83 protein-coding genes and 2 pseudogenes are annotated in these 82,132 nt (G+C 43.4%); 35 read left to right on the forward strand and 50 right to left on the reverse strand.

Annotated features, from left to right (window positions below):
* Positions 1-171 (reverse strand): annotated as a pseudogene (locus tag FTV30_RS06950) (IS4 family transposase); the annotation flags it as partial.
* Positions 172-406: 235 nt separating this feature from the next.
* On the opposite strand from FTV30_RS06950, the gene FTV30_RS06955 reads away from it, so the two are divergent.
* Positions 407-1,024, forward strand: coding sequence for a superoxide dismutase (locus tag FTV30_RS06955; protein WP_005097397.1), 618 nt, complete (start codon positions 407-409; stop codon positions 1,022-1,024).
* A 204-nt stretch (positions 1,025-1,228) separates the two neighbouring features.
* On the opposite strand, the gene FTV30_RS06960 is transcribed toward FTV30_RS06955, so the two are convergent.
* Entirely contained in the window at positions 1,229-1,726 is a 498-nt protein-coding gene (locus FTV30_RS06960) for a hypothetical protein (protein ID WP_180001299.1), read from the reverse strand.
* Positions 1,727-1,829: 103 nt separating this feature from the next.
* On the opposite strand from FTV30_RS06960, the gene FTV30_RS06965 reads away from it, so the two are divergent.
* The 5 genes from FTV30_RS06965 (at position 1,830) to dapC (ending at position 8,396) form a co-directional block, all read left to right on the forward strand.
* A complete protein-coding gene (locus FTV30_RS06965) occupies positions 1,830-2,582 on the forward strand; it encodes an AzlC family ABC transporter permease (protein ID WP_159138591.1) in 753 nt (250 codons plus the stop codon).
* Positions 2,579-2,926: an L-valine transporter subunit YgaH gene (gene ygaH, locus FTV30_RS06970; protein WP_005097402.1), complete on the forward strand. Its 348-nt coding sequence runs from the start codon at positions 2,579-2,581 to the stop codon at positions 2,924-2,926. The genes FTV30_RS06965 and ygaH overlap by 4 nt, the downstream gene beginning before the upstream one ends.
* 369 nt (positions 2,927-3,295) lie before the next feature.
* The gene (gene purT, locus FTV30_RS06975; RefSeq protein WP_180001300.1) at positions 3,296-4,510 is read left to right on the forward strand and encodes a formate-dependent phosphoribosylglycinamide formyltransferase; all 1,215 of its coding nucleotides are present in this window, start codon (positions 3,296-3,298) and stop codon (positions 4,508-4,510) included.
* 26 nt (positions 4,511-4,536) lie between these two features.
* Positions 4,537-7,203, forward strand: coding sequence for a [protein-PII] uridylyltransferase (gene glnD, locus FTV30_RS06980; RefSeq protein WP_005097404.1), 2,667 nt, complete (start codon positions 4,537-4,539; stop codon positions 7,201-7,203).
* A gap of 23 nt (positions 7,204-7,226) precedes the next feature.
* Complete coding sequence (gene dapC / locus FTV30_RS06985; RefSeq protein WP_180001301.1) at positions 7,227-8,396, forward strand: succinyldiaminopimelate transaminase; 1,170 nt, start codon at positions 7,227-7,229, stop codon at positions 8,394-8,396.
* Between the two features lie 112 nt (positions 8,397-8,508).
* Here dapC and FTV30_RS06990 read toward each other — a convergent pair whose 3' ends face one another.
* Both FTV30_RS06990 and msrB read right to left on the reverse strand, forming a co-directional pair.
* Complete coding sequence (locus FTV30_RS06990; RefSeq protein ID WP_180001302.1) at positions 8,509-8,985, reverse strand: glutathione peroxidase; 477 nt, start codon at positions 8,983-8,985, stop codon at positions 8,509-8,511.
* Complete coding sequence (msrB, locus tag FTV30_RS06995) at positions 8,982-9,401, reverse strand: peptide-methionine (R)-S-oxide reductase MsrB (RefSeq protein WP_004645533.1); 420 nt, start codon at positions 9,399-9,401, stop codon at positions 8,982-8,984. The genes FTV30_RS06990 and msrB overlap by 4 nt, the downstream gene beginning before the upstream one ends.
* A gap of 228 nt (positions 9,402-9,629) precedes the next feature.
* Here msrB and FTV30_RS07000 point away from each other — a divergent pair, with 228 nt between their 5' ends.
* Together FTV30_RS07000 and FTV30_RS07005 are read left to right on the forward strand one after the other, a co-directional pair.
* Entirely contained in the window at positions 9,630-11,060 is a 1,431-nt protein-coding gene (locus FTV30_RS07000; protein WP_180001303.1) for a pyridoxal phosphate-dependent aminotransferase, read from the forward strand.
* 217 nt (positions 11,061-11,277) lie between these two features.
* Positions 11,278-12,489, forward strand: coding sequence for a YbfB/YjiJ family MFS transporter (locus FTV30_RS07005; RefSeq protein WP_180001304.1), 1,212 nt, complete (start codon positions 11,278-11,280; stop codon positions 12,487-12,489).
* Here FTV30_RS07005 and FTV30_RS07010 read toward each other — a convergent pair.
* From FTV30_RS07010 to FTV30_RS16270, 3 genes and pseudogenes are all read right to left on the reverse strand, one after another.
* Entirely contained in the window at positions 12,468-13,028 is a 561-nt protein-coding gene (locus FTV30_RS07010; RefSeq protein ID WP_180001305.1) for a M23 family metallopeptidase, read from the reverse strand. The genes FTV30_RS07005 and FTV30_RS07010 overlap by 22 nt on opposite strands.
* 145 nt (positions 13,029-13,173) lie before the next feature.
* Positions 13,174-13,302 (reverse strand): hypothetical protein, encoded by a 129-nt coding sequence (locus tag FTV30_RS16265; RefSeq protein ID WP_005097413.1) that lies wholly within the window; start codon positions 13,300-13,302, stop codon positions 13,174-13,176.
* A gap of 602 nt (positions 13,303-13,904) precedes the next feature.
* Positions 13,905-14,068: pseudogene (locus FTV30_RS16270) on the reverse strand (NADP-dependent isocitrate dehydrogenase); the annotation flags it as partial.
* Between the two features lie 195 nt (positions 14,069-14,263).
* Between FTV30_RS16270 and FTV30_RS07015 the strand changes: the two are divergent.
* Positions 14,264-15,052 (forward strand): rRNA large subunit pseudouridine synthase E, encoded by a 789-nt coding sequence (locus FTV30_RS07015; RefSeq protein ID WP_005170277.1) that lies wholly within the window; start codon positions 14,264-14,266, stop codon positions 15,050-15,052.
* Here FTV30_RS07015 and FTV30_RS07020 read toward each other — a convergent pair.
* Positions 15,049-16,434 (reverse strand): heavy metal sensor histidine kinase, encoded by a 1,386-nt coding sequence (locus FTV30_RS07020; RefSeq protein ID WP_180001306.1) that lies wholly within the window; start codon positions 16,432-16,434, stop codon positions 15,049-15,051. The two genes, FTV30_RS07015 and FTV30_RS07020, sit on opposite strands and share 4 nt — an antisense overlap.
* Entirely contained in the window at positions 16,431-17,102 is a 672-nt protein-coding gene (locus FTV30_RS07025) for a heavy metal response regulator transcription factor (RefSeq protein ID WP_005097421.1), read from the reverse strand. Before FTV30_RS07025 ends, FTV30_RS07020 begins: the two co-directional genes overlap by 4 nt.
* 120 nt (positions 17,103-17,222) lie before the next feature.
* Between FTV30_RS07025 and FTV30_RS07030 the strand changes: the two genes are divergently transcribed.
* From FTV30_RS07030 to paaI, 3 genes are all read left to right on the forward strand, one after another.
* Entirely contained in the window at positions 17,223-17,720 is a 498-nt protein-coding gene (locus FTV30_RS07030; RefSeq protein WP_100355845.1) for a heme-binding protein, read from the forward strand.
* A 69-nt stretch (positions 17,721-17,789) separates the two neighbouring features.
* Positions 17,790-18,188, forward strand: a complete 399-nt coding sequence (uraH, locus tag FTV30_RS07035; RefSeq protein WP_180001307.1) for a hydroxyisourate hydrolase — start codon at positions 17,790-17,792, stop codon at positions 18,186-18,188.
* 129 nt (positions 18,189-18,317) lie between these two features.
* A complete protein-coding gene (gene paaI, locus FTV30_RS07040; RefSeq protein ID WP_074383292.1) occupies positions 18,318-18,710 on the forward strand; it encodes a hydroxyphenylacetyl-CoA thioesterase PaaI in 393 nt (130 codons plus the stop codon).
* A 65-nt stretch (positions 18,711-18,775) separates the two neighbouring features.
* On the opposite strand, the gene FTV30_RS07045 is transcribed toward paaI, so the two are convergent.
* Entirely contained in the window at positions 18,776-20,479 is a 1,704-nt protein-coding gene (locus tag FTV30_RS07045) for a M61 family metallopeptidase (RefSeq protein ID WP_180001308.1), read from the reverse strand.
* Between the two features lie 175 nt (positions 20,480-20,654).
* Between FTV30_RS07045 and FTV30_RS07050 the strand changes: the two genes are divergently transcribed.
* The 3 genes from FTV30_RS07050 (at position 20,655) to slyD (ending at position 24,117) form a co-directional block, all read left to right on the forward strand.
* Positions 20,655-21,968 carry a D-alanyl-D-alanine carboxypeptidase PBP6B gene (locus FTV30_RS07050; protein ID WP_005170266.1) on the forward strand — a complete coding sequence of 438 codons (1,314 nt, stop codon included), beginning with the start codon at positions 20,655-20,657 and terminating at the stop codon, positions 21,966-21,968.
* A gap of 243 nt (positions 21,969-22,211) precedes the next feature.
* On the forward strand, positions 22,212-23,498 hold the full coding sequence (locus tag FTV30_RS07055) for an NAD(P)/FAD-dependent oxidoreductase (protein WP_180001309.1): 1,287 nt from the start codon (positions 22,212-22,214) through the stop codon (positions 23,496-23,498).
* Positions 23,499-23,634: 136 nt separating this feature from the next.
* On the forward strand, positions 23,635-24,117 hold the full coding sequence (slyD, locus tag FTV30_RS07060) for a peptidylprolyl isomerase (RefSeq protein ID WP_005097432.1): 483 nt from the start codon (positions 23,635-23,637) through the stop codon (positions 24,115-24,117).
* Between the two features lie 154 nt (positions 24,118-24,271).
* Here the strand turns inward: slyD and FTV30_RS07065 are convergent, their stop codons facing one another.
* The 5 genes from FTV30_RS07065 to FTV30_RS07085 all read right to left on the reverse strand — a co-directional run bounded on the left by FTV30_RS07065 (position 24,272) and on the right by FTV30_RS07085 (position 28,847).
* Entirely contained in the window at positions 24,272-25,045 is a 774-nt protein-coding gene (locus FTV30_RS07065) for a M48 family metallopeptidase (RefSeq protein ID WP_180001310.1), read from the reverse strand.
* 112 nt (positions 25,046-25,157) lie between these two features.
* On the reverse strand, positions 25,158-25,466 hold the full coding sequence (locus FTV30_RS07070) for a hypothetical protein (RefSeq protein WP_100355850.1): 309 nt from the start codon (positions 25,464-25,466) through the stop codon (positions 25,158-25,160).
* Positions 25,467-25,626: 160 nt separating this feature from the next.
* Positions 25,627-26,946, reverse strand: coding sequence for an adenylosuccinate synthase (locus tag FTV30_RS07075; protein WP_004278963.1), 1,320 nt, complete (start codon positions 26,944-26,946; stop codon positions 25,627-25,629).
* A 70-nt stretch (positions 26,947-27,016) separates the two neighbouring features.
* Positions 27,017-28,183: an ATP phosphoribosyltransferase regulatory subunit gene (locus tag FTV30_RS07080; RefSeq protein WP_180001311.1), complete on the reverse strand. Its 1,167-nt coding sequence runs from the start codon at positions 28,181-28,183 to the stop codon at positions 27,017-27,019.
* Positions 28,184-28,391: 208 nt separating this feature from the next.
* Positions 28,392-28,847 (reverse strand): Lrp/AsnC family transcriptional regulator, encoded by a 456-nt coding sequence (locus FTV30_RS07085; protein ID WP_004645552.1) that lies wholly within the window; start codon positions 28,845-28,847, stop codon positions 28,392-28,394.
* A 146-nt stretch (positions 28,848-28,993) separates the two neighbouring features.
* Here FTV30_RS07085 and FTV30_RS07090 point away from each other — a divergent pair, with 146 nt between their 5' ends.
* Both FTV30_RS07090 and FTV30_RS07095 read left to right on the forward strand, forming a co-directional pair.
* Entirely contained in the window at positions 28,994-29,743 is a 750-nt protein-coding gene (locus FTV30_RS07090) for an AzlC family ABC transporter permease (RefSeq protein ID WP_180001312.1), read from the forward strand.
* Positions 29,740-30,039, forward strand: a complete 300-nt coding sequence (locus tag FTV30_RS07095; RefSeq protein WP_005170250.1) for an AzlD family protein — start codon at positions 29,740-29,742, stop codon at positions 30,037-30,039. The genes FTV30_RS07090 and FTV30_RS07095 overlap by 4 nt, the downstream gene beginning before the upstream one ends.
* Before the next feature lie 94 nt (positions 30,040-30,133).
* Here FTV30_RS07095 and FTV30_RS07100 read toward each other — a convergent pair whose 3' ends face one another.
* Together FTV30_RS07100 and gap are read right to left on the reverse strand one after the other, a co-directional pair.
* Positions 30,134-30,379 (reverse strand): hypothetical protein, encoded by a 246-nt coding sequence (locus FTV30_RS07100; RefSeq protein ID WP_180001313.1) that lies wholly within the window; start codon positions 30,377-30,379, stop codon positions 30,134-30,136.
* Between the two features lie 191 nt (positions 30,380-30,570).
* The gene (gap, locus tag FTV30_RS07105) at positions 30,571-31,593 is read right to left on the reverse strand and encodes a type I glyceraldehyde-3-phosphate dehydrogenase (RefSeq protein WP_180001314.1); all 1,023 of its coding nucleotides are present in this window, start codon (positions 31,591-31,593) and stop codon (positions 30,571-30,573) included.
* A gap of 388 nt (positions 31,594-31,981) precedes the next feature.
* On the opposite strand from gap, the gene alaS reads away from it, so the two are divergent.
* From alaS to csrA, 3 genes are all read left to right on the forward strand, one after another.
* Positions 31,982-34,675: an alanine--tRNA ligase gene (gene alaS, locus FTV30_RS07110; RefSeq protein WP_180001315.1), complete on the forward strand. Its 2,694-nt coding sequence runs from the start codon at positions 31,982-31,984 to the stop codon at positions 34,673-34,675.
* 64 nt (positions 34,676-34,739) lie between these two features.
* Positions 34,740-36,020, forward strand: coding sequence for an aspartate kinase (locus tag FTV30_RS07115; RefSeq protein WP_005097443.1), 1,281 nt, complete (start codon positions 34,740-34,742; stop codon positions 36,018-36,020).
* 249 nt (positions 36,021-36,269) lie between these two features.
* Positions 36,270-36,524, forward strand: a complete 255-nt coding sequence (gene csrA, locus FTV30_RS07120) for a carbon storage regulator CsrA (RefSeq protein WP_005097444.1) — start codon at positions 36,270-36,272, stop codon at positions 36,522-36,524.
* A gap of 101 nt (positions 36,525-36,625) precedes the next feature.
* Here the strand turns inward: csrA and rnhB are convergent, their stop codons facing one another.
* Entirely contained in the window at positions 36,626-37,219 is a 594-nt protein-coding gene (gene rnhB, locus FTV30_RS07125; protein ID WP_005170243.1) for a ribonuclease HII, read from the reverse strand.
* Between the two features lie 57 nt (positions 37,220-37,276).
* The gene (locus FTV30_RS07130; RefSeq protein WP_100329010.1) at positions 37,277-37,648 is read right to left on the reverse strand and encodes a hypothetical protein; all 372 of its coding nucleotides are present in this window, start codon (positions 37,646-37,648) and stop codon (positions 37,277-37,279) included.
* Between the two features lie 218 nt (positions 37,649-37,866).
* On the opposite strand from FTV30_RS07130, the gene FTV30_RS07135 reads away from it, so the two are divergent.
* Positions 37,867-38,418, forward strand: coding sequence for a cytochrome b (locus FTV30_RS07135; RefSeq protein ID WP_074383302.1), 552 nt, complete (start codon positions 37,867-37,869; stop codon positions 38,416-38,418).
* A gap of 57 nt (positions 38,419-38,475) precedes the next feature.
* On the opposite strand, the gene FTV30_RS07140 is transcribed toward FTV30_RS07135, so the two are convergent.
* The 5 genes from FTV30_RS07140 to yaaA form a co-directional block, all read right to left on the reverse strand.
* Complete coding sequence (locus FTV30_RS07140; RefSeq protein ID WP_074383303.1) at positions 38,476-38,820, reverse strand: hypothetical protein; 345 nt, start codon at positions 38,818-38,820, stop codon at positions 38,476-38,478.
* Positions 38,821-38,872: 52 nt separating this feature from the next.
* The gene (locus tag FTV30_RS07145; protein WP_074383304.1) at positions 38,873-39,874 is read right to left on the reverse strand and encodes an adenosine deaminase; all 1,002 of its coding nucleotides are present in this window, start codon (positions 39,872-39,874) and stop codon (positions 38,873-38,875) included.
* A gap of 76 nt (positions 39,875-39,950) precedes the next feature.
* Positions 39,951-41,273, reverse strand: a complete 1,323-nt coding sequence (locus FTV30_RS07150; protein WP_005097450.1) for an NCS2 family permease — start codon at positions 41,271-41,273, stop codon at positions 39,951-39,953.
* 436 nt (positions 41,274-41,709) lie between these two features.
* A complete protein-coding gene (locus tag FTV30_RS07155) occupies positions 41,710-41,871 on the reverse strand; it encodes a hypothetical protein (protein WP_005097451.1) in 162 nt (53 codons plus the stop codon).
* A 610-nt stretch (positions 41,872-42,481) separates the two neighbouring features.
* On the reverse strand, positions 42,482-43,264 hold the full coding sequence (gene yaaA, locus FTV30_RS07160; protein ID WP_005097452.1) for a peroxide stress protein YaaA: 783 nt from the start codon (positions 43,262-43,264) through the stop codon (positions 42,482-42,484).
* Between the two features lie 123 nt (positions 43,265-43,387).
* Between yaaA and FTV30_RS07165 the strand changes: the two genes are divergently transcribed.
* Positions 43,388-44,020, forward strand: coding sequence for an alpha/beta hydrolase (locus tag FTV30_RS07165; protein ID WP_005097454.1), 633 nt, complete (start codon positions 43,388-43,390; stop codon positions 44,018-44,020).
* 150 nt (positions 44,021-44,170) lie between these two features.
* On the opposite strand, the gene FTV30_RS16275 is transcribed toward FTV30_RS07165, so the two are convergent.
* The 6 genes from FTV30_RS16275 to pheA all read right to left on the reverse strand — a co-directional run bounded on the left by FTV30_RS16275 (position 44,171) and on the right by pheA (position 49,568).
* Positions 44,171-44,347, reverse strand: a complete 177-nt coding sequence (locus FTV30_RS16275; RefSeq protein WP_005097455.1) for a GNAT family N-acetyltransferase — start codon at positions 44,345-44,347, stop codon at positions 44,171-44,173.
* Entirely contained in the window at positions 44,329-44,469 is a 141-nt protein-coding gene (locus FTV30_RS16280; protein ID WP_257228918.1) for a hypothetical protein, read from the reverse strand. The genes FTV30_RS16275 and FTV30_RS16280 overlap by 19 nt, the downstream gene beginning before the upstream one ends.
* Positions 44,470-44,588: 119 nt before the next feature.
* Complete coding sequence (locus tag FTV30_RS07175; RefSeq protein WP_180001316.1) at positions 44,589-44,951, reverse strand: hypothetical protein; 363 nt, start codon at positions 44,949-44,951, stop codon at positions 44,589-44,591.
* Between the two features lie 99 nt (positions 44,952-45,050).
* Positions 45,051-47,297 carry a bifunctional prephenate dehydrogenase/3-phosphoshikimate 1-carboxyvinyltransferase gene (locus tag FTV30_RS07180; RefSeq protein WP_180001317.1) on the reverse strand — a complete coding sequence of 749 codons (2,247 nt, stop codon included), beginning with the start codon at positions 47,295-47,297 and terminating at the stop codon, positions 45,051-45,053.
* 3 nt (positions 47,298-47,300) lie between these two features.
* On the reverse strand, positions 47,301-48,392 hold the full coding sequence (gene hisC, locus FTV30_RS07185; protein ID WP_100329014.1) for a histidinol-phosphate transaminase: 1,092 nt from the start codon (positions 48,390-48,392) through the stop codon (positions 47,301-47,303).
* Between the two features lie 66 nt (positions 48,393-48,458).
* On the reverse strand, positions 48,459-49,568 hold the full coding sequence (gene pheA, locus FTV30_RS07190; protein ID WP_005097461.1) for a prephenate dehydratase: 1,110 nt from the start codon (positions 49,566-49,568) through the stop codon (positions 48,459-48,461).
* A 488-nt stretch (positions 49,569-50,056) separates the two neighbouring features.
* Here pheA and FTV30_RS07195 point away from each other — a divergent pair, with 488 nt between their 5' ends.
* Positions 50,057-50,575, forward strand: coding sequence for a DJ-1/PfpI family protein (locus FTV30_RS07195; protein WP_100355680.1), 519 nt, complete (start codon positions 50,057-50,059; stop codon positions 50,573-50,575).
* An 85-nt stretch (positions 50,576-50,660) separates the two neighbouring features.
* Here FTV30_RS07195 and FTV30_RS07200 read toward each other — a convergent pair whose 3' ends face one another.
* Positions 50,661-51,803 carry an acyl-CoA dehydrogenase family protein gene (locus tag FTV30_RS07200; protein WP_180001318.1) on the reverse strand — a complete coding sequence of 381 codons (1,143 nt, stop codon included), beginning with the start codon at positions 51,801-51,803 and terminating at the stop codon, positions 50,661-50,663.
* Between the two features lie 152 nt (positions 51,804-51,955).
* A complete protein-coding gene (locus tag FTV30_RS07205) occupies positions 51,956-53,299 on the reverse strand; it encodes a dicarboxylate/amino acid:cation symporter (RefSeq protein ID WP_180001319.1) in 1,344 nt (447 codons plus the stop codon).
* 407 nt (positions 53,300-53,706) lie between these two features.
* Between FTV30_RS07205 and FTV30_RS07210 the strand changes: the two genes are divergently transcribed.
* Positions 53,707-54,708, forward strand: coding sequence for a glycosyl transferase family protein (locus FTV30_RS07210; RefSeq protein WP_074383310.1), 1,002 nt, complete (start codon positions 53,707-53,709; stop codon positions 54,706-54,708).
* An 85-nt stretch (positions 54,709-54,793) separates the two neighbouring features.
* On the opposite strand, the gene FTV30_RS07215 is transcribed toward FTV30_RS07210, so the two are convergent.
* Together FTV30_RS07215 and FTV30_RS07220 are read right to left on the reverse strand one after the other, a co-directional pair.
* A complete protein-coding gene (locus FTV30_RS07215; protein ID WP_005097466.1) occupies positions 54,794-55,066 on the reverse strand; it encodes a YeaC family protein in 273 nt (90 codons plus the stop codon).
* Between the two features lie 3 nt (positions 55,067-55,069).
* Complete coding sequence (locus FTV30_RS07220; RefSeq protein ID WP_005097467.1) at positions 55,070-56,008, reverse strand: NAD(+) kinase; 939 nt, start codon at positions 56,006-56,008, stop codon at positions 55,070-55,072.
* A 192-nt stretch (positions 56,009-56,200) separates the two neighbouring features.
* Here FTV30_RS07220 and mrcB point away from each other — a divergent pair, with 192 nt between their 5' ends.
* Together mrcB and FTV30_RS07230 are read left to right on the forward strand one after the other, a co-directional pair.
* Positions 56,201-58,591, forward strand: a complete 2,391-nt coding sequence (gene mrcB, locus FTV30_RS07225; RefSeq protein WP_180001320.1) for a penicillin-binding protein 1B — start codon at positions 56,201-56,203, stop codon at positions 58,589-58,591.
* Positions 58,592-58,605: 14 nt separating this feature from the next.
* A complete protein-coding gene (locus tag FTV30_RS07230; RefSeq protein ID WP_005170216.1) occupies positions 58,606-59,148 on the forward strand; it encodes a hypothetical protein in 543 nt (180 codons plus the stop codon).
* A gap of 37 nt (positions 59,149-59,185) precedes the next feature.
* Here the strand turns inward: FTV30_RS07230 and FTV30_RS07235 are convergent, their stop codons facing one another.
* A complete protein-coding gene (locus tag FTV30_RS07235; protein WP_180001321.1) occupies positions 59,186-60,085 on the reverse strand; it encodes an NUDIX domain-containing protein in 900 nt (299 codons plus the stop codon).
* Between the two features lie 138 nt (positions 60,086-60,223).
* On the opposite strand from FTV30_RS07235, the gene hemP reads away from it, so the two are divergent.
* Positions 60,224-60,394 carry a hemin uptake protein HemP gene (gene hemP / locus FTV30_RS07240; protein WP_004645578.1) on the forward strand — a complete coding sequence of 57 codons (171 nt, stop codon included), beginning with the start codon at positions 60,224-60,226 and terminating at the stop codon, positions 60,392-60,394.
* An 82-nt stretch (positions 60,395-60,476) separates the two neighbouring features.
* Here hemP and FTV30_RS07245 read toward each other — a convergent pair whose 3' ends face one another.
* The 4 genes from FTV30_RS07245 to FTV30_RS07260 form a co-directional block, all read right to left on the reverse strand.
* Positions 60,477-61,805, reverse strand: coding sequence for a HAMP domain-containing sensor histidine kinase (locus tag FTV30_RS07245; RefSeq protein ID WP_180001322.1), 1,329 nt, complete (start codon positions 61,803-61,805; stop codon positions 60,477-60,479).
* Positions 61,806-61,807: 2 nt separating this feature from the next.
* Complete coding sequence (locus tag FTV30_RS07250) at positions 61,808-62,473, reverse strand: response regulator transcription factor (protein WP_005170211.1); 666 nt, start codon at positions 62,471-62,473, stop codon at positions 61,808-61,810.
* Positions 62,474-62,626: 153 nt separating this feature from the next.
* Positions 62,627-63,004: a NirD/YgiW/YdeI family stress tolerance protein gene (locus FTV30_RS07255; protein ID WP_005097478.1), complete on the reverse strand. Its 378-nt coding sequence runs from the start codon at positions 63,002-63,004 to the stop codon at positions 62,627-62,629.
* A gap of 96 nt (positions 63,005-63,100) precedes the next feature.
* Positions 63,101-64,858 carry a GspE/PulE family protein gene (locus tag FTV30_RS07260; protein WP_180001323.1) on the reverse strand — a complete coding sequence of 586 codons (1,758 nt, stop codon included), beginning with the start codon at positions 64,856-64,858 and terminating at the stop codon, positions 63,101-63,103.
* Between the two features lie 210 nt (positions 64,859-65,068).
* On the opposite strand from FTV30_RS07260, the gene FTV30_RS07265 reads away from it, so the two are divergent.
* Positions 65,069-66,319, forward strand: coding sequence for an MgtC/SapB family protein (locus FTV30_RS07265; RefSeq protein ID WP_180001324.1), 1,251 nt, complete (start codon positions 65,069-65,071; stop codon positions 66,317-66,319).
* 1 nt (position 66,320) lies between these two features.
* Here the strand turns inward: FTV30_RS07265 and tsaA are convergent, their stop codons facing one another.
* On the reverse strand, positions 66,321-67,040 hold the full coding sequence (gene tsaA, locus FTV30_RS07270; RefSeq protein ID WP_180001325.1) for a tRNA (N6-threonylcarbamoyladenosine(37)-N6)-methyltransferase TrmO: 720 nt from the start codon (positions 67,038-67,040) through the stop codon (positions 66,321-66,323).
* A 105-nt stretch (positions 67,041-67,145) separates the two neighbouring features.
* Here tsaA and FTV30_RS07275 point away from each other — a divergent pair, with 105 nt between their 5' ends.
* Positions 67,146-67,925 carry a ferredoxin--NADP reductase gene (locus FTV30_RS07275; protein ID WP_005097483.1) on the forward strand — a complete coding sequence of 260 codons (780 nt, stop codon included), beginning with the start codon at positions 67,146-67,148 and terminating at the stop codon, positions 67,923-67,925.
* Between the two features lie 77 nt (positions 67,926-68,002).
* On the opposite strand, the gene FTV30_RS07280 is transcribed toward FTV30_RS07275, so the two are convergent.
* From FTV30_RS07280 to FTV30_RS07290, 3 genes are all read right to left on the reverse strand, one after another.
* A complete protein-coding gene (locus FTV30_RS07280) occupies positions 68,003-68,179 on the reverse strand; it encodes a hypothetical protein (protein ID WP_005097486.1) in 177 nt (58 codons plus the stop codon).
* Between the two features lie 18 nt (positions 68,180-68,197).
* Positions 68,198-68,449 carry a hypothetical protein gene (locus FTV30_RS07285; RefSeq protein WP_180001326.1) on the reverse strand — a complete coding sequence of 84 codons (252 nt, stop codon included), beginning with the start codon at positions 68,447-68,449 and terminating at the stop codon, positions 68,198-68,200.
* Between the two features lie 187 nt (positions 68,450-68,636).
* On the reverse strand, positions 68,637-69,260 hold the full coding sequence (locus tag FTV30_RS07290) for a cation transporter (protein ID WP_180001327.1): 624 nt from the start codon (positions 69,258-69,260) through the stop codon (positions 68,637-68,639).
* A gap of 85 nt (positions 69,261-69,345) precedes the next feature.
* Between FTV30_RS07290 and FTV30_RS07295 the strand changes: the two genes are divergently transcribed.
* The 3 genes from FTV30_RS07295 to FTV30_RS07305 all read left to right on the forward strand — a co-directional run bounded on the left by FTV30_RS07295 (position 69,346) and on the right by FTV30_RS07305 (position 71,554).
* Positions 69,346-69,756, forward strand: coding sequence for a Cd(II)/Pb(II)-responsive transcriptional regulator (locus FTV30_RS07295; protein WP_180001328.1), 411 nt, complete (start codon positions 69,346-69,348; stop codon positions 69,754-69,756).
* 131 nt (positions 69,757-69,887) lie between these two features.
* Entirely contained in the window at positions 69,888-71,297 is a 1,410-nt protein-coding gene (gene yegQ, locus FTV30_RS07300) for a tRNA 5-hydroxyuridine modification protein YegQ (RefSeq protein WP_180001329.1), read from the forward strand.
* Positions 71,298-71,299: 2 nt separating this feature from the next.
* A complete protein-coding gene (locus FTV30_RS07305; protein ID WP_100534819.1) occupies positions 71,300-71,554 on the forward strand; it encodes a YfhL family 4Fe-4S dicluster ferredoxin in 255 nt (84 codons plus the stop codon).
* A gap of 265 nt (positions 71,555-71,819) precedes the next feature.
* On the opposite strand, the gene ahpF is transcribed toward FTV30_RS07305, so the two are convergent.
* The 6 genes from ahpF to glyA form a co-directional block, all read right to left on the reverse strand.
* A complete protein-coding gene (gene ahpF, locus FTV30_RS07310) occupies positions 71,820-73,385 on the reverse strand; it encodes an alkyl hydroperoxide reductase subunit F (RefSeq protein WP_100355383.1) in 1,566 nt (521 codons plus the stop codon).
* 207 nt (positions 73,386-73,592) lie between these two features.
* Positions 73,593-74,510, reverse strand: a complete 918-nt coding sequence (locus tag FTV30_RS07315; protein WP_180001330.1) for a hypothetical protein — start codon at positions 74,508-74,510, stop codon at positions 73,593-73,595.
* A gap of 33 nt (positions 74,511-74,543) precedes the next feature.
* On the reverse strand, positions 74,544-75,677 hold the full coding sequence (locus FTV30_RS07320) for a toxic anion resistance protein (RefSeq protein ID WP_005097499.1): 1,134 nt from the start codon (positions 75,675-75,677) through the stop codon (positions 74,544-74,546).
* A 16-nt stretch (positions 75,678-75,693) separates the two neighbouring features.
* Complete coding sequence (locus FTV30_RS07325; protein WP_005097500.1) at positions 75,694-76,485, reverse strand: hypothetical protein; 792 nt, start codon at positions 76,483-76,485, stop codon at positions 75,694-75,696.
* Between the two features lie 382 nt (positions 76,486-76,867).
* Positions 76,868-77,272, reverse strand: a complete 405-nt coding sequence (rnk, locus tag FTV30_RS07330) for a nucleoside diphosphate kinase regulator (RefSeq protein ID WP_005097501.1) — start codon at positions 77,270-77,272, stop codon at positions 76,868-76,870.
* Positions 77,273-77,775: 503 nt separating this feature from the next.
* Entirely contained in the window at positions 77,776-79,026 is a 1,251-nt protein-coding gene (glyA, locus tag FTV30_RS07335) for a serine hydroxymethyltransferase (protein WP_005097502.1), read from the reverse strand.
* A 538-nt stretch (positions 79,027-79,564) separates the two neighbouring features.
* On the opposite strand from glyA, the gene FTV30_RS07340 reads away from it, so the two are divergent.
* The 3 genes from FTV30_RS07340 to FTV30_RS07350 all read left to right on the forward strand — a co-directional run bounded on the left by FTV30_RS07340 (position 79,565) and on the right by FTV30_RS07350 (position 81,578).
* The gene (locus FTV30_RS07340; protein ID WP_005097503.1) at positions 79,565-80,263 is read left to right on the forward strand and encodes a DNA polymerase III subunit epsilon; all 699 of its coding nucleotides are present in this window, start codon (positions 79,565-79,567) and stop codon (positions 80,261-80,263) included.
* Positions 80,264-80,363: 100 nt separating this feature from the next.
* On the forward strand, positions 80,364-81,029 hold the full coding sequence (locus FTV30_RS07345) for a hypothetical protein (RefSeq protein ID WP_180001331.1): 666 nt from the start codon (positions 80,364-80,366) through the stop codon (positions 81,027-81,029).
* Between the two features lie 198 nt (positions 81,030-81,227).
* On the forward strand, positions 81,228-81,578 hold the full coding sequence (locus tag FTV30_RS07350) for a hypothetical protein (RefSeq protein WP_005097506.1): 351 nt from the start codon (positions 81,228-81,230) through the stop codon (positions 81,576-81,578).
* Between the two features lie 161 nt (positions 81,579-81,739).
* Here the strand turns inward: FTV30_RS07350 and FTV30_RS07355 are convergent, their stop codons facing one another.
* A complete protein-coding gene (locus tag FTV30_RS07355; RefSeq protein WP_180001332.1) occupies positions 81,740-81,958 on the reverse strand; it encodes a hypothetical protein in 219 nt (72 codons plus the stop codon).
* Positions 81,959-82,132: the final 174 nt, after the last annotated feature.

Consider the following 82,132-nt stretch of genomic DNA (forward strand, 5'->3'; position numbering starts at 1 on the left):
ATAAAATGATTGTGGTAAGCACTTGATGGGCAAGGCTTTAGATGCAGAAGAAAGATTACATGTTTGCTTTAAAATGATCACAAGCATGATGAGCGCAAAGCACTTTAAATGTGACTTGTTCCATTTTAGAGATTTGTTTAAGATAAGATATAACTCATTGAGATGTGTCATAGTATTCGTCGTTAGAAAACAATTATTGTGACATTATTTCAATGAGTTATCTATTTTTGTCGTGTACAGAGACCTAGGAAATAAGATGACCGAGCGTAGAAAACTTACAGGCAACGCATAATTCACACATATTAACAATAATGATAATTATTCTCATATAAAAATATTAAATTCAGGCGTATGTTAAATCTAATGAAAAATAACATGATTTCATTCTAGCAAAGGAATCCTGACCATGAGCTATACCCTGCCTGTACTGCCATATCCCTATGATGCCCTAGAGCCTCATATCGATAGCAAGACCATGGAAATTCATCATAGCAAGCATCATCAAACCTATATTAATAATATCAATGCAGGGATCGCAGGAACCGAATGGGAAGATTTATCGGTCGAAGCCTTAATTAGCAAATTCAATGAAGTACCGCAGCAATTAAAACAGAACGTGATCAATAATGCCGGTGGACATGCCAATCACTCCCTGTTCTGGACAGTCATGAGTCCAGACGGTGGCGGCCATCCAGAAGCTGAAATTGCAAAGGCCATTGAACATGAATTAGGCGGATTCGAGGCATTTAAAGACACCTTTACCCAGGCAGCACTGAGCCGTTTTGGTAGCGGTTGGGCCTGGCTGAGTGTTGCGCCAGATCAAACACTTATTGTAGAAAGCAGCGCCAATCAGGACTCTCCACTGATGCATGGCAATATTCCCATTTTAGGTCTGGATGTCTGGGAACATGCCTATTATTTGCACTATCAAAACCGTCGTCCGGAATATATCTCGGCTTTTTTCAATGTCGTGAACTGGCAAGAAGTGAATCGTCGTTATCTGGAAGCATTGAACACGCTTTAGCTTTAAATATTTAAGGAGATCGATCATGTCTACACCTATTCTGATTAAACGCATAATTGGCAGCACACTCCTGATCTGTGGTGTATTTGTGATTTTATTAGAACATGTGTGGATACCCTCTTTTTAGAGTCTTGCTGTTGTCTCATCCTAAAAAAGCCAGTCTGAATGACTGGCTTTTATGCTTATAACTAAATGGCTAAAGGTTTATTGCATATTAGCAATCGCGGTGCCTTTTTGTTTGGGATCAGTATTTCCCAATTCAGGATTATCAATCGCATTCTGACATTGCAGTTTATCCCGCTCATAATCCGCCTGCTTTTGTTCCAGACTGCTGCCATTATCGATCACGGTACGCGCCCAGATTTCCAGACTGGTTAAGGCTTTACGACACAGAGCATATTTACCTTCAGTCACCGAATCGGTCATTTTGACATTAATACGCCAGTCTGTGCTCAGCTTACGTGCCGGTTGACGCACCTGGGTTTCCAGCTGATCCACTTCTTTATTATAAACCAGTGGATCGACTTTATTGATCAGTTGCCATGCCTCATTGGCATAGGTGGTCGCATCATTCGTCAGTTTAGGTGCCGGTTTAATTTCTGGCTTATCAGTCGATTGACTGTCATTCCCACACGCTTGTAACAACAATGCAGTGCTCATTAAAGCAGCTGTCAGCATCGTACGTGTCTTGAACATCCACATATCAGGCTCGCCAATTTAAACATTTCGGCACTATGCTATTAAATTCACGTAGAATACACAATCTTCATTTGACCCATCGTTCAACTCTCCTTCAAGGTGTGTCGTGTCTGAACAGAATCAACTCGCTACGCAACCTGCTGGCTTCTGGCAAGGTGCAAAAGATAGCCAAGCGATCATCTTCACTTATTTACCAGTGTCGTTTGCTTTTGGCGTTTCAGCCACTCAGTTTGGCTTTACGGCTTGGGAAGCGCTGTTTCTTTCCTGCTCGATGTATGCAGGTGCCAGCCAGTTCCTTGTGGTCGCACTTTTAGGCAGTGGCACATCTATCTGGATGACAGCATTAACGGTGATTGCCCTAGACATTCGGCATTTGCTCTATGGCCCTGCGCTGCAAAACCTGATTCAAGACCGGCTGAATTTAAAGAAAACCGCGATCTGGTCTTGGGGTCTGACCGATGAGGTTTTTGCTTCCGGCATGATCAAGCTCTCGCAACGGCGTCAGGAATGGTCTGAATCCTGGATGCTGGGTTTAAGCCTGTTTAGCTGGATGTCCTGGGCATTGGGATCTTTTCTCGGTGGTTTATTTGCCGATCAGGTCAGCAATCTGCCGCAATTCTTGCAAGCGGCTCTAGACTTCCTGTTACCTGCGCTGTTCCTGAGTTTCCTATTGGCTGCTTTTGAGAAGAAACATACTTTTGTTGTGGCTGTCACCATTCTGGTTTCTGCTGTGGCCTGTTACTTTATTGATCTGTCTGCCGCGATTTTCATTGGCATCAGTTCTGGTATTTTTGCCGGCCTGTTCAAGCACTATATCTTAAAACAGCCAGATCCTGAACATGCAGGAGATCAAGCATGAATCTAGAGATTATTCTGGTCGGCATTGTCGTCGGGATCGCCAATTTCGTCTCACGCTTCGGGCCTTTTTTTGTGATTCAGAAATTTCAGCAAGGCTCACAAAAACGCGGAGCATTGTGGCTAAAAATTGCCTTGGGTTCAATCGGCATTGCGGCAATCAGCTCCATGCTGGTAGTTGCTACCTTACCGCCATTATTAGAAACACCGAATAAAAGTATTGCGATGCTGGTCGGATTTATCGTACTCACTGCGCTTTACTTTAAATTCAAACGCATCGTGATGGCGACCCTGACCGCAGCACTGACCTATGGTCTGGTTTATACCTATGTGCCGATGACGTTTTAAGCTTGAACTGACTGATCAATCAAGATAAAGACTTATGCTTATGGAATAGTATAGGTCTTTATTATATAAAAATAATTAGCTGATCCCTATCATTTTTCCTGAAAGAAAAAGCTCAAATAAAATCATTTCCGTATTCTTTTATACTTTTTTAATACTCGACCAGTTGTAGATAGAAAAAAGCTATTGCCAAAACAGGATATACCGTCTTCAAATCAGTCTGACAGATCAGTGACATGACAATTACGCCTTACTTACATCCAGAAAAACTTTATAAATAAAACTGTTGGACAATATCACAATTTTGTATGAATCTTGGCTTAACTGCCGGCTCAGTTCTGCTATGCTAAAAGTCCATAAAATCAAGCATGGATGACACACATGAGCGTGACTATTGGTACTCCCCTGCAAGCTTCTGCCTATAAAGTTCTATTATTGGGTTCTGGTGAACTGGGCAAGGAAGTGGTGATTTCACTACAACGTCTTGGGGTCGAAGTTCATGCTGCTGACCGTTATGAGCATGCACCTGCCATGCAAGTCGCGCATTATTCCTATACCTTGAATATGGCCGATGCTGAAGAATTAAAACAATTGATCCATCAAATCCAGCCACATTTAATCGTTCCTGAAATTGAAGCCATTGCCACACAAGTACTGGTTGACGTTGAAGAACAAAATATTGCGACCGTCATTCCTTCGGCTAAAGCGGTCAATCTGACCATGAACCGCGAAGGCATTCGCCGTCTGGCCGCAGAAGAACTGGGGCTGCCAACTTCAGCGTACCGATTTGCTGACAGTTTAGAGTCCTTCCGTGCTGCCTGTGATGATGTCGGCTATCCAAACTTTGTCAAGCCGGTCATGTCCTCTTCTGGCAAAGGCCAGTCTCGGGTAAAAAGCTTTGCAGAGGTAGACGCGGCTTGGGAATATGCGCAAACTGGTGGACGCGTCAATCAGGGTACGGTGATTGTCGAATCGCAAATTGACTTTGATTTTGAAATTACCTTATTGACTGTTCGTGCAAAAAATCCGGCAACCGGCGAGATCGAAACCTCTTATTGCGATCCGATCGGACATCGTCAGGACTCGGGCGATTATGTCGAAAGCTGGCAACCTCAGCCGATGACTCCAGCAGCGCTAGAGGAATCTAAGCGCATTGCCCACAAAGTCACCACAGCACTGGGTGGTTGCGGAATCTTTGGTGTAGAACTCTTTGTCAAAGGCGACCAAGTATGGTTTAGTGAGGTTTCTCCTCGTCCACACGATACCGGACTGGTAACACTTGCCTCTCAATTCCAAAGCGAATTTGAATTGCATGCACGTGCGATTTTAGGCCTGCCGGTCAATACCACACGGCATAGTGTGGCTGCCAGCGCGGTGATTTATGCCGGGGTAGATGATCGTAATCTTTCATTTTCTGGCCTGAATCTTGCTTTAGCAGACGGCAATACTGATTTGCGCCTGTTTGGCAAACCTGAAGGCTTCGAACGGCGTCGCATGGGCGTTGCGACTGCACGTGCTGAAAGCATTGAACAGGCACGCGAACTGGCACTTCAGGTCGCAAATCAAGTTAGCATTAATCAAAACTAAGCTGAAATACCAACGGACCACTGTTCATGATCAATACCTTACCTCTGCTGAATTACATTAAAAGTAACCATGACATTAAAGCCATCAATCAATGGCGTAGTGATGTCGAAAATCAGCTACAGGAGAGTTTTGAAAATGGACAGTCGATTCGGGATATTATTCTGGCACGTTCCAATCTGATTGATGAAGCACTGCAATTTCTCTGGAAATATGCCGAACTGGATCAAACCGATTTGGCCCTGTTTGCTGTCGGAGGTTATGGTCGCCGTGAAATGCTGCCTTATTCTGATGTCGACCTCATGATCCTGTCAGAAGACGAGATTAGTCCAGAGCAGGAACAGCTGATTTCTACCTTCATTTCATTACTCTGGGATGTCGGTAATTTCAAACCGGGGATCAGCGTGCGTACCATCAATGATTGTGTCAGTCAGGCCAGTAGTGATCTCACCGTTGCCACTACGCTAATCGAAGCACGCCTGATTATTGGCAATGAGAACCTGTGCAAATGGCCACGGCGCATCGTGTCACGCACCTGGACCGATAAAACCTTCTTTGATGCCAAAATGGATGAGCAGCATAAACGCTATGCTCAGCACAACAATACCGAAAGCAATCTGGAACCGGATATTAAAAATGCACCGGGCGGTATCCGCGACATCAACCAGATCGGCTGGATTGCCAAACGACATTTCCGCGTCAACCGGATTTATGATCTGGTACATCTGGGTTTTATTTCAGAATTTGAACTGGGTGTGCTCGAAGAAGCTGAAAGTTTTCTCTGGGAGATTCGCCATCACCTGCACCGCCTGACCAAGCGTGACGAAAACCGCTTATTGTTCGATTATCAGCGTGATATTGCGGCTAAATTCGGCTATGTGCGTGATGAGGCGCATCATCCGAACTATCCGATCGAACAGTTCATGAAGCGCTATTATCGCAGCGCACAGCAAGTCTCTACACTCAATGAAATGCTGTTGGCCTACTTCAATGAATCTGTGATTACCCCACGTTTACCGCAATATGAACGCCAGATTGAGGAAATTAATGAAAATTTCAAACTGGTCGATGGCAAGTTAGCAGTTCAGCATCACAAGATTTTCTCGGAAAATCCAAGCGCGATTCTGGAAATTTTCTACCTGTTGGCCAATCGTCCTGAAATTCAGGGCATTCGTGCGCGTACCTTACGCCTGCTGACCTTGGCAGGAAAACGCATTGATCAGGATTTTCGTGATAATCCGGTGCATCAGGCGCTGTTTATGGCGATTATCCGCTCACCGCATCGACTCTACGACACCCTGGTGACGATGAAGCGTTATGGCGTACTGGGTAATTACATCCCGGCCTTTGGGCAAATTCTGGGCCTGATGCAATATGACCTGTTCCATATCTATACGGTCGATGCACATACCTTATTGTTGCTACGCAATTTAAATCGCTTTAAAGCACCTGAATTTGCCAAGGAATTTCCTGTGGTCAGTTCAGTGTTCCAGCGCCTGACCCGTCGTGACATTGTATATCTGGCAGCTCTTTTTCATGATATTGCCAAAGGTCGTGGCGGTGATCATAGTGAGCTTGGAGCAGCCGATGCCATTAAATTCTGCCGTAGCCATGGCTTTACCGAACGCGAAAGTAATCTGGTGGCCTGGCTGATCCAGAATCATCTGGTGATGTCTGTGACTGCGCAGAAAAAAGATATTTCCGACCCGGATGTGGTCAAAGAATTCGCAGAAAAAATGGGCGATATGGAGCATCTGGATTATCTGTATACCCTGACAGTTGCGGATATCAATGCCACCAATCCCAAGCTCTGGAATACCTGGCGCGCATCCTTGATGCGTCAGCTCTATACGCAGGCGCGTGATGTGATCCGTTCTGGTCTCGGCCGTCCGGTCGATTATCAGATGCTGATTGAAGACACCAAGTTTGAAGCCAGTGAACGTCTGGTCGAGCATTTCTCGCTCTATGATGTTGAAAAAGTCTGGCAGGAACTGGGTGATGATTATTTCCTGAAAGAAACCGCGGATGAAATTGCCTGGCATACCCGCGCCATTTTACAACATGGCGATAATCCTGCGCCTTTGGTGCTGATGCGGGCGCATCGAAAATATGCTCAGGATGCGGTACAGATCTTTATTTATACTCAGGATAAACCGAACCTGTTTGCGACCACAGTTGCCATTCTGGATCGTATGAATCTGGATGTTCAAGATGCGCGGATTATTACCGCGACCAAAGCTTTTAGTCTGGATACCTATGTGGTGCTGGATCGCTTTGGTACCTTACTCACCGACCCTGAACGGGAAGCCACCGTCATTGAAGCCCTGAAAGACGCTTTGAGCCATTCAGATGAATATCCGGGTCTGATGCAACGCCGCATTCCGCGTCAACTCCGTCATTTCGATATTGAAAATACAGTCGATATTACGATGAATGCGGCTCTGGATCAGAATATGGTCGAAATTGCGACTCTGGATCATCCTGGTTTACTTGCCAAAATTGGCGGTTTATTTATGATGCAAGGGCTGGATATCCACTCTGCCAAAATTGCCACACTTGGCGAACGTGCTGAAGATATTTTCTTTGTCACCAAAAAAAATGGCATCCCGATGAGCCCGACTGAGTCTCAAGAATTTGCAGCTGCACTCAAAGCTGCCCTGGATGAGGCTTCACATCAGGTCAGCGGTCAACACTAACACTCTGCTCGGTAACACATTTCATGAACTCTAGCTTGTCTTTATTGCACCCTTATCCCTTTGAAAAGTTAAATCGGCTTTTTGCGGATATCCAGCCTGCAAATATGCCATTAATTCCCCTGTCGATTGGCGAACCAAAGCATCCTGCACCGGAGTTTGTGAAACAAGCGATTATCGATAACTTTAAACATTTATCGACGTATCCAAACAGTAAAGGCCTGCCTGAGCTACGCGAAAGTATTGCTCAATGGCTGACGCGCCGTTTTAAGCTGAATAGCATCAGTGCAGACAGCAATATCCTGCCTGTTTCTGGTACGCGTGAAGCGATTTTCTCGTTTGTACAGGCTTTGGTAAATCGTGAAGAGGCACCTTATGTGGTGATGCCGAATCCGTTTTATCAGATTTATGAAGGTGCAACACTGCTCGCAGGTGCAAAACCATATTTCATCAACTGTACTGAAGAAAATAACTACCTTGGTGATTTTGATGCTGTTCCGGCAGAAGTCTGGGAAAAAACGGCACTGTTATTTGTCTGTACTCCGGGCAATCCAACCGGTGCAGTGCTGTCTAAAGAACAGTTTAAAAAACTGATTGCCCTGTCGGATCAATATAACTTTGTGATTGCTTCAGACGAATGCTATTCGGAGCTGTGGTTTGATCAGGCACCTGTAGGTTTACTGGAAGTTTGTGCTGAAATCGGCCGGGATGACTATAAAAACTGCGTGGTATTTCACTCGCTGTCTAAACGTTCTAATCTGCCGGGCATGCGTTCAGGTTTTGTCGCCGGTGACGCAACTTTACTAAAACCGTATTTGCAGTATCGTACTTATCACGGTGCAGCGATGCCGGTACAGCACCAACTGGCTTCTATTGCTGCCTGGAACGATGAAGCCCATGTGGAAGACAACCGGGTGCAATACCGCGCCAAATTTGATTTGTTCCAGCAAGAACTCGGTCACCTGCTGCCACTGAAAAAACCGGATGCCGGTTTCTACTACTGGCTCAAAGTCGACAATGATGAAGCCTTTGCCAAAATGCTGATGGAAAAAGCCCATATTAAAGTTCTGCCGGGCCGTTATCTGTCTCGTGATACTGAACAAGGTAATCCGGGTGAAAATCATGTACGTTTAGCTCTGGTTGCTGATCTGGCACAATGTGAACAAGTCATTCAACGTCTAAAAGCGATTCTCTAGACTTAAGTCATAATCAAAAAAACCACTGTAAATACAGTGGTTTTTTATAAAAATGCAATACGATCAATTTTAATCCAGCACTCAAAAATTCTTTCATGTCTCAAAATAAAGTTTAGAGTACTTTTTCGATTTCAACTTCAAGATCTTCAGGCTTGGTCGTCGGTGCAAAACGGTTCAAAACCTTACCATCACGTCCAATCAGAAACTTGGTAAAGTTCCATTTAATTCCATTGCCTAAAATACCTTTGGAATTATTGGTTAAATAGCGAAAAATGGCGTGCGCTTCAGGGCCTTTGACATCCACCTTGGAAAACATCGGGAAAGATACCCCGTAATTCTTCTGGCAAAATTCACCAATCTGTTCATTGGAACCCGGATCTTGACCACCAAACTGATTGCATGGAAATCCCAAAATTTCCAGACCTTGATCTTTATATTTTTCGTAAAGTTTTTCTAATCCTGAAAACTGTGGGGTAAAACCACACTTACTCGCTGTATTGACGATCAAAAGTACCTTGCCTTCGTAATCTGCAAGTGGCTTGCTTTTGCCATCTAACAATTCAGCTTCAAACTGATAAATGCTGGTCATGGATAGGTTTCCTCATCATTTTTTTCTTGTGTTTCTAAGTCCAAAGAAGCCGAGTTGACACAATAACGTAAGCCCGTCGGCTCTGGACCATCCGGGAAAACATGCCCTAAATGTGCGTCACAATGATGACAAACAATCTCAGTTCTGACCATTCCGTGTGAAGTATCAGGTAATTCTTCTACCACCGAACTGCTGACGGGACGGTAGAAACTTGGCCAGCCACAGCCGCTGTCATACTTGGTCTCAGACGAGAACAGTGGCGTACCGCAGCAACGGCATACATAGGTGCCATCTTGCTTGGTATTCCAGTATTTTCCAGTAAATGCCGGCTCGGTTCCCTTCTCGCGCGTAATGCGAAACTCCTCAGGTGATAACTCTCTTTGCCATTCCCGGTCTGATTTATTGAGTTTTCCCATGATCACATACCTTTTTATCTTGCTATTTAAAATAGGATAATCCTATATTTACGTGATTCATTTTAAAAATTCTAGTCTTTATTCAACATTTTACAAAAGACATATAATGCCTAAAAAAGCAAAAAGAAAGCAAATATAAAAATAAAAGTAAGCAATTCTTACATTAAATGTTTTTTAGTGAGCAAATTTAATGGTATTCTTAGCTCTAAATTTGCTCAGGATTAAAAAATGTCGCAAAAAAAGAGCGTAATTTTTAAAAATCTGCTGCCTGTGATCAAACAATATCAGCAGCTTGGATTTACGCATGAAAAAATTGTTGCACTACTTCGAGATGAACATGATCTCGATCTAGTCACAACTGAGACATTTAAAAGTTATTTATATCGTTATGCAAAAGTGACCTCCACTCCTTCCGAGAACATCAAAATGCCGAACACTTTCCAAACCCCTCGCGAGATCAAGAAATCATCTAAGCTCGAGCATGTGTGCTACGACATTCGCGGACCTGTGTTACGAGCGGCCATCGAGATGGAAGAAGCCGGTCACAAAATTATCAAATTAAATATTGGCAACCCCGCCCCATTCGGTTTTGAAGCACCACAAGAAATTATCAACGATGTGGCTTTAAATCTGCCAAATGCCATTGGCTATACCGATTCCAAAGGGATTTTCCCGGCACGTAAGGCGATCTGCCAGTATTACCAGCAAAAAGGCATTCTGGATATGCACGTCAATGACGTCTATATCGGTAATGGTGTGTCTGAACTGATTGTCATGGCCATGCAGGGTCTATTGGATGATGGCGATGAAATGCTGATTCCAATGCCAGATTATCCACTCTGGACTGCGGCAGTCAATCTGTCTGGCGGTACGGCGATTCATTATAAATGTGATGAAGAAAATCACTGGTATCCCGACATTGTCGATATGGAAAGTAAAATCACGCCAAATACCCGTGGTATTGTGATTATTAATCCAAACAACCCGACCGGTTCAGTTTATCCACGTCATGTGTTACAACAAATTGTCGACTTGGCCAAGAAATATGACCTGATTTTATTTGCTGATGAAATCTACGACAAAATTATCTACGATGGAATCGAGCATGTTGCTGTAGCAGCTCTGGCTGGCGATCAGCTCTGTGTTTCGTTTAACGGTTTATCTAAAGCCTATCGTATTGCTGGTTTTCGTTCCGGCTGGATGGCCATTACCGGCAATAAAGCACGTGCAGCAGACTATATTGAAGGTCTTGATATGCTGGCGTCGATGCGACTGTGCGCCAACCATCAGGCACAATATGCGATTCAAACCGCCCTGGGTGGTTACCAGTCTATTAATGACCTGATTCGTCCCGGTGGCCGTTTATATGAACAGCGTAATATTGCCTGGGAAATGCTGAACGAGATTCCAGGGGTATCTTGTGTCAAACCTGAAGGTGCGATGTACTGCTTCCCGAAACTGGATCCGAACGTTTATCCAATTCAGGACGATGAAAAGCTGATGCTGGACTTGTTACGTGCCGAGAAAGTACTTCTGGTTCAAGGTACAGGCTTTAACTGGCCGACACCGGATCATTTTCGTGTGGTGTTCCTGCCGGCTGAAAATGAACTGCGTGAAGCCCTTACCCGTGTTGGCCGTTTCCTGGCCAAGATGCGTTAACTCCTGAAATAGACAACATAAAAAAAACCGCATTTCTGAATGCGGTTTTTTTATTTCTCTCCATATTCAAAGTTTCGACTTATAACATTTTAAAAAGTACAAAGACTTCCTGAAGCACAAATTCCTGCACTCAACGGTTTCTTATCAAGTGATTTCTCCTTAATCACGAAGATTCATGTTATTTTTTAACCAAATATAAAACTTTATGAGCACACGGATGTCCTCACACACAATTAAACTCAGCCTGTTTCTCTGCCTTAGTATGTGCTTGGGGATTGGCATTCTTCGTTTCTCTTATACTGCGCTGTTACCGGGTACACGAGAAGCCTTTGGCTGGAGTACAGATTTTGCCGGGCTTTTGGGCAGTGCCAATTTACTGGGCTATTTAATTGGTGCCTATACCGCCATGCGTCTGCCTCAAGACCGCAGTATGAGCAGGTATATTCAAATTTCAGCTTTTGCCGGTATGTTCAGTCTGATGTGCTGTGCATTTTCTGGTTTCTCTGAAGTTTGGTATATCGTCTGGCGCGTGATTTCAGGAATCAGCGGCGGGCTGATGATGATCTTATCGCCAAGTGTAGTTGCGCAGTGCTGTGAACTTCAGGATCGTCTTAAAATCAACTTTATCGGTTTTAGCGGAATCGGATTAGGTGTATTAATTGTAACCCTGTTTCTGCCTTATCTGGATCAGATTTCCATACAGACTGCCTGGCTGATCTTATGTGGCTTTGCCCTGCTCATTTGTCTATGTTTAAGTGGACTTATCCAAAAATTTAAGCCTTATTTGTCCGTACAAGCACCTTCGACTACCTCCAAGATATCTTTGAATAGCGTCTTTTATAGCTTACTGGCTGTCTACGCGTGTAGCGCCTTTGCCTATATACCGCATTCGCTCTTCTGGATTGATTATTTAAGCCAGCAGTTGGAATTGAGCTTGTTCTGGATTAACTTCAACTGGATTCTTTATGGATTTGGTAGTGCTTTAGGCGCCTTCAGTGCTTATACACTGGCCAGAAAATTCGGTAATTTTGCTGCCCTGAAAATTCTTTATAGTCTTTATATTGTGGCTATTTTTATTGCGACTCTAGAGGGCCAAGCATTGCTCACGTTGAGCTCTTCCTTTTTGACCGGCATGCTAAACCCTGCTGTGGTCTTCCTGACCTCTTATACCATTTTGCAACTGTATGGGCTTGCGTATAAAAAACTCTGGAGCATTGCCACCTTGTGTTTCGCCTCTGTTCAGCTGATTGGCGGACTCAGTTTTAGTGCGTTGCAATATTTTGGTTTGAGCTATCATCAACAGTTCATATTAGCTGCATTTGTTCTTTTATTAGGAACATTGCAATTATTCTGGTGTACCCGTCCTGCCAGATTCACTCCTGAAACACAACCCCATCCAGTTTCTGCTCAAGGAGAAGGCACGAAATAAGGATATGGATTGGTCGCCCCTTGCCCGCTCAGATAAATCCCGTAATGTAGATGTGGCGGAGTATTTTTGGCATTTCCAGTATTGCCGACATAGGCAATCACTTCGCCCGCTTCCACCCAGTCGCCTTCCTGAATATGCTCAGCATAATCATTCAGATGCGCATAGTAATGCTGACTCATATCAGGCCCTGTCACCCAGATAACTTTCCCGCCCAGATTATTGGTGCCAATTTTACGTACAATCCCTTGGGTGGCACTTAAGACAGGTGTGCCACGCTGAGCAAAAATATCTGTCCCTTCATGTTTACGGCCTGCACTGCGCGCGGCTCCCCACGTATCATTAATTTTACGGACTGTAATACCTTCGACCGGAATCTGTAACGGTGCTTCTAATTGAGTCTTTTTCAGTTGCCAATAAAGATAAGGACTTTTCCATCCTGCTGCTTCACCTGAAGGTGGTGGCTGACAGGCGGTCAAGACAAAGCATACAGATAAAATTAAGCTTAAAATCCGAAAAAATTTCACCAATATTATTCGCATTTATTTTAGAAAGATGGTTTTTATCTTAAGCAGAACAGCACAATTTAAAGTCGTAATCTTGTAATTTTTTGAATGATATTTTTATAAAATCAATGATATAACAACGCCCTTATGTAAGGGCGTTGTTATGGAAGGTAGCTAGGAATTACTTACGTTTTTTTGCACGGGAGGGTTTAGCTGGTTGTTGCTGTTGCTGTTGTTGCTCTTCAGTCTGAGCGCTGTCCTGCTTGTCCTTTTGTTGGACCTGCTTATGTTTCGCTTTAGATTTGGCCATATTATGTACTCCTTCGGAGAAACGTCTCTATCACTGGAAGTTCCATTGATCACTCTAACGTTTTTGGAAAATATGCCAATCATCGAGCTGTATCCAAATGCGTCAATGTAATAATAGGTTGGCTAAGTGATTCAACTCAGAACAAATCCTGTTCTGGCTCACTACAATCTTTACGCAAAGTTGCAGCTTGATACTCATTTTAACTTTTGGGCGTTTATCAATCAGAATTTAAGAAAATTTAATCCCCCTGAGAAACCTGCGATTAATATAGGTTTTAATTAGGATAATCAGGCTTTAATGAGTTAAGTATATCTGTAATAGTAGGATGATCAAATTCAAAAAAAGCTCGCAGTCTTGCGCTTGACCTCCAGCGCAAGACTGCGTGAATATTCGCTCTTTGGCTATTTTTATAGCTAAAAGCTTCTTTATGATCAGGTCAGGACTTCTTTCTAATAGTTTATTTTTAACGCACAATTTAGTTCAAGGCGATTCTAATCATGTCCATTTTTTCTCTTTGATTAACTTGATAACCTTTTTTACTTCTGACAGATTCGATATCTATCTGATCCAAGCATTTGAGGGCTTACTACTCTATGCTTTTAAACTGCAACATCTACCACAGCCTGCATCGTTGGTGTAATATCAGCACCAATTTCATTCCCTTTGATACATGGGACAATTGGATTATTTGCTAGGTTGAGGGACAGGTTTGCATTAACGGTAATTTGGCACCATCCGCAGGTACTACGATCTTTTGATATTCTATTCTTCATATTTTTCCGAATGCTACTGACAAACCTAAAAATAATTGCCAATTAGGCAATACTTTCAACTGTTCTTAACGCATAATATTCTAATCCAGATTCGTTGTTTTTGAGATTTATACGGGAAATAACCAAATTTCCCTTTAAAATAAGCCTCTACATTTTTTAAGTTTATGTAATTATAGAAGTTATTTCCTATGAAAATCGTCATTTTAAACAAACCCTATGACGTCCTCTCCCAATTCCGCCCAGATGAAAAACACCAAACCATGGCTGATTTCATCGACGACAAAGATTTACGTCTTGCTGGTCGTCTGGACATGGACTCAGAAGGTCTGGTTTTTTTAACAGATCACGGTGGTCTGAACCAGTACATCACCAATCCTGCCAATAAAAAGTTTAAAACCTATATGGTGCAGGTTGATGGTGATGTCACCGAAGAAGCACTTGAGCAGCTTCGTAAAGGTGTGGAACTTAAAGATGGCATGACCCTTCCAGCCAAAGCTGAAAAAGTATCTGAACCGGAATGGTTGTGGGAGCGTAATCCTCCTGTACGTTTCCGTGCATCTGTCCCAACGTCTTGGGTTGAGATTTCAATTTGTGAAGGCCGTAACCGTCAGGTTCGTCGTATGACCTCTGCGGTGGGCTTCCCTACACTGCGTTTAATCCGTACTAAAATTGGTGATATTGACCTTGTACGTATGGATATTAAACCGGGTGAAACCAAAGAAATTGAACCTTTACTTTATCCAGATTTCCAGAATGTTCCTGCTGAAGAGCCATACCGTTCACGTTCTTATGTGAAAAAACCGGGTGGTACGGGTGGTAAGCCAATGGTTCGCAAGAACAAAGATGGTTCAGTGAAAAAATCAGGTACCAAACGTATCTGGCAAATGGACGAAAGCGAAAAGCCGAAACGTCGTACCAATGGTACAACTCGTCCAAATACCAAAGCACCTCGTGGTCGCGGACGCGGTCGTGGTTAAAACCCAGTCTGCTCATCAGGTAGGGACAGGCTAAAGATCACGCCAGACGGTGTATTTTCTACAGTTGTCTGCCCCTGATGGAGCTGCATGATCGACTGTACAATGGCAAGGCCCAGACCACCCGTCTGGGCTTTTTCGTGCCGGCTGTCATCGATCTGATAAAAACGCTCAAATAAATGCGGATGGTGCTGCTCTGCAATCCAGACTTCTGGCGTCAACACTGATATTTTAATCCTGTGGTTGAGTCGCTGTGCAGATACAATAATCTCACTCCCAGGCTGACCATAAGTAATGGCATTGCTGATCAGATTGGCGACTGCGCGCTGTAACAATACGGTGCTGGCTGTCAGACTTAAATCTGGCGGAACATCCACTTTTAAATGCATCTGCTTCTCTTCGGCCAGAAAGCTGAAGTACTCAAGCAATTCTTGCAGCATGTCATTTAGATTGAAATGCTGTTTTTCAATCGCATATCCGCCATGTTCTACCCGGGCGATAAACAGCATACTTTCAATCATCTGGCTCAGGCGTTCGTATTCTTCCAAGTTGGAATAGAGCAGATTTTCCAGTTCAGCAGGTTCGCGCGACCGCGATAACAGAATCTGTGTCTGCCCGATTAAATTGTTTAATGGGGTGCGAAGTTCGTGTGAAATATCCTCAGAAAAACGTGCCAGCTGCTGATACGCAGCCTGAATATTAGCGAGCATATCGTTCATGGCCTGACGCAGCTCTTGAACCTCAAGCGTATTACTCTGAACATCGATGTGCTGATTGGGCTGCTGAATATTGACCTGTGCTGTAGCCAGCATCAACTGGCGCATGGACTTGAGAATATAGCGTCCTGCCAGCCAGGCCATCAAGGTCGAGAGCAGTATGCCAAGCAGACTATAGAGCACCAGTTTTGATAAATAGTTTGCCAGTATCCTTTGTCCCTCTGCCAGCTGCTTACCAGCCACCAGTTGATAACTGCGACCATCAAACTGCACCTGTTTAAAAGCCAGTCGTGTCGAAGGCTGTTCAGCCTGATTATTCTGAAACTGTAAGGCAGAGGTATAGTGCAATGCCGGAATATGAATCTGCAAAGGATTGATTTCAATCAAGCGATTATTCTGATGTTGCAGCAGCAGTAGATTATCTTCTTGCCCCAGCATGTTTTCATATAATTTGGGATGCTGAACCAAAAGCTCGAAACTCTGGGCATCTTCAAGAAATATTTCAATTCGGGAAATACGTGCAGCCAGTGCCTGATCCTGCTGAGCCTGAATCATCTGTTGCATATTTTGATAAGACAGTAACGCCACACTCAAAAAAACCACGCAGGACACCAATGCAAACGCAATACTCAAGCGTGTTGCCAGCGGTAATAAGATAGGATTGTTCATGGGTATTCATCAAGTTTATAACCCATACCGCGTACGGTATGAATCAGTTTTGGCGTGTAATGATCATCAATTTTGCTCCGCAGCCTGCGAATGGCCACATCCACCACATTGGTATCGGTATTAAAATTGATATTCCAGACCATGGAGGCAATCTGGCTCCGGGTCATCACCTGCCCCTGATGCTCCATCAACAGTTGCAACAGCGCAAATTCTTTCTGGCTTAATTCGATCTTTTGTTCATTACGATATACTTCATGCTTTAGGCGGTTCAATACCAGACCTGCAACCTGATAGGCCTCCTGCTCCAGTCGCGGCACACGGCGCAACAGACTTTTGATCCGGGCCAGTAACTCAATATAGGAAAAAGGTTTGGTCAGATAATCATCGGCGCCAAGCTCCAGGCCTTTCACCCGATCCAGCACATGATCGCGTGCAGTGAGCATCAATACCGGAATCTGGCTAAAAGTTCGCAAGGTTTTCAGCACCTGCCAGCCGTCCAGATCTGGCAGCATTACATCCAGCAGTACCAGATCAAATGACTGTTGCTGCAAACAGGCCAATGCCAACACGCCATTTTCAGCAATGGCCGTGCTATAACCTGACTCACTCAGTCCTTTTGCCAGATATTCAGCAATCTTGACTTCATCTTCTACAATTAAAATATGCATGTCAGTAGTTTAGCTGTTTTTAGCTATGCCTAGATTACAAATTGGTAATCTGATTGTCATGCTGCACTGGCGTATTTCTTTCTACAATAGCAACAGTATTCAATTGCATGAATGACAAGTATGAAAAATTCAATCGCCAAAACAACCCTAGCCTTGTTCAGCAGCTCATTACTACTCAGCTCACTGGCACATGCAGAATTAAAAACAGCACCAGTCATGTCGCTAGAAGCAGCAAAGCTTATGGCCAGCAATGTCATGTTGGCCTGCCAGAAACAGGCCAAGCCCGCAGCAGTCGTGGTTCTGGATCAGGGTGGTAATCTGCTGGCTAGTCAACGCCATGAATCTGTCGGCATTCACAACCTGATCGCAGCAGAACGCAAGGCCTTTACCGCGTATTCAACGAAAACCAGTACGCTGGATTTTATGCGCAATGCCCAGAACAATCCGGACGCACAGAACCTGAATAGTTTGCCTGAACTGCTGTTACTGGGCGGCGGTGTACCTGTTATGTACCAGAATCATATTTTAGGTGCTGTAGGTGTTGCGGGTGCAGGCGGTTCGGAACAGGATCATCAATGTGCCAATAGCGGCATTCAAAGCACTTTAAAACAGCTTTAATCTATTTAAATAAGTCTTATTGGTTTCTTTTATTCAATATTACTTCATCCATCTACTGAGGAATACAACATGAAAAAAATCCTGCTAGCAACCTTTGCAAGCACCGCAGCCACGCTTTCCTTTGCACAGAATCCACTTAGTGTGCATGTTCTGAATCAGGAAACAGGTTTACCTTCCGCAAATATTGCAGTTACTTTGGAAGCACAGCAAGGTGAGAAATGGGTCAAGCTCAATGAAGCTAAAACAGATCAGAATGGCCGTATTAAAGAGCTATATCCAAAAGATACCAATCTGCAAAAGGGTATTTATAAAGTGACCTTTAAAACGGGTGACTGGTTTAAGGCCAATAATCAGCGGACATTCTTCCCTGAAGTACCGGTGGTCTTTATGATTGATGGCGCTTTAGAACATTATCATATTCCACTGTTATTGAGCTCTTATGGTTATTCGACTTATCGCGGTAACTAAGCTCTTTCACTTAAGGCCCATCTTATTGGGCCTTATTCTTTTACTTGTTATTCTTGTGCTGGAATGCTATTCATAACTCATATTAAATGAATTTAAAAATAAAACGTATCTCAAACAAGGAGCTTTGCAATGGATCAGCAAGTCAACCAGATGTTTAATCAGGATCGATTAATCCAGCATCTTGGTGCACACCTTGTTGCTTATAGTCACAATCACGCAAAAATTTCGCTGAAAGTCACTGAACAACATTTACAGGGTCACAAGACCTGTAACGGCGCAGTGATTTTCGCGCTTGCAGATGCGGCATTTGCCATTGCCTGTAATACAGGTGAACATCCGGCTGTTGGTCAGCATTGTGGAATTCATTATTTAAAATCAGGAGTTCTTGGCGATACATTGACTGCTGTAGCAGAACATAGGGCCAGCAGTGGCCGTAGCGGAATTTACGATATTCAGGTGATAAATCAGCATGATCAAATTGTGGCAGAGTTCCGCGGTACGTCTCGACTGATCATCAGATAATTTTCAAAACTTGATGCAATAAAAAACCGATGCCTAAGCATCGGTTTTTAAAGTTTGAAATTTAATTAAGCTTTCAACCACTTTTCAGCTTTAGTCTGATCTTCAATTTTCAGTTCAACTTCGGTCAGTTCAGAACCACCTGCCTGAACGTCAAAACTCATTAGCTCATCGCGACGGAAAGCATGCATGGTATAAACACCTTCCTGTTTTGCATAACTTTCCATTAACTTCGTCATTGCTTTTAAACCATCAACGGCAATAATCACATCATTGGCAGAAAGGCCAGCTACTACAGCAGTACTATCACGACGCGCCGACTGAACCAGTACACCTTCCGGCTTATCTACCAGTTTTAAACCAAAAGGCAATGACTTGTCATTTTTCAGGTTATAACCGATACCAAACTCAGGCAATAACTGATCCAGTGGCAATTCATCTGTGGTATTAATCAAGTGATTAATCTGCTCTGACCAATCATCACCGGTCAGCTCTTTGCATAATTCAAAGATCGTCCGCTCATGTACCTGAACACCCTTTTGTGCATTTTCATACAAACGGCGCATCAAGGCATCCAGACTTGAACCGCGTAAACGCAAACCTAAGTCTAGGCACAATGCAACCAAACAACCTTTGTTGTAATAGCTGGTGCCGGCATTATTCGAATTTTCATCCTGACGGTAGAATTTCACCCAGGCATCAAAACTGGATTCAGACACCGACTGAATCGCACGACCTGGATTCTGCAAGTAACGATCAATCTGCGCTTTTAACAAGCTGATATATGATTCCTGATTAATCACGCCACTGCGTAGCAAAATCAAATCATCATAATAAGAAGTGAAGCCTTCAAAGATCCACAGCAAAGACGTATAGCCTTCACGGTTCAAATCATAATTGACAAAATTTTCAGGGCGAATAAATTTCACCAACCAAGAATGGAAATATTCATGGCTACATAGGCCGAGGAAACGCTGATAATCTTTGGAAGGTTCTTCAGGCTCATTGGCCTTCGGCAAGTCATCGCGCGGTGAAATCAGGCTGGTCGAGTTTGGATGTTCCAGACCACCATAACTATTTCCGGTTGCCATGGTCATAAAAGTATAGTCAGCAAATGGCGCTGAACCGAACATGGAGATTTCTGTGCTACAGATTTTCTCAATGTCCTGCTGCATACGTGCTGCATTCATCGCATGCTTGCCGGACACCACAAACTCATGCGGAATACCATTCGCTTCAAAACTGAAACGGGTTTGCTCTGCCAGTTCAAACGGTGCATCAATCAATTCAGCATAGTTTTTGGCTTTCAGGGTGAAACGGCCCTTGACCAGACTTTTGGATTGCATGCCGGTTGCCAGTTGGAAATGCTTTAACTCATCTGGCAGGAAGATTTCTAATTCAATCTCTTTATTTTCCTGACCTTCTAGCCCCAAGCATGCACAGGCCGGGTTGACATAGAGACGGTTTTGATCCACATATGCACCACGAACAGACAGGTCGTAGGCATAGACATCATATTCAACCGTAATCAGCTCATGATCGGTACTGAATAAACGCCATTTGTTCTTTTCAAATTTCTGGATTTGCAGTTGACGTCCATCTTCATCATAAGCTTTGACCGCCTCAATGTGTTTGGAAAACTCTCGAATCAAATAACTTCCCGGAATCCAGGTCGGTAATGATAAGATCTGCGTCGGGTCTGCCAGAAAGCGAACAGTCACGTGAATAAGGTGCTGACGATAATCGTCAAATTCGATTTGATAATGCAACATAATGGGCGATATAAAATGAAAATAAATGAGGTATAGCTTAGCTTAGCATTTTTTAAGCCAAGATGGTTTAGCTGTCTTATTTGTCTACATTTACGACTAGCTATCTGTATAAAAAAGGCATAGCATGCCTGAAAATTTAATCGTTCAACGCCCGACGGGTTATTAAGGAACATCCTTGAAATACATCATCTCACTGATTGCGGTATTCAGCTTATTTATTTCTGCATTTTCACATGCTGCCTTACTCAATATTCTGCCTGAAAGCGTTGAAGCTGAAGCCTGGACTATTCTGGATTCACAGTCTGGTCAAGTCATTGCAGAACACAATGCCGATGTGCAACGTGCGCCGGCTTCGCTGACCAAAATGATGGTGGCTTATATTGCCTTAAAGGAAATTGAGGCCGGAAAATTAGATAAAAATGAAGTTTTAACTGCCACATCTGTGGTTAAAAATGTCATGTGGGATGAGTCACAGATGTATCTGAAAGAAGGTGATCTGATTACAGTCGATCAGCTTCTGGCGGGTTTGATTATCATGTCTGCCAATGATGCAGCGTTGACGCTGGCTGAGAAAATCTCGGGGAGTGTTCCCCAGTTTGTAGAGCGGATGAATCAGGAAGCCAAAGCACTGGGCATGCAGCATAGCAATTTCCAGAATCCGGCCGGCATTACCATGCCCGAGCATTATTCGACTGCTGCCGATTTGGCCCGACTCTCTATGGCGGTGGTGAATGAAACCCCGGATTATCTGTATTATTCCAAACAGCCAAGTTTCACTTATAACCAGCATTTCCATCGTGCCACCAACCGTGTACTTCAGGTCGACCCAAGCGTAGATGGTTTAAAAACCGGTTTTACCCGTGCGGCCGGTTATAACCTGGCGCTGACAGCCAATCGTGTTACAGCAGACTTTGAAATGCCGAAGCGCCGTCTGATTGTGGTAGTGCTAGGCACTAAAAGCGCCACAAAGCGCGCTGAGATATCGCATAAACTGATGAATCTGGCTTATACCTATACCCGCAATGAAGTCGCGATCAAAGATCAGCAACTGTTGGCTGAGTTGCCTGTGATTAAATCCACTTTAAAAATGTTTAAAGTGCAAACCAAGCAGCCGCAGATTATTACTACCTCGCTTTATGATCAGAGCTATAGCATTGACCTGAATCAGTTTGATCAGGCCCATCAGCGCGTCATGCTAAATACAGGTGATGGCGCTTTAAAAAGTATCGAGCCACTTCAGGAAACCCAGACCCATATCAATGTTGAAATGAAGGCATCTGAACTCATTGCGCCTTTAGCCAGCATGATGCCTTTGGCCACGATTCAGATTTATCAAAATAATCAGTTAATTCGCACCATTCAAATTGAAGATCATGTCGAAATTGAAGAAGCCAACCCGTTGCAGAAGTTCTTTAGCTGGCTGCAAGGTTTATTCAGTTTCTTTTCAGACTCAACACCCGGCGTAAAACTGTATCCTCTAGATCAATAATCCTCTCAATATCAAGTAATTCTTTAAGCTAGAAGCGCTGATGTAGCCTTCTAGCTGATTCATGATCTATCCCAAATGAGGCACCCTGCCCGAAACGCAGCAATTATTACCCGCTCTCACAGAATTGCTACGTTTTGTAATGTGTATAACAATTTTAATCAAGACGCGATTTAGCACATGCCATAGTATATTTTCTCTCTATTTCTCTTATTTTTATTAAAAAAATAAACAGGTTAAGAACGCATGACAGTACATAAAATCGTGATTGTGGGTGGTGGCGCTGGTGGTCTGGAACTGGCGACACAATTGGGTGATAGCCTGGGTAAAAACGGCAAAGCCCAGATTATTTTGATTGATCAAAAACTGACACATCTCTGGAAACCGCTGCTACATGAAGTCGCCGCAGGTACCTTAAATCCACATCAGCAAGAAACCAATTATTTTGCCCATTCTGCCGCGCATCATTATGAATTTGTTTTGGGGACATTCACCGGTCTGGATCGCGAAGCGAAACAGATCATCGTCGAAACAGAATATTTCTCTAAAAAAAGTGAGCCCAAGAAAAATCAGCGTATTGGCTATGACACACTGGTACTGGCTTTAGGTTCAACCTCAAATGACTTTAATACCGAAGGGGTCAAACAGTTCTGTCATTTTCTCGACAGCCGTCAGCAGGCAGATATCTTTCAGCAGGATCTGCTGCACCTGTATTTAAATGCTCAACATGAGACTTCAAGCCGTGAGCTGAATATTGCTATTATTGGTGCCGGTGCGACTGGGGTAGAACTGGCAGCGGAGCTGGTAGAAGCCAAACAGAATTTCTTTCAATATGGCTTAAACAAGGTCGATCCCAACAAAGTCAAAATCACCTTGATTGAAGCCGCGGATCGTATTCTGACTGCACTCTCGCCTAAAGTTGCTGCAAATACCATGAAACAGTTAGAACAGTTCGGTATTGAAGTCTTGACCAGTCATCGAGTGGTCAAGGTCGATGAAGACAAGATTTATTTTGCCGATGGTTCCAGTCTGGATGCTGAAATCAAAGTCTGGGCTGCAGGGATCAAAGCACCGGAAGTCTTGGCACAACTCGACGATATAGAAAAAGACCATATTCATCGGCTCAAAGTTTATGCCACGCTGCAAACCAAATCTGATCCAAGTATTTTTGCATTTGGTGATTGTGCGCATTGCCAGCCTGCGGCAGATCAACCGGTATTAGGGCCGCGTGCTCAAGTGGCCAGCCAGCAAGCCAGCTTTCTGGCCAATGCTTTAAAAGCCCATGTCAATGGAGATAGCTATTTGCCGATGTTTAAATTTTCTGACAAGGGCTCCCTGATTTCCTTAAGTCAGAATAAAGCTGTGGGGGAATTGCTGGGTCAGGTCAATGTGCAAGGCTTTGTCGCCAAAACAATGTATGTCTCTTTATACCGGATTCATCAGGTGACCATTCATGGTTATGCCCATGCCGGTATTTTGACTGCAAAAGATTTAGTTACACGAAAAATCTCTCCAAAGCTGAAATTGCATTGAAATTCCAGAATTTGGCCCAATCAATGAAAAAATCGTCAATAAAATTGTCAAATTGCGTTTTTTTGCTAATTTTAGTCTACAAAAATGCAATTTCACTTTATGATGTACCCTTAAAAAATTGAATGGATCAATTCACATGACTGCTATTGCAAATAACCTCGTGGTTTCTTTCCACTACACATTGACTAACGCAGAGGGTGAAACTCTCGACCAATCTCAAGGTGAACCACTTGCCTATTTGCACGGTGCAGGTAACATCATCCCAGGTTTAGAAAACGCGTTAGAAGGCAAAACTGTGGGTGAAAAATTCACTGTTAATGTTCCTGCTGCTGAAGGTTATGGCGAATATAACCCTGACCTCGTACAAGAAGTTCCTGCGCAAATGTTCCAAGGCGTAGACAACATTCAAGCAGGTATGCAGTTCCAAGCTCAAACTGATGACGGCGTGCAAATCGTAACTGTTAAAGCAGTTGAAGGCGACAATGTTGTTGTAGATGCGAACTTCCCGCTTGCTGGTCAAGACCTGACTTTCGAAGTTGAAATTGTATCGATTCGTGAAGCTTCTCAAGAAGAATTAGATCACGGTCATGTACACGGTGCAGGTGGTCACCAGCACTAAGATCTTCTGATCGAGTGTAAAAAAGGCAAAGTGAAAACTTTGCCTTTTTTATTGCCGCCAAAATATTCATTTTAAAATGGAGAATAAAAAAGCAGGACCATGGCCCTGCTGTTTCAATCCGATCAAGAGATCCCTTTAGAGAATAATCGCTGGATTATTTGCGTTGATTATAAATCTGCATGGCTGCTGGTAACTGTTGACGCATTTGTCCAATACGCTGGCTGTTCGATGGATGCGTAGACAGGAAGGTTGCGCCATTGCTGCCACCGAGTTTGTTCATTTTTTCCCACAAGGTAATCGCTGCATTCGGGTTATAACCTGCACGTGCCATCAGCATCAAGCCACCCTGGTCAGCACGGCTTTCCAGATTACGCGAGTATGGCAGGCCAATCCCGATCTGACTTCCTAATTGCGCTGCTGCTGCGCCACCCTGGCCCACACCAGCTGCATTCAGACCAATGCCTAAAGCCAGGTCGGTGAGCGCCTGGGCACCAATTTTCTGCTTAGAATGCTCTTCTAAGGCATGTACCATTTCATGACCCATAATTGCTGCAATTTCAGCATCGGTCAGATTCAGCTTATTCACAATACCGGTATAAAATACCACTTTACCACCCGGTGCAACAAAGGCATTAACCTGATCGGACTTGAGCACAGCCAATTGCCACTGGAATGCTGTACCAGTCTGGTTCATTTGGTTCGCAATCGGCTTTAAACGGTTAAATACGGTATTAATACGTTTATAGGTCGCTGAACTGGTGTCCAGTTGACCTTTATTTCTGGCATCAGTCACCATAGCATTATAGCTTTGTGTCGCAGATGCATTTAAGGTCGCAGAATCAGCCCCGGCAATATCCGCAATAGTGGTACAACCCGACAATGTCACGACTGCGGCAGCCGCCATACCCAATAAAAATTTATTCTTCATTATAATCAACTCTACCTTAGCCCAAGCTTAATTTACATTGTAAAAATTATAAGTGAAAGCATACAGGAGCTAAACGCTTAATTACTCCATCTTCTTATAAATTCTGTAATTTTTAAGCCAAGTACTGTATCGCCAGCCAATAAATCAGACAGATAATGTTCAAGCCCAGATAAACCTGACTTAAGGGTTTTATTTTTTGTTCCAGAATTTCATCTTTACGTTTAAAAAATAAATAGGCGTTTTGCAATAAAATAATAGGCACTAATATACAGGCGATAATGACACTCAGACCAATCAGCGCCGCATAAATCACCTCAGGATTTTGGGTTTGCGCGCGAATAATCATCATGGCAATTGTTGGCGCCCCGCCCATCGCGAATAACAATGAATAAAACATAGTCGCCGATATATTTTTTTGCATCCTGCTGCTCATTTTTCTTTCTTTATATACCGCTATGTTAAAGCACATCACGTAGTATTACCGATGCAACTTTAGTCTTGAAATAGCTGCATAAATTCAGGATATAAAAAAACCCATCCGGAGATGGGTTTTTATCATTCAAGCTTTAATCAAATGAAGATTAAGCATCAAACGGGTGACGAAGAACAATGGTTTCTTCACGGTCTGGACCTGTTGAAATGATGTCGATTGGACATTCAATCAATTGCTCAAGACGTTTTACATAGTTCAATGCAGCTTCTGGCAACTGATCCAGTGATTTCGCACCGAAAGTTGACTCAGACCAGCCTGGCATAGTTTCGTAAATCGGTTTTAAAGTTTCGAATGCAAGCGCATCAGAAGAACCGACACAACCAGAATCTGCAGCTTCATAACCCACACAAATTTTCACTTCTTCCAAACCGTCAAGAACGTCAAGTTTAGTCAGGCAAATACCAGAAAGTGAGTTTACGTCAACTGAACGGCGTAGAATTTCAGCATCGAACCAGCCACAACGACGTTGACGGCCAGTAGACGCACCAAACTCATTACCAATGGTACCCAGGTGTTTACCAATTGCATCACCCGTGTCATTTGCAGCGTCATACACCAACTCAGTTGGGAATGGACCTGCACCTACACGCGTTGTGTACGCTTTAGTAATACCCAGTACATAGTCAAGATGCAAAGGACCCAGGCCTGAACCAGAGCTTACGCCACCAGCAGTTGTATTCGAAGAAGTTACATACGGATATGTACCGTGGTCAACGTCAAGAAGTGAACCTTGCGCGCCTTCGAACATGATGTTGTCACCGTTTTTACGGTAGTTATGCAATTCAGTGGTCACATCCACAACCAGTGGAGCAACAACTTTACGCCATTCGTCGCAAAGCGCCAGCACATCTTCCAGTTTAACTGCTTCAACACCGTAGTATTCAGTCAGCTGGAAGTTATGGTAGTCCAGAAGTTCAGTTAACTGAGCAGTAAGATGTTCACCACCACGTACCAGGTCAGCAACACGTACTGCGCGACGCGCTACTTTGTCTTCGTATGCAGGACCGATACCACGACCTGTCGTACCAATCTTCGCATTACCACGTTTTTTCTCACGCGCCTGATCAAGTGCGATGTGGTTCGGAAGAATCAATGGACAGTTTGGAGAAATGCGTAAACGTTCTTTAACAGGAACGCCTTCTTTTTCAAGAATATCCATCTCTTTGATGAGCGCTTCAGGAGAAAGAACAACACCGTTACCAATTAAGCACAATACGTTTTCACGTAAAATACCTGATGGAATGAGGTGTAAGACAGTTTTCTTACCACCAACCACAAGAGTGTGACCTGCGTTATGTCCGCCTTGATAACGAACTACCGCTGCCGCTTGATCTGTGAGCAGGTCGACGATTTTACCTTTACCTTCGTCGCCCCATTGGGTACCAAGTACCACAACATTCTTGCCCATAATAGCCTCATTACATCATGCTGTTAAAGTTGAAAGCCCCGCTCAGCGACATGAACACTGAGCCAAGCAGTTAAATCGTTTTGACTGTCCACTCACCATTCGCATTCACCAGCTGGTGCGTCGCATATGGAATCGAGTTTAAATCATCATTACCCAGTAACTGAATTACACTTAAGCCTTGTGCACGAATGTTCTGAATCGCATTCAGAAGTTCTGCATCAGTGCCTTTAGGTGCAACCACAACCTGTACTGCGTCAAACTGACCTGCGCTTAAAGCATATAAGTCACAAGAGAAACCGGTTGCCGGACGCGCACGACCAAAATGTTCACCAATGCCATCATAACGGCCGCCTTGTGCCAGTGCAGCTGCACGGTTCGGTGCATAGACCGCATACATCAGGCCAGTATGATAATGGTATGAACGTAATTCAACCACATCAATACCAATACTCAAGTTTGGCCAACGGGCTTGAACTTGATCTTTGGTAATTTGTAAGGCATCAAAAGCTTGCTTGAAGGCTGGATTCGCCAACACTTCAGCACTTAAATTTGCCTGTAATGCGTCCAGATCGCTGGCATAGCGGCCCAGTGCATAAAAGTCCTGACCAAATTTCAGTTCTGCCGTAAATTCTTCCAACTCTGGCAAGGCCTTACGTTGGTATAAATCAGACAGTTTACGTTCAGCAACTTTGTTCAAACCTGCTTGAGCCACCAGACTGCGGAATAAGCCGACATGACCTAAGTCCAGATGGATTCCGTCTGCCAGACCTGTTTCCTGAATCAGACTGATCATTAAATCGACCATTTCTACATCGGCATCGATGCTGTCTGAACCAAACAGTTCGGCGCCTAACTGCAAAGGCGCACGCGAGGTATTAAAACCGCGTGGTTTGGTATGCAGAACGGTACCTGCATAGCAGTAACGCGCCACACCTTCCACTGGATGTACATGTGCATCAATACGCGCCACTTGTGGTGTCATATCGGCACGCACACCAAGCAAACGACCAGAAAGCTGATCGATGACTTTAAAAGTGGCTAAGTCTAAATCTTGATTCGATTCTGAGAGAGAAGAGAGAGATTCGATGTATTCAATGAATGGCGTGTACACCAACTGATAACCTCGAGATGCAAGGAAATCCAGTGATTTACGGCGCAAACTTTCAATGACTTGCGCTTGTTCTGGTAATACATCAGCTACACCATCAGGTAATAACCATGTCTCTGAAATGGGCATGTTGTAAACCTAAATTCTTGTCAGCGCGGAACGAATCCGCATAAAAAAATCGGGAGCACACCCGATTTCTCCTAGTCTAACACGATAGTTTTGGCTGTGCATCGCAAAATTTTATAATTTTTACTCTCTTATGCAATGAGCCACAATTGCGTCAACTATCAGCGTTTTATCGTGTATGACCAGCACGCGCTATAAACAAAAAATCATTTTAGACCAATGGCAATGCGGTGGTGCTTTTTACCGTTTGCAATGGAATTTCGGTTTTTACACTTTGGATGCAGGGAATTTGAGTCAAATGATGAATCTGAAATTTACGATAGGCATCCAGATCGGCCACTACAATTCTTAAAAAGAAATCACAATCCCCCGCCATTAACTGGCATTCCACCACTTCCGGCATCTCCTTGATGGCTTCAACAAATTGATCGACCACGGCAGCTTCTTGAGATTTAAGCCAAACCCGTGCAAATACACTCATTGCCAGATTGACCTTTTGCGGATTCAGCAGCGCGACATACTGCTCAATCACACCATCATCTTCCAGCTGTTTCACCCGTCTTAAACAGGGTGACGGCGACAAGCCAATTAATTGTGCCAGTTCATTATTTTGCAATTTTCCGTTCTTTTGCAGTTCATGCAAAATGCGTTTATCAATTTGATCCATCTTGTTACTTTAGTATTTAAAACTCCTTGAAGCCAATTTAGCGCAATTTAATTCCAAATCAAATTTAAATTGCATGCACTACAACAGCAAATAGCCTGATTATCGCTATAAAATACGGCTCAATATTAAGTCCTCAGGTCACTGACATGCTTTTGCTCAGACAAAGCAGCACGCCCGCGCTCGCACATACAGATTTCAGCGAATTTCAGCGCGGCATGAAAGATTCTATTCCTATGCTTTTAGGAATTATTCCCTTTGCTTTGGTGCTAGGTGCGACTGCGATTCAGAAAAATTTCAGTGTGCTGGAAGTGCCTTTGCTGACTGGACTCAATTTTGCCGGCGGTTCTGAATTTGCCATTTTGGAAGTCTGGACCAGTCCACCCAATTTGTTCATGCTGCTGTTTATTACCTTTTTGGTGAATAGCCGGCATTTGCTGATGGGTGCAAGCCTAGTTTCGTATTTAAAACATCTCCCGAATCGCAAAGTATTGCCGGCCCTGTTTTTTATGGTTGATGAAAGCTGGGCCTTAAGTCTGGCGGATGCGCAAAGAAAGCAGGCCCAGCAGGGTTATCGGGCTGCTTTTAGCATGCCCTACTATGCCGGTTTATGTTTCTGTCTTTATCTGATGTGGGTCGGTTTTACCACACTGGGCGCGATGCTTGGACCTGTTTTAGGCGATATCAACCGCTGGGGCTTTGATATGGCCTTTCCTGCTGTATTTCTGGTGTTGATGCGAAGCATGTGGAAAGGCTTGAGTGCAGCCCGGCCATGGCTAGTAAGCCTGATCTGTGCTGCCCTGGCTTATTTATATTTGCCTGCTGGCTGGTATGTGCCGATAGGTGCCCTAGCCGGCATTGTGTCTGCTTTTTTCTTGATTGGTGAGGAGGAAGCATGATTGAGATGAGTACATTGCTGGCCATCCTGCTGATTGCGGCAACCACCTATCTGACCCGGATTCTGGGCTATGTCTTATTAAAAAATAAAACGCTGACACAACGTCAGCGTAAAATCATGGACGTTGTGCCCGGCTGTGTCCTGATTTCAGTCATCGCACCGTATTTTGTACGCGACAACCCTGCAGATCTGATCGCTTTGGCTTTAACCCTGTTTGCCGCTACGCGTTTTGGCTTGCTCCCCACAGTTGCCATCAGCATGGTGTCTGCAGCCGTCTTAAGAACTTTTCTTGTCTAGCCCTCAAACAGAATTCTTTATATGATTTCTAAAGGGATTCTGTTTATTTCTGTGGGTCTACGACCTTGGTGAGCAGGCTGACCAGCTCTGCATTTTACAACTCGACCTGCTGCAGTTTGGTTGTAGTCTGATCCAGCACTTCCTGCTGTACATGCATTTTTTTAGCCAAATCCTGCATGATTTCCAGGGTCTTTTTTAAATTTTCTTCCAGATGCGCGACTTTCTCTTCTACCGGCACGCCCTCCACGACACCTGAACCATCATTCTGATTGAACTGCAGCCAGATTAGAAAAATCACTGCCAATGTGAGCAGTATAATAAATCCCCAAACCACCATCATATGCTTGCTCTTATTTCATTTTATTGGCTTTATCTTAACGAAAAATCATGCAGATGATGCAAATAATTCAAGCACTCACGCTGCTTTTCGATCAATTACGCGCAAATTCTATTAAAACAACGCATATCAAGAATGTTTAAAGCAAAAAAAGCACCGTATATCGGCACTTTTTAGGCTTAGCAAAGTCAAACTTAATGAAAAGATTCACATAAATCCAGCAAGCGGTTGGCATAACCCCATTCATTGTCATACCAGGCAAAGACCTTGGCCTGTTGCCCCACCACTAGGGTTTGGGTCAGGTCAACGATCAAGGAATAAGGGGAATGATTAAAATCACTCGACACCAAAGGTTCATCCGTTACTGACATGATTTCTGCAAAATCCTGTCGCGCCGCCTTAATTAACACTTCATTCAGTTTGTGATCGGTAATCGGTGACTGGGAAACAAAGGTCAGATCAATTGCTGCGACATTAATGGTCGGCACCCGAATTGAATAACCGTCAATCCGATCTTCCATTTTTGGCATAACCCGCTTTAATGCACCCAGCGCACTAGATGTGGTGGGAATAATATTGTGTCCTGCTGCCCGTGCACGACGCAAATCACGATGCGCCTGATCCAGCACAGATTGATCTGCGGTCACCGCATGGATTTCGGTCATTAACGCACTGCTGATGCCAAAAGCATCATCGAGAATTTTGACCAGCGGTACTAAGGCCTGAGTGGTACAGGACACACTGGAAATGATCTGGTCGGTGGCTTTGACTTCGTGATGATTGACACCATACACAATCGCAGCATCTACAGTATCAAAAGGTGCGGCGCCAATAATCACCCGTTTCGCCCCTGCCTCAATATGCTGGGTCGCAGCTGCACGGGAACGGAACAGCCCGGTACATTCCAGCACCACATCTATTTCAAGTTTTTGCCAAGGAAGCTGCGCCGGGTTGGCCTCACACAAAACCTGAACTTTTAAGCTGGCATCCTGATAGTTGAGATGCAGATAAATATGTTCGGCATCATAGCTGACGTCTACCTGCCCCGGAAAACGGCCATGGGTTGAGTCATATTTAAACAGATGAATTAAGGTTTCAACATCAGCAATATCGTTAATGGCAACGATTTCAAATTTAAAATCTTTCGGATTTTCAAACCAGGCACGCAATACATTACGTCCAATACGCCCAAATCCATTGATTGCCACTCGTTGCATGACTCAACCTTTTATATGCCTATTTTAAAACTCCTCTATGTTAAAGGATTTCTTGCGCAGTACATGAAAAACTTCAGTGAAAATATTGATTTTCGATTATTTTATTTCTGATACATCGCCCAGTATTCAGATCTTTTAAAATTCTGATGCTGTGTAAATAGATGGATATAACCGAATTGTTCTGAATAGAAAATTCATTTTATGAATTCAGCACTAAACCCGAGTCAATAATTCCTTGGCAATTGGTTTTAAAATGATTGGTGCATACCGCTTTTTCCGTTATAATTTGGCGTTTTAAATTTTTAAGCCCCGCATTGCAGCAGAGCTCTCATGTGCTTGTCAGACTGTGGTGTTTTAGCCAAATCGGAAATTATGGAGTGACTTGGTTGTGAGTACTCGTTTTATGACATCAGCTGAAATTCGTGAAGCATTTTTGCGTTACTTTGAATCGCAAGGGCATACACGTGTCGCGTCGAGTTCACTAGTACCCGCCAATGATCCAACTTTACTGTTCACCAATGCGGGTATGAACCAGTTTAAAGATTGCTTCTTAGGTCTAGAAAAACGCGATTATGTCCGTGCCGTATCATCACAAAAATGCGTACGCGCAGGTGGTAAACACAACGACTTGGATAATGTCGGTTATACCGCGCGTCACCATACCTTCTTTGAAATGTTAGGTAACTTTTCATTTGGTGATTACTTCAAACGTGATGCGATCAAATTTGCCTGGGATTTTTTGACGGGCGATGACTGGCTAGCGCTACCTAAAGATAAGCTTTATGCCACTGTTTATCATACCGATGACGAAGCATTCGACATCTGGAACAAAGAAATCGGCCTAGATGTATCTCGCATTATCCGTATTGGTGACAACAAAGGTGGTCAATACGCATCAGATAACTTCTGGGCAATGGGTGACACCGGTCCTTGCGGTCCATGTTCTGAAATTTTCTTTGACCATGGCGATCACATCTGGGGTGGCCTGCCTGGCACACCTGAAGAAGATGGCGACCGTTTCATTGAAATCTGGAACAACGTTTTCATGCAGTTTAACCGCACGAGTGATGGCGTACTTCATCCGCTTCCAGCGCCTTCTGTAGATACTGGTATGGGTCTTGAGCGTATTTCTGCAGTTTTACAGCATGTCAACTCAAACTACGAAATTGATTTATTCCAGCATTTACTTAAAGCTGCGGCTGAGATCATTGGTCTGGATACTACTGCACTTGAAGCTGAAGCGGCTGAAAAAGGCACACCTGTACAATACCCTGCTTCACTTAAAGTGGTTGCTGACCATGCACGTTCATGCTCATTCCTGATTGCTGATGGTGTTAATCCTTCAAATGAAGGTCGTGGTTATGTACTGCGTCGTATCATCCGCCGTGCAGTGCGTCACGGTAACAAACTGGGTGCGACCGGTTCATTCTTCCATAAAATGTTGCAGCCGCTTATTGAAGTGATGGGCGAAGCATATCCAGAACTTGCAGCACAACAAGCACGTATCGAAGCTCAACTGCTCAAAGAAGAAGAACAATTTGCCAAAACACTTGAGCAAGGTTTGAAGTTGCTTGAAGGCGAATTGGCACAGTTAAAAGGTTCTGTGATTCCGGGTGAAGTGGTTTTCAAACTTTACGACACTTACGGTTTCCCGACGGACTTAACTGCGGATATCGCACGTGAACGTGACTTAAGCATTGACGAAGCTGGCTTTGAAGTTGAAATGGCAGCACAGCGTCAACGTGCGCGTGATGCAGGTAAATTCGCGATCGATTACAACAGTGTTGTCAAAGTTGAAGGCGAAACTCAGTTTGATGGTTATGATGCAACTGCAGGCGAAGGCCAAATCATCGCAATCTATAAAGATGGCGAACAAGTGGATGAAGTCGTTGAAGGCGACGAAGCTTTAATCGTACTCAACCAGACTCCTTTCTATGCAGAAAGCGGTGGTCAAATCGGTGATACAGGTATTTTCAAAAACGATACCGGGATTTTCGAAGTTCAGGACACCAAGAAATCTGGTGGTGCATTTGTACACCAAGGCATCGTGACCATGGGTAGCTTAAAAGCATCTCAATCTGTTGAAGCGACTGTGAAAGCAGACATCCGTGCAGCAACTGCGCGCAACCACTCTGCGACTCACTTGTTACATGCTGCGCTGCGTCAAATTCTGGGCTCACATGTACAACAAAAGGGTTCATTGGTCGCATCTGATGTGTTACGTTTTGACTTTGCCAATGATCAACCGGTTAGCTTTGAACAGCTGCAAGAAATTGAACGTCTGGTCAATGCTGAAGTGATTGCCAATACGGCTGTTTCTACTGAACTGCTGGATATTGAATCTGCCAAAGCCAAAGGCGCGATGATGCTGTTCGGCGAAAAATACGGTGACGAAGTCCGTGTATTGTCAATGGGGTCAGTGATTGAAGAGAAAAATTTCTCCATCGAGCTTTGCGGTGGTATTCACGTAAAACGTACCGGTGACATCGGTCTGTTCAAGATCACTTCTGAAGGTGGTGTTGCAGCAGGTATACGTCGTATTGAAGCAGTGACAGGCACCAAAGCAGTTGAAGTTGCACAAAAAGCCGATCGTGACATCAATACGATTAACAGTTTGCTCAAAGCGCAAAAAGACCAGACTTTAGAAAAAGTTGAAGCGTTAGTTGATACTGCCTCTGGCTTGCAAAAACAGATCGAACAACTGAATCAGAAACTTGCTAGCCTGCAAGCCGGTGAACTTCTAAGCCAAGTTCAAACCATTGCAGGTCGTGTAACCTTGATTACAACCGTTGAAAATATGGATGCGAAAGCACTACGCAACCTGCATGACGGTGTGAAATCAAAATTAGAAAATGCAGTCATTGTGCTTGCAGGTGTAGAGGGTGACAAGGTGAGCTTGATCGCATCTGTAGCAAAAGACTTTACTGCATCTATAAAAGCGGGTGACATCATCAAACATCTGGCAACTGAGCTGGGTGGTAAAGGTGGTGGTAAACCTGACTTGGCACAAGGTGGCGCGCCACTTAACGAGAAGTTTGCTCCGGTGATGGCAGATTTAACTGCCTGGCTGGCAGCAAAATAAAACTTCAATTTTGTGTAACTGACCCTGATAGGACTATCAGGGTCATGGCTTATATGGAACAACTATGGCACTAATCGTTCAAAAATATGGCGGTACCTCTATGGGTACTCCCGAGCGCATTTTAAATGTTGCTCGTCGTGTGAAACGCTGGCATGACCATGGCCACAAGGTGGTTGTGGTTGTATCAGCGATGAGTGGCGAAACCAATCGTCTGCTTGCTCTCGCGAAAGCCATTACCGAAACCCCTGACCCACGTGAACTAGACCAGATGGTCTCTACGGGTGAGCAGGTTACGATTTCTATGTTAGCGATGGCGCTCAACTCTATTGGCGTTGAAGCAAAATCACTAACAGGTCGCCAGGTTGGCATGAAAACCGACAGCTCATTCAATAAGGCACGTATCGAATCAATTGATACTGAAGTCCTGAACTCGAATCTGGATGCTGGCCGTGTACTTGTAGTTGCAGGTTTCCAGGGTTTTGACGAGCATGGCAATACCACCACTTTAGGCCGCGGCGGTTCTGATACTTCAGGTGTCGCGATTGCTGCTGCACTAAAAGCCGATGAATGCCAGATTTATACAGACGTTGATGGCGTATATACCACTGATCCACGTGTTGCACCCAAAGCCAAGAAAGTTGACCGTATTTCCTTTGAAGAAATGCTTGAAATGGCGTCACTGGGTTCAAAAGTCCTGCAAATTCGTGCAGTTGAATTTGCCGGTAAATATCAAGTACCTTTACGCGTATTATCCAGCTTCGACAATGACAATGATGGCGCATTCGACGAAGAATTTAAGCAAAACGTGGGTACACTTATTACGACTGAATTGGAAGACAATATGGAACAGCCAATTATCTCCGGTATCGCATTTAACCGTGACGAAGCAAAATTAACGATTTTAGGTGTACCTGATGAACCGGGCATCGCCTCTAAAATTTTGTGCCCGATTGGTGATGCCAATGTTGAAGTGGATATGATTATCCAGAACGTTGAAGAAGATGGTACGACTGATTTTACTTTTACAGTCAACCGCAGCGAATTGAACAAGGCCAAAGCCATTCTCGAAGCAACCGCTCAGGAAATTGGTGCACGTGAAGTCGCTACCCGTTCAGATATCGTCAAAGTTTCTATCGTCGGTGTAGGCATGCGTTCACATGCAGGTGTTGCAAGCAAAATGTTTACCGCACTGGCAGCTGAAGGTATTAACATCCTGATGATCTCTACTTCTGAAATCAAAATTTCAGTGATTATTGAAGAAAACTATCTGGAACTTGCAGTTCGTTCACTGCATACCGCCTTCGGTCTAGACCGCGAACAAGGTGAATCAAGCGTACGCGCTTAAGAGGAATGACAAAATATTGTCATTGTTTGACAGTATTCTATAAATCTCTACAAAAATTCAGAGCCACTATAGTTTTTTTTATAGTGGCTCTGTTATATTAAGCCTGAGGATTTTTAAAAAACTGAGATAGATTAAAATCTTTCACCCAGATGACAGAATTTCTATCCAGATTTTATTTTTTAATTTTTGGTTGTGTTTTTGTTTTATATTCAATAGATTGCAGGTTTTGCATTTTGCAAGGAGAGAAACATGCTGATTTTGACTCGACGTGTCGGGGAAACTTTAATGATTGGAGACCAAGTCAGCGTGACTGTGCTTGGTGTAAAAGGTAATCAGGTTCGTATTGGGGTCAATGCTCCGAAAGAAGTCTCTGTGCACCGTGAAGAGATTTACCAGCGTATCCAGCATGAACGTGCAATGCATGAACATCTTCAGCATATCGATCAGGATTTCCAACCTTCGTATGAAGATGAAAACCAAACACAAAATAACTTTAACCGTTAATTTTTGTGTAAATCATAAAGCGGCTTTGAAGCCGCTTTTAATTGATCTATACTTTAATGAATACACATTTCAATATTCAGAACCTTTAAATTAAATAAGAATTAAAGTTCTGCGCCCTGCTGTTCCAGCAATGCTGCAACTACCTTTTTTACCGGCCCAAAACTACGACGGTGCTCATCAATCACCCCATGCAAGGCAATCGCTTCAAAATGTGCTTTGGTTGGATAGCCCTTGTGCTTGGCAAAACCAAATTGTGGATGCTTTAGATCCATCTCAATCATTTGATGATCACGGGTAACTTTGGCCAGAATACTAGCAGCAGAAATTTCTGCATGCAAAGCATCGCCACCAATGATCGCGTCACAGCTCATCGTTAGCCCCTGAGGGACTTTATTGCCATCGACCAGCACATGCTCAGGTTGAATCGCTAAAGCTTCTACAGCACGGCGCATTGCCAGTAAGGATGCCTGCAGAATATTATGCTCATCAATTTCTGCTGCTGACGCCTCAGCAATTGCCCAAGCCAGCGCTTTTTCCTGAATTTCGATAAAAAGTTTTTCACGTTTCTTTTCAGTCAGTTTTTTAGAGTCATTTAAACCTTCAATCGGGTTATTTGGATCTAAAATTACCGCGGCCGCCACCACTGAACCGACCAGCGGTCCACGCCCTGCTTCATCTACACCAGCAATTTTCATGTCATTTCCCATAAAAAATAGGCTGAACCTGTCAGCCTATTTCAATTTAATCTTGGCTTAGTTTACAGCTTCAGCCACACAAGCGTTAATGGTTTTTGCAACCACATTGCCCACGATTGTGGTACGTGCCACCGGATCAATCGCAGCAGTCGCCAAATCAACCGCTGTCACATTTTGCGGTGCTTTTTCGCTGACACAGCCACAAATTTCAGACTGGATATTTTGCTTTTGTGTTGTGGTCATTAAACGTGTTGCCGTTTGCCACGCAAGAATATTATTCAGTTCAGTGGTGCATTTTGCATTGATCGCGATTTTAAGCGCAGTGCCGCCCAGTTGTTGAGTGGTACTTGGCGCCTCAGAAGTGCCTGTCGCTGTACACGCTGATAAAACCAGAGTCAGTGGTGCAAGTACAGCCAATAATTTTTTCACAGATATATTCCTTATTCATTCATAGATGAAGACTGTCGCTATTGTGCCGAAATTCACCTGAATAAGAAATCTAAAAATCACTAAGCATGTTTAATCTACAGCCAACCAATTTAATAGATGTTGCATGAAAGCCACCATAGCGTTGCAGATTTGGAATTGCTGAATTGATTCACCCTTTGCTAAGGTTCGGCCTTATTGAAGAGCAACGGAATATCTAGATGAATAAATCACTGTATTACACACGAACAGCGCAATGGCTGCATTGGATCATGGCGGTTATTTTTATTGCGGCCTGGCTCATCGGTTTTTATAGTGGTAATTTTTTAAGTTATGAGGTTGATGGCAGCTTTAAGGGTGATGTGATTTCACTGCATAAAAATATTGCAACCACCATTATTTTCCTGCTCGTTGTTCGAATTTTCTGGCGCTATACCCATCCGGCGCCGTCACTGCCTGAGAGTATGTCACCGCGGATGAAAACGTTGGCACATGCTGGTCATCTGGCGCTGTATTTCATGCTGATTGCCCTACCCCTTACAGGTTGTTTGTATAGTTGGAGTTTGGGTTATCCAGCACCGGTGCTGTATTTATTTAACCTGCCACCCCTCATTGCCGAAAACTCGGCTGTGACCGCTATTGTTAAGCCCTTGCATATCTGGCTTTCCTGGGCAGTCGGCATTCTACTGGTTGGCCATATTGCCGCAGCCTTTAAACATCATTTTATCGATAAAGATCATGTATTAAAAAGTATGACCCAACAGGATAAATAGTTAGACCATTAATATGGGCTAAATAATGTTCCCAGTCTGTGCTTGCAGGCTGTTTCATTAAATAAATTCCTTGAGACAACTTCTGAGACTGTTTGCAATCGCTTTTTGCGTCAGTTCTTTTTTGGCTGCTTCATCAACTGTGGCTTTTAACAAAGTTTTGGCAGGCACATCTTTTAACGCATGCTCACCTACACATGAACACACATTTTTCTCAAGTTCAACTTTACTGGTGTCCTGCATTAAGTAGGTCGAAACTTTCCAAACTTTGGAATTTTGCAGCTCTTTACTGCATTGATATTCAATCAAAGGTTTTAAAGTACGTTGTGTCAATGTCATATCCGCACTAGAACAGGCAGAAATCAACAATATGCTGAGGAGCAGAATTAAACTTTTCAATTTCATATTGGCCTATAAAAATGATAAAGGCAGAGCGAACTCTGCCTTTTGTAAAAACTTAAATCAAGGCACGGATCTGGTTGATCCATTTCTCTTTTTCAGCCTCTGGAATAAACGACGCTTCAAAGGAGTGCGTTGCCAACTGCTTTAATTCCTCGTTACTCAAGTCTAGCGCTTCAGCAATGGCAATAAAGTTGTCATTCATATAGCCACCAAAATAGGATGGATCATCTGAGTTGACTGTAACATGGACACCCTGCTGCAAGAGACGACGGATATTATGCTGCTGCATATCCTCGACCACACAAAGCTTCAGATTTGACAGCGGGCACACCGTTAAGGGCATTTTTTCGCGAATCAACCGTTGCATTAACTCAGAATCTTCTTCTGAACGCACCCCATGATCAATACGATTAACTTTCAGTAAATCCAGAGCTTCCCAGACATATTCTGCCGGGCCTTCTTCGCCCGCATGTGCTACGACCAAAAACCCTACTTCACGCGCTTTGGCAAAGACACGTTCAAATTTAGAAGGTGGATGCCCGACTTCACTTGAATCCAGACCAATCGCAATAATCTGGTCTTTATAGGGCAATGCCTGCTCCAGCGTTTCAAAGGCCGCCTCTTCACTTAAATGACGCAGGAAACACATGATCAAATGTGAGCTGATTCCAAGCTTGGCCTTGGCATCATCGCAGGCTTTTTGCAGGCCATTGATGACGGTCGCAAAAGCAATTCCACGGTCGGTATGCGTTTGCGGATCGAAGAACATTTCTGTATGCACCACATTGTCTTCGGCACATTTTTCAAAATAGGCCCAAGCCAGGTCATAAAAGTCCTGTTCATGGATCAGTACATTGGCCCCGGCATAATAAATATCCAGGAAGGACTGAAGATTATGGAAATTATAAGCCTGCTTAACTTCCTCGACAGATTTATACGGGATGGCAATCTGATTACGCTGAGCGATTGCAAACATTAGCTCAGGCTCAAAAGTGCCTTCAATATGAACATGAAGCTCGGCTTTTGGCAAAGCGCGAATCAACTCAAGACGGTTCATCACTTCTCCTCGTGAAACCTTTAAATAATAAAAAAGGGCGCAAACTCAGTTTACACCCTTTCTGAATGTAGAAAAATTAGCCACCAAACAGTGCGAATTTAAGCGTCCATAGAACAGCAATAATCCAGACCATATACGGTACAGTCGCAGCCTTACCAGTCAACAACTTGATCAGTGCATAGCTGATAAAGCCCATCGCAATACCATCCGCAATCGAATAGGTAAATGGCATAAATACGATGGTTAAAAATGCCGGTACTGCCTCAGTAATATCTTCCCAGTCAATATGGACGATACCCTGAATCATCAACACACCAACAAATAACAATGCTGGCGCAGTGGCAAAACTCGGAACTGATTGTGCAAGCGGTGCCAGGAATAAACAGGCAATAAATAGTAATCCAACCACCACGGCGGTTAGACCGGTACGACCACCTGCTGCCACACCCGCAGAAGATTCAATATAAGGCGTAGTTGAAGAAGTACCCAGTGCCGCACCAGCAACAATCGCTGATGAGTCAGCAAATAAGGCTTTCTTCAAACGTGGTAATTTCCCGTCTTTTAACAGACCTGCACGATGCGAAACACCGACCAACGTCCCGGTAGAGTCAAACAGATCGACCAGGAAGAAAACAAAAATCACCCCAATTAAACTGGCAGTAAAGAGGCCTTCAAAATCCATTTGCATGAATGTTGGCGCTAGCGATGGAATATGACCCACTACACCCTGGAATTCGTTATAACCTAGTGCCGTTGCAATGGCAGTCACCACCAGAATACTGATGATAATCGCACCACGGACTTTAAACTGGTGCATTACCACAACCAACAAAAAGCCAAAAAGTGCTAATAATACAGAAGGTTGTTTCAGATCACCCAAGCCCACCAGTGTGGCTGGATTATCCACAATAATTCCGGCATTTTTCAGTGCCACCAATGCCAGGAACAAGCCAATACCACCACCAATCGCGAGCTTGAGCGACATTGGAATTGCATTGACAATGGCTTCACGTATTTTAAACAGGCTAATGGCAATAAAGACCAGACCTGAAACAAAAACTGCACCCAAGGCGGTTTGCCAAGGCACCCCCATTCCCAGACATACAGAATAGGTAAAGAAGGCATTTAAGCCCATGCCTGGTGCCAGCGCAATTGGATAATTCGCAATCAGGCCCATGACTAAACAGCCAATCGCAGCTGCAAGACAGGTTGCTACAAAGACAGCCCCATGATCCATCCCTGTTTCGGACAAGATCATTGGATTGACAATAATGATGTAACACATGGTTAAGAATGTAGTTACACCAGCCAGAACTTCTGTACGGAAACTGGTTTTGTTTTCACTCAGTTTAAACAGACGTTCAAGCATATTTTCTGAAGATGGATTAGGAGTCGTCATGACCTAGCCCCTATTGAGTAAACTTTATGCTTCAAGCACGCCGTCAAATAAATGAAATTTCACAAAAAATTCATTTATTTTGAGGATGTGTTAGCAACGAATATGCCAGTATAGCCATTTGACGGGTTCAAATGTTTGAACAGCTTACAGCCCCAGGGCTATGCTATAAAAACCCCAAAAAATCTAAACAAAAAAGCTGCATAACTTTTATGCAGCTCTATTTAATGATATAAATCAAATGCTTAGAAAGATGAAGTTTGCTTCATCTTTATAGGTGGCAAATTATAACACATTGATTTCTGATTGCTTCTTTGATTTTATACTTTATTTAAAATCAATCTATTTAATTCGAATATTTTTAATATTTTATTATATTTATTATTGAGTTAATTTTATTAATTACGCTAAATTGAAAAAAAGAAAATTGATGCATGTGTTAATGTCGATGCCGATTAGAGTCTAACAATTTGCTGGAGTCACGCGCTTCATTCAAGACATGACGGATTTTTTCGTATTTTCTGATTTCTGCCTGTTTATGCACGCAGAATCCTAATACACTGACCATTAACACAAAAACAGGAATAGCATGTATTTTCATTTTTATTATTCTGCTTTGTAACACTGTGCAATTATGCTAACAAAAAACCTAATAAACTTGTGACTTACTTTACATTTAACCCGATAGAATGCACTTCTTAAACCGTTTAGCGATATTTTTCTATCGTTTTATTTATTATTACTTAATTAATTTTTCATTCTTTCTCAAAAAATCTCTTGCGCTAAATACTCCCCAAAGTTAATAAATTAAATATTTGAATATTAAATACTTATTTATTTAAATAAAAATTTCTATTGGAAAGAAAAATATAAAAATTAATGAAAATTCCCTGATTTGAAATATATTAACTTGAGCTATTTTATTCAGCTTTTCCCAGAAATATCAGTTTCAATTTTCTGTAAAAAACAACTCGATAAATGAGATTTTACGCATTATTTCAATGAGTTCAGCGATAATTCTAATTTTTTATCTAACTTAAAATTTGGGAAAGACGCTAAAAACCACATTTGTACCGAAGTGCAGCCAATCAACTCCCCTGGCACTCAATATTTAAAAAACGATTAAAGCTGGATAAATAAAATTTCAATACTCATAGCTCCCAATACCGCCTAGAAACCAATTATTCTATGCGGTAGCGGAATAACGTTATTTATGCACTGATTTGTTCATCACGTTTAAATACCAATTCACCTTTAAGTGAACTATCGGCATCAAAATAATAGCCATCGGTATTGAATGCTTTGAGTTCTTCGGCACGTTCAATTCTATTTTCAACAATAAAACGTGCCATCAAACCACGTGCTTTTTTAGCATAGAAACTAATCACTTTATATTTGCCATTTTTCTGATCCAGAAATACTGGCTTAATAATCTCTGCCTGAATTTTGCGCTCGTTCACCGATTTATAATATTCATCAGAAGCAATATTCACCAAGATCTCAGACTGGGCTGCTGCTAAATCTTGATTGATCAGATCAGTGATGTGATGTGCCCAGAAGTCGTATAAGTTATGCCCGCGAGAATTGGCCAATTTGGTTCCCATTTCCAGACGATAGGGCATCATCAGATCCAAGGGACGCAAAAGCCCATATAAACCAGACAACATACGCAAATGCTGTTGTGCAAAGTGCAGATCTTCCTGCTTTAAGCTATAAGCATCCAGACCGGTATAGACATCTCCTTTAAAGGCAAAAATAGCCTGACGTGCATTGGCTAAATTAAAATCTGGTTGCCAGTCCTGGAAACGTGCTGTATTTAAATTGGCAATTTTTTCACTGACACTCATCAAACTGGAAATTTCTGTTGCAGAAAGTGTGCGACAAGCTTTGATCAAATCCTGCGAATGTTCTAATAATCTGGCTTGAGTAAATTGGTCAGTCGGTAATGGGGTATCGTAATCGAGCGTTTTGGCTGGAGAAATTAAAGCGAGCATGGCAACCTGGTCAAAAAATGATTAATCAAACTATATCAGTCTGCTTATTTTAATTCCAATTCATGTTTTTATTCACCATAATCGTTAAAATGCGCGATTCTCCTGTTAATCATCGGTATTTATATGTCCGAGCAAATTTTCCTTCAAGGACCTGCGGGTCAGATTGAAGTTTTTGTGGATTATCCTCAGGGTGAAGTGAAAGGATTCGCGGTAGTTTGTCACCCCCATCCCTTGCAAGGTGGTACGCCCCAGCACAAGGTTCCCGTTCTATTGGCACAAATGTATATGGAACGTGGCTGTGTTGTGTATCGTCCGAGTTTTCGCGGTTCTGGTCAAAGTGAAGGTATACACGACGAGGGCTTCGGTGAGACGGATGATGTATTAGAAATCATTCGGTTTGCTCGCAGTCAGCATATTGGGCTGTCTTTTTATGCGGGCGGTTTTAGTTTTGGTGCGCATGTCATGGCAAAGAGCTATGCAGCCTTACCTGTAGAACTGCAACCCAAACAAACTATTTTATGTGGACTGCCAACTGCAACAGTTGCCGGTATTCGCCATTATGTTACGCCAGCAATTAAAGGTGATATTCTGTTCATTCATGGTGAGGGTGATGAAGTAACCCTGCTGTCGGATATGATTGAATGGGCAAAACCACAGCGTCATTTAGTGACCGTATTGCCTGGTGCCAATCATTTCTTTACTGGCTATTTAAAGCAATTGCGGATTGCAATGACCCGCTACTTAGCGCTTGGCTAAATAATAAAACCCGTCAGATGATGGGTTTTTTTATGCTTCTCACAGCAGTTTTTCAGCTAAGTGATAAATCATTGCCCGACATTTAGCTTGTTGTACTATATCAACATCAACAATCTTTCCACCCAAACGTTCAATGACTTTTCGGCTCGCTCAATTTTCTTCGACTACAGGATAAATCAATCGCTGACGATTTAAGTCATCAAGGGCATAACCAACCAGAGCATCAACCGTTTCACAACCATATTTATGACCATGCTGGCTTTCCTTGATCCAAATTCCAAGCTGTGGCACTTCACCCATTAAACGATCTAAACCACAAAGCCCCATAAATTCCAGACTTTCCGCATGGCTGTCAAAAACACATATTCTTCATGAGCTGCCATATTCTCTAGCCATTTTTGCCATCCTGTTGCAAATGCTTGTTCAGATTCTGGCAGATCCCATGTCATAAAACGCGTCAGACTTGGGATAATCGCGGCATAAGCTTCTCATGCATCTGATGCACGAAAATAGCTGAGTATCAGATACTCACTTTGGCATTGAGATCAAATTATAGTGGAGTTATGAATTAGTTCTTCCATTCAAACTCGCTAAAGCTTTCCTGCTCTTTGAGCGAGCTTTCTACTGCTTGTGCAAGCTGATTGAGCAGACTTCGTTCGGCAATACGATCGAGCCAATCTTGTTCTTCTTCAGGATATGAGGCAATTTCACAGACCAGATGCCCCTGCTCATCTCTGGTTTCACAACTCACAGATAAGGGCAAAGCATGTTCATCCACGCTCACGGCAACCTGAGCACCACTTTGACTTAAGGTCTGAAAGCCATGTTTACCTAATGTTTCGGCAAGAAAATGCGCTACATATTCCTGGGTTTCCTGACCATCCCGGGGTTGCTGGCTTCGTGTATTGGCCATGAATTTTAATTTTCGCATCGCTACATCCTAATGGCTTTTTTCTTGTATGGGTTTAGCATAAGCAATATAAACAAAACAGCCAAGCAAAAGCTTGGCTGTTTCACATAATTTTAAAAATTATTCTGAAACTTGAATAGGCAAACCTGCAATTGAGGTCAGTTCTGTAAAGGTCGGGAAACTGGTGGCTACCGTTTCCGTACCGACAATCTTGATCTGCTCCGAATTACGTAAACCGGCAATCGAAAAACTCATTGCAATGCGATGATCATGATGCGATTCAATTTCACCACCGGTAAAGATTGGCGACCAGTCACCTGATTTGCCCTTCCCTTCGATAATAATGCCATCTTCAGTTGGGGTACAGTCAATGCCCATGGTTTGCAGGCCATCTGCCATCACCTGAATACGGTCCGATTCTTTTACGCGAAGCTCGGCAGCACCGGTCAAAATCGTCTGACCTTCGGCACAGGCAGCAGCAATAAACAGCGCCGGGAATTCATCAATCGCCAATGGCACCTGATCTTCAGGCATATGAATGCCTTTAAGCGTACGCGTACCACGAATACGGATATCTGCAATCGGTTCACCGCCAGCAATGCGTTCATTTTCAACGGTAATGTCCGCACCCATCTGTTTCAGGATTTCGATCACGCCAGTACGGGTCGGATTGATACCAACAGCCTCTAAGGTCACATCCGAATTTTCAGTAATCGCAGCGCCGACCATAAAGAAGGCCGCAGAAGAAATATCAGATGGCACCTGGATATTGGTTCCGACCAGCTTTCCGCCACCTTGTAATGAAATACGATTGCCTTCGGTTTTCACCTCATAACCAAATGCACGCAGCATACGCTCAGTATGGTCGCGGGTTGGTTCAGGTTCAGTCACTGCGGTTTCGCCATTTGCCCATAGGCCCGCCAGCAAAATACCTGATTTTACCTGCGCTGATGCCATTGGCAAATCGTACTGAATGCCTTGTAGTTGCTGGTTGCCTGTAATCGAGACAGGCGGAGTTCCACGTTCACCCGTGGTCTGGATCAGTGCACCCATTTCACGTAAAGGCTTGGCAATACGTTCCATTGGGCGTTTAGATAGGGATGCATCACCGGTCATCACTGAATCAAATTTCTGCGCTGCCAGCATACCGGACAGCAAACGCATTGAAGTGCCTGAGTTGCCCATATAAATGGCAGACTGTGGCACTTTAAGACCATGCATACCGACGCCATGAATAGTAACTTCACCATTTTTAGGGCCTTCGATGCTGACGCCCATATCACGAAAAGCCTGCAAAGTTGCCAGTGCATCTTCACCTTCAAGGAAACCAGTCACATGTGTTGTACCTTCAGCGATGGCACCAAACATGATCGAGCGATGTGACACAGATTTGTCACCTGGCACGGTAAATTTACCTTGAAATGTCTTGGCACCCGGCTGAATGGTAAATTGTTGTGTCACTTTATTTTTCTCCATGAAAGGTTTCTTGGCGAGCATATGGTTGAAATGCTGGCGAGCTGCCTGCGCATGACCCAATAAGCCCATCAATGCTTGGGAATCTTCATCTTCGATCAATTTGCGAATCATCGCGAGCTGCTGTTCAAAGCCATCTACGGCATTCAGAACTGCTTTTTTGTTGGCAAAAAAGATGTCATGCCACATTTGTGGATCACTGGCGGCAATCCGCGAGAAATCGCGGAAGCCACCGGCAGCATAACGAAATATGTCTAAGTTGTCTTCACGTTTGGCCAGCTGTTCAACCAAGTTGAATGCCATGAGATGCGGAAGATGACTGGTATGTGCCAGCACTTCATCGTGCTTGTCCACATCCATGCAAATCACTTCGGCTTTGGCCGCTTGCCACAGTTGAATCAGCTTCTCCACGGCCCAATCGCTACTGCTTGGCAGTGGCGTCAAAATTACCTTGTGATTGGCAAATAGATCGACTTTTCCTGCATGTACACCGGTATGCTCTGCACCTGCAATCGGATGACCCGGCACAAAACCTGCTGGAAGCTGGTCACCAAAGACCGCTTTAGCCGCATCGACCACATTACCTTTGGTACTTCCCACATCAGTAATAATGACATTTTCCGTCAAATACGGCTGAATCAGCTCAAGTACTTTTTGTGTGGCACGTACCGGCAAAGCCAGAACAATCAGATCTGCACCTTTGACTGCATCTACAGGATCGGCATAGCCTGCAGAAATCAGACCAAGTGCCTTGGCATCTTCCAAAGTCTTGGACGAACGTGTCGATGCCACAATGTCATTGGCCAAGTGCTCGGCTTGAATGACACGCGCCAGACTTGAACCAATCAGTCCAAGCCCAATAAATGCAACTTTTTCAAACAATGGCTGCGACATGAATTAAGCTTTTGCCTCTAAACCCAATACTGTAGCAAGCGCGCTTAAGAATTTCGCGTTTTCTGCTTCAGTACCAATCGATACACGAATGTGGCTGGAAATACCGACCGGACGTACAATCACCCCTTGTTTCAGCAAACCGTTGAAGGTTGCTGCTGGGTCTGCCTGTACATCAACCAGAATAAAGTTAGCACGAGAAGGCACATAGTTCAGACCCAAAGCCTTAAAACCTGCTTCAAGTTGAGCCATACCGGCTTTATTTACTTCGCGAGAACGCGCGATAAAGTCTTCATCTTTCAGTGCAGCCACCGCAGCGACCATGGCCAAATGATTGACGTTAAATGGCTGACGAATACGGTTTAAATAATCGGTCACTTCAACCGATGCCAAGGCAAAACCGACACGCAGTGCAGCCAGACCATAGCACTTCGATAAAGTACGGCTGACAATCAGATTTGGATATTGTTGCAGGAATTTCAGGCTATTGAAATTTTCCGGGAAATATTCCACATACGCTTCGTCTAGCACCACAATTACATTTGCAGGGACTTTTTGCATGAAAGCTTCAAATTCGGCTTCTTCGAACCAGGTTCCGGTCGGATTGTTCGGATTGGCAATGAAGACAAGTTTGGTATTGTTCTGAATTGCTGCTGCCATAGCTTCAAGGTCATGTGAAAAACCTTTGGCAGGTACTTCAATCGCTTGTGCATTAATGGCTTGAGTGACCAGTGCATAAACTGCAAATGCGTGCTGGCTATATACCACAGAATCGCTTGAAGAAACGAAGGCACGGGCAAACATTTCTAGCAAGTCGTTTGAACCATTGCCAAGCGTAATCTGATCATGATTAAAACCAAACTGAGTTTTAATCTGATCTTTCAGGATAAAGCCACCTCCATCTGGATAACGGCCAATTTCAGCAATTTCCGCAGCGACTGCTTCTTTGACTTTATCTGAACAACCCAGTGGATTTTCATTGGATGCCAGCTTGACGATATCGGTAAGACCCAACTCACGCTCAAGTTCACTGATCGGTTTACCTGGCTGATATGGCTTTAATTTTGAGATGCCTGAATTGGCTGGAACAAACGACATTTTAGACTTCCAATTTTAGGTATAAAACAGTGGTCAGCACCCTCGCCCTGACCACGGATAGCTGACTTAAAGTACAGCTGCAGGATATGAACCGAGCACGCGAACTTCTTTAACTAAAGGACGAATTTCTGCAATTGCAGCTTTGACATGTTCCTGCTCAATATGACCTTCAAGATCAATGAAGAACACATAAGCCCATTTTTCCGGAAGTGCTGGACGCGTTTCAATACTGGTCAAGCTGATATTGTGCTTGGCAAATGGCGCCAGAATTTCCAGCAATGCACCAGCACGGTCATGTGCAGAAATCAGTAATGAGGTTTTATCATTGCCACTTTGAGGCACTTTTTCACGGCCAATCACCAAGAAACGTGTGGTATTTTCCGGATTGTCCTCAATATTGCCATGCATAATTTCAAGATTATAAATACTTGATGCAATTTCAGAAGCAATCGCAGCAGAATGCCATTCATTTTGAATACGGCGCGCAGCCTCAGCATTAGAACTTAAAGCCACACGTTCTACACCCGGATAATGCGCGTCTAGCCATTTACGACATTGCGCCAAAGTCTGCTGATGTGCATAAATCTGTTTAATACTGTCTTTACGGGTATTTTCAGAAATCAGAAATTGATGATGAATCGGCAATTCAACTTCGCCAATCACATTCAGGTTCGAAGTTTTAAAACAGTCCAGGGTATGATTGACTACACCTTCAGAGGAATTTTCCACCGGCACCAAACCATAATGGGCACTGCCCGCCTCGACTTCACGGAAGACTTCATCAATTGTCGGTAAAGGTCGAACCACCGCATCATGACCAAAGTGCTTGAGTACCGCAGAATGGGTATAGGTTCCGACTGGCCCTAGAAACGCAATACTTTGCGGAGCTTCAAGCGCAAGACAAGCGGACATGATTTCACGGAACAGACGTGCCATGGTGGTGTCGGACAATGGCCCTTCATTACGCTCCATGACATTGCGCAACACCTGTGCTTCACGTTCTGGGCGGTAAAACAGCGGACTTTCTTCTGAAGCAAACTTTGCTTTTGCAACTGCTTCAGCCAAACGTGCCCGGCGGTTAATCAATTGCTGGATTTGCTGATCAACAGAATCGATATCCTCACGAATTTTTGCCAAATCAAGAGAAGTCGTGGTGTTTTGATCGTCGTTGATCATTGTTATGTCGCCCTTCATAAACCTTATCTGTTCAGTATAACAATAGTGAGCTTTAAAATGTTACGCAATATGACATTGCTAGATTAAGTCTTAAAAACAGACAGTTGGTTTTAACCACTCATCGCTTTTAGTCATATCTGGTAACATTTAGTTCAGCATTTTGGCTTGATTTACATTATCAAATTGTAAACTTAGCCTGTCCATCTTAACTGATTTTAATGAATATGAAATATCACTATTTCTTAATCTATATAGCGGTTTTAAGCATAAGAAAATTAAAATAATAGCTTTGTACTTGTCTTTTTTGACCTATTAAAATCTGAGATATCTTTCACAATAAAATGCACGCTCCTCACGCTCATTTCTCTTATTTAATATTGATTTTCCTAGATTTTTTACATGAAATTACTACTCTGCTACAAAGCAGAGACGTTTTTTCAACCTTTAACAGCTAGTCTAATTTAAATCATGAGTTGGGGGGATCAATCATGCCAAAAAGAATAGCAGTACTTATAACAAATAATTTTGAAGACCAAGAATACCTAGAGCCAGTGGCTGCCTTGCTGGCTGCCCATCATAGCGTCTGCAATATCGAACTTAACGCCGGCAAAGTGGTCTATGGGCTGCATGGCTGTTCTGCCGTGACCATCGACCGTGGCATCGAACAAATCAGTATTGATGACTTTGATGCCTTGCTGATTCCAGGGGGCGAATCTGCGGTTTCTCTCTCTAACGATGTTCGGGTGCTACAGTTCATCCATGCCTTCAATCAGGCCAAAAAAGCTATTTTCAGTTTATGTGATGCATCCTTATTACTGTGTGAAGCAGATGTGCTGAAAAATCGGATTATTACCAGTATCCGGGCGCATGCGAGTCGCGTACAGCATGCGGGTGGAACCTATTATGATGTAGAACTGGTAAATGATAATAACCAGTTGATCTCATCGCGCCTGCCCAATGATCTGCCCATTTTTATTCATGAATGTTTGAATGTCTTGAAATCATAAAATTTAAAACAGAGTCACGGCTCTTTGCTATAGCTTGCCTGTAAAAAAAGAGTCCTTAAAAAGGACTCTTTTTTTCATTCATAAATTAACGTCCTAACAGACCACGCGCTACAATTTCTTTCATGATTTCATTGGTACCGCCATAAATCCGTTGAATACGGGCATCGACAAAGAAGCGTGAAATTGGATATTCAGTCATGTAGCCATAACCACCAAAGAGCTGAAGCAGATTGTCAGCAATCTTCATCTGCATATCGGTAGAAAAACTTTTCAATGCCGCTGCAGTTTCGACATCCAGTTTCCCTTGCATATAAAGCTCAAGATTCTGGTTATAAAAAGCTGCGGTCGCCAATTCATCAATTTTCGCTTGTGCCAAAACAAAGCGAGTATTCTGGAATTGACCGATGGCCTGACCAAAAGCCTGACGCTCTTTCACATATTGCGTGGTCACATCAATAGAACCACGAATTGCACCCAAGGCTGTTGCTGCGATGGCGGTACGCTCACGCGGTAATTCCTGCATCAAATAAGCAAAACCCTGCCCCGGTTGACCGAGTAACTGGTCTTTCGGCACCTTGACATTGTCAAAGAACAGTTCCGAAGTATCTTGCGCATGCAGGCCAATCTTGTCCAGATTAGTGCCTTTTTTAAAGCCTTCCAGATGCGTGTCGGCCAGTAACAAAGAAACGCCTTTGGCACGCGCTTGCGGATCAGTTTTGACTGCCAGTACCACCAGGTCGGCATGCTGACCATTGGAAATAAAGGTTTTTGAGCCATTTAATACATAGTAATCATCCTGCAAGATGGCACTGGTACGCATGGCTTGCAAGTCTGAGCCGGCACCTGGCTCGGTCATACCAATCGCACCGACCACTTCACCGCTCACCATTTTCGGCAACCAGTGTTTCTTCTGCTCTTCAGTTCCAATATGCAAGATATAGGGTGCAGCAATATCCGAATGACAGGACAACCCTGTAGAAATGGCACTGTATCCGGCACGTGCAGACTCTTCAATCAGCATCAATGAATAATCGGTTGGCACCCCATAGCCGCCATATTCCTCCGGAACATCGACACACAAGAAACCATTTTCACCAAGTGCATTCCAGACTGAACGTGGCATCAGGCCTTCGTGCTCCCATTGTTGATAATACGGTGCGACATGTTCATTCATAAAGCGTTTAAAATTGTCGCGGAATAATTCTAGATCGGCATCGTAGGCAAGCATTCGGTTGTCCTTATACTGTTTATCGTTTTATTTCCTGTTTTACAGACTATCTACTTTCAGCTTTACTGTCATGTACTGGCATCTATCTTTTACTAACTTTGCAGTCAATAAAAAAGGAAGCCGAAGCTTCCTTTTTCTTTCAAACATTAGAATTAATGGGCTTTATTGCCTTCTTGCGCCATTTTTTCATCAATTTCTGATGGATTTGCCAATGCATAGTTCAGCTTGTCCATATCTAGCTGGCCCACCCATTTTGCAACAACCAAAGTCGCCAAAGAGTTACCCACCAGATTGGTCAAGGCACGCGCTTCAGACATGAAACGGTCAATACCGAGAATCAAGGCCAGACCTGCAACAGGAATATTACCCACAGCAGCCAAGGTTGCTGCCATCACAATAAAGCCAGAACCCGTGACACCTGCCGCACCTTTAGATGAAATCAACAGTACCAGAAGAAGGGTAATCTGATGAGACAAATCAAGTTGTGTATTGGTCGCCTGCGCAATAAAGATCGCAGCCATGGTCAAATAGATTGAAGTTCCATCTAGGTTAAATGAATAACCGGTTGGAATCACCAGACCTACCACTGATTTTTCAGCACCAGCAAGTTCCAGTTTTTTCAACATACGTGGCAATACTGATTCTGAAGAAGAAGTACCCAGTACAATCAGCAGTTCTTCACGGATCAGGCGAATCATCTTCATGATACTGAAACCCGCAAAACGCGCAATTGAACCCAGTACGATGAAAATAAACAGTACGCAGGTGATATAGAAACAAATGATCAACTGTGCCAGCTGAGCAAGCGAACCAATACCATATTTACCAATGGTAAAGGCCATCGCACCAAATGCACCGATTGGCGCCAGTTTCATCACCATGTTCACAATATTGAAGAATACATGTGAAATCTGGTCGATGAGTTTCAGGACTGGCTTGCCTTGATCACCCAGCTTATGCAGCGCGAAACCAAAAATGATCGCGAACAACAGAACCTGTAGAATTTCGCCTTCCGCAAATGCGCCTACCACCGTATTTGGAATGATATTCATCAGGAAGTCGATCGTCGACTGTGACTCACCTGTAGCGACATATTTGCTGATGCCCGTGGTATCCAGTGATGCAGGATCAACGTTCATGCCTACACCTGGCTTGACGATGTTAATCACCACCAGACCGATGACTAACGCAATCGTGGAGACGATTTCGAAGTAAAGTAAAGCAACACCACCAGTTTTACCCACTGATTTCATGCTTTCCATCCCCGCAATACCGCTGACCACGGTACAGAAAATCACCGGTGCGATGATCATTTTGATCAGGCGGATAAATGCATCACCCAGCGGTTTAAGCTGTTCACCCAAGCCAGGAACATACTGTTCTACACCATTGATAATTTGCGTACCACTCGGCGAGAAATGCCCGACCAGAATACCTGCAATAATGGCCACAATCACCTGAAAATACAGTGACTTATAAATCGGTTTTTTCGCCATAATAAATCTACTTGAACGATATCTGAAAATAAAAAGACCATTTTGAGAAATGCACTGATCTGTTCATCTGCTCTGAAGATGAACTGGATCAAATCTCAATAGGCTCAAGAGAATGTTCAAAATGAAAATCAGCCACGCATTCAATCTGACGCGCAGCATCAGACCAAAGTATTAAATGGGAGAAAGAGATTAAGAAAACTTAAACAAACTCTAAAAATTGTCTGAATTTTACTGAAAAATCCCATTAAATGTGCATAAAGTCTTATGCAATTGCCTGCTTTTTGCTCGCATTGAATTAGACATTAGTCGATAATCAGATTTAAATGCCTGTTTTCCGTATACTGAAAGCTTTGTTAATTTTAGACCCTCCTCATTGACCCCAATATTTGCTGCAAGCTGTATAAGTTATGAATACCAAAAGAAATATTTATAAAGATTTCGAACATCCCTTTGCCCAATATGTACGCATCGTGGGGAAAGGAAAAAATGGCGCCCGCTCCCTCAGCTATGATGAAGCCTATCAAGCCTTTAGCATGATTCTGAAAGATGAAGTGCTCGATGTGCAGCTAGGGGCGTTCTTGATGTTATTGCGGGTCAAAGAAGAGTCTGTAGATGAGTTAGCCGGTTTTGTTCAGGCCACACGCGACCAGCTTGACTTTAAGCAGCTGGATGTCGATCTGGACTGGTCCTCTTATGCAGGCAAGCGCAAGCATTATCCATGGTTTATTCTGGCAGCACTGACGTTGGCCAAGCATGGTTATACTATTGTGATGCATGGTGCCGCTGGTCATACCATGAACCGGGTTTATACCGAACAAGTGTTAACTTGCTTAGGCTATCCAATCTGTCAAAATGATGATGAAGTGGAGCAGCAATTACAGCAACGACATTTTGCCTATATCCCGTTAGAGGTGATTTCTCCGATTCTGGCAGATCTGATTGGCCTACGAAATGTAATGGGACTGCGCTCCCCGATTCATACGCTGGCTCGTTTAATTAACCCGTTTAATGCCAAAGCAACGCTGCAAGCAATTTTCCATCCGGCGTATCGGGGTTCGCACCAACAGGCGGCTTTCCGCTTAGGTTATAAAAATAGTGCGGTAATTAAAGGTGAAGGGGGCGAATTTGAGCGTAATCCGGATGCCAAAACTTTGATCTGCGGTATTAAAGATGGCGAACTGTACGAATATGAACTACCGAAACTGACTGACAATCGTAGTCCGGTTGAGGAAGAACTGGATCTGGCCTTATTTAAAGCAGTATGGGATGGTCAGCAAAGCCATGAATATGGCGAGATTGCGGTTACGGAAACCATGGGCATTGCGTTGTATAGCATGGGTGCATGTAAAAGCTATGAAGTTGCGATGCAAAAAGCCAAAGAATTATGGGTGAATCGTCACACCGTTTAAACTTTGAAATGTGTAGAAAAAAAGCATTGTTCCTTCATTGAACAATGCTTTTTTAAATATCTTTCGACTGACTCGACCTCAGTGCTTAGACAAAACGAATTGGCTTGAATTCCGGTTCATTCTTGTGATGATCATCATCACATTCCTCGCCTTCTTCTTTAGTACCGCGATCGATAAAACCGCTGCGCTCATTTTCAGGCAAGTTTTTCATTTCCCAGGCATAGACTGCCTGCATACAAGTCTGGCGTTGTTCCTGAGTTAGGGCTACACCATTTGGCCACTTTCCAATTTCAATTGCTGTTCTTAGGCGTTCAACAATCTCAGGATTGAGTACGGCAAGCATTTGTTCAATATTCATGATTTAATCCTGCTTAAAATAATCAAAGTCCTGATTCCACCCCAGTTTGGTTCGACAGGCATTATAAAAGTCATAGCCCGGTGGATGCAGAAGATTCAGTTTAAAGGGATGCTTGCGAATATGGACGCTATCGCCAACATTCAAAGACACACTGTGTTGTCCATCCGCACTGACCATCGGCAGTACGCGATTTTCACGAATCAGTAATTTAATTTCGCTGTGTCCACCGACCACAATCGGGCGTGAAGACAAGGTATGCGGATGCATCGGCACCAGCGCAATCGCATCCATACTCGGATGGACAATTGGCCCGCCCCCAGAAAGTGCATAAGCCGTAGAGCCGGTCGGCGTCGATACAATCAGGCCATCACTGTGCTGACGATAGACATACTGTCCGTCAATATTCAGTTCAAAATCGATCATATGCACCGATTTTCCTGAATGCAGTACCACATCGTTCAGTGCAATCGCATCGTAAATCACTTCGCCTTTGGAGCGAATTTCGACTTCGAGTAAAAAACGTCGCTCAGTCTGAAAATCACCTTTTAACACCTGATCCAACTTAAAGATGACTTCGGTTGGCTTAATGTCGGTTAAGAATCCCAGACGCCCCCGGTTAACGCCGATCACAGGAGTATTGTACTTGACCAGTGCGCGTGCTGCATGCAAAAGCGAACCATCCCCTCCTACCACAATGACCAGATCAACGACTTCACCAAGTAAAGCACGACTGACAGTTTGGGTATTGTTATATGGAACGAGTTCAGCTGTCGCTGCATCAAAAACAGGATGTAGGCCTAAATTCAGAAGATGATCATGAATAAGACATAAGGTTTCAACCACCGATGATTTATCAGGACGTCCTATTAACCCGATATTTCGAAAGGTTTTATGGGAAATTTGCACCAGTGTCGTCGCTCCGCTACGGATCTTGCATATCATAGCATTAAGCTATACCTGGATGATAATTTATAACAGGATGCTAGCTCGTCGCAAATTATTTGAAATATATTTGAATTAAGGAGAAATTGTGGGCTTTGATTTTAATTTTAAGCGCATTTATTGATTAAATATTGCAAAATGATTAAAAGCTTCGCATGATTAGCACAATTTCACAGGATCTTATAAGTATTTATGAAATCTGAACGTGGCATGGGGTTTTTTGCCTTAATTTTCTCGATTTTAGTCATTTCCATCTTTGTCGTATTTAGTATTTACCTGATTAAATTAGATAATATTGTACGCGAAAAATTTGAAGGTCAACGCTGGGATATTCCGGCGAAAGTTTTCGCACGTCCAATGGAAGTGTACGTCAATGCCCCAGTCAGTCAGCAGGATTTCCAACAAGAATTAAAATTACTCGGTTATAAAAACTCGGATAGTTATGCCAAGTCGGGCAATTTTGTCACTACGGGAAATACTTTATATGTACATACCCGTGGCTTTGATTTTGGTGATCGGGTTGAACCGGAACAAGTTCTGAAAGTGAGTTTTAATGCTAACCAAGTGACTGAGGTCAGCGCCACCAAGCCATCTTCTAGCGGTATTGCCCGACTGGAACCCTTATTGATTGGTGGAATTTATCCACAGCATAACGAAGACCGGGTACTGATCAAACTGAATAAAGTGCCTAAACCATTGATCGAAGCGCTCATCGCAACTGAAGACCGTAAATTCTATGAACACCATGGCGTATCTCCACGCGGTATTGCACGTGCTGTTGTCAGTAATATTACCGGTGGCAAACGTCAGGGTGGCTCGACTTTAACCCAGCAACTGGTGAAAAATTTCTATTTAACGCCTGAGCGTACCTTAAAGCGTAAAGTCAATGAAGCCTTTATGGCCATGCTGGTTGAATTACATTATGACAAGAATGAAATTCTGGAAGCTTATCTAAATGAAGTGAATCTCGGCCAAAATGGTAACTATTCAATTAATGGTTATGGCTTGGCTTCTCAGTTTTATTTTGGTCTGCCACTGCGTGAACTGAATATTTCCCAGCAGGCTTTTTTAGTCGGTCTGGTACAAGGCCCGAGTCTATATAACCCATGGCGTAATCCTGAAAGTGCGAAAAAACGCCGTGATATCGTCCTGAATAATATGCTGGTGATGGGCTATCTAAGCCAAGAACAATATGAAAAAGAAACCGCACGTCCATTGAACGTGATTTCAAAACCAACATTGGGCCCTGCACGTTTCCCGGACTTCCTGGATATTGTGCGTCGTCAATTACGCACTGACTATCAGGAAACTGACCTGACCAATCAGGGTCTGCGTATTTTCACCACGCTGGATCCTTTGGCTCAAACCCGAATTCAGGACAGTTTTAAGCAGACAGTCGCACGTTTAACCAAATCTAATCCGGGCCGTTTAAAAGACTTGCAGGGTGCAGTTTTGGTATCGCATCCGGAAAATGGTGAACTGGTTGCAGCAGTTGGCTCGACTCAAGATTTTACCGGCTTTAACCGTACAGTAGATGCCAAACGTCAGGTGGGTTCATTATTAAAGCCTGTGATTTACCTGAGTGCACTGGAATCAAATCGTTACCATTGGGCCAGTCCGATTGAAGACAGTGAAATTAGTGTACAAAGTGATGGTAAGACCTGGACGCCGAAAAACTACAGTGGCCGTGGACATGGTGTCGTACCGATGTCACAAACGCTGTCACAATCCTATAACCTGTCTACTGTACGTTTAGGACAAGAATTTGGTCTGTCTACCTTCATTAATCATCTGAAAAAATTTGGTGTCACTTCTGATATTCCATCCTATCCGTCTATTTATTTAGGCGCGGTGGATATGTCGCCAATGGAGGTGATGAATATTTATGGTAACTTCGCCACAGGTGGCTTTAAATATCCAACCAAGTCAATTCGTTCTGTGGTCGATGCCAATGGACGGATACTCGACCGTTATAGCTTAAGCGTACAACCGACCATTGACCCGGCTTCAGCCTATGCCCTGAATTATGGCCTGCAACAGGTCATGTCGAGTGGTACAGGCCGCGCAGCTTATAACAGTCTGCCGAGTAATCTGAATCTTGCAGGTAAATCAGGCACCACCAATGATAGCCGTGATTCATGGTTTGCCGGTTATTCAGGTAACTATATGACGGTGGTCTGGCTCGGTCTGGATGACAATAAAGTCACTGGCCTAACCGGTTCCTCGGGTGCTCTTCCGGTCTGGATCAATGTCATGAAACAGCTCCGCCAGAAACCTGTCAATCTGCCACAACCCAATGAAATTCAATGGCATTGGCTGGATCGTTATACCGGTCATTTATCTGCCCAAGGTTGTGAAGGTGCCATGTATATTCCGATTTCACGTCATGCCTTGCCAAATCAGGCCACCGCCTGCGGTATCTCCCAATATGTGACTGAACCTTACGATATCGATTCAGAACCTCAGTCATCTGATGCCGAACAGGACGATATCAGTCGTTATATACAAGAAAGTGAAACAGAAATAGAACGAGATCTCGCGAATGAAACCCGTATTATCTCGAGTGGAAGTTATAGCCATTAATTGAGTCTATGTTTATGTTACAAAAAATCATCCCTGGCCTGCTCATCCTCAGTTTGGTGGGCTGCCAAAGCTTTCCTGAGCCAGAGCCAGCTGCTCCAGCCAAACCTGCAACAGAAAAGCCTAAACCACAGACCCCAGACGGCGTCGTGATTACGCCTTATGACCGTCCTGAAATCAAACGCCAGAAAATTGTAATTCCTGAGCAAAAGCCTAAAAACCAGAAATTTGATGATGGCCGTAATCTGCCTGCTTTCAAGCGTCTTATGCAGCAAACCCAGCAGGCCTATGCCAAACAGCAATTTTCTCAAGCTGAAACCGCAGCTGTACAAGCCCAACGCCTGGCACCTCAAGCGCCTGAAACTTACCTGTATTTAGGTATGATCGCTAATCGTAAAAATCAAGCTACACGTGCAGATGCATTTGCCTTGCGTGGCTTGAGTTATGCACAATCGAATGCGATGAAGAAACAGCTTTGGCAGGTCCGTTTAAAAGCAGCACAACAGCAAAAAAATACCAAAGCAATTCAAAACGCCCAGCAGGCTTTAAAAGGACTTTAGTCTCTGTCTAAATGCTTACTAATGGAAAGCAGCTTACCTAGATATTGCGTATACCGGCAATACCGTAAGCATGCTGGCTCTGTGCATAGCTCAGATCTTCTGTTTTCAGCCCGCCCAAAGCGAAAACCGGAATCTGTACCTGTGCTGCCATCTGTTTAAATTGTTCCCAGCCTAGTGGCGAAGTATCCGGGTGCGTTTGTGTTGCAAGTACAGGACTGAGCAAAGCCGCTTCACAGCCCACCTGCTCAGCCTGCTGTAATGCCGCCAGATCATGACAGGCTGCAATATAACGATAACCTCGCATCAACTGGCCGGGTTGCACAGCCATTAATTGCGATTGTTTCAAGTGAATGCTTCGAATCGTTTGCCGCTGTAATTCATTGAGCTGTGACCAGAGTTCCTGATTAATCATGAGCTTGGAAAGCTGTTCAATCGGAAGCTGTTGTAATTGTATGACCCGTTCAGGTGTGATTTCAACGCGCCAATATAGCATCTGATCTGGATCAAGTTGATGTAAAATCGCCAGATCATCTGCGATCTTAATACGTTGTGGCCATTGCAGCTTTTGCAGCATGGACTGGTTGGCTTTGGGAAAATTCAGACTGCTCAGCTGTTCACGCGCATACCAGCTCCAGGGTGGTTGAATTCCTGACAATTGTGACTCAGACACTGACGCATGAAATATATGTAGGTTGACAATGACATCTTCATATTCATGACAGATAAAATCGAATGCATGCCACTGATCCAGATCAATCCCGACCTCTTCCTGCACTTCACGCCGACAGGCTTCGACAGGCTGCTCGCCCTGTTCAACTTTTCCGCCTGGAAATTCATATTTATTGCCCTGATGCTGCTTGGCTTCACGCCAGCCGACTAGAACCTGATTTTGATAAAATAAAAGCGCAATTGCGACATGAATCGTAGCTTTAGTCATGATGTACAGAACCGTTAAAGTTTTACAGATTGTAAGCAAATTAGAGTTTTTTATAAATTGCTCAATATTTCGTTGACAGACCTATTCGATAATGATTATCATTTAAATCAATCCAAAACACACCACGGAGTCGACGGAATGAACGCCCCATTTAGCCTATTTACTCGTAACAATGATACTCACCATGCCTTGCCAATGCTGCACTCCAACAATCTGTTTGCACTGGGTCGTGAAATCCGGATCATGCATGCCGGTGAAGAATACCGCTTGCGCCTGACCCGCAACAACCGTCTCATTCTGACCAAATAATTAAATCAGTTCTAATAATAACAAACGTGGGAAGCAGCAGTATGAATCAGCGCATACTGCTTTTTAGTTTTTTAATCTCTGATTAGGATTCATGTTTAAAACTCAATGATACTTTAAGCCCCCCCAAATCTGACGGCGCATAATCAATTTTAGCTGCATGCAGTGCCATAATTTTCTGGCAAATGGACAAGCCTAAACCTGAACCCTGAGTTCGCGTACCCAAAGCCCGATAAAACCGCTCTCCAAGATGTGCCAATACTTCCGGCGCTATTCCTGCTCCCGAATTTTCAATCAGCAAGCGCAGATCTCCTGCGGCATCAACATCTGTTTTTATCTCAATCCTACCTTGTTCTGGGCTATAGCGAATTGCATTATCCACCAAGTTACGAATGCAGCTAAAAATTAATTCTGCATTTGCCATGATCTGGCCATCGTCTATGCTCAGCTGCCATTTGATCTGTTTCTCTGCGGCAAAAGGCTGCAAGGCCTGTAATACCTCCTGAACAATCATTTTCAGATTTACGGCCTGTTGCGGCAACTGCTCTGCTTTTTCAGGATCCAGACGTGCCAATAAGAGTAAATTCTCCAGCACTTGCGTACCACGATTGACATCATTTTGAATCAGTTGCAGGGCTTGCGGCAACTGGGCATCATGCTGATATTGACGTTTCAATACCTGCAAACGCATCTGAATGGCAGAAAGCGGCGAGCGTAATTCATGCGATGCATCGGCAGTAAAGCGCTGTTCGGCCAGCAGTGATTTTTCCAGCCGATTCAGCATGGCATTTAACTGCTGCACAATTGGTTGCAATTCCGTGATTTCAGGATCTGGACTGCGGATCGGACTTAAATCTTCGGCCGACTTGGCGCCTATCGCTCTGGAAATATTGTTTAAAGGCCGTAATTGACGTTTCACCCCCACATGCAAAATCAGCCATTGCAATAACCAGAGCAGGAGTAAAATTCCGGCAAAGCTTAAGGTGGTTTGCCATAATTCATTAAAACGTACCGATAAAGGCTGCAGCACTTTGACCTGCAATCCTTCATCTTCCGCAATCAAAATCCGGATAAAACGGCCATTTTCATAGGCGAACTGAAAGCCACTTGGTTCATCTGCCTGTAGGCTGTTGAGCAAGTCATCCTCGATAGAGGTGGTCAAAACATCCTGATTGAGCAACAGCGCATATTGAATATCGAATTGCTCGCTGATTTCATCGACCTGATCGCCTTCGGCCTGTCTGACATCCCCAAGTAATAACTCGGCAATCTGTTCCATCAAATCGTCATGCAGCTGAATGGCTTGATAACTTGAAACCCCGAGTAACAGCAACCACGCCAACAATCCTGCCAGCATGGAGCTCAGCATGGTATTCTTGATCAGGCGAGTTTGCAGGGAGACTGGTGCAGACATATTTATGCCTCGGGTTTATGCATGCGATAACCCAAACCACGGATGGTTTTAATCATCTGGCTGCCAATTTTTTTACGTAACTGGTAAATAAACACTTCAATGGCATTACTTTCAATTTCATCCCCCCAGGCATATAGCGATTCTTCCAGTTGCTCGCGGGTAATGATATGTTCCGGCTGCTGCATCAGTTTATATAAAATCTGAAATTCTTTCGCGGTCAGACCAATTGCCTGACCAGCCTTATTCAGAGCCTTGGCCTGGGTGTCCAGACTTAAATCCTGCCATTTCAGAATATGATTTGGCGTTTTCTGTTTCAGTCTTAACTGCGCACGCACCCGGGCGGAAAGCTCTTCCAGGCTAAAAGGTTTGACCAGATAATCATTGGCACCAAGATCCAGTCCCTCAACCCGATCATCAATACTGTCCCGGGCGGTAATAAAAATTACCGGTGTATCTTTCTGTATGCTGCGCAGGCTTTTTAGAATATCGTCTCCCGTTGCATTGGGAAGTCCACGATCCAGTAACACGCAGTCATAGTGATGTTGTTCGATGGCCAAAATGGCATGATCGCCACGCTCGACCCAGTCAATCACATAGCCGTCCATTTCCAGCCAGGTCTGAATACTTTCTGCCTGAGACTGATCATCTTCTGCCAAAAGAATACGCATGCTGTGCTCCGCTTTGCCAATCTGTCTATCTTGCCCTGAAAAATGTCCAGACTCAAAAAAACCACATGCTTTTTTGTATGATTTGCATGTGGTTTTTTACAACCCTCGAATCCAGAGCAAGCTTCAGATTCAATTCAGCTGTTCATATTAAAATTAGAAACGAAGCTGCTCGACATCAATTTCAACGCGTTTTGCCGGTTTGTAATCAATATCCACTTCACCAATAATGGTCACTGGGGTTTTGGCGGAAATCGGTTTGCCCTGCCAAAGTTCATCATCAATTTCTACGGTGATGCTGCCGGTGCTGTCACGGAACTGATATTTTTCATCACCGACCGCTTTAACCACATAGCCTTTAAGCTGAACATTGCTATCATCTTTCATGCCCAAAGCCTGTTTAACGGTAGTGACTTGAGCAAAAGCGGCCTGATTTACCACGGGCTGATTCACAGTTTCGTTACTCGCTACAGCTGCTGTCGCGATTGAACCCATCAGGGTGGCTGCTAAAACGGTATTCATCATCATTTTCATTACATATACCTCTATGTGTATCTGTGCTTGGTTTCGATAATGCAATTAAAACAGCCGAAGATGAGCTGAATCTTAAGAAACCCTCATTTTCAAAAATTAATTTAAGGGCACCACTCTCAAGACTTCTTCCAGTGTGGTCATTCCTTCCATGACTTTACGTGCGCCGGCAATACGCAATGGTTCTACCCCTTCTTTTTTGGCCTGCTGGCGTAACTGGTTCAAATTGGCATCGGCCCCAATCAACTGCTTGGTTTCCAGACTCAGGGGCATAAATTCATAAATCCCGACACGACCTTTATAACCGGTGTGACGACATTCCTCGCAGCCTACTGCTTTAAAGACAAATTCCGGACGTGGTAGTGGATAATCTGCCGCCAGATGCTGCCATTCCTGTTCATTCAAGAAGCTTTCCTGCTTGCAATGCGGACACAGTTTACGCACCAGACGCTGGGCCAATACCCCGAGAATGGTGGCTGCGGTCAAAAATGGTTGTACGCCCAGATCATGCAAACGGGTCAGACTCGACGGCGCATCGTTGGTATGTAAGGTAGATAGCACCAGATGGCCGGTCAGTGCCGCCTGGATCGCCATATTGGCAGTATCCTGATCACGAATCTCACCGACCATGATAATGTCCGGATCCTGACGCATCAATGCGCGCACGCCATCAGCAAAACCGAGATCAATGCCATTATTGACCTGCATCTGGTTAAAGCTAGATTCCAGCATCTCGATCGGGTCTTCAATGGTACAGACGTTGACCTGTTCAGTCGCCAGCTGCTTCAAGGTTGAATAAAGCGTCGTAGTTTTACCGGAACCAGTTGGCCCTGTGACTAGAATAATGCCGTGACTATGACTGGTCAGCGTATTCCAGTCATTGAGCAGATGCCCTTCAAAACCGAGTTGCTGGAAACTTCTGACCAGTACTTCCGGATCGAAAATCCGCATTACCAGCTTTTCACCAAATGCCGTCGGCAAGGTCGATAGACGGAGTTCTGTTTCCTGTCCTTTCGGTGTCCGGGTTTTCAGGCGGCCATCCTGTGGTTTACGTTTTTCCGCCACATTCATCCGGCCCAGAATCTTGATTCGGGAAATTACCGCGGTCAATGTATTGGCCGGCATGTTGTAAATCGTATGCAGCACCCCATCGATTCGAAAGCGAATCTTGCCCGTACCTTTGCGCGGTTCCATGTGAATATCGCTGGCGCCCTGCTCAAAGGCAAATTGCAGCACCCAGTCCACCAGTTTGACAATATGCTGATCATTGGCATCCGGATTCTGTGAATCACCCAGTTGCAGCAAGGCTTCGACGCCCTTATTTTCCCGGTCATAGGCAGAGGATTTTTGTGAACCACTGACCGCACGACTGACCTGATAATATTCAGTAATATAACGTTGTAACTGTTCCGGATTCAGTAATACCCGTTGTATTTTTTTCGGGGAAATATTTTGCTCGAGATTCGACACCCATTCGGTTTTATAAGGCTGATCCGTGGCGATCAGAACTTTGTCTGCCTGAATTTCTACTGCCAGAATACGGTTACGTAATGCATATTCCTGTGACATGACATTGGTCAATGCCTGCACATCAGCTTTGAGCGGATCAATGATATAGAACATCAAGCCGGTTTTTTCTGCCAGCCATTGACATAAACGGTTCAGGGTGAGTGTCGTTTGAGAATGGGATTGATCGACCAGATGAAAATTGGCGATCCACTGCAAAGGATGCCATTTTAATTGTTCACGTTGCCGATGCGTCGTCTGTACCAGCATTCGGTCGCGTTCACTGATTTTACCGTCTTTAAAAAGTTGCTCTAAACACCATGCCGTATCAATTTCAAAGTCAAATTTCATTATTATCAGTCCCCAAACTTGCCTCCACTATAACAAGTTTTTGCAGTTTTTCGCATGCTCCCGACCTGTCGAATGTACGTTTCTATTTCAATCTCAAAAAGAAAGTAAATAATGAATTTAGATCGCCACTGCAACATTTTTGGTCTATGCAAACTCTATCTGGTCGCATATATTTTTAAATAATCAACTCTTAGCTTGCTGAGGTCACAGATGGATTTGACTGCGGTTCCCCTGCATGCGCATTCTTTTCATGAACTGCTCACGATACTCACCTCGGCATTGGGCTGCGGCCTGCTAATTGGTCTGGAGCGGGAACGGCATAAGCAACGCGAACAGCAACCAAGTTTTGCCGGCTTACGTTCCTTTGCGATCTGTGCTTTATTGGGCGCACTGTGTTTCCTGTTTGGAATCGTGATTGCTGTAATAGGTGCTTTGATCGTGGGTGGTATGGTCATTTTATCCATCAAAAATCAGCCAGATGACCCAGGCATTACCACAGGGCTTGCATTTGTGATGACCTATTTTATTGGCGCCATGTGTTTGTGGAATATTCCTCTGGCAGCCGGTCTTTCTGTGCTCTTAACCGGTATTTTGATGGCCAAACATACCATGCACAATATTGCCGGAAAATGGATCAAAGAAGCCGAGTTCAGGGATGGACTGTTATTACTGGCCTTGATTTTGATTGGTCTGCCGCTTACCCCTGACCGACCTTTTTGGGGCGAAGTGCTTAACCCTTATCTTATTTTAAAATTACTGACCTTAATTTTAGTGGTACAAGCTCTGGCGCATATTGCGAAACGCTTTTTTTCGACTAAAAATGCCCTGATGCTATCCTCCATCGCTTCCGGTTTTGTTTCCAGTACGGCGACCATCGCACAGTTGGGCTTACAGGTCCGTAAAGGTGAAATGGATGCACGATCGAATGCCGGTGCCGCGCTGATGTCCTGTATCTCGACCATTGTACTGCTATTGATTGTGGTTGGAGGGGTATCATGGAACTGGCTGAAAATCCTGCTTTTGCCCTCTTTAGTTGCCGTAATCCTTCTGGCAGCCTGTGCATTTTTATTATTGCGCAAGGCAAAACCTGCGCCGAGCATGGAATCATCAGACAGCCAGATGTTCAGCTTAAAAGAAGCTGTGATTATTGCAGTCACATTAACATTGATTCAGGCTGGAGTTTACGGACTGGAGGTCTGGCTCGGGGATGCCGGCCTACTGGTCGGGACCTTACTCGCCTCTCTGTTCGAGATTCATGCCGCAATGGCCAGTGTCGTCGTTCAAGGTGATCCCTCCAATCTCCGTTTGATTTACGCCCTGCTTTTAGGTCTAGGTGCTCATGCCCTGGCCAAGTCAGCCAATGCCGCTTTGACCGGTGGCTGGAAGTTTGTCCTTTATTTTGCGCCTGTGCAGATTTTGCATATGGCGGCGTTGATCGGCTTATTGTGGTGGAACCTATAATCTAGAAAGGAATATGCTGGATAGCAACAATTACCACTTGCTGAGCATAAATTTTGAAATGAATATCAACGTTTGCAAACCTCATCCCATATACCCGTTCTTCATCTTCCTGATACGCTGGTCTTGGATCTAAAGATAAGACAGCTTCTAGTTCCTGAATCGTCTGCACAGAAATTTTTCCATTTCCTAGTAATTGTTGCTTTTGCTGCTCCGCTTCATCACACCAGATGACGGTTTTACGTGATGGTTCATCCTGTGCATAACCGCTTTGTGCTTCGATGATAGCATCCGAATATTGAATATAAGGTTTGATATCCATAATTGGCGTGCCATCCAGCAAATCACTCCCCGTGACATACACCTGAACATGCTTGCCAACCTTTCTCACTTCTTTGAGTTTGACCACAGATAAACCAATCGGTGATGGACGATACATGCTGCGTGTAGCAAACACGCCTATTTTCTTGTTACCGCCCAAACGTGGCGGACGCACTTGTGGACGAAACTGGCTATTGTCCTGGTTTTTATTGTCATGAAATTGCCAGATCAGCCAAAGATGACTAAAAGCCTCAATTCCTTCAAATGCCAGCAAATCATTATAGGGGCCGACCATTTCGATATAACTTTCGACCTGCACCAGATTGGGCTGCCGTGGAATACCAAATTTTTCTTTGTAGGGTGATTGCATATAACCAATAATCGGCAACTTAATTTCAGTCATCATCACTTTTTTTGATAAGCTCAATTAAATATATTCAGTTTATAGAGAATGGATTTAGTTTAGAATAGCAAGTTGTTCTAATTTGATAACTTATTGAGACCTTTAATGGCTGCTTTTAACGTCGAAAAGATTACTCACGTCCACCACTGGAATGATACTTTATTCTCTTTTAAAACGACTCGTGACACTGCTTTACGTTTTAAAAACGGTCAGTTTGTAATGATCGGCCTTGAAGTCAATGGCAAGCCCTTAATGCGTGCATATTCAATTGCAAGTGCCAACTACGAAGAAGAGTTAGAGTTTTTCTCAATTAAAGTGCCGGATGGCCCACTGACTTCCATTCTACAAAAAGTAAAAGTCGGCGATGACATCCTGATTTCTAAAAAACCGACAGGTACTTTGGTGCTAGATGACCTGAACCCAGGCAAAAACTTGTATCTTCTGTCTTCAGGCACTGGCCTTGCACCATTCTTGGCGACCATCCGTGATCCTGAAACTTATGAACGTTTTGAAAAAATCATTATCGTGCATGGTACCCGTTTCATTTCTGAACTGGCTTATCAAGATTTAATTTTGAATGAAGTACCAAATCACGAATTCTTCTCTGAACTCGGCGCGAAAGAAAAATTGGTATACTACCCAACCGTAACCCGTGAAGAATATCCGAACCAAGGTCGCGTTACGACTGCAATTGAAACCGGCGAACTGTTTGAAAAAATTGGTCTGCCACGTTTTAACCCGGAAACGGATCGCGCTATGCTGTGTGGTAGCCCGGCCTTCCTCGACGATGTGGCTGCACTTCTAGACCAACACGGTCTAAAAGAGTCACCTAAAATGGGTGTTCTAGGCGATTACGTGATTGAACGTGCATTCGTGGAAAAATAAAATCTGATTTTAGATGATCAGAATTAAAAAACCGAAGCTTGAAGCTTCGGTTTTTTATTTGAATCGGAGTTAAAAAATTAACGATCACGACCTTCCTGATTGGCAGAACCTGAACAGCCTGCGCCACCACCAATGATAAAACCGCTTTCTGCCTTACATGAACCGATCATACGGCCATGCGAGTCAAATGTAGTCACTGTCGATGCACAGCCTGTTAATACCAGTGCCAGTGCAATAAGTGCTGATAATTTCATGATATTCCCCTGTATTCTTTATGGCTTTAAATTAATCTGGTTTTGACTTGGCAGTGCTGGCAACAAACCCGTCTTGGCATCCACGCTATTGTAATTCACACCCATCGCATTACCTGAACCACCACAATGCGCACTGGCAAGCGAAAGCAGACCGCGGGTTGCTTTACATGATCCAATCACCTGACCGGTGGCATCATAAGTGATGACCATAGAGCTACAGCCCGTCATCAGCACCATGGCCGCAAGTGAAAGTAGTTTTATGAAGTTCATTGCCCCCCCTCAAAAACAATAAAAATTAAATGGTTAAGTTATATTGCTATTCTATAAATTTCGCGGATGATTCTTTCTAAAATTAGTGGATTTGTAAAGCTTTATTTTTCATCTATTTAAAATATACAGGCCATAAAAAAGCTGCCCGTTAAGCAGCTTTTTTAGGATTAAACTTAAATATTCAGAATCAGGCTGACTCATGTCCTAATGCCCGTTCTGCCAGTGCCTGCTTCACAATCTGATAACCCGCAGTTAAACCAAGACTCGCCATAATCATCGCCACTATTATATCTGGCCACAGACTGCCTGTACCAAAAACCCCGACTGCTGCCAGAATCACGGCAGCATTGCCAATGGCATCATTTCGGCTACACAGCCAGACTGACCGCATATTGGAATCACCTTCACGAAAGGCATAGAGAATGACTACCGTAAATACATTTGCCAGCAATGCCAGTACGCCAATCAAGCCCATGGTCAGTGCCTCTGGCGGAATGCCTTGCAGATAGGCATAAATGACTTTGCCCATGATCACCAAGCCAAATAAGGCCATGGTCATTCCCTTGAGCAAGGCGACTGTTGCGCGCCAGTACAGACTTGCACCGATGACCGCCAAAGAGACGCCATAATTGACGGCATCACCAAAGAAGTCCAAGGCATCTGCCCACAAAGCCGATGAATGTGCATAGGCCCCACCAATCAGTTCTACCACAAATAAAGTCAGGTTCACCACCAAGGCAATCCATAACACCGTTCTAAACTTACTGTCAGGTTTGGGAGGGACAGGTTCATGACTACAGCTACAGGCCATGTTGATCTTCCATACTTTCGTTCAAAAAATGAGTTAAAATAATTAGAAACTATGGACTAACTCCAAGGTCAAGCAGGAGCGAGCAATGTCAGTCTATTTAATTTCAGAAATAGCCAAAAAGACTGCTTTAAGCACAGATAGCATTCGCTTTTATGAGAAGAAAGGCTTGATACAGCCGAATTTTCGAGCAAGTAATCGCTATCGTTATTATGGTGAAGAAGCCCTGAAAAGGCTGCTTTTTATCAAACGCTGTCGTGCTTTGGACATGTCCTTAAAAGAGATTGAAGCCCTGATTAAACTCGAACAGAATCCGCAGCAGGAATGCGGTGCAGTGAATCAGCTCATCGACCAGCATTTAGAAGATATCTCCAAAAAAATTAGGGAATTACAGCTATTCGAACAACAGCTGATTGCACTTCGCAAAAGTTGTAATGTCCCGACCACCATTGATCATTGCCAGATTTTAAAAATGCTCGAACAGACTAAAAATAATTGAATATTGAATAATTTTAGTGCTTCATTTCACTCAAAATAAAACATTCTTTTTATTCTAAATGGCTTATTTCCGAGTAATTTACTGGGTTGAATCCAAATTTTAGATGGTTAGAATAAAGCCGTACTTTTTATATGTCTTTCGATTCCATCATGAGCCTGACGACCGTTACTGAACTCCTCTCACCTGCCGGTTCACTGAAAAATATGCGCTATGCCTTCGCCTATGGTGCAGATGCAGTCTATGCAGGTCAGCCGCGTTATAGTTTGCGCGTTCGTAATAATGAATTTGATCATGACAATCTGGCGATTGGCATTCAAGAAGCCCATGAGCTAGGTAAAAAGTTCTATGTGGTCGTCAATATCCAGCCGCATAATTCCAAACTGAAAAATTTTATTCGTGATCTGGAACCTGTGGTGGCGATGCAGCCGGATGCGCTGATCATGTCTGATCCGGGCCTGATCATGATGGTGCGTGAACATTTTCCAGAAATGGATATTCATCTGTCTGTGCAAGCCAATGCAGTGAATTGGGCAACGGTAAAATTCTGGAAAAATATGGGACTCACGCGCGTGATTCTGTCACGTGAATTATCGATTGAAGAAATTGCTGAGATTAAACAGCAAGTACCGGATATGGAGATTGAGGTTTTCGTACATGGTGCGCTGTGCATGGCTTATTCCGGCCGTTGCATGCTGTCTGGTTATATGAATAAACGTGATGCCAATCAGGGTGCGTGTACCAATGCCTGCCGCTGGGAATACAAAGTTCTGGATGCGAAGGAAGATGAAACTGGTGATGTGATTCCAGTGAAAAATCTGGATTCAGGCTGCTGCTCTCAAGATGCCGACGAAGCACATATGCAAGCACAGCATCAATTTGATGAACCGGTATTATTACAACGTAATGATGAAGACATGTTTGCTGCCGAAGAAGATGAACATGGCACTTATTTCATGAATTCTAAAGACTTACGTGCGGTACAACATATCGAGCGTCTGATCAAGGTCGGGGTACATTCCTTGAAGATTGAAGGCCGGACCAAATCCTATTTTTACTGTGCCCGTACCGCACAAATCTATCGTAAGGCCATTGATGATGCGCTTGCGGGCCAACCATTTGACCCAGCATTGATGACGCAATTAGAAGGTCTGGCCAATCGTGGGTATACCGAAGGTTTCCTGCGCCGTCATGTGCACAGTGAATATCACAATTATGAAAATGGCTCTTCAAGTTTTGACCATCAACAGTTCTGCGGTGAAGTCTTAGAACGTAACGGTAACTCCATCAAAATTGATGTAAAAAACCGTTTTGTCGTGGGTGATTCCTTAGAGCTGATGACGACGCAAGGCAATATCAGCTTTGTTTTAACCGAAATGAAAGACAAAAAAGGCAATCTGATTTCTGAGGCTAAAGGCTCAGGTCATATCGTCGAGATTCCGGTTCCGGCAGATGTAGATATGCAATATGCACTGCTCATCCGCAATCTGCCGACATCGACTATAGATGTTTCGGCATCGTCACTGGCTTATCAGGCGAGTTAAACATGGCGCTGCTGATTACCGACAAATGCATCAATTGCGATATGTGTTTAGCAGAATGTCCAAATGATGCGATTTATGAGGGTGCGAAAGTCTATGAGATTGATGTGAACCGTTGTACGGAATGTGTCGGCTTTTATGAGCGCCAAACCTGTGTAGATGTATGCCCAATTGAGTGCATTGTGCCACATCCTGAGCATGTAGAGACGCAAGAGCAACTGTTAGAAAAATTTAAAGTCTTGAATTTGTTCCTGTCTTAAGTACTGATCAAACATTGGAATAAATATTGCATTGAATAAAGACAACCTTGGGGAAGGCTGAATAATAAGAGTCAAAACAAAAACAGTACAGAGGAAAGAAACAGCCAGAAGCAATTGGGGATGCTTCTGGCTGATCTAAAAAAGGAAGCAAATATAACAATAAAAAAAGGAACTCTGGTGTTAGCGTCCGGAGTTCCTATAAAAAGGTATAACAAAGATAATCGAGATCGAGTACCAAGGTTTTGGGGAACCTTGGTGCTATTTTTTACTGACCTGAACGGATGATGTAATCAAATGCAGACAGTGATGCTTTCGCGCCTTCACCTGTGGCAATGATGATCTGCTTATACGGAACAGTAGTACAGTCACCCGCCGCAAATACACCTTTCACATTGGTCTCGTTACGCTCATTAATCAGGATCTCACCACGATTTGAAAGTTCTACCGCTGTTGCTTTTAAGAAATCGGTATTCGGCAACAAACCAATCTGTACGAAGATTCCTGCAAGTTCAACGGTGTGCTCTTGGTCAGTCGTACGGTCTTTGTATTTCAGTGCAGTCACTTGTGAACCGTCACCCACCACTTCAGTCGACAAGGCATTTTTAATCACCGTGGTGTTTGGCAAGCTTGTTAATTTGTCTTGCAATACCTGATCCGCACGAAGCTTGCTATCAAACTCAACCAAAGTCACATGCTCTACAATCCCTGCAAGATCAATCGCAGCTTCAACACCAGAGTTACCCCCACCGATTACCGCAACACGTTTGCCTTTGAACAATGGACCATCACAGTGTGGGCAGTAGGCCACACCACGGGTTTTGTATTCCTGCTCACCCGGAACGTTCATTTCTCTCCAGCGTGCACCTGTAGACAGGATGACCGTTTTCGATTCAAGTTTGGCACCATTCTCTAAAGTGACTTCTACCAGACCATTCGTTGTTTCATCTGCACCTTTGATGTTAGATACACGTTGCAGGTTCATGATGTCAACACCGTATTCTCGTACGTGTGCTTCCATTTCAGCAGCAAACTTAGGTCCTTGGGTTTTTTGAATCGAGGTATAGTTTTCGATGTCCATGGTGTCCATGACCTGACCGCCCATGCGCTCAGCTACGATACCGGTTTTAATGCCTTTACGTGCAGCATAGATCGCAGAGGTATTCCCTGCAGGGCCACCACCAATCACCAGTACATCAAAAGCGTCTTTAGCATTGAGCTTTTCAGCCTCTTTTGCTGCAGAGTTGGTGTCCAGTTTTGCCACGATTTCTTCCAAAGTCATACGACCTTGACCGATATGCTGGTTGTCCTGGAACACCATTGGAACTGCCATGATTTTGCGTTCTTCCACTTCATCCTGGAAGAATGCCCCATCAATCATGGTGGCTGTTGTGCCCGGGTTGTAAATTGCAATCAGGTTTAAGGCTTGAACCACATCCGGACAGTTATGGCAGCTGAGTGATACAAATACATCAAAATCAGATTTGATTCCTAAGCCTTTAATCGACTCTAAAACTTCAGCAGATACTTTCGGTGCATAACCAGAGCTTTGCAGTAAAGCCAGAATCAGTGAGGTGAATTCATGCCCCATTGGCAGACCTGCGAAGTAGACCCGTGGCTCTTCACCTGCTTTGGCAATACCAAAGCTTGGAGCACGTTGGTTTGTACCATCAAAGCGTGCAGTGACTAAATCAGATAATGCAGCCACTTCCTCAACCAGTTCTTTGATTTTTGCAGATTTGTCGGAATCATTTAAAGTCGCAACCAGTTCAATCGGGCTTTCCAGACGTTCGAGTAGTGTTTTTAATTGGGCTGAAGTATTTTGGTCTAACATGGCTAACGTCTCCAAAGGAATAAATATTTATTTGATAAAGCGATATTAGTGCATAAATCAAAATAGGTAAAACAGTTTGTTTTTATATTGTAAATCGTTTTTTTAGATCATTGGTTTGATAATTATTTTTGGTATTTCAACTTTTAATTTTTATACTGTTTCATCAGCAGATAAAAAATGCTCCTAAACAGGAGCATTTCCAAAACATTAATTTATCCGTTGCTCGATACGCAAGGATCGGCCTTTGATTGAATTGGCCAAGAAGAACAGAACTAAACTCAGAAATGCCGATAAAATGGCCACTCCAATAATCACCAGATAAGTGATCTGACTCAACTGGTTTGCCTGTTGTACTTGCGTATTTACACTCTTGGCAACCGGTGTCATGGCTTGACCATAGATCTGTTGCTGCATGGTCCAAATTTGTTCCGGCTTAAAGCCATATTGCTCAAATTTTGCATCCTGCTTTTCTACTTCTACTAGATTGAATACATAAGGTTTTGCAGCCGATAAATCTTGCGGTTTATGCAAAAGTGCTGTTTGTGCCAGTAAATAAGATTTTACCGGTGCGGCAATCTCTGAATCGGCGAGGTATCGTGCAATTTCACTGTCATTGATATTGCTATCGTAATACACCACCTGCTGATAAGCATCATGCCGGTCATTCCGTAAATCATGCTGCCAGTAAGTTAATCCCGACCAGATCACGATAAAGGCAATTAGCCAGGCGACAAATTTCAGCACAAAAGACTGAAAGCGCACATAAAAGAAACGCAGTTTCTTTAATAGGCCAATGATAAAAAATGCACCGATAAAAGAAGCAAAAATTTTAATAATCAGCCAGCCAAACCAGCTCAGCAAACTAAAAAAATAATCCGGACTATCACCAATGCTGGCCAGCGTGGCATCTACACTGACCGGTAAATGTAACTGCTGCACTTCAGTGCTCAGGCCAAAAAAGCCATAGACCAGATCCTGCTGAAAAAACAGACCAATGATGGAGGCAATAAATACCGTAGAACTGGTGATACCCAATAACATCAAATTGCGTTGACGTTTCTTGAGCGCAACCACGCCTTGCTTGATCTCACCAGGAGACACCGCATATTCATCTAAGGGAGGCAATCTTTACTCCTTTTAGATCTTCAACCACAATATTTAGTTGGGCTTTGATCCGCTCGTACTTGATTCAATCACCAAGTGATTCAGATTATCCTGTAAAGCCTTTAAACGCACGGTTGCTTCTGTGCGTTTTTGTACACCTTCTTTCTGAATCTGTATCACATCATTGACTGTTTTAATGAGGGTGTTTTGCACATGTTCAAGCGTTTCGATATCAATTACGGAGCGCTGATTGGCTTTTGCGGTATCGACAGAGTTCTGATGCAATAGATCTGCATTACGGCGCAGCAGTTCATTGGTGGCATCATCAATGGTATTGGCCAGCTGGACACTGTTCTTTTGTTCACTCAGAGAAATGGCCAGACTGATCTGGTTTTTCCATGCCGGTAAAGTAATATTTTTAATCGCATAAAACTTGTCGACCAGCATCAGGTTGTTGGACTGGATAATCCGGATCATCGGCAAGGTTTGCATGGCAGATTGCTGCAAAACCTGCAAATCGCTGACCCGTTTTTCCAGATTATTGGCCAGATGGTTCAGATCATAAATTTTCTGTGTTGTGGTTTGATCTTGTGGCAAAGCGGTTAAAGCGGAGATTTCCTGCTGTAGCTCCTGCTCACGTAAACGGCCGGCTGCAATATGTACGCCTAACTGTTTATATTCATCCTGTACCCCGTCAAACATTTTATCCAGGGTATCTACACGCGCTTTCAAACCGGACTGCGAGGTTTCAATTTCTTTGACCAGCACATCGAGCTGCTCTTTGGTGGTATTGAAATGTGCATCAAAGTTGCCTTTTGCGCCTTTGAACTTGCTGATGATATTGCCAAAAAAACCTGAACTTTTCTTTTGACTTAAAATGCTGCTGGTATTCAGTTGCTGGGCCACCTGCACCACCTGATTCAGTTTCTGCCCTGTTGCATCCAGATCTCTATTTTGGACCAGATTCAGTAATTCATCAGTATAGGTCGAGGTTTTGGTCGCAATATTTTTACCATACTCAGCCACGCTGTTATGACTCATATCCTGCAATTCTTTACGTGCTGCCAGTACTTCCTGAAAGTCAGCAGGTTGCAAGCCCAGTTCTTTCAGATCCATTTGCTGAAATTTTTGTTCGACCAGTTCATTCGAGCTTTCAACAGGTAAATTTACTAAATCAGACTTGGTCATGGTTCACCTTATATTGTTATGTTTTCGAGGGTTTCTCGAGGGATTTTTTTAACGTTTTAATCAGACTTTCACGGCTATTATCAAGTTTTTCCAGATCACTTGTCGAGTGCTTGCTCTGGCTTTGTTGGACATGATATTGCCAAGCCGGAATCAAGACCTGTTGCGCTTCTTTAAAGCGGTCTAATAAGCTAAAGGACAGCTGCTGTGAAAGCTGCATCTGGGTAATGGCAATGTCATTACTGCTTTGCAAGGTACGCAGTGTATTGATTTTCTTGGAAAGCCGCTCAGAAAAATTATCCAGTGGATGCTGGTTTTTGATGAACAGCGGATATTCTGATAAAAACTCGTCTGCCGCGACAATATGCTTGGCCATCTGCTCACGTAGACCCAAAAGCTGCTGAAAACGGGCCTGAGATTTCTGGATTTCAATCTGTAACTTACGACTTAGGTGATCTGCTTGATCGAGTAAACGGTCCAGTCGCTGATAATATTCAACCTGACTCGAACCATAATCCAGATCGATCCCAAGCCATTTTTGTAGTGCATTAAATTTACGTTTTTTCAGATATTTTTTAGATTCTGCCAAAGCCTGAATCAATTGCTCAATGGTCTGGCTCAGCTGTTGGGTCAAATGCGGATCGACCCCATTTAATAACACCGATTGTGCCTGAATCAGAGAATCCGCATAATGATTCAGTCCATATTGATGGCTCAGTACAGGCACAAGTTCATTACGTTTGATCGCCAGTATTTCTTCACGATCAAAAGACATGTCAGTCAAGGCGGGTAAAGCTTCAAATCGCGACATGACGAAGACTGTATCCTTTTAGAGAGATTAAATAAAAATCTTGAATATCCTCGAATGTAGCAAAAAAACAGACCACGTTGTGTATATTTATCCAGAAATTCGTTACATCACTTTAACTAAATCCATGTTTTATCTTTATTTTAATTATATTTTTTGCAATGAAAGCAAATGTGTTTGATAAATTTTGCTGTACTGCTAGCTTAGTCTGATGAAACTCTTGAACATCAATCATAAATCATAAATCATAAATCATAAATCATAAATCATAAATCATAAATCATAAATCATAAATCATAAATCATAAATCATAAATCATAAATCATAAATCATAGATGAAAAAAGCCATATTACTATGGCTTTTGAGCATGCGTTCAAGACAATATCAGAGATAATCCCCGGTACTCTCTGGCTGATAAAGCACTTTTTCAATGGTCACTTTCATGGTGTGGCCATCTGGTTGTGGCCATTCAATGGTTTGACCTTCGGCTAAGCCCAGAATGGCTGCGCCTATCGGTGCAATCACATTTACCTGACCTTTATCACCTTTAAACTCATGTGGGTAAACCAGTGTGACTTCCACAGGCTCTGGAGACGGTGCAATAGTCAGTAACACACGCGAATGCATGGTGACAATATTACTTGCGATCTCCGCGGGGCCAACTATTTCAGCACGTGCCAGTTCATCTTCCAGACGAATCATGGTTTCGCTCAGCTTGGTCTGATGCTCAAGCATGGTTTCCAGACGATCTAAATCCTGCTGAGATAAAATAATAGTGGTTTTATTCATCCTGATTACCTTTGTTAGATACCTAAATAAAAAATTAATGAATCAACAGCCAACAGGAACACCAAATACAGGTTGTGCCCATATTTGAATGATTCCTATAAATACAATGTTCAGATTTAAAGAAAATGATCTCACTCACAGCGCTTATTGCACCAACACCTGAGCTCGTCTGAAATTTGCATAAAAATTTTCAGGTACTAAGCAGAATGTACAGGGTGGATCTAAAAAGCTGGCAATGAATAAATCAGTTCTTTTAAATATTTAAAAATGAGATTGGTCTATAAAAAACTTTAAGCCAGATTCAGAAAAACGCAATATGATTTTGTTGATGACTCATTTTCTTGTCCTATCAACATCAGCTATTAAATATTAGGCCTGAATCATGGTGCGATATAGATATAGTTTAACTCGAATTGCGCTAAACCAAATCCTGATTTTTTCTCGTCATTTTAACAGCTATAAAAAAAGCTCCCGGTTGGGAGCTCCTTTCCGATTAAAACCGATTATGCATAAACTGGGAATTTAGCACATACAGTTTCAACCTTCGCTTTCACCGCGTTAATGACCGTTTCATCACCTTTCGCATCCAGAATGTCAGCAATCCAGCCCGCAAGGTCACGTACTTCAGCTTCACCGAAACCACGGGTTGTTACTGCAGGTGTGCCGATACGGATACCTGAAGTCACGAACGGAGAACGTGGATCGTTTGGTACAGAGTTTTTGTTCACAGTAATGTGCGCAGCACCTAACCAGGCATCCGCTTCTTTACCTGTGATATCTTGTTTGATTAACGACAACAAGAACAAGTGGTTCTCAGTACCGCCAGACACAATATCATAACCACGAGCGATTAGCACTTCAGCCATGGCTTTTGCATTCACCACAACTTGTTTTTGATATTCTTTGTATTCAGGCGCCATCGCTTCTTTAAAGCAGATCGCTTTCGCTGCAATCGCGTGAACCAAAGGACCACCTTGGTTACCCGGGAATACAGCAGACTGTAATTTTTTCTCGATTTCTTCGTTTGCTTTCGCAAGGATTAAACCAGAACGTGGACCACGAAGTGTTTTGTGAGTCGTGGTCGTTGTTACGTCAGCAATTTGCACTGGGCTTGGGTAAACGCCAGCAGCAACCAGACCTGCAACGTGCGCCATATCAACAAACAGGTAAGCACCCACTTTGTCCGCGATGTCACGGAAACGCTGCCAGTCTACGATTTGGCTGTATGCAGAGAAACCTGCAACGATCATACGTGGCTTGTGTTCCACCGCTAAACGTTCAACTTCTTCATAGTCGATTTCGCCAGTTTCTGGGTTTAAACCATATTGAATCGCGTTATATGTTTTACCAGAGAAGCTTACTTTTGCACCGTGAGTCAAGTGACCACCGTGAGCAAGGCTCATACCCAAAACTGTATCGCCAGGGTTAAGAAGCGCTAAGTAAACCGCTGAGTTTGCTTGTGAACCAGCATGTGGCTGAACGTTAGCATAATCAGCACCAAAGAGTTCTTTAGCACGGTCAATCGCCAATTGTTCGATCACGTCTACGTATTCGCAACCGCCATAGTAGCGTTTACCTGGGTAGCCTTCCGCATATTTGTTAGTGAGTTTTGAACCTTGAGCTTCCATGACTGCTGGTGAGCAGTAGTTTTCAGAAGCGATTAGCTCAATATGAGCTTCTTGACGAGCATCTTCATTCGAGATTGCTTGAGCTAATTCTGGATCAAATTCAGCAATAGAGATATTGGCAAACATTAGCGAGGTCCTATTGATTTAGGGCTTTTAAGCCGTGCTAAGATTGGCGCGTATTGTAGCATGAAGTTTTGCATTTTCGATCATGAACTTTCTGCAGTTTTTTATAAATATTGCTCTAGCCTTTAGAAATCACGACCAATTTAAGTAAAATCAAATTATTGAATTGGCGTTAAAGTTTTTAACTTTTAAAATTTTGAGTATTTTTTATTCCTTCACCATCTAGTCTTGCTTGAAATGTGAAAAGACTGGTTTTCTCGAGCGCTTTGCAAGCATTTTAAAATGAGATTCAAGCTAAGTTCCGCTTACCTTTTTATCCCCTATAAACCTAGAGCAGCGACTTCGTGGTAATCCCTAGAACATTTCAGGTGTACCGCTAAATCTTTTCCTGCATGAGAGTTCTGAACCTTAACCTGCAGCAAGATTGGATTTATTGACAGCATTCTTTGCGCTAAAAAGTATATTTTTTAATATTCAGCCTAATCTTTTTCCCAATTTATCGTTAATATGAGTCTGTCTCTTCTTTTATGGTGCTCAACGCATGCAGGCCATTATTCTTGATACCGAAACGCATACTTTAAATGGTCAACCCATTGAAATTGCCTATGCGCCTGTCGCAATTGTAGACCATAAAATCAGTATGGATAAAAGCCGCCTGTTTGATCAGCTCTATTCATGTGACGAACCCATTTCTTTTGCCGCCATGGCGGTGCATCATATTCTGGAGTCTGACCTGGAAGGTCAGCCACATTACAGTACCTTTCGCCTGCCAGATGAAACGATTTATATGATTGGTCATAATATTGATTATGACGTTCGTGCTGTCGAAAAATGTGGGGTAGATACCTCGAAAATTAAAGCGATTTGTACACTGGCTTTAGCACGTCGGGTCTGGCCCGATGCAGAAGCACATAATATTTCTGCACTGATTTATATGATTACCAAAGGCAGTGAACGAGCGCGCGAAATGATCCGTAAAGCGCATCGTGCCGATATGGATATTATTTTAACTGCCAACATCCTGATGCATATCGTACACCACCTGAAAATCAACAGTATGCAGGAACTGTTCGATGCTTCTGAAGATGCCCGAATTCCACGCACAATTAACTTTGGTAAACATCGCGGTAGCGCAATTGCAGAGCTTCCTGCCGACTATGTGCAATGGCTATTGCGCCAAGATGAACTGGATCCTTATTTGCGCAAGGCTCTCGAAAATACCGCGATTAGTACGCTTTAAACCCCTTAAAACAAGTATCTGTTTTTTAATATATTCTTCATATTATTGTAATTATCCCAGACTATGCTCTAGCTGAATTTAGTGAACAACTCATTCAGCTATGATGCATTTTTATAAAACTCCACGTGGGGTCGAGGTGCTACAGAATCGCTCTATCCCCTTGACCGCACGCCAACGCCGCTTATTGGTGCTAATCGGCAGCAAAGATTTTGATCTGTTACATGAGAGATTAAAGCAGCAACTAGCTCCCGCCGAGCTTTTAGAGCAACTTTGTGAAATGGATTTAATTGTTCCGGCTCACACTAGCATAATATCAAACAGTCCACATCAGACCGGCATAGAAGTCGATACCAAAATCAATTTGGCGCATTCCGAGATTTACCGTCCCTTAAATTCACCTCTGCCCGTCCCTTGTGTAACCGAGAACCGCAAAAACCTCCTAGTTCCTATCGAAGAGCTGAAAGAAAATTCATCTATTGAAACAAATCCAGACAATCAACCTCATCTACCTGAACCGCAAGCTTTATCTTTTGAAGACCTCAAATATCTGATGATGGAAAGCTTACAAAAATATTGTGGCTTGATGGCCAAACAGCAAATTCAGCATATTTTACAGGTACAGGATGTGCGCAGTTTAAAAATGTGCCAAATACAGTGGATCACCTCATTGCAGGAAAGCCGACTTCCTCCGCAAGAATTGAATTACATTCTAAAACAGATCAATTTTTCTTTGGCACAATTACAGCAAAATCAAGCTCATGAATAAGCATGTCTTAGTCTTTTAAACTCTTAAATGAGTGACTTTAGCAATCAAGCAGATTTAGATTTCAAATATAGACAATTGATTTTACACTATATTTATATTATCTCTAAATTTAAATCCTGAAATATCAGACTTAAGCGGGATAGAAAAAACCTGAAAATCTCGCCATATAGTGATCATTAAAATCCGCTTGGTTGCTATATGCCACATTATTTAGAATTCGATGCGTTTGATAACCCCATGCAACTGAGCAAGGTGGGCAATTGGGTCATTACCTTTTTAAGTCCGGCTGAAGAACTGGAACTTGTGCAACTGGCAATTACCTATGTACTGCCCCGCCAGCTCAGTGACAGTTTACAACCGCGACGTGTAGTGATTCAAAAAAGCCCTATCGAATACTATTGGCTGATTCAAGCCATTGAATGTTTTGACAGTAATACTCGTCAGGAAATTTCTTTAAGCCCCGAACATATCACCGCTCAGCAAACCTTAAAACAGATTCTGCAAGAATTTGAAAAATATGATGTGAATGTACAACTTAAGTACATCTGATTTCTGGCTCACCTCGGTGGGCTTTTTTATTAATAGGGGATAAATTTTGCTTTTCTGCATTCATTAAAAACTCACCAGGAAGGTGAGTTTTTAATGGCTAAACCTGTAATATCGGATAGATGGACTCAATTTTTTCACCTTTGTATAACGTATTGATCCAGTTATTCTACGACTTTATAAATATTTGAAGACTTTTGACTTTCAAATAACAGTTCAATACTCGGTAAAATAGTTTCGCCATCTACTACAATATGTTCAATTTTTTTTACCAGATCAATTGCATCATGCTGATGTTGCTCTGCAAATGAACGTAATAAAGCTTTCACCTCAATGACCTTGCTAAATTGGTCTTTCACCTTTATATCAATAATCTTTGACATTTCTCTCTCCTTTCTATTTTCTAAGTTTCCATTTTTTATATCACACTGGCTTTGTTGCACAAAGATTTGAAATGCAAAGCGCCCCTAATTGAGCCAAATTTAAGGCGTAACTTGGGTAAGTGGTCGACCTAATTCCGTAAATCTGTTGAGGACTGCTACACGTGCATGAATTTC

The sequence above is a fragment of the Acinetobacter sp. YH12255 genome (genome assembly GCF_013417355.1).
Lineage (GTDB): Bacteria > Pseudomonadota > Gammaproteobacteria > Pseudomonadales > Moraxellaceae > Acinetobacter > Acinetobacter pseudolwoffii.

Coding starts and splice junctions, on each gene's coding strand:
- FTV30_RS07275 (WP_005097483.1), top strand. CDS start 67,146: ATGGCTGCTTTTAACGTCGAAAAGATTACTCACGTCCACCACTGGAAT.
- FTV30_RS07065 (WP_180001310.1), bottom strand. CDS start 25,045: ATGAAGAATAAATTTTTATTGGGTATGGCGGCTGCCGCAGTCGTGACA.
- purT (WP_180001300.1), top strand. CDS start 3,296: ATGACACACATGAGCGTGACTATTGGTACTCCCCTGCAAGCTTCTGCC.
- FTV30_RS07080 (WP_180001311.1), bottom strand. CDS start 28,183: ATGCCCATTTCAGAGACATGGTTATTACCTGATGGTGTAGCTGATGTA.
- glyA (WP_005097502.1), bottom strand. CDS start 79,026: ATGTTTGCCAATATCTCTATTGCTGAATTTGATCCAGAATTAGCTCAA.
- FTV30_RS07345 (WP_180001331.1), top strand. CDS start 80,364: ATGATGCATTTTTATAAAACTCCACGTGGGGTCGAGGTGCTACAGAAT.
- FTV30_RS07155 (WP_005097451.1), bottom strand. CDS start 41,871: ATGAAAATACATGCTATTCCTGTTTTTGTGTTAATGGTCAGTGTATTA.
- FTV30_RS07280 (WP_005097486.1), bottom strand. CDS start 68,179: ATGAAATTATCAGCACTTATTGCACTGGCACTGGTATTAACAGGCTGT.
- FTV30_RS07015 (WP_005170277.1), top strand. CDS start 14,264: ATGAAAATCGTCATTTTAAACAAACCCTATGACGTCCTCTCCCAATTC.
- FTV30_RS07010 (WP_180001305.1), bottom strand. CDS start 13,028: ATGCGAATAATATTGGTGAAATTTTTTCGGATTTTAAGCTTAATTTTA.
- FTV30_RS16275 (WP_005097455.1), bottom strand. CDS start 44,347: ATGGGGCTTTGTGGTTTAGATCGTTTAATGGGTGAAGTGCCACAGCTT.
- FTV30_RS16265 (WP_005097413.1), bottom strand. CDS start 13,302: ATGGCCAAATCTAAAGCGAAACATAAGCAGGTCCAACAAAAGGACAAG.
- FTV30_RS07055 (WP_180001309.1), top strand. CDS start 22,212: ATGACAGTACATAAAATCGTGATTGTGGGTGGTGGCGCTGGTGGTCTG.
- uraH (WP_180001307.1), top strand. CDS start 17,790: ATGAAAAAAATCCTGCTAGCAACCTTTGCAAGCACCGCAGCCACGCTT.
- FTV30_RS07020 (WP_180001306.1), bottom strand. CDS start 16,434: ATGAACAATCCTATCTTATTACCGCTGGCAACACGCTTGAGTATTGCG.
- FTV30_RS07320 (WP_005097499.1), bottom strand. CDS start 75,677: ATGACCAAGTCTGATTTAGTAAATTTACCTGTTGAAAGCTCGAATGAA.
- FTV30_RS07180 (WP_180001317.1), bottom strand. CDS start 47,297: ATGTCGCAGCCATTGTTTGAAAAAGTTGCATTTATTGGGCTTGGACTG.
- FTV30_RS07265 (WP_180001324.1), top strand. CDS start 65,069: ATGGATTTGACTGCGGTTCCCCTGCATGCGCATTCTTTTCATGAACTG.
- rnhB (WP_005170243.1), bottom strand. CDS start 37,219: ATGAAAATTGCTGGTGTAGATGAAGCAGGGCGTGGACCGCTGGTCGGT.
- FTV30_RS07340 (WP_005097503.1), top strand. CDS start 79,565: ATGCAGGCCATTATTCTTGATACCGAAACGCATACTTTAAATGGTCAA.
- FTV30_RS07140 (WP_074383303.1), bottom strand. CDS start 38,820: ATGAAATTGAAAAGTTTAATTCTGCTCCTCAGCATATTGTTGATTTCT.
- FTV30_RS07290 (WP_180001327.1), bottom strand. CDS start 69,260: ATGGCCTGTAGCTGTAGTCATGAACCTGTCCCTCCCAAACCTGACAGT.
- hemP (WP_004645578.1), top strand. CDS start 60,224: ATGAACGCCCCATTTAGCCTATTTACTCGTAACAATGATACTCACCAT.
- FTV30_RS07070 (WP_100355850.1), bottom strand. CDS start 25,466: ATGCAAAAAAATATATCGGCGACTATGTTTTATTCATTGTTATTCGCG.
- slyD (WP_005097432.1), top strand. CDS start 23,635: ATGACTGCTATTGCAAATAACCTCGTGGTTTCTTTCCACTACACATTG.
- gap (WP_180001314.1), bottom strand. CDS start 31,593: ATGCAACGAGTGGCAATCAATGGATTTGGGCGTATTGGACGTAATGTA.
- FTV30_RS07285 (WP_180001326.1), bottom strand. CDS start 68,449: ATGAACTTCATAAAACTACTTTCACTTGCGGCCATGGTGCTGATGACG.
- FTV30_RS07135 (WP_074383302.1), top strand. CDS start 37,867: ATGAATAAATCACTGTATTACACACGAACAGCGCAATGGCTGCATTGG.
- FTV30_RS07150 (WP_005097450.1), bottom strand. CDS start 41,273: ATGACGACTCCTAATCCATCTTCAGAAAATATGCTTGAACGTCTGTTT.
- msrB (WP_004645533.1), bottom strand. CDS start 9,401: ATGGGAAAACTCAATAAATCAGACCGGGAATGGCAAAGAGAGTTATCA.
- FTV30_RS07030 (WP_100355845.1), top strand. CDS start 17,223: ATGAAAAATTCAATCGCCAAAACAACCCTAGCCTTGTTCAGCAGCTCA.
- FTV30_RS07245 (WP_180001322.1), bottom strand. CDS start 61,805: ATGTCTGCACCAGTCTCCCTGCAAACTCGCCTGATCAAGAATACCATG.
- FTV30_RS07255 (WP_005097478.1), bottom strand. CDS start 63,004: ATGAAAATGATGATGAATACCGTTTTAGCAGCCACCCTGATGGGTTCA.
- FTV30_RS07075 (WP_004278963.1), bottom strand. CDS start 26,946: ATGGGCAAGAATGTTGTGGTACTTGGTACCCAATGGGGCGACGAAGGT.
- FTV30_RS07115 (WP_005097443.1), top strand. CDS start 34,740: ATGGCACTAATCGTTCAAAAATATGGCGGTACCTCTATGGGTACTCCC.
- FTV30_RS07230 (WP_005170216.1), top strand. CDS start 58,606: ATGTTACAAAAAATCATCCCTGGCCTGCTCATCCTCAGTTTGGTGGGC.
- FTV30_RS07145 (WP_074383304.1), bottom strand. CDS start 39,874: ATGAACCGTCTTGAGTTGATTCGCGCTTTGCCAAAAGCCGAGCTTCAT.
- tsaA (WP_180001325.1), bottom strand. CDS start 67,040: ATGACTGAAATTAAGTTGCCGATTATTGGTTATATGCAATCACCCTAC.
- glnD (WP_005097404.1), top strand. CDS start 4,537: ATGATCAATACCTTACCTCTGCTGAATTACATTAAAAGTAACCATGAC.
- FTV30_RS07195 (WP_100355680.1), top strand. CDS start 50,057: ATGCCAAAAAGAATAGCAGTACTTATAACAAATAATTTTGAAGACCAA.
- FTV30_RS07295 (WP_180001328.1), top strand. CDS start 69,346: ATGTCAGTCTATTTAATTTCAGAAATAGCCAAAAAGACTGCTTTAAGC.
- hisC (WP_100329014.1), bottom strand. CDS start 48,392: ATGTCGTTTGTTCCAGCCAATTCAGGCATCTCAAAATTAAAGCCATAT.
- FTV30_RS06955 (WP_005097397.1), top strand. CDS start 407: ATGAGCTATACCCTGCCTGTACTGCCATATCCCTATGATGCCCTAGAG.
- FTV30_RS07325 (WP_005097500.1), bottom strand. CDS start 76,485: ATGTCGCGATTTGAAGCTTTACCCGCCTTGACTGACATGTCTTTTGAT.
- dapC (WP_180001301.1), top strand. CDS start 7,227: ATGAACTCTAGCTTGTCTTTATTGCACCCTTATCCCTTTGAAAAGTTA.
- FTV30_RS07205 (WP_180001319.1), bottom strand. CDS start 53,299: ATGGCGAAAAAACCGATTTATAAGTCACTGTATTTTCAGGTGATTGTG.
- FTV30_RS07235 (WP_180001321.1), bottom strand. CDS start 60,085: ATGACTAAAGCTACGATTCATGTCGCAATTGCGCTTTTATTTTATCAA.
- FTV30_RS07025 (WP_005097421.1), bottom strand. CDS start 17,102: ATGCATATTTTAATTGTAGAAGATGAAGTCAAGATTGCTGAATATCTG.
- mrcB (WP_180001320.1), top strand. CDS start 56,201: ATGAAATCTGAACGTGGCATGGGGTTTTTTGCCTTAATTTTCTCGATT.
- FTV30_RS07220 (WP_005097467.1), bottom strand. CDS start 56,008: ATGATATGCAAGATCCGTAGCGGAGCGACGACACTGGTGCAAATTTCC.
- FTV30_RS07175 (WP_180001316.1), bottom strand. CDS start 44,951: ATGCGAAAATTAAAATTCATGGCCAATACACGAAGCCAGCAACCCCGG.
- FTV30_RS07095 (WP_005170250.1), top strand. CDS start 29,740: ATGATTGAGATGAGTACATTGCTGGCCATCCTGCTGATTGCGGCAACC.
- FTV30_RS07005 (WP_180001304.1), top strand. CDS start 11,278: ATGTCCTCACACACAATTAAACTCAGCCTGTTTCTCTGCCTTAGTATG.
- FTV30_RS07165 (WP_005097454.1), top strand. CDS start 43,388: ATGTCCGAGCAAATTTTCCTTCAAGGACCTGCGGGTCAGATTGAAGTT.
- pheA (WP_005097461.1), bottom strand. CDS start 49,568: ATGATCAACGACGATCAAAACACCACGACTTCTCTTGATTTGGCAAAA.
- FTV30_RS07250 (WP_005170211.1), bottom strand. CDS start 62,473: ATGCGTATTCTTTTGGCAGAAGATGATCAGTCTCAGGCAGAAAGTATT.
- csrA (WP_005097444.1), top strand. CDS start 36,270: ATGCTGATTTTGACTCGACGTGTCGGGGAAACTTTAATGATTGGAGAC.
- paaI (WP_074383292.1), top strand. CDS start 18,318: ATGGATCAGCAAGTCAACCAGATGTTTAATCAGGATCGATTAATCCAG.
- FTV30_RS07260 (WP_180001323.1), bottom strand. CDS start 64,858: ATGAAATTTGACTTTGAAATTGATACGGCATGGTGTTTAGAGCAACTT.
- FTV30_RS07355 (WP_180001332.1), bottom strand. CDS start 81,958: ATGTCAAAGATTATTGATATAAAGGTGAAAGACCAATTTAGCAAGGTC.
- yegQ (WP_180001329.1), top strand. CDS start 69,888: ATGTCTTTCGATTCCATCATGAGCCTGACGACCGTTACTGAACTCCTC.
- FTV30_RS06990 (WP_180001302.1), bottom strand. CDS start 8,985: ATGACCAGCATTTATCAGTTTGAAGCTGAATTGTTAGATGGCAAAAGC.
- FTV30_RS07210 (WP_074383310.1), top strand. CDS start 53,707: ATGAATACCAAAAGAAATATTTATAAAGATTTCGAACATCCCTTTGCC.
- FTV30_RS07000 (WP_180001303.1), top strand. CDS start 9,630: ATGTCGCAAAAAAAGAGCGTAATTTTTAAAAATCTGCTGCCTGTGATC.
- FTV30_RS07305 (WP_100534819.1), top strand. CDS start 71,300: ATGGCGCTGCTGATTACCGACAAATGCATCAATTGCGATATGTGTTTA.
- FTV30_RS07090 (WP_180001312.1), top strand. CDS start 28,994: ATGCTTTTGCTCAGACAAAGCAGCACGCCCGCGCTCGCACATACAGAT.
- FTV30_RS07350 (WP_005097506.1), top strand. CDS start 81,228: ATGCCACATTATTTAGAATTCGATGCGTTTGATAACCCCATGCAACTG.
- FTV30_RS07100 (WP_180001313.1), bottom strand. CDS start 30,379: ATGATGGTGGTTTGGGGATTTATTATACTGCTCACATTGGCAGTGATT.
- FTV30_RS06960 (WP_180001299.1), bottom strand. CDS start 1,726: ATGTGGATGTTCAAGACACGTACGATGCTGACAGCTGCTTTAATGAGC.
- yaaA (WP_005097452.1), bottom strand. CDS start 43,264: ATGCTCGCTTTAATTTCTCCAGCCAAAACGCTCGATTACGATACCCCA.
- rnk (WP_005097501.1), bottom strand. CDS start 77,272: ATGAATAAAACCACTATTATTTTATCTCAGCAGGATTTAGATCGTCTG.
- FTV30_RS07215 (WP_005097466.1), bottom strand. CDS start 55,066: ATGAATATTGAACAAATGCTTGCCGTACTCAATCCTGAGATTGTTGAA.
- FTV30_RS07200 (WP_180001318.1), bottom strand. CDS start 51,803: ATGCTTGCCTACGATGCCGATCTAGAATTATTCCGCGACAATTTTAAA.
- ahpF (WP_100355383.1), bottom strand. CDS start 73,385: ATGTTAGACCAAAATACTTCAGCCCAATTAAAAACACTACTCGAACGT.
- FTV30_RS07085 (WP_004645552.1), bottom strand. CDS start 28,847: ATGGATCAAATTGATAAACGCATTTTGCATGAACTGCAAAAGAACGGA.
- FTV30_RS07045 (WP_180001308.1), bottom strand. CDS start 20,479: ATGTTGCATTATCAAATCGAATTTGACGATTATCGTCAGCACCTTATT.
- ygaH (WP_005097402.1), top strand. CDS start 2,579: ATGAATCTAGAGATTATTCTGGTCGGCATTGTCGTCGGGATCGCCAAT.
- FTV30_RS16280 (WP_257228918.1), bottom strand. CDS start 44,469: ATGACATGGGATCTGCCAGAATCTGAACAAGCATTTGCAACAGGATGG.